The sequence below is a fragment of the Actinomadura barringtoniae genome (genome assembly GCF_017573505.1).
In the GTDB taxonomy this organism is placed as follows: Bacteria; Actinomycetota; Actinomycetes; order Streptosporangiales; family Streptosporangiaceae; genus Spirillospora; species Spirillospora barringtoniae.
In genome coordinates this window covers 226,005-338,262 of record NZ_JAGEOJ010000010.1, presented here as the reverse complement: position 1 = coordinate 338,262, position 112,258 = coordinate 226,005, and the positions used below count along the sequence as shown (strand labels likewise).

107 protein-coding genes, 1 tRNA gene and 1 pseudogene (2 of these 109 only partly in view) are annotated in these 112,258 nt (G+C 70.5%); 41 read left to right on the top strand and 68 right to left on the bottom strand.

Annotated elements, in window-relative coordinates; translation table 11 throughout:
- The 5 genes in view from J4573_RS25705 to J4573_RS25685 are tightly spaced (each overlapping or abutting the next) and all read left to right on the top strand, a layout consistent with a single transcriptional unit that may run on beyond the window.
- A protein-coding gene (locus J4573_RS25705) for a glycosyltransferase family 2 protein (protein ID WP_208258383.1) crosses the window boundary here: on the top strand, nt 1-677 show its 3' portion. Its footprint begins 472 nt before the window's first position; only the last 677 of its 1,149 coding nucleotides appear in the window; its start codon lies off the left edge, out of view; its stop codon occupies nt 675-677.
- Complete coding sequence (locus J4573_RS25700) at nt 677-1,462, top strand: polysaccharide deacetylase family protein (RefSeq protein ID WP_208258382.1); 786 nt, start codon at nt 677-679, stop codon at nt 1,460-1,462. Before J4573_RS25705 ends, J4573_RS25700 begins: the two co-directional genes overlap by 1 nt.
- The gene (locus tag J4573_RS56185) at nt 1,455-2,783 is read left to right on the top strand and encodes a lipopolysaccharide biosynthesis protein (RefSeq protein ID WP_208258381.1); all 1,329 of its coding nucleotides are present in this window, start codon (nt 1,455-1,457) and stop codon (nt 2,781-2,783) included. The genes J4573_RS25700 and J4573_RS56185 overlap by 8 nt, the downstream gene beginning before the upstream one ends.
- A complete protein-coding gene (locus tag J4573_RS55480; RefSeq protein ID WP_208258380.1) occupies nt 2,783-4,993 on the top strand; it encodes a hypothetical protein in 2,211 nt (736 codons plus the stop codon). Before J4573_RS56185 ends, J4573_RS55480 begins: the two co-directional genes overlap by 1 nt.
- A complete protein-coding gene (locus J4573_RS25685; RefSeq protein ID WP_208258379.1) occupies nt 4,990-5,340 on the top strand; it encodes a hypothetical protein in 351 nt (116 codons plus the stop codon). The genes J4573_RS55480 and J4573_RS25685 overlap by 4 nt, the downstream gene beginning before the upstream one ends.
- Before the next feature lie 10 nt (nt 5,341-5,350).
- Here the strand turns inward: J4573_RS25685 and J4573_RS25680 are convergent, their stop codons facing one another.
- Nucleotides 5,351-6,118 (bottom strand): LppX_LprAFG lipoprotein, encoded by a 768-nt coding sequence (locus tag J4573_RS25680; protein ID WP_208258378.1) that lies wholly within the window; start codon nt 6,116-6,118, stop codon nt 5,351-5,353.
- A 203-nt stretch (nt 6,119-6,321) separates the two neighbouring features.
- Nucleotides 6,322-7,092, bottom strand: coding sequence for a GntR family transcriptional regulator (locus J4573_RS25675; RefSeq protein ID WP_243773531.1), 771 nt, complete (start codon nt 7,090-7,092; stop codon nt 6,322-6,324).
- 150 nt (nt 7,093-7,242) lie between these two features.
- Here J4573_RS25675 and J4573_RS25670 point away from each other — a divergent pair, with 150 nt between their 5' ends.
- The 6 genes from J4573_RS25670 (at nt 7,243) to J4573_RS25645 (ending at nt 14,555) form a co-directional block, all read left to right on the top strand.
- On the top strand, nt 7,243-7,461 hold the full coding sequence (locus J4573_RS25670; protein ID WP_208258377.1) for a hypothetical protein: 219 nt from the start codon (nt 7,243-7,245) through the stop codon (nt 7,459-7,461).
- Nucleotides 7,462-7,988: 527 nt separating this feature from the next.
- Nucleotides 7,989-9,395: a glycoside hydrolase family protein gene (locus J4573_RS25665; protein ID WP_208258376.1), complete on the top strand. Its 1,407-nt coding sequence runs from the start codon at nt 7,989-7,991 to the stop codon at nt 9,393-9,395.
- Nucleotides 9,392-10,699 carry a cytochrome P450 gene (locus J4573_RS25660; RefSeq protein ID WP_208258375.1) on the top strand — a complete coding sequence of 436 codons (1,308 nt, stop codon included), beginning with the start codon at nt 9,392-9,394 and terminating at the stop codon, nt 10,697-10,699. The genes J4573_RS25665 and J4573_RS25660 overlap by 4 nt, the downstream gene beginning before the upstream one ends.
- A gap of 7 nt (nt 10,700-10,706) precedes the next feature.
- Nucleotides 10,707-11,873, top strand: a complete 1,167-nt coding sequence (locus J4573_RS25655; RefSeq protein ID WP_208258374.1) for a GNAT family N-acetyltransferase — start codon at nt 10,707-10,709, stop codon at nt 11,871-11,873.
- A 66-nt stretch (nt 11,874-11,939) separates the two neighbouring features.
- The gene (gene glgB / locus J4573_RS25650; RefSeq protein ID WP_208258373.1) at nt 11,940-14,171 is read left to right on the top strand and encodes a 1,4-alpha-glucan branching protein GlgB; all 2,232 of its coding nucleotides are present in this window, start codon (nt 11,940-11,942) and stop codon (nt 14,169-14,171) included.
- Between the two features lie 9 nt (nt 14,172-14,180).
- The gene (locus J4573_RS25645) at nt 14,181-14,555 is read left to right on the top strand and encodes an ACT domain-containing protein (protein WP_208258372.1); all 375 of its coding nucleotides are present in this window, start codon (nt 14,181-14,183) and stop codon (nt 14,553-14,555) included.
- On the opposite strand, the gene J4573_RS25640 is transcribed toward J4573_RS25645, so the two are convergent.
- Nucleotides 14,545-15,405, bottom strand: a complete 861-nt coding sequence (locus tag J4573_RS25640; protein ID WP_208258371.1) for an NUDIX hydrolase — start codon at nt 15,403-15,405, stop codon at nt 14,545-14,547. The genes J4573_RS25645 and J4573_RS25640 overlap by 11 nt on opposite strands.
- A gap of 88 nt (nt 15,406-15,493) precedes the next feature.
- Between J4573_RS25640 and J4573_RS25635 the strand changes: the two genes are divergently transcribed.
- From J4573_RS25635 to J4573_RS25620, 4 genes are all read left to right on the top strand, one after another.
- A complete protein-coding gene (locus tag J4573_RS25635) occupies nt 15,494-17,059 on the top strand; it encodes a serine/threonine protein kinase (protein WP_208258370.1) in 1,566 nt (521 codons plus the stop codon).
- A gap of 116 nt (nt 17,060-17,175) precedes the next feature.
- Nucleotides 17,176-17,646 (top strand): PaaI family thioesterase, encoded by a 471-nt coding sequence (locus tag J4573_RS25630; RefSeq protein WP_243773530.1) that lies wholly within the window; start codon nt 17,176-17,178, stop codon nt 17,644-17,646.
- Nucleotides 17,647-17,664: 18 nt separating this feature from the next.
- Nucleotides 17,665-19,368: a signal peptide peptidase SppA gene (gene sppA / locus J4573_RS25625; RefSeq protein WP_208258369.1), complete on the top strand. Its 1,704-nt coding sequence runs from the start codon at nt 17,665-17,667 to the stop codon at nt 19,366-19,368.
- Between the two features lie 35 nt (nt 19,369-19,403).
- Nucleotides 19,404-19,892: a flavin reductase family protein gene (locus J4573_RS25620; RefSeq protein WP_208258368.1), complete on the top strand. Its 489-nt coding sequence runs from the start codon at nt 19,404-19,406 to the stop codon at nt 19,890-19,892.
- A gap of 49 nt (nt 19,893-19,941) precedes the next feature.
- Here J4573_RS25620 and J4573_RS25615 read toward each other — a convergent pair whose 3' ends face one another.
- The gene (locus J4573_RS25615) at nt 19,942-20,505 is read right to left on the bottom strand and encodes a hypothetical protein (RefSeq protein WP_208258367.1); all 564 of its coding nucleotides are present in this window, start codon (nt 20,503-20,505) and stop codon (nt 19,942-19,944) included.
- Between the two features lie 110 nt (nt 20,506-20,615).
- On the opposite strand from J4573_RS25615, the gene J4573_RS25610 reads away from it, so the two are divergent.
- The gene (locus J4573_RS25610; RefSeq protein ID WP_208258366.1) at nt 20,616-21,209 is read left to right on the top strand and encodes an ArsR/SmtB family transcription factor; all 594 of its coding nucleotides are present in this window, start codon (nt 20,616-20,618) and stop codon (nt 21,207-21,209) included.
- A 123-nt stretch (nt 21,210-21,332) separates the two neighbouring features.
- Nucleotides 21,333-23,420, top strand: a complete 2,088-nt coding sequence (locus J4573_RS25605; RefSeq protein WP_208258365.1) for an MMPL family transporter — start codon at nt 21,333-21,335, stop codon at nt 23,418-23,420.
- Here J4573_RS25605 and hutI read toward each other — a convergent pair.
- Both hutI and J4573_RS25595 read right to left on the bottom strand, forming a co-directional pair.
- Nucleotides 23,360-24,499 (bottom strand): imidazolonepropionase, encoded by a 1,140-nt coding sequence (hutI, locus tag J4573_RS25600; protein WP_208258364.1) that lies wholly within the window; start codon nt 24,497-24,499, stop codon nt 23,360-23,362. The genes J4573_RS25605 and hutI overlap by 61 nt on opposite strands.
- Nucleotides 24,500-24,542: 43 nt before the next feature.
- Nucleotides 24,543-25,145 (bottom strand): TetR/AcrR family transcriptional regulator, encoded by a 603-nt coding sequence (locus J4573_RS25595; RefSeq protein ID WP_208258363.1) that lies wholly within the window; start codon nt 25,143-25,145, stop codon nt 24,543-24,545.
- Nucleotides 25,146-25,232: 87 nt separating this feature from the next.
- On the opposite strand from J4573_RS25595, the gene J4573_RS25590 reads away from it, so the two are divergent.
- Nucleotides 25,233-25,997: an SDR family NAD(P)-dependent oxidoreductase gene (locus J4573_RS25590; RefSeq protein ID WP_208258362.1), complete on the top strand. Its 765-nt coding sequence runs from the start codon at nt 25,233-25,235 to the stop codon at nt 25,995-25,997.
- Here the strand turns inward: J4573_RS25590 and J4573_RS25585 are convergent.
- From J4573_RS25585 to J4573_RS25515, 15 genes are all read right to left on the bottom strand, one after another.
- Nucleotides 25,994-26,575, bottom strand: a complete 582-nt coding sequence (locus tag J4573_RS25585) for a hypothetical protein (RefSeq protein ID WP_208258361.1) — start codon at nt 26,573-26,575, stop codon at nt 25,994-25,996. The two genes, J4573_RS25590 and J4573_RS25585, sit on opposite strands and share 4 nt — an antisense overlap.
- The gene (locus J4573_RS25580) at nt 26,572-28,647 is read right to left on the bottom strand and encodes a hypothetical protein (RefSeq protein ID WP_208258360.1); all 2,076 of its coding nucleotides are present in this window, start codon (nt 28,645-28,647) and stop codon (nt 26,572-26,574) included. The genes J4573_RS25585 and J4573_RS25580 overlap by 4 nt, the downstream gene beginning before the upstream one ends.
- A gap of 5 nt (nt 28,648-28,652) precedes the next feature.
- Nucleotides 28,653-28,859: a hypothetical protein gene (locus J4573_RS25575; protein ID WP_208258359.1), complete on the bottom strand. Its 207-nt coding sequence runs from the start codon at nt 28,857-28,859 to the stop codon at nt 28,653-28,655.
- A 67-nt stretch (nt 28,860-28,926) separates the two neighbouring features.
- Nucleotides 28,927-29,196 (bottom strand): WXG100 family type VII secretion target, encoded by a 270-nt coding sequence (locus tag J4573_RS25570; protein ID WP_208258358.1) that lies wholly within the window; start codon nt 29,194-29,196, stop codon nt 28,927-28,929.
- A gap of 121 nt (nt 29,197-29,317) precedes the next feature.
- Entirely contained in the window at nt 29,318-30,169 is an 852-nt protein-coding gene (locus tag J4573_RS25565; RefSeq protein WP_208258357.1) for an LLM class F420-dependent oxidoreductase, read from the bottom strand.
- Nucleotides 30,166-30,504, bottom strand: coding sequence for a MerR family transcriptional regulator (locus J4573_RS25560; protein WP_208258356.1), 339 nt, complete (start codon nt 30,502-30,504; stop codon nt 30,166-30,168). Before J4573_RS25560 ends, J4573_RS25565 begins: the two co-directional genes overlap by 4 nt.
- 55 nt (nt 30,505-30,559) lie before the next feature.
- Nucleotides 30,560-31,021: an ATP-binding protein gene (locus tag J4573_RS25555; protein ID WP_307796879.1), complete on the bottom strand. Its 462-nt coding sequence runs from the start codon at nt 31,019-31,021 to the stop codon at nt 30,560-30,562.
- A gap of 4 nt (nt 31,022-31,025) precedes the next feature.
- The gene (locus J4573_RS25550; RefSeq protein WP_208258355.1) at nt 31,026-31,268 is read right to left on the bottom strand and encodes a hypothetical protein; all 243 of its coding nucleotides are present in this window, start codon (nt 31,266-31,268) and stop codon (nt 31,026-31,028) included.
- Nucleotides 31,265-31,534 carry a hypothetical protein gene (locus J4573_RS25545; RefSeq protein WP_208258354.1) on the bottom strand — a complete coding sequence of 90 codons (270 nt, stop codon included), beginning with the start codon at nt 31,532-31,534 and terminating at the stop codon, nt 31,265-31,267. The genes J4573_RS25550 and J4573_RS25545 overlap by 4 nt, the downstream gene beginning before the upstream one ends.
- Nucleotides 31,534-31,923, bottom strand: coding sequence for an ATP-binding protein (locus J4573_RS25540; protein ID WP_208258353.1), 390 nt, complete (start codon nt 31,921-31,923; stop codon nt 31,534-31,536). Before J4573_RS25540 ends, J4573_RS25545 begins: the two co-directional genes overlap by 1 nt.
- Nucleotides 31,920-32,159, bottom strand: a complete 240-nt coding sequence (locus J4573_RS25535) for a hypothetical protein (protein ID WP_208258352.1) — start codon at nt 32,157-32,159, stop codon at nt 31,920-31,922. Before J4573_RS25535 ends, J4573_RS25540 begins: the two co-directional genes overlap by 4 nt.
- Before the next feature lie 54 nt (nt 32,160-32,213).
- Nucleotides 32,214-33,431, bottom strand: a complete 1,218-nt coding sequence (locus J4573_RS25530) for a helix-turn-helix domain-containing protein (RefSeq protein ID WP_208258351.1) — start codon at nt 33,429-33,431, stop codon at nt 32,214-32,216.
- 115 nt (nt 33,432-33,546) lie between these two features.
- A complete protein-coding gene (locus J4573_RS25525; protein ID WP_208258350.1) occupies nt 33,547-33,996 on the bottom strand; it encodes an SRPBCC family protein in 450 nt (149 codons plus the stop codon).
- Nucleotides 33,996-34,331: an ArsR/SmtB family transcription factor gene (locus J4573_RS25520; RefSeq protein WP_208258349.1), complete on the bottom strand. Its 336-nt coding sequence runs from the start codon at nt 34,329-34,331 to the stop codon at nt 33,996-33,998. The genes J4573_RS25525 and J4573_RS25520 overlap by 1 nt, the downstream gene beginning before the upstream one ends.
- Entirely contained in the window at nt 34,328-34,780 is a 453-nt protein-coding gene (locus tag J4573_RS25515) for an SRPBCC family protein (protein ID WP_208258348.1), read from the bottom strand. The genes J4573_RS25520 and J4573_RS25515 overlap by 4 nt, the downstream gene beginning before the upstream one ends.
- Nucleotides 34,781-34,893: 113 nt before the next feature.
- On the opposite strand from J4573_RS25515, the gene J4573_RS25510 reads away from it, so the two are divergent.
- Entirely contained in the window at nt 34,894-36,081 is a 1,188-nt protein-coding gene (locus tag J4573_RS25510) for an epoxide hydrolase family protein (RefSeq protein WP_208258347.1), read from the top strand.
- A 28-nt stretch (nt 36,082-36,109) separates the two neighbouring features.
- Nucleotides 36,110-36,205: transfer RNA gene (locus J4573_RS25505), tRNA-Sec, on the top strand.
- 26 nt (nt 36,206-36,231) lie between these two features.
- On the opposite strand, the gene J4573_RS25500 is transcribed toward J4573_RS25505, so the two are convergent.
- From J4573_RS25500 to hutH, 4 genes are all read right to left on the bottom strand, one after another.
- Nucleotides 36,232-37,599, bottom strand: a complete 1,368-nt coding sequence (locus tag J4573_RS25500; RefSeq protein ID WP_208258346.1) for a formimidoylglutamate deiminase — start codon at nt 37,597-37,599, stop codon at nt 36,232-36,234.
- A 10-nt stretch (nt 37,600-37,609) separates the two neighbouring features.
- Nucleotides 37,610-38,806, bottom strand: a complete 1,197-nt coding sequence (locus J4573_RS25495; protein WP_307796878.1) for an allantoate amidohydrolase — start codon at nt 38,804-38,806, stop codon at nt 37,610-37,612.
- Between the two features lie 6 nt (nt 38,807-38,812).
- Nucleotides 38,813-40,486, bottom strand: coding sequence for a urocanate hydratase (gene hutU, locus J4573_RS25490; RefSeq protein WP_208258345.1), 1,674 nt, complete (start codon nt 40,484-40,486; stop codon nt 38,813-38,815).
- A gap of 67 nt (nt 40,487-40,553) precedes the next feature.
- The gene (gene hutH / locus J4573_RS25485; RefSeq protein WP_208258488.1) at nt 40,554-42,098 is read right to left on the bottom strand and encodes a histidine ammonia-lyase; all 1,545 of its coding nucleotides are present in this window, start codon (nt 42,096-42,098) and stop codon (nt 40,554-40,556) included.
- 116 nt (nt 42,099-42,214) lie between these two features.
- Here hutH and J4573_RS25480 point away from each other — a divergent pair, with 116 nt between their 5' ends.
- The gene (locus J4573_RS25480; protein WP_208258344.1) at nt 42,215-43,000 is read left to right on the top strand and encodes an IclR family transcriptional regulator; all 786 of its coding nucleotides are present in this window, start codon (nt 42,215-42,217) and stop codon (nt 42,998-43,000) included.
- Nucleotides 43,001-43,152: 152 nt separating this feature from the next.
- Here J4573_RS25480 and J4573_RS25475 read toward each other — a convergent pair whose 3' ends face one another.
- From J4573_RS25475 to J4573_RS25460, 4 genes and pseudogenes are all read right to left on the bottom strand, one after another.
- Nucleotides 43,153-44,082 carry an ABC transporter substrate-binding protein gene (locus tag J4573_RS25475; protein ID WP_208258343.1) on the bottom strand — a complete coding sequence of 310 codons (930 nt, stop codon included), beginning with the start codon at nt 44,080-44,082 and terminating at the stop codon, nt 43,153-43,155.
- A gap of 62 nt (nt 44,083-44,144) precedes the next feature.
- Entirely contained in the window at nt 44,145-44,834 is a 690-nt protein-coding gene (locus J4573_RS25470; RefSeq protein ID WP_307796875.1) for an ABC transporter permease, read from the bottom strand.
- Nucleotides 44,831-45,484 carry an ABC transporter permease gene (locus tag J4573_RS25465; RefSeq protein WP_208258342.1) on the bottom strand — a complete coding sequence of 218 codons (654 nt, stop codon included), beginning with the start codon at nt 45,482-45,484 and terminating at the stop codon, nt 44,831-44,833. Before J4573_RS25465 ends, J4573_RS25470 begins: the two co-directional genes overlap by 4 nt.
- Before the next feature lie 287 nt (nt 45,485-45,771).
- A pseudogene (locus J4573_RS25460) lies at nt 45,772-46,824 on the bottom strand (ABC transporter ATP-binding protein); the annotation flags it as partial.
- Between the two features lie 189 nt (nt 46,825-47,013).
- Here J4573_RS25460 and J4573_RS25455 point away from each other — a divergent pair.
- Nucleotides 47,014-48,534, top strand: a complete 1,521-nt coding sequence (locus J4573_RS25455) for an aromatic amino acid ammonia-lyase (RefSeq protein ID WP_208258341.1) — start codon at nt 47,014-47,016, stop codon at nt 48,532-48,534.
- 101 nt (nt 48,535-48,635) lie between these two features.
- Here the strand turns inward: J4573_RS25455 and J4573_RS25450 are convergent, their stop codons facing one another.
- Nucleotides 48,636-49,634: a LacI family DNA-binding transcriptional regulator gene (locus J4573_RS25450; protein WP_208258340.1), complete on the bottom strand. Its 999-nt coding sequence runs from the start codon at nt 49,632-49,634 to the stop codon at nt 48,636-48,638.
- Nucleotides 49,635-49,740: 106 nt separating this feature from the next.
- On the opposite strand from J4573_RS25450, the gene J4573_RS25445 reads away from it, so the two are divergent.
- Both J4573_RS25445 and J4573_RS25440 read left to right on the top strand, forming a co-directional pair.
- The gene (locus J4573_RS25445; protein WP_208258339.1) at nt 49,741-50,670 is read left to right on the top strand and encodes an amidohydrolase family protein; all 930 of its coding nucleotides are present in this window, start codon (nt 49,741-49,743) and stop codon (nt 50,668-50,670) included.
- A complete protein-coding gene (locus J4573_RS25440) occupies nt 50,660-51,262 on the top strand; it encodes a cysteine dioxygenase (protein WP_243773529.1) in 603 nt (200 codons plus the stop codon). The genes J4573_RS25445 and J4573_RS25440 overlap by 11 nt, the downstream gene beginning before the upstream one ends.
- Before the next feature lie 17 nt (nt 51,263-51,279).
- Here the strand turns inward: J4573_RS25440 and J4573_RS25435 are convergent, their stop codons facing one another.
- Together J4573_RS25435 and J4573_RS25430 are read right to left on the bottom strand one after the other, a co-directional pair.
- Nucleotides 51,280-53,184 carry a Vgb family protein gene (locus J4573_RS25435; protein WP_208258338.1) on the bottom strand — a complete coding sequence of 635 codons (1,905 nt, stop codon included), beginning with the start codon at nt 53,182-53,184 and terminating at the stop codon, nt 51,280-51,282.
- A 119-nt stretch (nt 53,185-53,303) separates the two neighbouring features.
- Nucleotides 53,304-53,888, bottom strand: coding sequence for a hypothetical protein (locus J4573_RS25430; protein WP_208258337.1), 585 nt, complete (start codon nt 53,886-53,888; stop codon nt 53,304-53,306).
- A 221-nt stretch (nt 53,889-54,109) separates the two neighbouring features.
- Here J4573_RS25430 and J4573_RS25425 point away from each other — a divergent pair, with 221 nt between their 5' ends.
- Nucleotides 54,110-54,733 carry a TetR/AcrR family transcriptional regulator gene (locus tag J4573_RS25425; RefSeq protein WP_208258336.1) on the top strand — a complete coding sequence of 208 codons (624 nt, stop codon included), beginning with the start codon at nt 54,110-54,112 and terminating at the stop codon, nt 54,731-54,733.
- On the opposite strand, the gene J4573_RS25420 is transcribed toward J4573_RS25425, so the two are convergent.
- Both J4573_RS25420 and J4573_RS25415 read right to left on the bottom strand, forming a co-directional pair.
- Entirely contained in the window at nt 54,657-55,346 is a 690-nt protein-coding gene (locus J4573_RS25420; protein ID WP_208258335.1) for a TetR/AcrR family transcriptional regulator, read from the bottom strand. The genes J4573_RS25425 and J4573_RS25420 overlap by 77 nt on opposite strands.
- Before the next feature lie 104 nt (nt 55,347-55,450).
- Nucleotides 55,451-56,587 carry an acyltransferase family protein gene (locus J4573_RS25415; protein WP_208258334.1) on the bottom strand — a complete coding sequence of 379 codons (1,137 nt, stop codon included), beginning with the start codon at nt 56,585-56,587 and terminating at the stop codon, nt 55,451-55,453.
- A 136-nt stretch (nt 56,588-56,723) separates the two neighbouring features.
- Between J4573_RS25415 and J4573_RS25410 the strand changes: the two genes are divergently transcribed.
- From J4573_RS25410 to J4573_RS25400, 3 genes are read left to right on the top strand one after another with little or no spacing between them, the layout of a single operon-like run.
- Nucleotides 56,724-57,494 carry an SGNH/GDSL hydrolase family protein gene (locus tag J4573_RS25410; RefSeq protein WP_243773528.1) on the top strand — a complete coding sequence of 257 codons (771 nt, stop codon included), beginning with the start codon at nt 56,724-56,726 and terminating at the stop codon, nt 57,492-57,494.
- 3 nt (nt 57,495-57,497) lie between these two features.
- Nucleotides 57,498-58,004 carry an RNA polymerase sigma factor gene (locus J4573_RS25405; RefSeq protein ID WP_307796873.1) on the top strand — a complete coding sequence of 169 codons (507 nt, stop codon included), beginning with the start codon at nt 57,498-57,500 and terminating at the stop codon, nt 58,002-58,004.
- The gene (locus J4573_RS25400; protein ID WP_208258333.1) at nt 58,001-59,176 is read left to right on the top strand and encodes a TolB family protein; all 1,176 of its coding nucleotides are present in this window, start codon (nt 58,001-58,003) and stop codon (nt 59,174-59,176) included. Before J4573_RS25405 ends, J4573_RS25400 begins: the two co-directional genes overlap by 4 nt.
- Before the next feature lie 56 nt (nt 59,177-59,232).
- On the opposite strand, the gene J4573_RS25395 is transcribed toward J4573_RS25400, so the two are convergent.
- The 5 genes from J4573_RS25395 to egtA form a co-directional block, all read right to left on the bottom strand.
- The gene (locus J4573_RS25395) at nt 59,233-59,694 is read right to left on the bottom strand and encodes a hypothetical protein (RefSeq protein WP_208258332.1); all 462 of its coding nucleotides are present in this window, start codon (nt 59,692-59,694) and stop codon (nt 59,233-59,235) included.
- Between the two features lie 95 nt (nt 59,695-59,789).
- Entirely contained in the window at nt 59,790-60,701 is a 912-nt protein-coding gene (gene egtD, locus J4573_RS25390; RefSeq protein WP_208258482.1) for an L-histidine N(alpha)-methyltransferase, read from the bottom strand.
- Between the two features lie 52 nt (nt 60,702-60,753).
- Nucleotides 60,754-61,494, bottom strand: coding sequence for an ergothioneine biosynthesis protein EgtC (gene egtC / locus J4573_RS25385; RefSeq protein WP_208258331.1), 741 nt, complete (start codon nt 61,492-61,494; stop codon nt 60,754-60,756).
- Nucleotides 61,494-62,915, bottom strand: a complete 1,422-nt coding sequence (egtB, locus tag J4573_RS25380) for an ergothioneine biosynthesis protein EgtB (protein ID WP_243773587.1) — start codon at nt 62,913-62,915, stop codon at nt 61,494-61,496. The genes egtC and egtB overlap by 1 nt, the downstream gene beginning before the upstream one ends.
- Nucleotides 62,912-64,108, bottom strand: a complete 1,197-nt coding sequence (gene egtA, locus J4573_RS25375; protein WP_208258330.1) for an ergothioneine biosynthesis glutamate--cysteine ligase EgtA — start codon at nt 64,106-64,108, stop codon at nt 62,912-62,914. The genes egtB and egtA overlap by 4 nt, the downstream gene beginning before the upstream one ends.
- 228 nt (nt 64,109-64,336) lie before the next feature.
- Here egtA and J4573_RS25370 point away from each other — a divergent pair, with 228 nt between their 5' ends.
- Nucleotides 64,337-65,593 (top strand): RNA polymerase sigma factor, encoded by a 1,257-nt coding sequence (locus J4573_RS25370; protein WP_208258329.1) that lies wholly within the window; start codon nt 64,337-64,339, stop codon nt 65,591-65,593.
- Between the two features lie 81 nt (nt 65,594-65,674).
- Here J4573_RS25370 and J4573_RS25365 read toward each other — a convergent pair whose 3' ends face one another.
- Entirely contained in the window at nt 65,675-66,313 is a 639-nt protein-coding gene (locus J4573_RS25365) for a rhomboid-like protein (protein ID WP_208258328.1), read from the bottom strand.
- A 12-nt stretch (nt 66,314-66,325) separates the two neighbouring features.
- Nucleotides 66,326-67,066, bottom strand: coding sequence for an AraC family transcriptional regulator (locus tag J4573_RS25360; RefSeq protein ID WP_208258327.1), 741 nt, complete (start codon nt 67,064-67,066; stop codon nt 66,326-66,328).
- Between the two features lie 55 nt (nt 67,067-67,121).
- Between J4573_RS25360 and J4573_RS25355 the strand changes: the two genes are divergently transcribed.
- Nucleotides 67,122-67,724 carry a class I SAM-dependent methyltransferase gene (locus J4573_RS25355; protein WP_208258326.1) on the top strand — a complete coding sequence of 201 codons (603 nt, stop codon included), beginning with the start codon at nt 67,122-67,124 and terminating at the stop codon, nt 67,722-67,724.
- Between the two features lie 105 nt (nt 67,725-67,829).
- Here J4573_RS25355 and J4573_RS25350 read toward each other — a convergent pair whose 3' ends face one another.
- On the bottom strand, nt 67,830-69,431 hold the full coding sequence (locus tag J4573_RS25350) for an MFS transporter (RefSeq protein WP_208258325.1): 1,602 nt from the start codon (nt 69,429-69,431) through the stop codon (nt 67,830-67,832).
- Between the two features lie 166 nt (nt 69,432-69,597).
- Between J4573_RS25350 and J4573_RS25345 the strand changes: the two genes are divergently transcribed.
- Nucleotides 69,598-70,266: a TetR family transcriptional regulator gene (locus J4573_RS25345; protein WP_208258324.1), complete on the top strand. Its 669-nt coding sequence runs from the start codon at nt 69,598-69,600 to the stop codon at nt 70,264-70,266.
- Between the two features lie 15 nt (nt 70,267-70,281).
- Nucleotides 70,282-71,955, top strand: a complete 1,674-nt coding sequence (locus tag J4573_RS25340) for an Imm49 family immunity protein (protein WP_208258323.1) — start codon at nt 70,282-70,284, stop codon at nt 71,953-71,955.
- Between the two features lie 8 nt (nt 71,956-71,963).
- On the opposite strand, the gene J4573_RS25335 is transcribed toward J4573_RS25340, so the two are convergent.
- The 5 genes from J4573_RS25335 to J4573_RS25315 are packed head-to-tail and all read right to left on the bottom strand — an operon-like array spanning nt 71,964 to nt 78,350.
- Entirely contained in the window at nt 71,964-73,130 is a 1,167-nt protein-coding gene (locus J4573_RS25335) for a lipid-transfer protein (RefSeq protein WP_208258322.1), read from the bottom strand.
- Nucleotides 73,127-74,422 (bottom strand): OB-fold domain-containing protein, encoded by a 1,296-nt coding sequence (locus J4573_RS55470; RefSeq protein WP_208258321.1) that lies wholly within the window; start codon nt 74,420-74,422, stop codon nt 73,127-73,129. Before J4573_RS55470 ends, J4573_RS25335 begins: the two co-directional genes overlap by 4 nt.
- Nucleotides 74,419-75,591 carry an acyl-CoA dehydrogenase family protein gene (locus tag J4573_RS25325; protein WP_208258320.1) on the bottom strand — a complete coding sequence of 391 codons (1,173 nt, stop codon included), beginning with the start codon at nt 75,589-75,591 and terminating at the stop codon, nt 74,419-74,421. Before J4573_RS25325 ends, J4573_RS55470 begins: the two co-directional genes overlap by 4 nt.
- Nucleotides 75,592-75,611: 20 nt before the next feature.
- Complete coding sequence (locus J4573_RS25320) at nt 75,612-76,718, bottom strand: acyl-CoA dehydrogenase family protein (protein WP_208258319.1); 1,107 nt, start codon at nt 76,716-76,718, stop codon at nt 75,612-75,614.
- Entirely contained in the window at nt 76,719-78,350 is a 1,632-nt protein-coding gene (locus J4573_RS25315; protein WP_208258318.1) for an AMP-binding protein, read from the bottom strand.
- A gap of 203 nt (nt 78,351-78,553) precedes the next feature.
- On the opposite strand from J4573_RS25315, the gene J4573_RS25310 reads away from it, so the two are divergent.
- Nucleotides 78,554-79,159: a TetR family transcriptional regulator gene (locus J4573_RS25310; protein ID WP_307796872.1), complete on the top strand. Its 606-nt coding sequence runs from the start codon at nt 78,554-78,556 to the stop codon at nt 79,157-79,159.
- Nucleotides 79,160-79,216: 57 nt separating this feature from the next.
- Here the strand turns inward: J4573_RS25310 and J4573_RS25305 are convergent, their stop codons facing one another.
- Nucleotides 79,217-80,230 (bottom strand): CU044_5270 family protein, encoded by a 1,014-nt coding sequence (locus tag J4573_RS25305; RefSeq protein ID WP_208258317.1) that lies wholly within the window; start codon nt 80,228-80,230, stop codon nt 79,217-79,219.
- A complete protein-coding gene (locus tag J4573_RS25300) occupies nt 80,227-80,826 on the bottom strand; it encodes an RNA polymerase sigma factor (protein WP_208258316.1) in 600 nt (199 codons plus the stop codon). The genes J4573_RS25305 and J4573_RS25300 overlap by 4 nt, the downstream gene beginning before the upstream one ends.
- A 208-nt stretch (nt 80,827-81,034) precedes the next feature.
- Between J4573_RS25300 and J4573_RS25295 the strand changes: the two genes are divergently transcribed.
- A complete protein-coding gene (locus tag J4573_RS25295) occupies nt 81,035-82,480 on the top strand; it encodes a S1 family peptidase (protein WP_208258315.1) in 1,446 nt (481 codons plus the stop codon).
- A 104-nt stretch (nt 82,481-82,584) separates the two neighbouring features.
- A complete protein-coding gene (locus J4573_RS25290; protein WP_208258314.1) occupies nt 82,585-82,815 on the top strand; it encodes a DUF397 domain-containing protein in 231 nt (76 codons plus the stop codon).
- A gap of 54 nt (nt 82,816-82,869) precedes the next feature.
- Here the strand turns inward: J4573_RS25290 and J4573_RS25285 are convergent, their stop codons facing one another.
- Nucleotides 82,870-83,706 carry a DUF6745 domain-containing protein gene (locus tag J4573_RS25285; protein ID WP_208258313.1) on the bottom strand — a complete coding sequence of 279 codons (837 nt, stop codon included), beginning with the start codon at nt 83,704-83,706 and terminating at the stop codon, nt 82,870-82,872.
- Between the two features lie 135 nt (nt 83,707-83,841).
- Between J4573_RS25285 and J4573_RS25280 the strand changes: the two genes are divergently transcribed.
- Nucleotides 83,842-84,897: a hypothetical protein gene (locus J4573_RS25280; RefSeq protein WP_208258312.1), complete on the top strand. Its 1,056-nt coding sequence runs from the start codon at nt 83,842-83,844 to the stop codon at nt 84,895-84,897.
- Nucleotides 84,898-85,856: 959 nt separating this feature from the next.
- On the top strand, nt 85,857-86,402 hold the full coding sequence (locus tag J4573_RS25275) for a hypothetical protein (protein WP_208258311.1): 546 nt from the start codon (nt 85,857-85,859) through the stop codon (nt 86,400-86,402).
- Nucleotides 86,403-86,478: 76 nt separating this feature from the next.
- Here the strand turns inward: J4573_RS25275 and J4573_RS25270 are convergent, their stop codons facing one another.
- The 17 genes from J4573_RS25270 to uraD form a co-directional block, all read right to left on the bottom strand.
- Nucleotides 86,479-88,464 (bottom strand): right-handed parallel beta-helix repeat-containing protein, encoded by a 1,986-nt coding sequence (locus tag J4573_RS25270; RefSeq protein WP_208258310.1) that lies wholly within the window; start codon nt 88,462-88,464, stop codon nt 86,479-86,481.
- A 165-nt stretch (nt 88,465-88,629) separates the two neighbouring features.
- Entirely contained in the window at nt 88,630-90,414 is a 1,785-nt protein-coding gene (gcl, locus tag J4573_RS25265) for a glyoxylate carboligase (protein WP_208258309.1), read from the bottom strand.
- A 67-nt stretch (nt 90,415-90,481) separates the two neighbouring features.
- Nucleotides 90,482-91,513, bottom strand: a complete 1,032-nt coding sequence (gene alc, locus J4573_RS25260; RefSeq protein ID WP_208258308.1) for an allantoicase — start codon at nt 91,511-91,513, stop codon at nt 90,482-90,484.
- Nucleotides 91,514-91,530: 17 nt separating this feature from the next.
- Nucleotides 91,531-92,877: an allantoinase AllB gene (gene allB / locus J4573_RS25255; protein ID WP_208258307.1), complete on the bottom strand. Its 1,347-nt coding sequence runs from the start codon at nt 92,875-92,877 to the stop codon at nt 91,531-91,533.
- The gene (locus tag J4573_RS25250) at nt 92,874-94,109 is read right to left on the bottom strand and encodes a glycerate kinase (RefSeq protein WP_208258306.1); all 1,236 of its coding nucleotides are present in this window, start codon (nt 94,107-94,109) and stop codon (nt 92,874-92,876) included. Before J4573_RS25250 ends, allB begins: the two co-directional genes overlap by 4 nt.
- Before the next feature lie 85 nt (nt 94,110-94,194).
- Nucleotides 94,195-95,118 carry an NAD(P)-dependent oxidoreductase gene (locus J4573_RS25245; RefSeq protein WP_208258305.1) on the bottom strand — a complete coding sequence of 308 codons (924 nt, stop codon included), beginning with the start codon at nt 95,116-95,118 and terminating at the stop codon, nt 94,195-94,197.
- Nucleotides 95,118-95,930 (bottom strand): hydroxypyruvate isomerase family protein, encoded by an 813-nt coding sequence (locus J4573_RS25240; protein ID WP_208258304.1) that lies wholly within the window; start codon nt 95,928-95,930, stop codon nt 95,118-95,120. The genes J4573_RS25245 and J4573_RS25240 overlap by 1 nt, the downstream gene beginning before the upstream one ends.
- The gene (locus J4573_RS25235) at nt 95,927-96,313 is read right to left on the bottom strand and encodes an allophanate hydrolase-related protein (RefSeq protein ID WP_208258303.1); all 387 of its coding nucleotides are present in this window, start codon (nt 96,311-96,313) and stop codon (nt 95,927-95,929) included. Before J4573_RS25235 ends, J4573_RS25240 begins: the two co-directional genes overlap by 4 nt.
- A 208-nt stretch (nt 96,314-96,521) precedes the next feature.
- Entirely contained in the window at nt 96,522-97,622 is a 1,101-nt protein-coding gene (locus J4573_RS25230) for an XdhC family protein (protein WP_208258302.1), read from the bottom strand.
- Between the two features lie 8 nt (nt 97,623-97,630).
- Complete coding sequence (locus tag J4573_RS25225; RefSeq protein WP_307796870.1) at nt 97,631-99,085, bottom strand: NCS2 family permease; 1,455 nt, start codon at nt 99,083-99,085, stop codon at nt 97,631-97,633.
- A gap of 201 nt (nt 99,086-99,286) precedes the next feature.
- Entirely contained in the window at nt 99,287-101,647 is a 2,361-nt protein-coding gene (locus J4573_RS25220; protein WP_208258300.1) for a xanthine dehydrogenase family protein molybdopterin-binding subunit, read from the bottom strand.
- Nucleotides 101,647-103,002, bottom strand: a complete 1,356-nt coding sequence (locus J4573_RS25215; RefSeq protein WP_208258299.1) for an 8-oxoguanine deaminase — start codon at nt 103,000-103,002, stop codon at nt 101,647-101,649. The genes J4573_RS25220 and J4573_RS25215 overlap by 1 nt, the downstream gene beginning before the upstream one ends.
- Nucleotides 102,999-103,490 carry a (2Fe-2S)-binding protein gene (locus J4573_RS25210; RefSeq protein WP_208258298.1) on the bottom strand — a complete coding sequence of 164 codons (492 nt, stop codon included), beginning with the start codon at nt 103,488-103,490 and terminating at the stop codon, nt 102,999-103,001. The genes J4573_RS25215 and J4573_RS25210 overlap by 4 nt, the downstream gene beginning before the upstream one ends.
- On the bottom strand, nt 103,490-104,422 hold the full coding sequence (locus J4573_RS25205; protein WP_208258297.1) for an FAD binding domain-containing protein: 933 nt from the start codon (nt 104,420-104,422) through the stop codon (nt 103,490-103,492). The genes J4573_RS25210 and J4573_RS25205 overlap by 1 nt, the downstream gene beginning before the upstream one ends.
- 14 nt (nt 104,423-104,436) lie before the next feature.
- Entirely contained in the window at nt 104,437-105,333 is an 897-nt protein-coding gene (gene pucL / locus J4573_RS25200) for a factor-independent urate hydroxylase (RefSeq protein ID WP_208258296.1), read from the bottom strand.
- Between the two features lie 5 nt (nt 105,334-105,338).
- Nucleotides 105,339-105,653: a hydroxyisourate hydrolase gene (gene uraH / locus J4573_RS25195; protein WP_208258479.1), complete on the bottom strand. Its 315-nt coding sequence runs from the start codon at nt 105,651-105,653 to the stop codon at nt 105,339-105,341.
- Nucleotides 105,647-106,189, bottom strand: a complete 543-nt coding sequence (uraD, locus tag J4573_RS25190; RefSeq protein ID WP_307796868.1) for a 2-oxo-4-hydroxy-4-carboxy-5-ureidoimidazoline decarboxylase — start codon at nt 106,187-106,189, stop codon at nt 105,647-105,649. The genes uraH and uraD overlap by 7 nt, the downstream gene beginning before the upstream one ends.
- A gap of 234 nt (nt 106,190-106,423) precedes the next feature.
- Between uraD and J4573_RS25185 the strand changes: the two genes are divergently transcribed.
- From J4573_RS25185 to J4573_RS25170, 4 genes are all read left to right on the top strand, one after another.
- Nucleotides 106,424-107,977 carry a PucR family transcriptional regulator gene (locus J4573_RS25185; protein WP_208258294.1) on the top strand — a complete coding sequence of 518 codons (1,554 nt, stop codon included), beginning with the start codon at nt 106,424-106,426 and terminating at the stop codon, nt 107,975-107,977.
- Between the two features lie 83 nt (nt 107,978-108,060).
- On the top strand, nt 108,061-109,530 hold the full coding sequence (locus J4573_RS25180) for a catalase (RefSeq protein WP_208258293.1): 1,470 nt from the start codon (nt 108,061-108,063) through the stop codon (nt 109,528-109,530).
- A gap of 233 nt (nt 109,531-109,763) precedes the next feature.
- Nucleotides 109,764-110,966, top strand: coding sequence for an MFS transporter (locus J4573_RS25175; protein ID WP_208258292.1), 1,203 nt, complete (start codon nt 109,764-109,766; stop codon nt 110,964-110,966).
- A 44-nt stretch (nt 110,967-111,010) separates the two neighbouring features.
- A complete protein-coding gene (locus tag J4573_RS25170) occupies nt 111,011-111,937 on the top strand; it encodes a pyridoxamine 5'-phosphate oxidase family protein (RefSeq protein ID WP_208258291.1) in 927 nt (308 codons plus the stop codon).
- 4 nt (nt 111,938-111,941) lie between these two features.
- Here J4573_RS25170 and J4573_RS25165 read toward each other — a convergent pair whose 3' ends face one another.
- Nucleotides 111,942-112,258, bottom strand: the 3' portion of a protein-coding gene (locus tag J4573_RS25165; RefSeq protein ID WP_208258290.1) for a hypothetical protein. The gene runs 97 nt beyond the window's last position; 317 of the gene's 414 nt are visible here — the last part of the coding sequence; its start codon lies beyond the right edge, outside the window; it ends in the stop codon at nt 111,942-111,944.

The window sequence follows — 112,258 nt, the reverse complement described above, 5'->3', positions numbered from 1 at the left end:
CCGAGGAGTTCGACTGGACGGTCGGGTGCACCTACCGCGGCATGAAGCCCGGCCCGATCCGCAACCTGATGGGCGGCAACGCCTCGTTCCGGCGCGAGATGTTCCCGATCGCCGGCGGCTTCGACTCGGGCATCGGGCGCGGGTTCCACAAGCGGCCCCTCGGCTGCGAGGAGACCGAGTTCTGCATCCGGCTGCGGCAGCGCAGCCCCGAGTCCGAGCTGCTGTACGACGACAACGCGGTCATCTGGCACCGGGTGCCCAAGGAGCGCGCGCGCTTCTCCTACTTCCGCGAGCGCTGCTACGCCGAGGGCCTGTCCAAGGCCCTGGTCACGGCGAGCGTCGGAAGCCAGGACGGACTGGCCAGCGAGCGCAACCACGCGCTGAAGACGATCCCGCGCGGCGCCGCCAAGGGCGTCGGCGACGCGTTCCGCGGTGACGCCGGCGGCCTCGGCCGCGCGGCCGCGCTGACCGTCGGGCTCGCCTGGACGGCCTGGGGCTACGGCATCGGCAAGGCCTCCGCCCGCCGCCAGACCCGGCGGACCCGCCCGGCCTCCCAGGGCCCCGGCAGCCCGGCCTCCGAGACCCCCGGGGCCTCCGAGACCCCCGGCACCACGGCTTCCCAGGACACTGGAACCACGGCGGCCAAGGGCGGCCCGGGCGGCGAAGGAGTCGCCTGATGCACGGCGTACCCGTTCTGATGTACCACTCTGTCCGCGACCGGCCGCCGGCCGACACGGCGGCGCTCGCGGTGAGCCCCGGCGCGTTCGCCGACCAGATGGCGCTGCTCGCCGACCACGGCTTCACGCCCGTCGCCTTCTCCGCGCTGTACGGGGACGACCTGCCGGCCAAGCCGATCGTCATCACCTTCGACGACGGCTACGCCGACTTCCATTACAACGCGCTGCCGGTGCTGGACGAGCACGGCTTCACCGCGACGGTGTTCGTGACGACCGGCTGGCTCGCCGACGCGGGCGCGGACGCCGCGGGGCGAGCGCTGGACGCGATGCTCTCCTGGGCGCAGGTGCGCGAGGCCGCCGAGCACCGGATCGAGATCGGCGGCCACAGCCACAGCCATCCGCAGCTCGACCAGCTCCCCGACCGCGCGCTCGCGAACGAGCTGACCCGCAACAAGGGTCTCCTGGAGGACAGGCTTGCCGCACCGGTCACCACCATGGCCTATCCGTACGGCTACTCCAGTGCGCGGGTCCGGCGTGCCGTCGGCGACGCCGGGTACGAATCCGCCTGCGCGGTGGCCAACCGGCTCACTTTGAGCGAGGACCCCGACGTGCTGACGATCCCCCGGCTGACCGTCGGCGCGTCCACGACGCTGGACGCCTTCGGCCGGGTCGTCGAGGGCAGGGACGTCACCCGGGTCTTCCTCAAGGACCGCGCGCTCACCAAGGGGTACGCCGTCGTCAGGCGCACCAGGTACGCAGTGCGGAAGGCGGCCCTCCGTGTCTGATGGCCAGGTCCTGGCGCCGCAGCCGCCCGAGGCACCGGGCTGGCTGCGCCGCGAACTGTCGAACCCGCTCTTCCGCAACGCCTACGCGCTGGTCGCCAACGGCGGCCTGACCGGGCTGCTCGGCCTCGCCTACTGGGCGCTCGGCGCCAAGTTCTACGCACCCGACGACGTCGGCCGCAACTGGGCCGTGATCCAGGCGATCATGTTCGTCGGCAGCGTCACGATGCTCAACTTCCTGCTGATCCGCTTCATCCCGCAGACCGCGCGCAACACCCGTTCGCTGGTGCTGGTCTGCTACGGGACCGGCGCGGCCGCCGCGGCGGCGCTGGCGACGGTTTTCCTGCTGACGCTGCACATCTGGGGCCCCTCGTTCCAGCACCTGCACAACTGGCGGTCGGCGATCTGGTTCCTGGTCATGGCGGTCGCCTGGAACCTGTGGAACCAGCAGGAGGGCGTGTTCACCGGGCTCCGCCACGCGGGCTGGGTTCCGGTGGTCAACACGATCTTCGGCGCGGCCAAGCTGGTCCTGCTGGTCGCGCTGGCGGCCTCGTTCCCCAGCGACGGCGTGACGCTGTCGTGGTTCATCCCGGTGCTGGTCGCGCTGCTGCCGGTCAGCTACTTCATCTTCCGCAAGATGATCCCGCAGCACAGCCGGGAGAACGCCGGGCGCGGTCCCCGGCCGACCCACCGCGAGATCGCGCGGTACGTGGGCGGCGCCTACATCGGCGGCGCGTTCCAGTACGCCTCCATCAGCCTGGTCCCGGTCGTCGTCGCCGCGCACCTGGACGAGACCACCAACGCCTACTTCCAGATGGCCTGGGCGCTCGGCATGATGCTCGACCTGCTCGCGCTCACGCTGTCGATGTCGCTCACCGTCGAGGGCTCGTTCGACAAGGCCAGGCTCGCCGAGTCCACCCGGCAGGCGCTGAAGCGCACGCTGATGCTGATGACGCCGATCGTGGTCGTCACGATCGTGGCCGCGCCGTTCGCGCTGGAGTTCTTCGGCCACGACTACTCCTCGGTCGGCGCGCCGCTGCTGCAGATCCTGGCGCTGGCCGTGCTGCCCAAGGCGTTCATCGAGCTCTACATCGGCGTGCTGCGCGTGGAGAACCGCACCCGCCTCATCGCGATCATCCAGGCGATCCGCTTCCTCAGCGTCCTCGGCCTGATCCTGGCGCTGTTCGACGGCGACCACCTGGCCACCATCGGACTGATCATCGTGGGCGTGAACGTGGTGGTGGCCGCGGCCATCATGCCCGGTCTGCTGCGCGCGACCCGGGCGAAGCCTTCCCTCACCACCGAGGGGCGGGTTATCTCTTGATGGTGACGGTACGTCAGGCCCCCGAACCCAGGAGGAGCGCCGTCCAAGGAGGGGACGCCGAGGCCGCCAGGCCGCCGGCGCCACCGACCCCGCGACGGGTCCTCATCGCGCTCTACGCGACGCTGACCCTGGGCGTGCTGCTGTTCTGGATCCCGCTGCGGAGCGTCGACCTCGACGCGATGAACGGCTACGGCCTGATCGGCGTGCTGCCGATCGCGACGCTGCTCGGCGCCGGGCTGATGGTCCTCACGTTCATGGCCACGCTGGCGCTGCAGCGCCCGAACCGGCTGCTGCTGACGCTCCAGATCGTCCTGATGGTCCTCGCGCTGCACGCGGTGACGCTGGCGCTGGAGCCGTACGCTCGGTTCCCGACGGCGTGGCAGACCGCGGGCTTCATCGAGTACATCACCCGCAACCACACCGTGAGCTGGGACCTGGACGCGCGGTTCTCCACGCCGGGGTTCTTCGCGTTCATCGCGTTCGTCATGAAGGCGATCGGCCAGAACAACATCGAGCCGCTGCTGCGCTGGGCGCCGGCCGTCACCAACCTGCTCTACCTGATCCCCTACGTCCTGATCCTGCGGGTGCTGCGCTGCACGTGGCGGGCCAAGTGGTTCGCGGCGTGGCTGTTCATCGCCGCCAACTGGGTCGGGCAGGACTACCTGTCGCCGCAGGCGTTCGCCTACCTGCTCTACATGTTCTTCGTCGCGATCCTGGTCAACTGGTTCCGGTATCACGACGAGACGACGCAGCGCGCCGGGCGCCGCCGCACCGCCGAGACGCGCGAGCAGCGCAAGGGCCCGTTCTGGGGGGTCTACAACTGGCTGTTCGGGCCCAAGGACCCCGGCGAGCTGCCCGCGCCCAAGGTCAGCGTGCGCGACCAGTCGATCCTGCTGATCCTGCTGTTCGCGCTGATCCTGGTCGGCACGGCCGCGCACCAGCTCACCCCGTTCCTGATGACCGCGTCGGCGGCGGGCCTGGTGATCGTGCGGCGGTGCAGCCTGCGCGGGCTGCCGTTCATCGCGGGCGTGGTGTACGCGGCGTGGATCAGCTTCATGACCGTCGGCTACTGGTCCAGCCGTAAGGGCGAGCTGTTCGGCGGCCTGGGGAACGTCTTCGCCAACGTCTCGCAGAGCACCGGCGGCCGGATCGGCAACACCGCGAACTCCACGGCGACCGTGCAGGAGCTGCGGATCGTCATCGCGGTCGCGGTGATGGGCCTCGCCTTCGCCGGGCTGCTGCGGCGCCGCTCGCGCGGCATCGACGACCGGGTCGCGCTGGTGCTGGTCGTGGTGCCGTTCTCCTCGTTCGGGCTCCAGAACTACGGCGGCGAGCTGGCGCTGCGGATCTACTTCTTCATGCTGCCCGCGGCCTGCCTGCTGATCGCCTACCTGTTCTTCCCGGCGCCGTTCGACGCGCCGCGCGTGCGGGATCCGAAGGTGCGGCTGTGGCTGGGCAGGCTGCGCACCGGCTCGCGGCGGCACGTGCCCGCCGTGGCGGCCGCCGCGGTCTTCGCGCTGCTGCTCACCGGCGGGTTCCTGACCGTGCGGTACGGCAACGAGAAGTTCGAGCAGGTGCGCAAGAGCGACGTGCGCGCGTTCGACGTGATGCTCGACGACTACAAGGGCGCGATCGGGGTGGTGTGGCTCAGCGCCGAGAACCCCGACCTGGTCGGCGGCACGCCCGTGATGCCCTGGTCGTACCGCAGCTGGGAGCGGTTCACCTACACGCCCGTGATCGCCAACCGCGGCAACCCGGCCGACACCTCGCAGATCGTCCAGCGGCTCAAGGAGCAGGGGCCGGGCGGCTTCTTCGTGACCACCCGCAGCCATGAGGACTACCAGGTGCTGTCCGGCGGTCTCGCCCCCGACTTCGCGACGAAGATGCGCGCGGCGCTGGCGGCGAACCCGCAGATCAAGGTGGTGTTCGCCGACCGCGACGCGGCCGTCTACCGGCTGAAGAACCCGCCCTCGGAACCGGTCGCCCAGGTGCCGCCCAAGGCCGGTCTCGGCCTGCGCAACTCGCCGTGGACGCCCGCCGGGCTCATCTACCTGCCGGTCCTGCTCGGCGTGCTGCTGGCCCGCGAGCTGCGCCGCCTGCGCCTGCCGCCGAACGACCTGCGCCGGCTGAGACCGCTCACCGTCCTGGCGATCCCGCTCCTGGTCAGCGTGGTCGCGGTGATCCTCGAACGATTCGTGGTGATCTCGTGACGATCGTGCTGGCGCTGCTGCTGTTCGCCGTCCCGGGCGCGGCGTTCTGGAGCCTCATGCGCGGCCTGGACCCGGTCGGCCGCCTGGTCGTCGCCGTCGCCGCGGCCATCGTGGTGGTCGCGGGCACGGCCCAGATCATGCTGATGGCCGGCGCCTGGTCCCCCGGCACCGGCCTGACGGTCGTCGTCGTCCTCAGCGCGCTGGTGGCGGCGCTGGCCCGCGTGCACAAGCGCAGGCAGCCGCCCCCGCCACCTCCGCCGCCACCCCCGCCCGCTGGCGTGACCCGCACCGACATCCGCCTCCCCCGCAGGGACGAGGACGAGGAAGACTGGCTCTACGAGCACTGACGGGCCGGGGTCAGGTGCCCGCGGAGGCCGGGGGGACGATCGGGTTCGCGGGCGGCTGCACGTTCACCGGCACGTCGTAGGTGAAGGTCATGTCACCGGAGGACTTCTCGCCGCCGCCGGTGAGGCGCAGCGGCAGCGGCTTGCCGTCGGCGGCGATGAGCAGCTTGCCGCCGGTGCCGTCGTCCAGCACGTAGGCCCGGCGCCCGTCGACCTGCGAGTCGGCCTCCCGCGTGACCGTGCCGTCCGGCTTCAGGACGTTGTCCGCCCAGCCCTGCGCCGTGAAGAAGTCGGCGAAGCTCTGCTTCAGCGAGTCCTGGCTGAGCACCCACCGGTCGCCGAACCGCGCGGCCATGCTGGGAGCGACCGTCTTCCAGATGTCGGTGCTCTTGACGTAGACCTTCTGGTCGATCTTGATGATGTCCATGCTGACCTGCTTGCCCTTGATGGGCACGGTGAGGTTGCCCTGCGCGTTGGTCCCGTCCATGGTCAGGTCGACCAGGATCGTCTCCTTGCCCTGGACCATGCCGCCGGAGATCTTGAGTGAACGCTCGGCGCGCAGTGCCGCACGGGCCTCCTGAAGGATCTGGTCCGCGGTCTTGTCATTGGCGGGCGAGGACGCGGCGGAGGTGGTCGCGGCGGGCGTCGCCGGGGCGCTCGGGGCCGAACTCCGCGCCGAGGTCTTCGTCTTGTCGTTGTCGTTGCAGGCCGCCATGGTCAGCGCCAGGGCAGCGGACAGGGCGATCGCTGATGCGTTGCGTGCGTACGGACGTCGGGTCATGCTGCTGCTCCTCGGCGAGGGTCATCGGGCGAACTCACCAGATGAGACGAGCGTGAGACCCGTCCGGCCCAGTGCTGGCCACGACAGGACGCGCGCGACAACCGGGCCCGCGACCTGGGCGTCCTACCTCGTCAGCCCCCTCACGCCCGTGGGGCGTCTCATGTCACGGTCAGTCCTCTGTGACGGTCAGTCCTCTGTCACGGTCAGTCCTCGAGGTCGATCGCGTAGTCGAGGATGACGCGGTCGGCGGGGATCACGATGTCGCGGCAGACCTCCAGGACGCGCGGGCCGGCGAGCATGCGGCGGGTGATGGCGAGGACGGGGACGCCGGGGCTCATCCGGAGCGTCTCGGCCTCCTCCGGGGAGGGCATGCGGGCGCGCACGGACTCCTCCACGCGGGTGGGCGGGTAGCCGAGGAACTCGAGCTGGGCGAGCGTGCCGCCGGGCCAGGGCTCGCGGCCGGGATCGGCCACCGGCGTGTCGCCGACCAGGCTCCACGGCAGGTAGTTGACCGAGATCTGCTGGGGCTCGCCGCGGGCGTAGAAGACGAACCGGCGGCGCAGCAGCTCCGTGCCCGCCGGGAGTTCGAACAGTGCGGCCAGGTCGGCGTCGGCCTCGGCGCGGGTGAACTCCCGGTCCAGGCGGTACTGGTTCCAGTTGATGCGCTGGTCACGGGTGAACGTGGTCGCCGGCACGGCCATCGGACGCGTCACCGCACGGTAGCGGTCCATCGCGACGCGACGGGCCGGTGGGGTGATCTTCACGACCGTGCCGCCGCCGCGCCGGGTCTCGATGAGGCCCTCGCCGCGCAGCAGGTTGACGGCCTGCCGTACGACGATCTCCGAGACGCCGTGGGCCGCGCACAGCTCCGCCATGGTGGGAAGCCGGGAGCCGGGCGGATAGGTGCCGTCCCTGATCTGTTCACGAAGGGTGCCGGCAATACGCAGGTAGGCCGGGCGGTCCGCCACCGGCATCGCCTCCCCTCCTCCGGCCCGTACGGACCGGCCCATGCCCTCCGTCGCTATCCGCAGGGGGACGGTCCGCTTACGGACAGCTTGACACCACTTATAACCGAGTAAGACTTGTGTATACGAAACAGGCGGCTCGGGGAAAGGACGGCCTGGATGGGCGACTTCGAGGATCTGAAGGCGGCCCTCCAGAGCGAGTTCCCCGGGTGGCTGGTCTGGCGGAGCGACGCGGGGCGCTGGTATGCGACGCGCAGCGGCGACCTCACCGACGCCCAACTACAGGCGGGATATGCGATGACGGTGGCCGCGGACGACTCCACGGCGCTGCGCGAGCTGCTCCTCGACCAGACCCGAAAGGATCGCGAGGCGAACTGATGCCGGGCACCGGGAGGCCGTACGGCCCGGTCCGCAGACGGGGGCGGACCGGGCCGGGACTCCCTCGTGGCGCAAGGTACCTATGGCGCTCAGGTGACACAGGAGTGCCACGTGAGGAGAGACCCCTGCGGTGGTGTGAGTGTCACCGCCAGGGCGAGAAGGACGTGACCGCACGGACGGCACATCGGTGCGACCCCCCGACACAGAGTCGTGCCGCCCGTGCGGTCGCCAGCCGATCATTCGGCGGGCGCCCATTCGGCAGGCGATCATTCGCGGCGCGATCATTCGGCGCGACCGCGGGCCGCTGAATATCCATGAGTCGTGTCCCGTTCCGGCCACACCCCGCGAGAGATCCTCACTCGCGCGCGGGTTGTCCCGCCGAAGCCCGGACGGTAAGTCAGGTGTCACGGAAAGCTGCGGGCAGGTGCAACGGAAAGCCCGCGCGCCGGACGAACTCCCGGCCGCTTTCCGGGCTCTAAACGGTTATGCCCGGATACACCCGGCCGCCCCTTTCACAGGAGGCACCCTTGGACGTCCGACCGCGGGCGAGCGCAGGTGCCACAGCGCTGTTCCGCAACCGTCACGGGCGTCATGGGCGTCCCAGGCAGCGGCTCGCCCTCATCGCCCTGGCGGCGGCGATCGCGTGCCTCCTCGTGCTGACGCTGGCCCTCGCGCTCACCGGCTGGCGCCCGTTCGGCGGCGGCAAGATCGACCCGTCGGCGCCGGTGACCGAGGTCGCGCCCGGCGTCGGCAAGAACTGGCCCTCCTGGGGCATCACGCACACGCAGGTCAGCGTGGACGGCCAGCAGGGCCCCGCGCAGGCGCTGCGGGACCTGACCGCCCAGCCGACGCCACAGGTCACGCCGATCATGGGCTGGGGCGTCGACAACCCCGAGCCGCGCCCCGGGCAGTTCAACTGGAACTCGCTCGACCGGCGCATGCAGACCATCCGCCAGACCAAGGGCACCCCGGTCGTCACGCTGTGCTGCGCGCCCGACTGGATGAAGGGCGGCGCGGCGGGCACCACCGACTGGGGCAAGCTCGAGGTCGCCGTGAACTCCCAGCATTTCGACGACTTCGCCGCACTCTCGGCCGCGGTCGCCAAGCGCTATCCCGACGTGAAGTACTACGCCGTCTGGAACGAGTTCAAGGGCTTCTGGAATCAGGGCGCGAACCGCTGGGACCAAGAGGGCTACACGACCCTCTACAACAAGGTCTATACCGCCCTGAAAAAGGTCAACAAGAACATCAAGGTCGGCGGCCCCTACATGGTCGTGAACAGTAACGCGCCGGGATCACAGAACGCCCCTCCCAGCGAGCTCCAGGGCACCTGGGGAAGCATGGACCAACGCGATCTCAATGCGATCAAATACTGGGATCAGCACAAGAAGGGCGCCGATTTCCTCGCGGTCGACGGGCACGCGATGCCGTCCCAGCGCGAGGTGAGGCTGAACGAGTTCCAGGCGCTCACTAAGTTCTCCGACGTGACCCGGTGGCTGCGCGGCCTCGACTCGGATCTGCCGGTCTGGTGGGCCGAGTGGTACGTGGAGCCGGTCCCGTCCGACTGGACCGACGAACGCCGCGGCGCGGTGCTCACGGCGGCGATGATGGAGTTCGTCCGCGGCGGCGCGGCCAGCGCCTTCTACTGGAGCCCGCAGACCTCGTTCGGCGCGGACTGCGCCGGGTGCCTGTGGTTCGGCAGCGCGAACGGCAACGCCGCGACCCCGACGCTCGCCATGGTGCAGAACTTCGACAAGTGGTTCCCGCCCGGCACCAGGCTCGTCGGCGTCCCGTCCTCCAACCAGGCCGTCCGGGTGCTCGCCCAGCCGCGCCAGATGGTCGTCGTCAACACCACGCCCGGCCCCGCGCGGTCCCAGATCGAGGGCAGGCCGGTCGACCTCGGTCCCTACGAAGTGAAGTGGATCAGCCGATGACCTTGGATTCGACGGGCGGCACGACCGGCGGCACGACGCCCGACACCACGACGGGTGCGGCCCTCGGGATCGACCTGGTGGACATGGCGTTCTGGGACCGGCCGCCGCAGGAGCGCCTGGCCGACTTCGCGCGGCTGCGCGCGCTGGAGTCGCCGGTCTACTTCGCCGAGCCTCGCGTCCCGTTCGTCCGGGCGGGCAAGGGCTTCTACGCGCTGGTCAAGCACGCCGACGTGGTCGCGGCCAGCCGCAACGCCAAGGTCTTCTCCAGCGAGCCGGCCGCCACCTCGCCGGAGCCGCCGCCCTGGCTGGCCAAGATCTTCGGCACGCCGATGGTCAACATGGACGACCCGGGCCACGCGCGGCTCCGCCGGATCGTGTTCCGCGCGTTCACCCCGAAGATGCTCGCCAAGATCGAGGACGAGGTGGGCGCGCTCGCGACCCGCATCGTCGACCGGGTGGTCGAGGAGGGGCCGCGCGACTTCGTCGAGCAGGTCGCGGCGCCGTTCCAGCTCAACGTCATCTGCGCGATGATGGGCATCCCCGAGAAAGCGCGCCCGTACGTGCTGTCGCGGGTGGACGCGATGACCGAGTACTCGGGGGTCCGCGGGTCGCTGGCCAGCCCGCGCACGCTGTGGCTGCTGTACGGCAACCTGAAGGCGATCGTCGATCTGCGCCGCCTGGTCGTGCGGCTGGGCAAGGCCCGCCGCGAGAAGCCCGGCGACGACCTGGTGTCGGCGCTGGTCAACGCCAACCCCGACGGGGAACGCCTGTCGCTGGCCGAGCTCGGCTCGTTCTTCGACCTGCTGCTGGTCGCCGGCAACGAGACGACCCGCAACACCCTCGCGCACGGGCTGCACCTGTTCACCGAGCATCCCGAACAGCGCGACCTGCTGCTCGGCGACTACGACGAGCGGATCGGCGGCGCGATCGAGGAGCTGGTCCGGTACGTCTCGCCGATCATCCAGTTCCGGCGGACGCTGACCACCGACCACGAGCTGGGCGGGCACGCGTTCAAGGCGGGCGACAAGGTGGTGCTGTTCTACCTGGCCGCCAACCGCGACCCCGAGGTCTTCAAGGACCCCGACGTCTTCGACATCACCCGGTCGCCCAACCCGCACGTGGGCTTCGGCGGCCCCGGCCCGCATCTGTGCCTGGGCGCCAACCTCGCCCGCATGGAGCTGAAGATCATGTTCCGGGAGCTGTTCACGCGGCTGCCCGGGCTGCGCTCCACCGGCGACCCGACCTACCTGCTGTCGAACTTCGACAACGGCATCACCCGCCTCCCGTTCGCCTACTCCAGGTGAGGTCGCCGTGGACGTCTCGGTGATCCGTCCCCGCGAGCTCGGCGCGCCCGAGCTCGCGGCCTGGCGGTGCATGCAGGAGTCGGCGCCGCGGCTGGCCAACCCGTTCCTGTCGGCGGGCTACGCGATGGCCGTCGACGCGGTGATCGACACCGCCCGGGTGGCGGTGCTGGAGGACGGCGGCGCCCCCGTCGGATTCTTCCCGTACGAGCTGCACGGCCGGACGGTCGCGGGCGCGATCGGCGGGTGGCTGTCGCTCGGGCAGGGGCTCGTTCACGCGCCGGGCCTGGAGCTGGACGCACGCGAGCTGCTGCGGGCGTGCGGGCTGGGCGCCTGGCAGTTCGGCACGCTGGTCGATGATCAGCCGTGGTTCGAGCCGTACGCCGCCAAGCAGCTCGACTCGGCCGTGATCGACCTGAGCGGCGGTTTCGAGGCCTACACCGCGTCGCTGAAGGCCCGCGGCTCCAAGGTCGTCAAGCAGACCCGTTACAAGGAGCGCAAGCTGGGCCGTGAGGTCGGCGAGGTGTCGTTCTCGTACGACGTGCGGGATCGGGGCGCGCTGGACCTCGTCCGGGAGTGGAAGTCGGCGCAGTACCGGGCGATGGGCCGTCCCGACCGCTTCGCGCGGCCGTGGGTGGCCGAGCTGGTCGAACGCCTGCACCACACGCACGAGGACGCGTTCGCCGGGTCGCTGTCGATGCTGTACGCGGGCGGACGGCCCGTCGCGGCGCACTTCGGGCTGCGCAGCGACCACACCCTGGTCACCTGGTTCCCGGTGTACGACCCGGCGTTCGCCCGCTACTCCCCCGGCCTGGCCCTGCACCTGCGCATGGCCGAGGAGGCCGCCGCGTCCGGCCTCCAGCACATCGACATGGGCCCGGCCGCCGGCTGGCGCTACAAGCAGGAGCTCCAGAACCACTCGCTCACGGTCGCCGAGGGTGTCGTACGCCGCCGTACGCCCGCCGCTGCGGCGCATTGGGCCCGCCATGAGCCCGCCACGCGCGCCAAGGAAGTCGTTCTGGGAAACGCGGCCCTCTATGCGATGGCCGACAAGACCATGCGCGGGGTCGGACGGTTGAAAGCGAAGGCTCGCCGGACCAAGCGTCTCGGGCTCGGGCTCGTGCCCGTTTTGCCGGAGTGGTGCCCGGAGGCGGCCAGCGCCCTCATGTCGATGTGAGAGATGCCGATCTCGGGGCAGTTCTAGGTTGTGTAAGAGCCCCCGGGATGAGGAGGCCATGGATTCATGGCACGGTTGACGCGCGCAGAGATCGACAGGCTGGTGGGCGGCGACCACCACGATCCGCACAGCATCCTCGGCGCTCATCCGGAACGTGACGGGGTCACGGTCCGTGCGCTGCGCCCGCTCGCGGAACGGGTCGAGGTGGTGCTGCCGAACGGCGACCGCCACCCGTTGCGCCATTTCCACGAGGGCGTCTTCGTCGGGACGCTGCCGAGCGGCGCCTCCCTGGCCGGAACCGGCCAGGACGACGCCCCGCAGGCGATCCCCGACTACCGGCTGGCCGTGACCTACCCCGGCGGGCCCGAGAACGTCCAGGACGACCCGTACCGCTTCCTGCCCACCCTCGGCGAGCTGGACCTGCACCTGATCAGCGAGGGCCGGCACGAGGAGCTGTGGCGGGCGCTGGGCGCGCGGGTGCGCGGCTACGCGTCGGCCTTCGCCCCGGTCAAGGGGACGGGGTTCGCGGTGTGGGCGCCGACCGCGCGCGGCGTGCGCGTGATCGGCGAGTTCAACCACTGGGACGGCCGCGCCCACCCGATGCGGTCGCTCGGCTCGACCGGCGTCTGGGAGCTGTTCGTGCCGGAGGTCGCCGACGGCACCGTCTACAAGTTCGAGATTCTCGGCGGGGACGGGGTGTGGCGCGCCAAGGCCGACCCCATGGCGCAGCGGACCGAGCTGCCGCCCGCGACCGGGTCGCGCGTGTTCACCTCGGCGTACGAGTGGACCGACGGCGACTGGATGGACCGCCGCAAGGAACGGCAGTGGGTGCACGAGCCCATGAGCGTGTACGAGGTGCACCTCGGTTCGTGGCGTCCCGGCCTGAGCTATGTGGAGCTGGCCGACGAGCTCACCCGGTACGTCAGCGACATGGGCTTCACGCACGTGGAGTTCATGCCGGTCGCCGAGCACCCGTACGGGCCTTCGTGGGGCTACCAGGTCACCTCCTACTACGCGCCGACCGCGCGTTTCGGCGACCCGGACGGTTTCCGCCATCTGGTGGACAGGCTGCACGGCGCGGGCGTCGGCGTCATCGTCGACTGGGTTCCCGCGCACTTCCCCAAGGACGAGTGGGCGCTGGCGCGCTTCGACGGGTCGGCGCTGTATGAGCACGACGACCCGGCGCGTGGGGAGCACCCGGACTGGGGCACGCTCGTGTTCAACTTCGGCCGGGCCGAGGTGCGCAACTTCCTGGTGGCGAACGCCAGCTACTGGCTGGAGGAGTTCCACGTTGACGGGCTGAGGGTCGACGCCGTGGCCTCGATGCTCTACCTGGACTACTCGCGCGACGACGGCGACTGGACGCCCAACATCTACGGCGGCCGGGAGAACCTGGAGGCCATCTCGTTCCTCCAGGAAATGAACGCCACGGTCTACAAGCGCAACCCCGGCATCATGACGATCGCCGAAGAGTCCACCGCCTGGCCCGGGGTATCGCGGCCCACGCACCTGGGCGGGCTCGGTTTCGGCTTCAAATGGAACATGGGGTGGATGCACGACACCCTGGAGTACCTCAAGCACGAGCCGGTGTTCCGGCACTACCACCACGGCGAGATCACCTTCTCCACGGTGTACGCGTGGTCGGAGAACTACGTCCTGCCGCTGTCGCACGACGAGGTCGTTCACCTGAAGGGGTCCCTGCTGGGCAAGATGCCCGGGGACGACTGGCAGAAGTTCGCCGGGCTGCGGACCCTGCTCGCCTACATGTGGTCCCACCCCGGCAAGCAGCTGCTCTTCATGGGCGGCGAATTCGGCCAGGGAGCGGAATGGGCCGAGGAACGCCCCCTGGACTGGTGGCTGCTGGACAACGCCGCCGAAGGGGCCGACCACCTGGGCCTGCAGGGTCTCGTACGGGAGCTCAACCGCGTCTACAAGTCGCACTCGGCGCTGTGGGCGCGCGACACCGAGCAAGAGGGCTTCGCCTGGATCGACGCCAACGACGCGGCTGGCAACGTGTTGTCCTACCTGCGCTACGGAACCTCTCTCGAGGGCGAGCCCGTGCCCGTTCTCGCGTGTGTCATCAACTTCTCCGGCAACCCGCACGAGAACTACCGGCTGGGGCTCCCGAAGGCGGGCGGCTGGCGCGAGGTACTCAACACCGACGCGTTCGAGTACGGCGGCAGCGGCGTGGGCAACATGGGCCGGATCGAGGCCACCGACGAACCGATGCACGCCCAGCCCGCCTCGGCCGTGATGCGTGTTCCTCCTTTGGGGGCCGTCTGGTTCGCCCCTGAATAGGATCGCGGTATGAGCACCGCGCAGATCCTTTACGTCGTCCCGTCGCAGTTCATGGTGGAACACCTGCCCAACACGACGTTCCCCGAGGACGACGAATGGATCGCGCTGGTGCGCGCACCCGAGGGCCTGACGGTCGTACGCGAGGCCCCGCCGTACGCGGAGGTGGAGCGCTGGGTCGGGCTGTACGGCGGCGAGACCGCGCACGGGCTCGACACCCCCGGCATGCTGGCCGCCCTGGTCGCGCCGCTCGCCGAGGCCGGGATCTCCGTCTTCGTGGCCTCGACGTACCACGCCGACCTGGTTCTGGTGCCCGAGCACCGGCTGGGCGAGGCGAGCGCGACGCTGAAGGCCGCCGGTCACCAGGTGAACGGCGTCAGCGCTTAGAGCGTCTGGACGGCAGGCGTTCCAGGAGCCAGCGAGGACCGGTGTAGGAGGCTCCGGCCGCCTGGATCCGCTCGCGCAGCTCGCGGTCGGCGGTCACGACCGAGTAGCTCGTGTCGGGCTCCGGGTGGCTCACCAGGTCGACGATCTGGTCGTCGCCCGAGCCGGGCGCGCCGACGACCCGGACGCCGTCGATCCCGTCCACGCCCCGGGCCTGGCCCTCGACGACCAGCACCACCTCGGGGAAGGCGCGGTCGAACGGCGCCAGCCCGGTCACCCCGTCGTTCAGGACGGCCAGGTCGTCGCGGAGGCGTTCGTTCGCCCCGACGCGGTCCTTCCACCAGCCGTCGGCGCGCGCCCCGACGACGTTCGCCGCGTCCACGACCAGCACCTGCCTGGTCAGCGCGGTGCGCAGCGTCGGCCACGAGCCCGCGAACGGCGCGAACAGCTTGCGGCCCGTGACCTCGTCCACCGGCACCCACTCGGCGCGCTTGGTCTCCCGCGAGGCGGGCTCCACGACCGGCTGCGGGTCCACCGAACCGATCACCGACGCGTAGTCCCAGCCGCCGTGGTCCTCGACGATCATCCCGTGCACGTTCACCTTGCGGACGTCGAGCGTGGACTCCTCGGCGGTCTCACGGAGCGCGGCGGTCACCTTGTCCTCGTGGCTGTGCCGGGCGCCGCCGAACATCCCCCACGTACCGCCGCCGAGCCCCCACCACGCGCGCTGCTGCAGCAGCACCCGGACGACGCCGTCCTCACCGCGGTGGAACGGGAGGACGCCGGAGGCGCCGTAGCGCCCCCAGTGCGTATGGCCCTGATCGCAGCTGCCCCACCCGTCGCCATCTCCCATAACGCGACAGTATCCGCTGGGCGATCAAAGTACGGTGGAGACGTCATTCGGGGGGGTGGCCTGTCCCAGCACGTCCTGAGGAGCTTCCATGGCGGTCCAGCCACTCGAGTCCGACGATCCGCCCGAGATCGGGCGTTATCGCGTGACGGGCCGGCTCGGCGAGGGCGGGCAGGGCGTGGTCTATCTGGGCGAGGGCCGGCCGGCGGAAGGCCAGCCGGGCGATGGCCGGCCGGGCGATGGCCGGCCGGGTGAACGCGTCGCCATCAAGGTGCTGAAGACCACCGACGCCGCGGCGCGGGCGCGTTTCGTACGGGAGATGGACGCGGCCCGGCAGGTCGCGCCGTTCTGCACCGCCGCCATCCTCGACTCGTCCGCCGACGGGCCGCGGCCGTACGTGGTGAGCGAGTTCATCGACGGCCCCTCACTGCAGCAGCGGGTGCTCGACCGTGGGCCGCTCTCGGGCGGTGACCTGCAGCGGCTTGCGGTCAACACGGCGAGCGCGCTGGCGGCCATCCACGGCGCCGGGATCGTTCACCGCGACCTGAAGCCCGCGAACGTGCTGCTCGGGCCGGACGGACCCCGGGTGGTGGACTTCGGCATCGCGCGGGCCATCGACGCCGAGACGCACACGCAACTCGTCGGCACCCCCGCTTACTTCGCGCCCGAATGGCTGGAGGGCCACACGCCCACGCCGGCCTCCGACGTCTTCGCGTGGGCCGGAACGATGGTCTACGCGGCGACCGGACGGCCCCCGTTCGGCCCGACGGTCAGCGTTCCGGCCATCATGCACCGCATCGCGAACGGGCAGCCGGACCTCACCGGCGTCCCGTCGGCGCTCTACGGGCTGCTGACCGAGTGCCTGAACAAGAACCCGGGGCAGCGGCCGACCGCCCGCGACCTCATGGTCCGCTTGGTGGACCCGTCAGACCGTTCCTCCCAGCCCGTACAGCAGGCCGCAGGCCAGGCGGCCGCCTATCTCCCGCCCCCGCCGCCTGCCGGGCCGCCGTCCGCAGCCGGCATGCACACCGTTCCGCCCGCCGGGGCGCATCAGCAGACCGGCCCGGTCGACACTCCAGCCAGTTCGAGCAAGGGCCGGAACGCGGCGATCATCGTGGCCGCGGCGGTCGCGGTGGCGGCCCTGGCGATCGGCGGCTGGTTCCTGGTCCCGGACGACGACAAGGACACCGGCGGCGGCAGCGCCACCATGAGCAGCGGACCGCCCACGTCCGCAGCGAACTCGGCGGCCCCTTCGACGTCCTCCGAGACGAGCTCGCCCCCGGCGTCCACAGGCCAGACCTCGGGCGGACAGGCCGTTCCGGCTTCGATGGCGGGCACGTGGAAGGGCACGATCACCCAGACCGGCGGGATCATCCTCGGCGACAGCTCCAGCACGGACGTCACGGTGAAGCTCACCGCCGGGCAGAGCGAGGGCACCGCCGACTACGGCAAGTGGGGCTGCAACGACACCTTCAAGGTCACGAGCGTCTCGGGCGCGAAGGTCGACTTCCAGGAAACGCCCAAGGACAGCCATGGCACGACCGGCTACTGCATCGGCGGCACCACGAGCCTGACGCTGCAGGCGGGCAAGCTGCTGTACGTCTCCCCCGGCGACATGGGCTCGGAGAGCAAGGGCACCCTGGAAAAGGTCGGCTGATATCCGGGCCCCCGGTGACCAAGGACACGTCCCGGCTGTGCGAATGTGAAGTTACGCTTTCCATACTGGAATGTCGTTCTAATCATGTGGGTTTGGATGTGGGTTTGGGGAGTCCGTTGAGCATCGATGAGGCCACCGCCGACCTGTGGAACTCGCTGTCCGGGGCCGACCTGATCCAGGCCATGGGCGAGGGCCGGTTCCCGGAGCTGAGCGACGTCAGCGAGCACATCGGGCAGAGCGTCACCTCCGCCCGCCCCGGCCGGGTCGAGATGACCTGGACGCCCGGCGAGCACCTGTGCAATCCGGCGGGCGGCGTGCACGGCGGCTACATCGCGATGATCCTCGACAACGCCGTGTGCTTCGCCAGCGCCAGTACGGGCGACCATTTCGTTCCGCAGCTGACCCTGAACCTCAACATCGACTACCTGCGCGGCGTTCAGGCGGGCCAGACCTACACCGTGGTCAGCACCTGCGTGCATCCGGGCCGTACCCGCCTGTACTCCACCGCCGCGATCACCGACGCCCAGGGGCGTGTGATCGCCCAGGCCAGCGGCAGCACGATCCCTAACCAGGCCTTCGCGCGCTGACCGCATAGGCTGGGCTCCATGGTGGATCCCGGTTCGGTCGTCAACCTCATCAAGGAAGCCCGGGATCGGCGGACGGCTCCGCTGATCCTGGAACTCGATCTCACCGACGGGATCGTGGAGACCCCGCCGGCCGACCCGCTGGCGGCGATCCTGTCGATGCGCCGCACGCACCTGCGGGACGTGCTGGACGGGCTGCGCCGGGCGCGCTCGGACAGCCGGGTGCGGGCCCTGGTGGTCAAGATCACCGGCACGGTCGGGCTGGCGATGGCGCAGGAGCTCCGCGAGGCCGTGCTGGCGCTGCGCGAGGCCGGGAAGCACACCGTGGCCTGGGCCGAGACGTTCGGCGAGGGCGGCCGTGGCACGGTCCCCTACTACCTGGCGACCGCGTTCGACCGCGTCTACCTGCTGCCGACCGGCGAGGTGGGCCTCACCGGTGTCGCGCTGGAGGAGCCGTTCTTCGGCGGCGCGCTGGAGAAGGCGGGGGTCCAGCCCCGCTTCGCCAAGCGCTACGAGTACAAGACCATGGCCAACACCTTCATGGAGAAGGCCTACACGCCCGAGCACGAGGAGTCGTCCCAGCGCCTGGTGACCTCCATCGGCGAGCAGATGACCACCGGGATCGCGGCGGCGCGCAAGCTCGGCGAGGACAAGGTCCGGGAGCTGACCGACCGCGGCCCGCTGCTGGCCAAGGAGGCCCTGGACGCGGGGCTGGTCGACCGGCTCGCCTACCGCGACGAGGTGTACGGGGACCTGCGCAAGGAGTTCGGCGAGAACGCCCTGCTGCGCTACGTCTCCCGCTACAACCGCACGCAGGGGCTGGCCCGGCGTCTCCCGCAGCCGGGCAAGCAGGACGTCATCGCGCTCATCAACGCCCAGGGCCCGATCCGCCTGGGCCGCAGCGGCCGCGGCGGCCCGCTGCCCACGCAGGGCCCCGCGATGGGCTCGGACACGGTCGGCGCCGCGATCCGTTCGGCCGCCAAGGACGAGCGGGTGAAGGCGATCGTGCTGCGGGTCAACAGCCCCGGCGGCTCGGCGGTCGCCTCCGACGTCATCTGGCGCGAGGTCGTGCTGGCGCGCAAGGCCGGCAAGCCCGTGATCGTCTCGATGGGCAATGTCGCGGCGTCCGGCGGTTACTACATCTCGATGGCCGCCGACACGATCGTCGCCCAGCCCGGCACGATCACCGGCTCGATCGGCGTCGTCGTCGGCAAGGCCGTCGTGACCGACCTGCTCGACCGGATCGGCGTCGGCCTCGGCTCGGTGTCCGACGGCGACCACGCCCGGATGTTCAGCGCCACCAAGGACTTCAGCGACTCCGAATGGGAGCGCATCAACGCCTCCCTCGACCAGATCTACGACGACTTCACCGGCAAGGTCGCCGAGGGCCGAGGCCTGTCGCGCGAACGCGTCCACGAACTGGCCCGCGGCCGCGTCTGGACCGGCGCCGACGCCAAGGACAACGGCCTGGTGGACGAGCTGGGCGGCCTGGACCGCGCCCTGGACCTGGCCCGCAAGAAGGCCGGCCTCGCCGCCGACGCGCCCATCCGCGCCTACCCGCACACCTCCCCGCTGGAGCGCCTGCGCCCGCCAGAGTCGAGCGAGGACCGTACGGCCGCGAACGCCCGCCTCGACGGCTGGGGCTCGCTCACCGGCTTCGCCACGCGCCTGGGCCTGCCCACCGCCGGCCCCCTCACCCTGCCCGGCAGCTGGGAGATCCGCTGAGCACCCCCGACCCGCCAGGGGACGTTGAGCCGCCGATGAACACCACGGACTTCACCGAGGCGGTCGCCGGCTTCGCCACCGGCGTCGTCGTGCTGACCGTGCGGGACGGCCGCGACGACCTCGGCACCACGGTCACCTCGTTCATGTCGGTGTCGATGGAACCGCCGATGGTCCTGGCGGGCGTGGCGGCCGACTCCTACCTCAGCGAGGTCCTGGACCGCCAGAACCGCTGGGCCGCCACCGTCCTCAGCACCGGCCAGCGCGCCCTCGCCGGCCGCTTCGCCGCCGAGGGCCGCCCGAGCGCCCGCCTCCTGCTGGCCGGCGAACCCCACCACCGCGGCCCGCTCTCGGACGCCCTCATCCTCGACCACGGCCTAGCGGCCCTGGAATGCGAGACCCGCCAGCGCATCGAGGCCGGCGACCATCACCTCTTCGTCGCCGAGGTCCTCGCCGCCGACTACATAGCCCGCCGCGAAAAGCCCCTCATCCGAGTCAACCGCCGCTACCTAGGCCCACCCCAGTAACCCGATGGGCAACACAGCGGCCTGCGTGACGCGGGGCGGGCGGGGTGGGCTACCTCGGGATGTCCTTCTGAACGGTCTGGAAGAGGCCGTGCACGAAGGTGGCCATGTAGTCGGTTCCCTCGCGGGTGAACGCGACGCCCCAGCGGCTGGGGGCGTCGCCCTCCACATGCTTGGAGCCGGGGAAGGCCTCCCCCACGTCGGAGACCACGCATGACCAGGTCGTCAGGTCGTTCAGGCCCTTGATCGCGGGCGCGGGCGCGCCGGGCGCGCGGACCAGCCACTGGTTCCACATGGAGCCGTCCGGCGCGGTCAGCACCTCGAAGCGCAGGTCGGGCCAGTAGGGCAGCTCCCAGAGGCTGGCCTTGCAGGGCAGGTCCCCGAACATGCGCTTCGTGGAGGCGTTCGGTGGGCCGAGCGCCCAGCGGTACTTGGCGAACCCGCTCGGCGCCGTACGCGAGTAGGCCATCTGCACCCAGCGGTTGTGCGCGGCCCGCATCTGCTGCCGCGTCACCTCCAGCTCGCCGAGCGCGGTCTCCACGTGCGCGGGCACGAAGTCGTACATCCGCCACATCAGCATGAGCTGGAACTCCAGCTTCCCGAATCCGACGGCCACGCACCCAGGTCTATCACCCGCAGGTGTCAGTCCCGGCCTCCCCCTCAGGTATGCAAAGAGCCTTTGCAAATCAGTCTTGCAAAGAGAGTGTGCAACTCTAGGCTGGAGTCATGACCGAACGACCCGAACGGCGGGAGATCTCCGACCCGGAGACGCTGCGGCTGCTGGCACATCCGTTGCGCTACAAGATCGCCCGCGAGCTGCGGCAGGGCCCGGCGACCGCCACCACCCTGGCCCGCAAGCTGGGTCTGAACACCGGCGCGACCAGCTACCACCTGCGCCAGATGGCCGAGCACGGCTTCATCGAGGAGGCCTCCGAACTGGGCAAGGGCCGCGAACGCTGGTGGCGCACCAGGGCGCGGGACGTGCGCTTCCCGCCGCGCAGCCGCCAGACCGACGAGGCCCGCGCGCTGCTCGAGGAGATCAAGCGCCTCGACCTGGCCGACACGATGGAACGCCTGGCCCGCTACCAGCTCGTACGGGACGAGATGGGCGAGTGGGGCGACGCCGAGCTGTTCTCGCAGAGCTCGATCCTGGTGACCTTCGAGGAGGCCAGGCAGTTCTTCGAGGAGTACATCGCGCTGCTCTACCGCTACAAGCGCCCGGCCGGCCAGACGCCTGCGGGCGCTCGGGTCATGCTGGCCCGCCTGGTCATGTTCCCCGAGGTGACCGACGAGGAAGAGAGGCCACCCGAGGAGAAGTAGCAGCGCCGCGACAGTCAGGGCCGGGCCGCCGAGCTGGCACTCGGCGGCCCGAGGAAGCCCGCATCACCACGCTCACGAGCGTGTCTTCACGTGCACGAACTCCCATGGAAAGGAGAGCACTTCATGCTGCTCTCGAGCAAACTCACCGGGCGCGTCGGCAAATGGATCGTGCTGGCCGCCTGGATAGCGATCATCATGCTGGCCGTTCCGCTGGCCGGAAAGCTGTCCGGCGCCACCAAGAAGGACAGCCCGGCCGAGGGACCGCGCGGGGCTCAGTCCACGCGGGTAGCCGAGCTCCAAGACCGCTTCCCCGACGGAAAGATCAAGCCCGGCATAGTCATCTACGTCCGCGACGCGGGAATCACCGTGGCCGACCGCGCCAAGGTCGAGGCCGATCGGAAGGCGTTCGCGCCCTTGGCCGCCGGGCAGATCCCTCCCCCGGTCGCGTCCAAGGACGGCAAGGCGCTGATGCTTCAGGTCCCGATCGGCGACGACGGAACGGCCGACAAGGCCAAACAGGTCCGCGACGGCGCCGCTCGCGGTCTCCCGGCCGGGCTTCACGCCCAGCTGGCCGGCCCGGCCGCCAACGCGCTGGACGCGTCCGACGCGTTCAAGAAGATCGACTCCACCCTCCTGATCGTCACCGCAGTGATCGTCGCGCTCTGCCTGCTGGTCACGTACCGCAGCCCGGTCCTGTGGCTCGTGCCGCTGCTGAACGCGGGGATCGCGCTGCAGGTGTCGAACGCCGTCGCCTACCTGCTCGCCAAGCACGCGGGGATGCTGGTGGTCCCGAGCGCCGCGAGCATCCTGACCGTCCTCGTGTTCGGCGTGGGCACCGACTACGCGATGCTCCTCCTGGCCCGTTATCGGGAGGAACTGCGTACCCACGAGGACCGGCACGCCGCGATGGCCGTCGCCCTCCGCCGCTGCGCACCCGCCATCGCCGCCTCCGCCGCGACCGTCTCGCTGGGGCTGCTCTGCCTGCTCACCGCGCACATGGGCTTCAACCACGCACTGGGCCCGGTCGGCGCGATCGGCGTCATCGGCGGCCTGGTCACCATGCTGACCCTGATGCCCGCCCTGCTCGTCATCGTCGGCCGCTGGGTCTTCTGGCCCCGCGTCCCGCATTTCGGGGTCTCGGCCTCCGCCGAGCCTTCTCCCACCTCCCTCTGGGCGCGAGTCGCCGCCCGCGTGGCCCAGCGCCCCAGAACGATCTGGATCGCGTCCGCGCTGATCCTCGCCGCCCTGGCGACCGGCACGCTGGGCATGCACACCGGCCTGGACAACCGGCACATGATGACGTCCACGCCGCGTTCCGCGATCGGCCTGGACATGCTGGAGGCCCACTACCCGGCCGGTTCGGACCAGCCCGCGCGGGTCATCGCCCCTGCATCCTCCGCTGAACGCCTCGCCTCAACGCTCCGCAGCGTCCCCGGAGTCGCCAACGTTCAGCCGCCCCAGCTCTCCACCGACGGCAAGCTGGTCAAGCTGAACGCCATCCTCTCCTCCCCCTCCGACAGTTCGGCCGCGTCCCGCACCATCGACCGCATCCGTACGGCGACCTCCGCCATCCCCGACGCGGTAACCGGCGGCTCAACCGCCAACGAACTCGACAAGTCCCGAGCCCAGTCGCACGACCGCAAGGTGGTCATCCCGCTGGTCCTGGCCGTCGTCTTCATCGTCCTAGTGGGACTCCTGCGGGCCTTGACGGCACCCCTGCTCCTCATAGGCACCGTGATCCTGTCCTACTTCGGAGCCCTCGGGGCCAGCCGCGTCATCTTCACCCACGTCTTCGGCTTCCCGTCCGTGGACATCCAGCTGGTCCTGATCGGGTTCCTCTTCTTGGTGGCCCTGGGCGTCGACTACAACATCTTCCTGGTGTCCCGCATACGCGAAGAGACCACCAAGCACGGCCACCACGAGGGCGTCCTCCGCGGCCTTTCAGCGACCGGCGGAGTCATCTCGGCGGCAGGCGCAGTCCTGGCGGCAACCTTCGGAGCCCTAACCGTCCTGCCCCTGACCTTCCTGGTCCAGATCGGTTTCCTGGTGGCGCTAGGGGTCCTCTTGGACACGTTCCTGGTCCGCTCGATCCTCGTCCCAACTTTGGCCCTGGACATGGGCGACCGCTTCTGGTGGCCGAAGCGCCCCGTTCAGACGACCCGTTCGCCCGCCTTCCAGACTGCGGCCACCTGGGGAACGCCAGGCCGGTAGGCCAGGTGAATGTGGCTGGGGGCATCGAGAACCAGCACATCAGCCCGGGCGCCCACGCCGAGCCGTCCAACATCGTCTCGGCGCAGCGCCCGGGCTCCCCCGGCCGTGGCCGCCCACACCGCCTCGCTGGGCGTCATCTTCATGTCCCGCACCGCCACCGCGATACAGAACGCCATGCTCGAGCTGTAGCAAGACCCGGGATTGCAGTCAGTCGCCAAGGCAACCGTCACACCCGCGTCAATCAGCCTCCGAGCATCCGGATAAGGCTGCCGCGTAGAGAACTCCACCCCCGGCAACAAGGTCGCCACAGTCTCCGACCCCGCCAGCGCCTCAACATCCTCATCACTCAAAAAGGTGCAGTGATCCGCCGCCGCGGCCCCCATCTCAACTGCCACCCGCACACCATCCCCGTAACCCAGCTGGTTGGCATGCACCCGAGCCATCAGCCCAGCGTCAATCCCTGCCCTCAAGACCTCTCTCGCCTGGTCCCCATCAAAGGCGCCCCGCTCGCAAAACACATCGACCCACTTAGCGTGCGGCGCGCAGGCAGCCATCATCTCCGTGGCGACCAGCCGCACGTACCCCTGCGTATCGCCCTCAAATTCCTTCGGCACCACGTGCGCGCCCAGGAAAGTCACCTCATCAGCGACTTCCCCCGCGATCCTCAAGGCCCGCGCTTCCTGCTCAACGGTCAGCCCATAGCCAGACTTGCACTCAACGCACGTAGTCCCCTGCCGAGCCATCTCATCGACAAGCCGCCGCACATTCTTACGCAGCTCCTCATCAGAGGCAGCCCGAGTCTTGGCCACCGTCGTCCGAATACCGCCCGCCGCGTACGGCCGCCCACTCATCCGCGCGGCGAACTCCTCTGCCCGCTCCCCCGCGAACACCAAGTGAGCATGCGAATCCACAAAACCCGGCAGAACAGCACGCCCACCCGCGTCAAACCGTTCATCCGCAGCAGGCTCGCCCTGCCCGACCCAGGCCACCCGCCCGTTCTCCAGCACAAGAGCCGCGTCCCGCAGCGGCTCGCCCTCGTTGGTGACCAGTTCCCCGATATTGCTGATGACAGTGCTCACTCGAGCACAATCTCACCCGCCACCCCCAGAACGAACCCCCTCCTCACCCAACCTGTCTCAAATCCGAGACCAACCGTTCAGCGGCATCGGCCATCACATCCGCAACAGCCTCCGCCGAAAGCCCCCGCCCGTACAGCTGGTCGAAGAACTCGAACCCGGTAACCGCCCACAAAACATCAACGGCCCCCTCAACCGTCAGCCCGGCCCGCAACAACCCCTCTCTCTCCAACCGCTCCGCATGCCGAGCCAACCCCTCCGCCCGCTGAGCCCCCATCCGCTCGACCACACCCCCCACAGCCTGCGAATCCAGCGCGGCCATCGAATAGAGCACCCTCAACACATCCCGGTGCTCAACAAAAACCGGCACCGACGCCCGGATCGACTCCCCCAGACTGAGCCCCTCCACCGCCCGGTCGAACCCGCCCCGCCGCCGCAGATCGTCCCCCAGGGCATCAAAAAGCCCCGCCCGCGACCCGAAGACCAAATACACAGTCGACCGCGACACCCGCGCCATCTTCGCGACCCGGTCAACACTCAGCGGCTCGGCTGGCGCCTCGCACAACCTCTCGTACACCGCATCCAGGACCCGCCGCCGAGTCTCCTCCGCGCCCTCGGCCCGCACCCGCTGCTCATACCTCCGCGTCATCCCGCCAACCTACCTTTCACTTGACACACCATCCACCTAAAGACACACTGTCCATCGAAAGACACACTGTCCGACGAAAGCGAGCCAATGAATCTCCACCTCACCGGCAAGCGCGCCCTGGTAACCGGCAGCACCAGCGGCATAGGCCGAGCCATAGCCCAAGCCCTAACCGCCGAAGGCGCCACCGTCCTCATCCACGGCCGCAACCCCGACCGCGCCAAGGAAACAGCAGACGCCCTCAACACCGACTACGTCCTAGGCGACCTGACAACCAACGCTCAAGAGGTCATCAACGCAGCCCAAGGCGTGGACATCCTCGTCAACAACGCCGCCGCATCCACAGGCGACGACTGGCTGGCCGGCGGCCCCGAAACCTGGCTGGACCTCTACAACACCAACGTCGCGTCCGCCGTCCGCCTCATCGCCGCCCTAACCCCCCACATGCGCACCCAAGGCTGGGGCCGCGTCATCCAAATCAGCAGCGCCGCCCACCCCTACCCACTCCCCATGAAAGCGGCCTACTCGGCAACCAAAGCCGCCCTGTCCAACCTCACCGTCAGCCTCTCCAAGGACCTATCCGGCACCGGCGTAACCGCCAACACCATCAGCCCCGGCCCCACCCTCACCGACAACTTCCGCCACCTAGCCGAAACCGTCGCCCAAAAACACAACACCGACACCGCCGCAGCAACCCGCACCCTGCTAGCCGGCCCCCTGGCCAACCCCTCAGCCCGCCTAGCCGAACCCCACGAAATCGCAGCCCTCGTAACCCTGGTAGCCAGCCCCCTAAGCGCCTCCATCAACGGCGCCAACCTCCGCATAGACGGCGGCTTCACCCCCACCGTCAACTAACCAGGCGTGCACCCATGCACCACCCCAAACCGCCTCTCCGCAATCCGCATGAACTCGACCATGTCCTGAACCGCATCCCGCCCCCGCACCACCGGCGCAAAGTCAATGCTGATCAGCGTCTTCCTCTTGCCACACTTGAAGAGGGCGACCACGAAATTGGGGCGTGGATTGCCTCCAGCGGTCTGTGCCACACCTGCAAGCCCACGCCCAAGTTCCTTCGGAATCGGGTGCGCGCCTCTGTCGTCCCATGCTCGCTGCTGAACGCCGAGGATGCGCTCACCATCGTTGTACGTCCATTCGATCCCGAGCGGCGCCTCAAGCCCTGCCGCATCGGCAAGGCAAAGACCATTGTCTGCCTGTGGTCCGTTAACCCATCTAGCGTTCACACTTGCCGTAAGCCCTGTTACCTGGCGCCATGCCTGCTCGGGTACTAGGTCACATAGGTAAGGGACGCTATCGGTTACAGGCCTCAGGTCTGCGGGCGGTGGCGTCGGCACATCCGAGGCAGACTCCTTACATCCTGTCGCCAATGCTGCGACTGCGATTCCAGCGGTGAAAGCCCGCAGCATGATGCTCATCGCCGAAAGCTCGGTTGGATGTTGTGTCCCTCGGAGTCCTTGATGTGGCCAGCCGCCTCTTCCTGTCCCTGCTCGAGCGAGGACTTCATGTCACCTGACAACGCGTTGAGCCCAGTGCGCAGGTTCACCCACCGCAGCAGCGCTTCAAGTTGGTCTCCACTCATTGACTCCAGCGGAAGGATCTTCGAGTGCGGACCGTGGGTTGCGAATGGCTGTCCGTTCAGGTCCTCGTGGGAAAGCTGACCATGAGCGAGTTCGGACGCGGTGATCATCTGGTTGAAGAGCTTCTCTACGGCTTCGGTGTTGGATTTGGGAGCAAGGATTGTGTCGTCGGGCTTGTCGACCATGCGCTGAGCGAGCCAGCCGGTAAGGCGGTCTTGAACTTGATCGACCAGGAGGGTGTACGCCTCGCCTGCACCGGGGGCGCCGGTCGGTATGCCCTCGCCGACCTTGTCAGCGGCGAAGCCGACGCCCATCGAGATGTAGCCCTCCATGCGCTGCAGGTCTGCGGCTAGGCGGGCTTCTTCGCCTTCGACGGACTGGTTACGGGCCTCGATGAGGTGGCCGAACATCCAGCCTTCGGCGACGATCGTGCTGTCGAGGTGTTTCGAGCCGCTGGCGACTGACTTGTCGATGGCCACCTTGGCGTGCGCGATCTGGGACTTGAGGAGGGTGTCGTACGCGTTGCCGTCGCGTGTGACTTCCAGCAGGAGGTAGTCCATGTCGGCGTCGTTCATGGGGGTGCTGCCGGTCTTGGCGCCGAAGCGGAACGACTGGTAGATGTCGTTCACCTTGGTGATGTGAGCGGCGAGCACTTGGGCCATGGGGACCCTCAGGCCGGACAGCGCGTCGAGATCGTCTTTGTTCTCGATCTTGATGCGGTCGTTCTCGACCTTGAAGTACTTGCGGGCGTCATCGGCCAGGTATTTGCCGGCTCGGAACGCCAGGTCCTGCGAGGCCTTGTCGTGGCCGATGGCGCCGACTTGGATGGCGTGGCCCAGAGCGGCGCCGTGGTCGGTCTGGCCCCACAGCCCACGGCGGTCGCGCAAGAGGTATTCAAGGTTTGTCAGCCGCATGCTGTCCGGGCTGTCGACGATGTGCGGACCCATGGGGCGATGATTGAGCAGGGCCTGAGCTCCCTCGCTGCCTGATACCGCAGCAGCGTTGAGCAGGGGAACGAGGAAGTCGGCCTTGCCCGCCGCCTTGGGGTTCATGGTCTTGTCCGCGTCGAACGCACCGGACAGGTCGGGCAGCGGGTTGTCGCCCAGTGGCTTCCGTGTGGAGCGGTCGTAGTCGACCATGTCGGCGCCGACGGTCTGCATGAAGCGGATGGAGAACTTCGCGTCCCCTGCCGACGCGAGCAGGCTGGACATGGACTGGTATCCGACGATGCCGTACGGCGGCCGGCTGCCAGGAGGCCAGCTCGTACGGCCTGCCTGCACCAGCTGCCCGAGGTAGGCGTCGCCCACATAGCCGGGGCGGCCAGGCGTGGTGGCGACGGCCAGGCTTCGGCCCAGCAGGGACATGAGGCCCTGACTGTCGCGCGCAAGCGAATCGTCTGCGCGAGCATGGAACGCCAGGTCGGCAGGGAGCTTGAGCAGTTGCTCCGGTCCGAGTGCTTCCAATACGGCCTTGGCCATGGCCGGGGTGACGTCGCGGGGGTCGTAGCGGCGCAGGTCGGCGAGGGCCTTGCGGTCACCGGAGGCGGCGCGGCGGACGAGGTCGGCCACGCGGCGTCCCTCGGCGTACGCGATCTGATCCGTGTAGCGATCAGGCAGGACCAGGTAGTTGCCGTCGGCCCGGCTCACCCTCATCGCCAGCTTCTGGCGATCCAGGTCGTGTACGAGCGCGTTGCGGCGGCGCAGGTCGGACGCGGCGTCGCGGGCCCACCCGGCGATCCGTTTGATCTCCATGGCGGGCCCGGTGCTGACGCCGGCGCCGCTCAGGGCCTGCCACAGTTGGGCAGCCAGCTCCTCCAACTGCGGCCCGGCCCTGGACATGTCCTGGGTCATCTGCTCGAACTCCCGCAGCTTCACCCCGCATGTGTCGGGGGCGAGCCACTTGTCGGTCACTCCGATCACCCCGCCAACGGCGGGCGTCGCAGTTTCTCCTGAACGAGGTCCAGGGCCTTGCGCAGCTGAGAGCGGATCTCAGCCTGGTTGCGCGCCGCCTCGTGACCGAACGCGTCGGGCGATCTGCCGCCCACCCAGGCATGGTCGCCCATGGCCTGGACCGGCCGGGCGAGCACCTGCCAGTTCTCGTCGGACAACTGCTGGATCCGCATGAGCAACATCTGCAGCCTCAGATGTTCTTCCAACCCGCTATGCCTCCGTCAGAACTGAGCCCGCGGGTCAGCGGGTGGCGGCCTCGATGTTCTGCTGGGAGCGCTTGATGTCTTGGCTGCCCTCTTCTAGGGCCAGGGCCATCTTGTCGAAGGCAGTCTTGGCCTCCATCCAGGCGCTGCGGAAGCGGTCGGCGCCGGGGCCCCACCAGATTTCGGTGCTGGAGACGGTGCGGCCGTTGAGGTCCTTGATGAGGGCGTCGAGGTTCTTGGAGTGCTTGCTGAACATGCGGGAGAGGTCTTCGAGCGCTCCGATGCTGGCGCCGCGCTTGTCCGTCATGGGGGTCCCTTCAGTCGGCGGTGTCGCCCATGAGCCGCGGGGTGAAGGCTGTGGGGCGAGTGAAAGCCTACGGAGGGTTGGAGGGCCGGACCAGCCCCATTTCCCAAGTCAGAACGGTTTGTCAGTCCAGGAGGTGGAAGCGTCGGGCGAACGCGGACATCTCGGCGCGCTGGTCGTCGATTTCGGTCGCGCTTGAGGAGACGACTATGCGGGTCACGCCTTGGGCGGCGTAGGAGTGGACGCGTTGGTCGGGCATGTCGATTGAGCCCCAGCGGGTGTATTCGAGGGCGTCAGGGTCTCTGCCTGCTTCGAGGGCGGTTGAACGGGCCAGGTCCAGTTGGGCCTCGCGTATGGCGGGGGTGAGCATGCCGCCGGGGAAGTAGCCGTTGCCGTAACGGCCTGCGCGGCGGGCGGCGGGGTTGCTGGAGCCTCCGATGTGGATGGGGAGGTCGCCCAGGGGTTTGGGGTAGACGCAGAGGTTGTCGAACGAGAAGAAGTCGCCCTTATAGGAGACGCCCTTTTCGTCGCCGGCCCAAAGGAGGCGTAGGACTTCGATGGCTTCGTCCGCTCGGCGGCCGCGAGTCTTGAAATCGACGCCGGTGGCTTGGGCCTCTCCGGGGAGGGAGCCCAGCCCGATGGTGAGGAGGCGCATGCGGCCTTTGGAGAGGACGTCGATGGTGGCCAGGCGCTTGGCCAGCACGACGGGGTGGTGGTACGGGAGGAGGAGCACTCCTGTGCCCAGGAGGATGCGGTCTGTGGCGGAAGCTACGAAGGCCAGGCAGTCGAGGGGGTCGGCGATGGCCAGGTCGGGAGGGAATTCCATCGGGCCTACGCTCGCGCCGGGATAGAGGGCGATGTGCTCGGGGAAGTAGATGGCCTCGAACCCGCAGGCCTCGGCGTGCTGGGCGTACGCGATGATCTGGTCGGGGTCGCTGCCGTGGTGCGCGGTGCTGTAGCTGATCGCGAACTTCATGACAGCTGGGAGAGGATCTCGGCGCGGCGCTTGAGGAGGGTGCGGATCTCGGCGTCGATCTCGGCCAGCTTGCGGCGGGAGACGGCGAGGGAGTCGGGGCAGGCGTTGCCCGTCTCGTTGCCCGCGCGAAGGCATTCGACGAACGGGCGGGCGTCCTCGAGGGTGAAGCCGGAGGAGACCAGGGTTCGGATCTCCGCGACGAGTTTGAGGTCGGACTCCTCGTACTCCCGGTAGCCGTTGGCGCCGCGGCGGGCAGGGAGCAGTCCTTGCTGCTCGTAGTAGCGCAGCGCGCGTGTGCTCACACCGGCACGGCCGGCGAGCTCCCCGATCTTCAACGTGCCTCCTGAGACGTCGTCACGGAGACGCTATGCCTTGACGTCAGTGTCAAGGTCAAGAGGTGATCAGTGCCTCGATCTGATCCACGACGGCCGTGAGCGGCTTGCGGGTGTCGATCTCGACGGTCGCGGCCTCACGGAGCTGCGGCTCGATGTAGGCGGTGTCGTCGATGATCCGCTCGCGTTCGCCGGGGGCCTTGCCGAACGGGTTGTCGTCGCGCGCGGCGATGCGTTCGAGCATGACGTCGATGGGGGCGCTGAGCAGCACGATCTCGTCGAAGCGATCGTAGAAGTCGACCTGGTTGATGACCGCACCGGAGATGAAGAGAGATTCGTCGGAGCCCTCGTACTCGGTGATCAGGAAGTCCATCCGGTCCTCATCCAGGAGGGGTTCCTCGTGATCGATGATCCAGTCGCCGTCGTCGGTGTCCACGACCCGATACCCGCGCCGGGCCAGTTCCTTCAGCGCGGTCGACTTGCCCACGCCGGACATGCCCGTCACATAGATCACAGCCACGCGGTCATCGTACGTGCTGGTCCAGGAGCCGGGAGACGTAGGCGACAGCGGTGGAGGTGTCGCCGGCCGGGCAGAGGGGTGCGCCCCATTCGTTCAGCAGCCAGGGCCGGCCCTCGTAGACCTCGGCGACGAGTGTGGTGCTGACGGGGATGCGCGGATGGGAGGCCCGGACGGCCTGGCGTCCATCGTCGGTGGTGAGACGGGCCGGGATGCCGGATTTCGCCAGTGCTTCGATGAGGGCCCTCATCGTGGTTCCCGCTCGGCGGCGAGGGTGGCTGCGGCGGTGACGAAGGGCTGGAGGAGCGCGATCAGCTCGACGGCGGCACCTCGAACGTCGTCGCAGGGAGCGAGGGGTCGTCTGGAGGAGTTCTCGAACCAGCCGTGAACGATGCCGACGCTCTCGCCGATCATCGGGAGCGTGTGGTGTGTTACGCGGAGCAGGGCGGTGTCCGGCCGGATGATGCACGTCCAGCCACGTTCGGACAGCTCGCGGGCCAGCGTTTCGAGGCTCATCAGGACTCCGTCCACACGAACTCGGCCCACATCGTCTGGCCGGAGTCGCCGGCCTCGTATCCCCAACGATCGGCGAGCGCGTCGGCCAGAAGGAGGCCGCGGCCGTGCTCGGCCAGGGCTTCGTTGCGAACGTCTTCGCGGTGCCAGTCGGCCGGGGTTCCCTGGTCCGTGACCGCGATGCGCGCCCAGCCCGGCTTGGACTGAACGTCGACCTGGATCGTGGCGCTGGCCGTGTGCTGGAGCGAATTGGTGGCGAACTCGCTGACGACCAGCTCCGCGTCATCGGCGTGCGGAGAGTCGGTGAGCATGGCGCGAACGAAGGCTCGCGCCGCGGGGATCATGGACGGGATGCTCGGATAGGTCTGCGTCCACTGCGGCGGACGGCTCATCGCCCCGGCTCACGCAGAACGTGCTGGATGCGGTCGGCGACGCCCGCGGCCTCGCCGACCGGGCCGATGATCTGGCCGCGCGCCCAGCGGAACGTCTCGCCGTCGCATTCGACGTCGGCGTTGATCCCGGGATCGTTCGGGTTGCTGACCCGCAGGTAGGCCTTGCGGACTTCGCTGGGCCAGCCTCGTTCCCCAAGCAGGGAGCCGAGCTGTTCGAGGAGCGCAGTGGCGTGCATGGCCACGTACGGTAAACGCACGCGAACGCTCCGAGTTGCCGAGCGGAAACCCCCCTAGTGCGGGACGCCCATGCGCGCCGCCATCCCACGCAACTCTCGGCCGCCCGCCTCGGCCCGAGCCTGACTGAGCAGTACGGCGATCGAGTCCCGTACGGGCTTGTGGTTGCGGATCCACTGCGGGGCGGCTTGCTCGGCACGATACAGCCAGTGGATCGCCTCGGCCTTGGTGGCCTTGTCGCGGGCCAGTCCTCTGCCGACGTCGGCGAGGAAGGCGGCGTGCCGTCCACGCTTCTCGGCGAGCTTGACCTGGTCGACGCGTGCGGCACGTTCCTTCACGGCACCGCCGTGCTCACCGCACTCGACGTTCACGGCGACATCCCATACCCCGACGTTGGTGGCCGAGAAGCTCATCCAGTTCTCGTCAGGTGTGTCCGGCACGTGCGCGGCGAGTCCGGCGGCCTGGTCGAGCCAGTCGCGGGCGCGGCCGGTGTCGTGCTCGACCGCGGCGGCCAGGGACGCCGAGAGGCTGAGCATGCCGAGCACCTGCCAACCACGCGCCTCGGTGACGTGTGGTTCAAGGATGCCGGCGGCACGCTGAGCGGCGTTCAGCGTACGGTCCCAGGATCCGGCGCGCGGCATCGTGTGGACGCGGAGGAAGTCGGCCTCGCCGGTACGTACAGGATCATCGAGGATGGCCGCCGCCTCTTGCGCACGCGTCGCCGCAAGGTGCGCCAGGTCGGGATATCCAAGGTCCTTGCACGTGAACGTGGCCGCCGTGCACGCCTCAATAAGCGTTTCCAGCGATATCCGGTGCGCGGCCTCATCAGACCGCCACCACACATGTAGATGCAGCTCGTCCAGAAGGGCGGGCAGCGCCCGGCCGACCTCCACGTAATCGCACGCCTGGTGGTACGGCTCGATGCGCGCCATCTCGGCGACCAGCTCTGGCAGCGGCCGGGCTCGTTCGACCGCGGGCTCGGCCAACGTGTTGGTCTGCAGCGCAAGCCGAATCGACGGGATGACCGTATGCGGGTCGGACTGCAGCCGGTCCTTGCCCAGGTGCGGGCCGCCGACCAGATCCGTTTCGGAGACCTGCAACGCCGCCGCGAGCGCAGAAATGTACGAGCGGCGGTCCAGGGCGAGCTTGCCGTTCTCCACCTTGGACAGGAAGCCCTTGGACAGGTTGGCCAGCCCCCCGAGCTCCTCAAGGCTCAGGCCGCGCCAGCGCCGCAGAATTCGCAGCCGGGCGCCGATGGTGACCTCATCGTGCATCGGGTCTGCACCTCCCTCGGGCGTCGTTCCCAGACTACGGCGCGGCAGGCAGATGGGGTCGTGGTGTGGGGAAGACCCCGGCGGAGGTCGGCCGGGGTCTTGGGGGGGTGGATGGCTAGTGCCAGTTGCTGATCTGGACGTCGTTGGGGGCGGGGGCGCCCTTTCCGGTCTCCAGGAGGGTCTTCATGCTCATGAGGTACGAGCCCCACTTGGTGCTGCAGTGGTACATGAAGTCGACGGGCTCCTTCCAGCCCTCGTGCTTGAAGAGAACGACGGTGTAGTCGTCGTCCTGGCTGACGTCGAACGTGATGGTGGTGTCGATCCATTCGGGCGGGCCGTCGACCACGCGCCAGGCGACGTGGGAGGACGGGGTCAGCTTGGTGACCTCCATGTCGAAGCCGCCCACGGGTGGGAAGCGGAATTGGACGACGCCGTTGGTGGTGTCGGATGTGCCCTTGGTGTCTTCGGTCCACCAGGCGGCGAGGCCGTCGATGGTGGTCAGGGCGTCGTAGACCTTTTCGGGGGTGGAGTTCTTGACGCCGATTCTGTGCAGGATGTCTGCCATTACTGCTCTCCTTGTTTGCGCTGGATTGCTTCGGCGATGCGCTTGATGCGCTGGAGCCGGGCGTCCCATGCGGTGCCGACCGAATTGAGTTGGGCTACAGCGCGGGCCAATTGGGCCTCGTCCACGTGGTAGCGCTTTTCCCTGCCGGAGGGTGTCGACTGGACCAGGCCTACTCGGTCCAGGACGTTCAGGTGTTTGGCCACTGCTTGGCGGGTGACCGGGAGTTGCTGGCTGAGCGTTGTCGCGGTGCCCTGGCCGTCGATGAGGAGCAGGTCGAGCATGCGGCGGCGGGTGGGGTCTCCGATCGCGGACCAGAGGTCGTCGTCGACGGTCATGACAGCGTCGCGATGTAGGGGACCAGGCGCGGGAGGTAGAAGTCCCAGCCGGTGCTGTGCTCCTTGTACTGCTGCTCCAGAACGGCGGCCTCCCAGCCCATCTCGCGGAAGCCGGTCTCGGTCATCTTGAGCAGCGTTCCGCCGCGGGAGGGGGTGAGGTCGAACGTGACCAGGAGGGAGTTGCCGGTGGCGGCGGTCTCGCCGACCGGGTGCGTCCAGCGGAACGTGAACGTCCGGGGCGGGATCGCCTCCACGACGGTGAACGCCATCACCGCGCCGCCCGCGTCGCGGTCGCCGAAGACGATCTCGCCGGACGAGCCGGGGACCGGGTCGTAGCTCGCGTCGTCGGGCCACCATTCCTTGAGGTGGTCGGGGCTGCTCACCACCTCGAAGACGACGTCGGGCGACGCCTCGATGTGGATCTCGCGCTCGATCGTTCCCAGTTCCACGTCCACTCCTTATGCAACGTTTGGTTGCGTGTTAGGAGAGTACTCGGGCGGCGATCGATGCGCAACCGTTGGTTGCATGTTGGGGGTGATCGGGTGCGGCGTAGGGTCGGCCTATGCCTGCTGTTGAGCCGTTCACCCTGCGTACGGACCCTGGAGCGCTGGAGGATCTGCGTGCGCGGCTGCGCGCCACGCGATGGCCGGACGCGCCGGACGGGCTGGAGGACGCCGGGTGGGCGCTGGGGACCGATCTTGATTACCTGCGTGAGCTCGTCGCCTATTGGGCGGACGAGTTCGACTGGGAGGCGCAGGAGGCCGCACTGGGCAAGCTGCCGCATTATCGGGCGCGGCTTGGTGATGGGCTCGGGATTCACTTCGTGCATGCGAAGGCGGCCTCCGCCTCGGCTTCGGGGGCCGGGTTGCCGCTGGTGCTCGGGCATGGGTGGCCCGACTCGTTCTGGCGCTACACGAAGGTGATCCCGCTGCTGACCGATCCCGGCGCGCACGGCGGTGATCCGGCGGACGCGTTCGACGTGATCGTGCCGGACATGCCGGGGTACGGGTACTCCGACAAGCCGGTGGGGCCGCCGCTGAACAGCATCGATGTGGCGGGACTGTGGGCCGAGCTGATGACCGCGCTCGGCTACCCGCGGTTCGGTGCGGCGGGCGGCGACATCGGCAGCCATGTGAGCCGCTACCTCGCGCTCGACCATGCCGAACGGGTCATCGCCGTTCATCGGATGGACGCGGGGCTGCCGATCTACACCGGCGATCCGGCGGACCTCACGCCGGAGGAACGCGCGTGGCTGGACAGCGGCGTGAAGTGGGGCGGGGCCGAGGGCGCGTACGCCGCCATGCACCGCACGAAGCCGCAGACCGCCGCGTTCGGGCTCACCGACTCCCCCGCCGGGCTCGCCGCGTGGATCGTCGAGAAGCTCAGGTCGTGGTCGGACTGCGACGGGGACATCGAACGGAGCTACACCAAGGACGAGATCCTCACCAACCTGACGATCTACTGGCTGACCGGCACGATCGGCTCGTCGATGCGGATGTACTCGGCGAACGGCGCGATTCCGGTGGCCCAGCACGCGCGGCGGGTCGAGGTGCCGTCCGGGTTCTCGCTCTTCCCGGGCGACCTGCTTCAGCCGCCGCGCGCCTGGCTGGACCGGATCGCCAACGTCGCGCGGGCGACCCATCCGCCGCGCGGCGGGCATTTCGCGCCGTTCGAGGAGCCCGAGTTGTACGTCGAGGAGCTTCGGGCGTTCTTCCGCCCCTTCCGTCACTTCCGGACCGCGGCGGTCTAGAGACGGCTCGTTGGTAGGGTCCTGCGCTGGAGGCGAGAAGGTGCCTGGTGGCCCTCCCGGTCTTCAAAACCGATGGTCCCGAGCACCTCGGGACGGCGGGTTCGATTCCCGTTCGCCTCCGCCATCTCGATCTTCGGCCGCCGGGCCTCCTCAGTCGTCGGACTCGGTCTCTTCTTCGAAGGTGACGGCCTCGATGGCTTCGGCCAGGGCGGCGGGAACGTCGTGGACCATGAGGTGGTGGCCGTCGTGGACCACCTCGCGGCCGGAGACGACGACGTGGCGGACGTCGGCGTTCGTGGCGGCGAAGACGGCGGTCTCGGCGGCGAACTCGGGCCCGGCGCCCGCCGTACGGACCGAGTCGAGCGCGATGGTGACCAGGTCGGCGTACGAGCCGGGCTCCAACCGGCCCGCCTCCGGCCAGCCCAGGCCGTAGTGGCCGTTGGACGTGGCGGCGGTGAGCAGCTGGCCCGCCTTCCAGTGCCCGCGCTCGCGGGTGTGGAGGCGTTCGTTCAGCTCGACCGCGCGGGCCTCCTCGAAGATGTCGATCACCGCGTGCTGGTCCGAGCCGAGGCAGATCGGTGATCCGGAGTCGCGGAGCTCGCGGGCCGGGCCGATGCCGTCGGCCAGGTCGCGTTCGGTGGTCGGGCACATGCACACGCCCGTCATCGTTCCGCCGAGCAGGCCGATGTCCTCGCCGGTCAGGTGGGTGGCGTGGACGGCGACGGTCAGCGCGCCGAGGGCGCCGGCCTCGGCGAGCAGGCGCGTCGGGGTCATGCCGTACTTCTCCTGGCAGGCCTCGTTCTCGGCGGGCTGCTCGGACAGGTGAACGTGCAGCGGCGCGCGGTGCTCCTTGGCCCAGGCGGCGACCGCGTTGATCTGCTCGCGCGGCACGGCCCGTACGGAATGGACCGCGGCACCGACCCGGGCGTTCGGGCGGCCCGCCTTGTCGGTGACCTCGTACAGGCTGTCGACGCGGCGCGCCCAGTTGCCCGCGGTGCCGTCGCCGAAGCGCAGCTGCGGGCCCTTCAGCGGCTGGTCGATGCCGCCGGCGAGGTAGCACGCGTCCAGCAGCGTGATCCGGATCCCGGCGGCGGAGGCCGCGGCGATCAGGGCCTCGCCCATCGCGTTGGGCTCGCCGTACGGGCTGCCGTCGGGCCGGTGGTGCAGGTAGTGGAACTCGCCGACGCACGTGATCCCGGCGAGGGCCATCTCGGCGTAAACGGCGGTCGCGAGAGCCTGATAGGTGTCGGGCTCCAGGCGTTCGGCGACCTTGTACATCTGCTCGCGCCAGGTCCAGAACGTTCCGCTGCCCGCCTGGACGCGTCCTCGCAACGCGCGGTGGAAGGCGTGGGAATGGGCGTTGGCCAGCCCTGGAAGGGTCAGGCCCTGCAGCCGCGGCGTGTCCGGCGGGAGCGGAACTCCGGGCGTGATGCTGGTGAAGCGTTCTCCATCGGCCTCGATGAGCACATCGGCGGCCACTCCGTCTCCGAGCCAGGCGAACTCGGCATGCCATCGCATACTGGTGCCTTTACCCACGAGCCAGGTCTTTGAGCACGGTCGCGAGGGCCTCAACTCCGTGCAGGCAGTCCTCCTCCTCCGCGAACTCGGCCGGGTCGTGCGAGATGCCGGTCGGGTTCCGTACGAAGAGCATGGCGGTCGGCACGCGGGAGGCGAGGATGCCCGCGTCGTGGCCCGCGCCGGTCGGGAGGACGGGCACGCCGCCGAGCGACTTGACCACGCGTTCGCGCAGGTCACGGTTGAAGTCGACGATCTCGGTGTAGGACTCCTCGGCCATCTCCACGGTCACCCCGTGCGCCTCGGCCGCCACCCGCGCCGCCTCCATGATCTCCGCGACCGTACGGCGCACGTCCCCCTCGAACGGGCCGCGGCTGTCCAGCCACGCCGTCACCGCCGACGGGATCGCGTTCACGCCGTTCGGCGTCACGGCGACCTTGCCGACCGTGGCGACCGTCCCGTTGCGTTCGGCCGCCTGCCGCGCCGCGATCACTGCGAACGCGAACGGCAGCATCGGGTCGCGCCGGTCGGTGATCAGCGTCGTTCCCGCATGGTTGCCCTCGCCCGCGAAGTCCAGCCGCCACCGGCCGTGCGGCACGATCGAACTGGCCACGCCGACCGGCTCGCGCAGCGCGCGGCCCTGCTCGACATGCAGCTCGACGTAGCAGCCGATCCGGCCGAGCAGGTCCGCGTCGGGACCGAGCGCGTCCGGGTCCAGCCCGTTCTCCGCCGCCACCTCGGCGAACGACCGCCCGTCGCCGTCGCTGAGGCCGCGCGCCCGCTCGGGGGTGATCGCGCCGGAGAGCAGCCGCGAGCCCAGGCACGCCACTCCGAACCGCGCGCCCTCCTCCTCAGCGAACGCGCTGACCCCGATGGGGCGCTGCGGCCGTACGCCCGCGGCGCGGAGGCGGTCGATGGCGGCGAACGCCGAGATCACGCCGAGCGGCCCGTCGTACGCCCCGCCGCCCGGGACCGAGTCCAGGTGGCTCCCCGTCAGGACCGCGTCGCCGCGTTCCCCGCTCTCCGGCAGCCACCACGCGAACAGGTTCCCGTTGGTGTCCTGCTCCAGGGTGAGGCCGCGGCGCCGCGCCTGGTCAAGGAACCAGGCCCGGCACTCCAGCTCGGACGGCGTGAACGTGAACCGGTGGTAGCCGCCGTCCGTCGCCCGCCCGATGGGGAGGAGTTCGGACCACATCTCCTCAAAGCTCACGACGGGTCAGGCCTCCTGCATGGGGATTCGGACGCCTCGGTCGGTGGCCACCTCGGTGGCTCGGTCGTAGCCGGCGTCTACGTGGCGCATGACGCCGGTGCCGGGGTCGTTGGTGAGGACGCGGCGGAGCTTCTCGCCTGCCAGGGGCGTTCCGTCGGCCACGCAGACCTGGCCCGCGTGGATGGAGCGGCCGATGCCCACACCGCCGCCGTGGTGGATGGAGACCCAGGTGGCGCCGGAGGCGGTGTTGAGCATGGCGTTCAGCAGGGGCCAGTCGGCGATGGCGTCCGAGCCGTCCAGCATGCCCTCGGTCTCGCGGTACGGGCTCGCGACCGAGCCGCAGTCGAGGTGGTCGCGGCCGAGGACGATCGGGGCGCTGATCTCGCCGCGGGCGACCAGGTCGTTGAAGAGCTCGCCGGCCTTGTCGCGCTCGCCGTAGCCGAGCCAGCAGATGCGGGACGGCAGGCCCTGGAAGTGGACCTTCTCGCGGGCCATCCTGATCCAGCGGGAAAGCGGCTCGTTGTCGGGGAACAGGTCGAGGATCGCCTGGTCGGTACGGGCGATGTCCTTGGGGTCCCCGGACAGGGCCGCCCAGCGGAACGGGCCCTTGCCCTCGCAGAAGAGCGGGCGGATGTACGCCGGGACGAAGCCGGGGAAGTCGAACGCGCGGGTGTAGCCCGCGAGCTGGGCCTCACCGCGGATCGAGTTGCCGTAGTCGAAGACCTCGGCGCCCGCGTCCTGGAAGCCGACCATGGCCTCGACGTGCGCGGCCATGGACTCGCGGGCCTTGGTGATGAAGCCCTCGCGGTCCTTGTCGCGTTCGGCGGTCATGTCCTCGAACGCGACGCCGCGCGGCAGGTACATGAGCGGGTCGTGCGCGCTGGTCTGGTCGGTGACGATGTCGATGGGCGCACCGCGGCGCAGCAGTTCGGGAACGATGTCGGCGGCGTTGCCGAGCAGGCCGATCGACAGCGGGCGGCGGGCGGCCTTGGCCTCCTCGGCCTGCCGCAGCGCGTCATCCAGCGAGGACGCCTTCACGTCGCAGTAGCGGTGCGCGACGCGGCGGTCGATGCGGGACTCGTCGCACTCGATGCAGATCGCGACGCCGCCGTTCATGGTGACGGCGAGCGGCTGGGCGCCGCCCATGCCGCCGAGGCCGGCGGTCAGGGTGATGGTGCCGGCGAGCGTGCCGCCGCTGTGCCATTTAGAAGCGTGCTTCTCGGCGACGGCGGCGAACGTCTCGTAGGTGCCCTGCAGGATGCCCTGCGTGCCGATGTAGATCCACGACCCGGCGGTCATCTGGCCGAACATCGTCAGGCCGAGCGACTCCAGGCGGCGGAACTCCTCCCAGGTCGCCCACTGCGGCACCAGGTTGGAGTTGGCGATGAGCACGCGCGGCGCCCATTCGTGCGTACGGAAGATGCCGACGGGCTTGCCCGACTGGACGAGCAGGGTCTCGTCGCCCTCGAGGTCGCTGAGCGAGCGGATGATGCCGTCGAACGCGTCCCAGTTGCGGGCCGCCTTGCCCGATCCGCCGTAGACGACCAGCTCGTCGGGGTGCTCGGCGACCTCGGGGTCGAGGTTGTTCTGGATCATGCGCAGGGCGGCCTCCTGCGGCCATCCCTTGGCGGCGGTCAGCGACGTGCCGCGCGGCGCGCGAACGGGGCGAGGACCGGACATTGACTGCTCCCAGATGGTTGGCGGAAAAAGAAGGAGTGCTCAGGGGCCGCGTCGCGGCGGCGGTGTTCTAGGTGAGCGGGCCGGTGACGGCCTCGGCGGCGGCGATGAGGCTGCCGTCGCGGACGAGTGCGGTGGCGGCGGCGATCTCAGGGGCCAGGTAGCGGTCGGGGCCGGGGCCGGGGACCTGCTCGCGCAGGGCCGCGACGACGGCGCCGGTGGCAGGGCCGGGGCGCAGCGGGCGGCGCAGGTCCAGGGCGCGCGCGGCGGTGAGGATCTCGATGGCGATGACCTGGGCGAGGCCGTCGACGCTGCGGCGGAGCTTGCGGGCGGCGTTCCAGCCCATCGAGACGTGGTCCTCCTGCATCGCCGAGCTCGGGATCGAGTCGGCGCTGGAGGGGACGGCCAGGCGCTTCAGGTCGGAGACGATCGCGGCCTGCGTGTACTGGGCGATCATGTGGCCGGAGTCGACGCCGGGGTCGTCGGCCAGGAACGGCGGCAGGCCGTACGAGCGGGCCTTGTCGAGCATCCGGTCGGTGCGGCGCTCGGACATCGAGCCGACGTCGGCGGCGGGGATCGCCAGGAAGTCCAGCACGTACGCGACGGGCGCGCCGTGGAAGTTGCCGTTGGACTCCACGCGCCCGTCGGGCAGCACGACCGGGTTGTCGACGGCCGAGGCGAGCTCCCGGGAGGCGACCAGTTCGGCGTGCGCGAGGGTGTCGCGGGCGGCGCCGTTCACCTGGGGCGCGCAGCGCAGCGAGTAGGCGTCCTGGACGCGGGTGCAGTCCGGGCCGCGGTGCGACTCCATGATCTCCGAGTCGGCGAGCAGCGCGCGCAGATTGGCGGCGGAGGCGGCCTGGCCGGGGTGCGGGCGCAGGTCCTGGAGGTCGGCGGCGAAGACGCGGTCGGTGCCGAGCAGCGCCTCGACGGTCATGGCGGTGGCCAGGTCGGCGGCCGTCAGCAGCCGGTGCAGGTCCCGCATCGCCAGCACGAGCATGCCGAGCATGCCGTCGGTGCCGTTCAGCAGGGCCAGGCCCTCCTTGGCGCCGAGCGTGACCGGGGTGATCCCGGCCTGCCCCATCGCCTCGGCGGCGGGCATGAGCTCGCCGCGGGCGTCGCGCACGAAGCCCTCGCCGATCAGGGCGAGGGCGACGTGGGCCAGCGGGGCCAGGTCGCCGGAACAGCCCAGGCTGCCGTGCTCGTGCACGATCGGCGTGATACCCGCGTTCAGGAGGGCGGCGAGGGTCTGCGCGGTGACCGGCTGCACGCCCGTACGGCCGGACGCGAGGGTCCGCAGGCGCAGCAGCATCATGGCCCGGACGACCTCGCGCTCGACCTCGTCGCCGGACCCGGCGGCGTGCGAGCGGACGATGTTGAGCTGGAGCTTGGCGCGCAGCTCGGGTGCGATGTGGCGGGTGGCGAGGGCGCCGAAGCCCGTGGACACCCCGTAGACGGGCGTCGGCCGGGCGGACAGCTCCTCGATGTGCGCGCGGGTGGCGGCCATGCCGTCCAGCGCCGCGTCGGTGAGCGTGATCGGTGCGCCGTCCCGGGCGACCGCCACGACCTCGTCGAAGGCCAGGCGTTCCGGTCCGACCTGGATGTTCTTGTCCCCCATGCCGAAACTCATACCCACCATTGGAACCCGGCGATCTCCGTCACCCCAGGGCCCGTTCGCCCTATGTGTCTCGGATACGAGACAATGGGGCCATGCCGGCAACGAGCAAAGGGGCGATGAGCAAAGGGGCGCAGGTTCCCGCCGCGCGCCGCACGCTCGCCGTGCTGCGGCTCATGGCCGCGTCCGCCGGACCGCTGCCCGCGTCGGCGATCGCCCGGGAGCTGGGGCTGCCGAGGTCCAGCACGTACCACCTGCTCACCGAGATGGCCGAGGAGGGCTTCGTCGTCTACCTGCCGGAGGAACGCCGCTGGGGGCTGGGCGTCGCCGCGTTCGAGATCGGCTCGGCCTACCTCCGGCACGGGCCGCTGGAACGCCTCGCCCGGCCCCTCCTCCGGCGCCTGGTGGACCGGGTGGGCGAGATCGCCCAGCTGGGCGTGCTGCACGGCGCCGAGACGCTCTACCTGCTGAAAGAGCAGCCGCGCCGCCACGCCACCCTGGTCACGGACATCGGCGTACGGATGCCCGCCCAGCTCACCGCCAGCGGACGGTCGATGCTGGCGGCCCTGCCCGCCGCGCAGGTACGGGCGATCTTCTCCGGCCCGTTCGTGGACCGTACGGGCCAGGGCCCGGCCTCACTCAGGGAGCTGCGCCGTGTCCTCGCCGAGGACACCCGGCGCGGCTGGTCGATCGAGGACGGCCACATCACCGAGGGCTTCGCCAGCATCGCGGCCTGCTCGTTCGACCACGCCGGCTACCCCACGGCCGCCGTCACCGTCACGTTCCGCCGCGACAAGCGCCCCGAGGACACCTGGCCGCACCTCGCCGACCGAGTCCGCGCCACCGCCGCCGACCTCACAACCCGCCTCGGCGGCCGCCCCACTAATACGCCGATCTTGCTCTGAGCGCCCTCGCAGGCTGCCGCGAAGGGCGCTGAGAGCAAGATCGGCGCGTTTGGAGGGCCTACGGCAACGCCGATCTTGCTCTCAGGGCCCCGGACGGGCGTGGGTGGGGGCGCTGAGAGCAAGATCGGCGTATTGGGTGGCCTGTGGAGGAACTAGGAGGCGAGGCCGGCGGTCTTGAGCCAGTCCTTGGCGATCTTCTCCTGGTCTTCCTTGTCGACCGAGAGCTTCTTCATCATGTCCAGCAGGTCCTGGGTGGTGAGCTTGGCCGAGACCCCGTTCAGGGCGGTCTGGGCGTCGGCGTTCACCGCGGCCTTGTTGATCAGCGGGGTGACGTTCTGGGCCGAGAAGACGTGCTGCGGGTCCTCCAGGACCACCAGCTTCTTCTCGGTGATCGTCGGGTCGGTGGTGAAGAGGTCGGCGGCCTGGATGTCGTTCTTGACCAGCAGCTTCACCAGGGCCGACTGGGCGCCGGCGTCGAACGGCTGGAACTTCTTGAACTCCACGCCGTACTTGCTCTTCAGCCCGACCAGGCCCTGCTGGCGGGTCTTGAACTCCGACGGCCCGCCGATGGTGAGCTGGCCGGCGACCGGCTTCAGGTCGGCGATGCTCTTCAGCTTGAACTTGGTGGCGGTCTCGAGGTTGACCGTGACCGAGTCCTTGTCCTCCGCCTTGGCCGAGTCCAGGATCGTCACCGAGGACGGCAGCTTGGACTTCAGGGCCGCATTGATCTCCTCGGTGGTGACCGCGGTGCTGGCCTTGTCGACCGAAGTGGTGAGCAGGGCGCCGTTGTACTCGGGCATGACGCTGAGGCCGCCCTTGACGACCTGGTCGTAGTAGACCTCGCGGGCGCCGATGTTGAACTTGCGGGTGACCTTGAGGCCCTTGGCCTCGAGCGCCTGGGCGTAGATCTCGCCGATGAGGCCGCTCTCGGGGAAGTTGGCCCCGCCCACGGTGATGTTGCCCTTGCCGCCACCGCCGCCGGACAGCGGGTTGCCGTTGTCGCCGCTCTTGCTGTCGCCGCAGGCGGTCAGGGCAAGCGAGGCCACCAGGCCGACGACCGCGCCGCTCAGGATGCGCTTCATGTTGATCTTCTTTCTTCTTCGGTACGGGGTCAGCGTGTGTGGAAGGTCAGCGTACGTGCAGGTCAGGAGGACTTGGCGGCGCCGAGCAGGCCGCGCGAGACGACCAGGCGCCGCAGCACCGTGAAGACGAGCTGGACGACGAACGCCAGCAGGACGACGAGGATGCTGCCCCCGACCACCAGCTGGTAGTCGTTGCGCGACAGGCCGTCCACGATGTAGCGGCCGAGGCCGCCCAGGCCGCCGTACGCGGCGATCGTGGCGGTGGCGACGACCTGGATGGCGGCCGTACGGAGGCCGAGGAGGATCAGCGGCAGCGCCATCGGCACCTCCACCTTCCACAGCACGCCCCAGCCGGTCATGCCCATGCCCTGCGCGGCGTCCTTCGCGTCGGGATCGACACTGCGCACACCCTCGTTGGTGTTGACCAGGATCGGCGGGACGGCGAGCGCCGTCAGCGCCACGATCACCGGCAAGGGGTTGACGCCGACGACGGTGATCACCAGGAGCAACAGGCCGATCGTCGGAATGGCCCGGCCGAGGTTGGCCAGGCTGGCCGCCAGGAACCCGCCGCGGCCGGTGTGCCCCACAAGCAGACCGAGCGCCAGTCCGATGACCGTGGCCAGCAGCATCGCCGAGCCCGCGTAGTAAAGGTGCTGGACGAGCCGGTGCGGGATGCCTTCCTCGCCGTGCCACTGCGAGGAGGCGGTCAACCATTCCGTGGCGAGGTTGATCTGGTTCCAGAGACCGTTCACGAGGCCCTCCCCCGTCGCGCCCGTGCCCACGGGGTGAGCAGCCACTGCAGAAGCACCAGGATCGCGTCGGTGACGAGCGCCAGGATGACGATCAGAACCGTTCCGGCGAGGATCTGGGTCGGGAAGTCCAGCTGGTAGCCGCGCAGGATGTCGTAGCCGAGGCCGCCCTGACCGATCAGCTGGCCGATCGCGACCAGGCTGATGGAGGAGACCGCGGCGACCCGGACGCCGGCGATGACCACCGGGACCGCGATCGGCAACTCCACCTGGATCAGCCGGCGCAGCGTGCCGAAGCCCATCGCGGTGGCGGCCTGCCGGACCGGCTCGGCCACCGAGCCGAGACCGTCGACGACGTTCGGCAGCAGCACCGCCAGACTGTAGAGCGTTAGCGGAATCATGACCGTGGACGGCGCCAGCCCGGTGTACTGGATGAAGATCATGAACAGCGCCAGCGACGGAATCGCGTAGAGGATGTTCGCGATCGTCAGCGACGGCGGGTAGAGCCAGCCCCAGCGGCGGCACAGCACGCCGAGCGGCAGCGAGATCAGCAACCCGAACAGCACCGGCAGCAGCGCCAGCCTCAGGTGGAGCTCCGCGCGGTCGGTGAGCTGGGAGGTGTGCTCACCGATCCAGCCCCAGTCGATGTCCATCAGGCGTCCTTGCCCCCGGAGTCGGCCGGCGCGGGTTCGTCCGGCGCGGGTTCGGCCGGCGCGGGTTCGTCCGGCGCGGGTTCGTCCGGCGCGGGTTCGTCCGGCGCGGGTTCGGCCGGCGCGGGTTCGTCCGGCGCGGGTTCGTCCGGCGCGGGTTCGTCCGGCGCGGGTTCGTCCGCGGGCTCGGGTCGGGCGTCCGAGTCGAGCGCGTCGGCCTCGGCGTCGGCGGCCTTGGCGGCGGCGCTCTTGTGGCCGTGGTGGTCATGGCCGTGCGTCTGAACGGAGAGCAGATCGGTGCCCTCGGCGACACCGACGACCGCGCCGGACTCGTCGACGCCTACCGCCAGACCCGCCCGGGACAGGACGGCGGTGTCGAGGGCGTCGCGCACCGAGGCCGTGCCCACCTCGAACGTGGGTCCGACCGCGGTCAGCTCGGCGTCGCTCAGCGGGCCGCTCACGTCGCCGGGACGCACCCAGCCGAGCGGGTGCCGGGCCTCGTCGACCACCAGGACCCAGTCCAGGCCGGTCGTGTCGCCGAGCTCGCCGCCGACCGGGCGGATCAGGTCGTCGCGCAGCGTGAGCTCGGAGGTGGGGGCGAACGAGAGGCTGCGGATGCCGCGGTTCTGGCCGATGAAGTCGGCGACGAACTCGCTCGACGGGTGGGCCAGCAGGTTCTCGGGGCTGTCGAACTGGACCAGCTTGCCGCCGGTCTGGAAGACCGCGATGTTGTCGCCGAGCTTGATGGCCTCGTCGATGTCGTGGGTGACGAACACGATCGTCTTGTGCAGCTCGGCCTGCAGCCGCAGGAACTCGGCCTGCAGCTCGGCCCGCACGACCGGGTCGACGGCGCTGAACGGCTCGTCCATCAGCATGATCGGCGGGTCGGCGGCCAGCGCGCGGGCGACGCCGACGCGCTGCTGCTGGCCGCCCGACAGCTGGAACGGGTAGCGCTTGGCCATCCCGGCGTCCAGGCCGACCCGCTCCATCAGCTCGTGGGCCCTGGCGCGGGCCTCCTTCTTGCTCTGCCGCAGCAGGTACGGGACCGTCGCGATGTTGTCCTCGATGGTCCGGTGCGGGAAGAGGCCGGCGTGCTGGATGACGTAGCCGATCCCCCGGCGCAGCTGGGCGGGCTGCCTGTCGCGCACGTCCTCGCCGTCGATCAGGACCCGGCCGCCGGTCGGCTCCACCATCCGGTTGATCGTCCGCAGGGCCGTGGTCTTGCCGCCGCCGGACGTGCCGACGAAGACCGTGATCTGGCCCGTCGGGGCCTCCAGGCTCACGTCGTCGAGGGCGACGGTGCCGTCTGGGTAGCGCTTGGTCACGCCCTCAAAGGTGATCAAACGATTCACGTCCTTATAGGGGCGTTGGGCCAACGCCTTGGTTCCGGTCGGTGCGAGCTGCAAGGGTGATCGGATTCGGCTGGTACCCCACAGTAGCCAATGGGCCCGACAGGCCCAATGACACGGCCTTGACCGGGGTACACATCCTGAGCATATCGACCTGAATAATGTAGAAAGTAGCGTGTGTCCGTGGAGAACAGCCGAATCGTTATCGACGGCACCGCCCTCACGTGCGCCCAGGTAGGACGCATCGCCCGCGAAGATGTGATCGTCGCCATAGACCCCGAGGGGCTGGACCGGGCCCGCCTGGCCTGGAAGATCGCCGGGGAGGTGGCCGAGGAGCAACCGGTCTACGGCCGTACGACGGGGGTCGGCGCCAACCGCGTGGTCGACGTGGAGTGGGAGGACGCCGACGCGCACGGCCTGCGCCTGCTGCGCAGCCATGCCGCCGGGGCCGGACCGCTGCTCGCCCCGGACATCGTCCGCGCCATGATCACCGTACGGCTGAACCAGCTCGCGGCGGGCGGCTCGGGGGTCGAGCCGGGAGCGCTCCAAGCCCTGTCCGACGTGCTCAACCTGGGCCTGCTCCCGCCCGTTCCGGTGTACGGGGCGATCGGGACCGGCGACCTGACCGCGCTGGCCTCCACCGCGCTGTGCCTGCTGGGGGAACGTTCCTGGCTGCCCACCCCCGAGGGCGAGCAGCAGCGCGGCCCGGGGTTCACGCTGCGTTCCTCCGACGCGCTGGCCTTCATCAGCTCCAACGCCGCCACGCTGGGCGAGGCGGCCCTGGCCGCGACCGACCTGCGCACTCTGCTGGACGCCTCGACGGTCGTCGCCGCGCTGTCGCTGTTCGCCGTGCACGGCTCGGAGGAGCCCTACTCCCCCGTCGTTCACGAGGCCATGCCGCACCCGGGACAGCAGGAGGTCGCCGCCACGATGCGGACCCTGCTGGCGTTCGACCACCAGGCGCCCGCCCGGATCCAGGACCCGTACGGCTACCGGGCCTTCCCGCAGGTGCACGGGCCCGCGCTGGAGGCCGCCGGCTACGCCGAGGACGTGATCACCCGGGAGATCAACGCCGCCGCCGAGAACCCGCTGATCGACACGGTCAACCACACGGTCTGGCACAACGGCAACTTCCACACCGCCTACGTGGGGCTGGCCCTGGACTCCGCCCGCGCCGCGCTCTTCCAGACGATGGCGCTGTCGGCGGCCCGGCTCGGCACCCTCGCCGAGCCCTCGTTCACGGGCCTGTCGCCCTTCCAGGCGGCCACCGACGCCTCGTCCGGGATCATGATCCTGGAGTACGTGGCGCACTCGGCGCTCGCCGACGTGCGGCGTTTCGCCACCCCCGCCGCGCTGGGCGGCGCCGTGCTCTCCCGAGGCGTGGAAGACCATGCCGGATTCTCCACCCAATCGGCCCGAGCCACCAGTGACGCGGTCGCCGCGTACCGGATCGGGCTCGGCTGCGAGCTGGTCGCGGCCGTCCGCGCGCTGCGCATGCAGGGCCGTACGCCCTCGGGAGGCCCGCTCAAGGCCGCCTTCGACGTGGCCGCCGCCTTCCTGGACCCGCGCATGGAGGACCGCCCGCTGGACGCCGACATCGCCGTAGCCGCCGACCGCCTCCCCACCCTCTCCCGCCTGCTCAACCAGATACCCACTGGATTTCAAGAAGCCCGGCCCACGGCCTCGCCTGGCGGCTCGGCCTAACCGTGCTTCGGCGAGCGCTGTATCGCTTCGCGATCTGGCCTCGTTCCTCGGCCAGACCTCCGGACGCGCTCGCACAGGCGCCGCCCGCGGCGGAACGCGGGTCAGCCGGTGGAGGCCCTCTTACACAAGGACGGCTCGCGGACGAGGCGGCGGGCGCGGGGCTTGCCGCCGTCGATCACGCTCACGATCAGGCGGACGGCGTCGCGGACGATGCCGTCGATGTCCCAGTCGACCGTGGTGAGGGGCGGGGTGAGCAGGGCCGACATCGGGTGGTTGTCGTAGCCGCAGACGGCCACGTCGCCGGGCACGTCCAGGCCCAGCTCGCGGGTCGCGGCGTAGACGCCGTAGGCGATGGAGTCGGCGAAGCAGAAGATCGCGCTGGGCCGGTCGCCGGAGCTCAGCACGGTCAGCGCGACCTCTGTGGACTCGACCAGGCCCTGGGGCGAGAAGACCACGTCGACGTCCAGGCCCAGGCGCTCGGCCTCGGCGTTCACGTGCACGTCGGCGGGCCGGTCGGGGGTGCTGGCCGTGGTGGGCGTCAGCACGGTGATCCGCCGGTGGCCGAGGGAGTGCAGGTGCTCCAGGGCCAGCGTGACGCCGCGGCGGTTGTCGAACACCACCTCGCCCTGGGAGTGGCCGCCGGCCAGCGCGTCGCCGATCGACACCACCGGGACGGTCTCGGCGAGGTCGGCCCACAGCTCGGCGGACGGGTCCAGGGGCTGCACGATCAGGCCGTCCACCCGCTGGTCGCGCAGCTGGCGGGCCAGCGACAGCTCCCGCGCGGGGTCGCTGCCGGCGTCGACGAGCAGGGCGTAGCGGTCCTTGGCCAGCAGGGCGCGGCCGATGCCGACCGCCAGCGACTGCTGCCAGTAGTCCTCCAGCGAGCCGCACAGCATCCCGACCATGCCCGTGCGGCCGCTGGCCAGGGCGCGGGCGATCGGGTGCGCCTCGTAGCCGAGTTGCTCGGCCGCGGCGCGGACACGTTCCTGTGTCTCTTCGGAGGTCTGGATGCCCCGCAAGGCGTAGGACACGGCCGCAGGCGACAACCCCGTCGCCTGCGCAACTTCACGGATGGTCGCGCGCTTGCGCCTGTCTGGCACGAGTCAACCCTAGGCGCTGCCACCGACATCCGGCTTGACGCCGCGCCTCTGAACCGGTTCACTGAAACGGTTAACTGATGCGGTTCAGTAGCGACTTCCAGGAACGATGCCAGGCATAGATGTTCACCAGCACTTGTGGGGCGCCCCGCTGATCGGGGCCCTCCGCGGTCGAAGCACGCCCCCGTACCTGGACGAATGGACGCTTTACCTGGACGGTGAGCCGCCCTTCGAGATCGACCCCGCCGATCATGACATCGCCGCGCGCGCCGCGCTGGTGAAGGCCGACGGCCTGGACAGGGCGCTGGTCTCGCTCTCCTCCCCGCTCGGCATCGAGTGGCTGCCCGCCGACCAGGCGCGGCCGCTCCTCGAGGCCTACCACGCGGGCGCGACCGGCCTGCCCGAGCCGTTCGGGTCCTGGGCCGCCGCCTGCGTCAGCGAGATCGACGCCGCCTCGCTGGCCAGGGACCTGGATCGCGCCGACGATCTGGGCCGGGGTTTCGCAGGACTGCAGCTGCCCGCCACCGCTCTGGCCGACCGCGCGGGCTACGAGCGGTGCGGGCCGCTGCTCACCCTGCTGGAGGAACGGAACCTGCCGCTGTTCGTGCATCCCGGACCCGCGCCCGCGGCCGAGGAGGGCGCGCCCGGCTGGTGGCCCGCGCTGGTGCCGTACGTGTCCCAGATGCAGGCCGCCTGGTTCGCGTTCCGCGCGTTCGGCCGCGTCCGCCACCCGCGCCTGCGCGTGTGCTTCACGCTGCTGGCCGGGCTCGCGCCGCTGCACGGCGAACGGCTGGCAGCGCGCGGCGGCGGCCGGGGCGAGGTCGACCCGAACGCGTTCGTGGAGACCTCGTCGTACGGGCCGCGCGCCGCCGACGCCGCCGTCCGCGCGCTCGGCGTCGACGTGATCGTGAACGGTTCCGACCGTCCCTACGCACACCCGCGCGACCTCGCCCTCGGCGAGGCCGCACGCCACGCGTTCCGCGTGGTCAACCCGCACCGCCTACTCGACGGAGAGGAGCGAACCAACGATGCCGCCTGAGGTCATGTCCTGTGCCCACCCCGGCAAGCACGACGCCGTCACGGACGCCCATGGCACGCACGATCCCGGCAACCACAATCCCGCCAAGCAGAATCTGGAGGGCCTGCCCCCCAGGCCGCTCGACCGGCGCGAGCTGCGCGCCCTGGTCGACGAGCTGGCCGCACGGCCCGAGATGTGGCGGCAGCACGTCGCCTTCTCCGACGGGCAGCGGCACTACGCCTCGCTGCACCGCGACGAGTACGTGGACGTGTGGGTGCTGTGCTGGACGCCCGAGAACGACACCGGCTGGCACGACCATGACGTCTCCTCCGGCGCCGTCCGGGTCGTCGCGGGCGCGCTGGAGGAGAACAACCCGCGGATCGGCGGCGCGCACGTGCAGACCGTGATCCCCGAGGGCCAGTCGTTCAGCTTCGGCGCCGACCACATCCACCGGCTGGTCGGCGCGGCCGACGCGAGCGTGTCGATCCACGCCTACTCGCCGCCGCTGTGGCGGCTCGGCCAGTACTCCATCTCCGACGACGGGGTCATGCGCCGGGTCTCGGTCAGCTACGCCGACGAACTGCGTCCGATGGACGGTCCGGCGCCGGCGTAGCCGACCGAGCCGTCCGCCTAGCGCCTGGCTTTCAGCGCGTGCCTGGTCCCGGCGACCTTCACCGTGACCTTCTTCGGTGCCTTGGCCTGCGACCTGGCCGCGGGCTGAGCGGCCGGGTCGAGCAGGGCGGCGGTCTTCGGCGAGAGCGCCTTCAGCGCGCTCGCCGACAGGGCCGAGGGCGTGTTGGAGGCGTTCAGTCCCTGGCTCAGGGCGAAGATGCCGGTCAGCGCCATCGTGTTGTTCTCGGGCGCGGACGGCAGGCCCATCATCGAGTTGATGATCCCGTCCAGCCAGCCGCCGAGGCCGCAGCCCTTGGCGGCCGGGACGGCGATGTGGTCGTTGATCGAGATCTGCACCGCGGACCAGCCGATCTGCGGGTCGGAGGAGCCGCTCAGGAACGCGGGCGCGAAGTTGGCGTCGATCGGGCCGATCACGCAGGTGTCGCCGAGCACGCTGTTGTTCATCTTGATGCTGAGCCGCACCTGGGCGCCCAGCCCGCTCGGGCTGGAGACCAGGTGAACGGGGCCCTCGATCGACTGGGTGACCGACAGCTTGTTGGCCTCCCACTGGGCGGCGGGCGTCGTGCCGAGCCAGGGACCGATCCAGGGAATCTGGCCGATGAGGCCGCCGGGCACCTCGACCGGCCGGCCCTCGAACTGCTTGCCGACGACCGGCGGCGCGAGCACCGACAGCCCGGTGTCGTCGGGCGGGGCGAGGAAGCCGGTGATGCGGATCGCGCCGGGCGGCAGGGTCTGGTTGAACGAGCCGATCTTGGTGCTGCCGCCCGTGGTGGTCTCGGTGATGCACAGGGTGCCCTGCGGGCAGCGGTTCTGGAAGAGCGCGCCGCCGAGCTGCGGGGCCGTGCCGGAACCGGGCAGCGCCGGGTTCGCGGCGCCGGTGGGCGGCGCGGCCGGGTCCAGGCGGCCGATCAGGCCACGGCCGGGCTCGGTGAACCACAGCTTGCCGCCGGGCCCGTTGATGATCCGCATGGGCGCGGACATCGTGCCGGGCAGCGGGTACTCGGTGACCGCGCCCGCCGGGGTGATCCGGCCGATGTTGCTGGCGGCCTTCTCGGTGAACCACAGGTTCCCGTCCGGCCCGGCGGTGATGTCCTGCGGGCGCGAGGCCGCCGTGCGGACGGCGAACTCGTTCAGCGCTCCGGTGGACGGCACGATCCGGCCGATCTTGCCCTTGCCCGGCTCGGTGAACCAGATGTTGCCGTCCGGCCCGCTGGTGATCCCGCCCAGCACGTTCTCGCCCGGCGTCGAGTCGGCCGGGAGCGGGACGGTGGTGACGGCGCCGGTCGCCGGGTCGAGCCGCCCGACCAGGCGGCTGCCCGTGGTGAACCACATCGCGCCGTCGGATCCGGTGGTGATGTCGTAGGCGCTCTGGCCCGCGGCGTAGGCGGTCACGGTGCCGGACGCGTCGATCCTGCCGATCGACCGCGAGCCGCCGCCGGTGAACCAGATGCCGCCGGGGCCGGGCGTCAGGTCGGCGACCTGCGCGTTGGCGAAGTTGACCGTGCCGGTCTTCGGCAGCTCGTACAGCGTGGAGGTGCCGGTGGCGGGGTCGACCTTGCCGACCCGCGGGGCGTCGGAGGAGGAGTCGCTGAACCAGAGCGTGCCGTCGGCCGCCGTCGCGACGCCGTCGGGGTTGCCGAGCTTCTGGACCGAGTTGCCGGGCACGGCGTACTCGGTGACCTTCCCCGCCGGATCGACCCGCCCGATCCCACCGGCGTTCTCGGCGAACCAGACGCTGCCGTCCGCGGCCGCCGACAGCCCGATCGGCTGGACGTCGGGGATCGGCAGGGCCGTCTCCGACATGGCCCCGGCCGCCTGCGCGGCCGGCACCTGACTCAGCGCACCGGCCGCCAGCAGGCCGGACACCGCGAGCGCACCGGCTCGTTGACCACGATGGCGCATGCCATCGCCTCCTCAAATGATCTTCCCCCGAGGTCGGACAGGACGGTTCGAACACACGCGCCGACGGCAGGGGCCACCCGGGAGCGGGCGGGTCGGCGGCCCCTGCCGTCACGCGAGAACTAGGAGACCGAGACGTTCGGCGACAGCGTGTAGGTGCCGCCGACCGTGCCGGAGCCGCTGGTCGTGCCGCAGCCGCTCGCCGAGAACGGGATGGAGGTGCCGGTCGGCAGCACGGCCTTGTTGACGTTGTCGTAGGTGCCGACGATGTCGACCGGGCCGTCGGAGGCCGCGGTCACCGTGCAGCCGGGCAGGAAGCTCGTGGTGAACGTCGCGCCGCCCTGCGGGATCGTGAGCGTGACCTGGCTCGCGCTCTGCCAGGTCACCTGCCACGTCCCGCTCGCGGTGATGGTGTCGTTGCCGCCGAAGTTGTCGGTGCAGCCGCTGATCGACGGCGTGCTGCTGAGGTCGATCGGGCCGAGACCGCTGGCGGGCGTGGTGAAGTCCAGCGTCGCCTCCGTACAGGAACTGCTGAACGACAGGCCGCTCAGCGTTCCGGAGAACTGCAGGTCGGCGCTGACGCCGTGGACGGCGGTGTTGGCCGGGTTCAGGCTCGCGTCGTCGGCCTGGGCGGCGGTCACGCCGAACGTGGTCAGACCTGCGGCGGCCACGGCGGCGAAGGTGAGGCGGGTGATTCGGGGGAGCACTGTGAACCTCTTCCGTACTGGGCTGGGAGCGGAGGGAAGAGCCGGGGAGCGGAGCAGCGGGGAGCTCTTCGTCGTGAGGCCTCACCCCCAACAAAAAACCGCGCGGTTTTTCATGTCAACGCTTCGGCCGGATGCGGCCACCAAGCGCTTGCTTGACTTTGCTCCGCCTTTACCTTTACGGGTGTAGACAACAGCTGCGCGCAGCACCGATCGGAGGCGCGATGGCCCGGGACCGGCTGATCAACGCGTTCGTCCGGGTGGCCGCCGAACGGGGGTTCGCCGCGACCACCGCCGCCGCCGTCGCAGCCGAGGCCGACCTGCCCGAACAGGCCTTCCACGAGCACTTCACCGACCTCGAGGACTGCTTCCTGGCCGCCTACCGGCACGGCTGCGACGTCCTGTACGAACGGGTCGGCGCCGCCTACCGCGCCGAGCCGTCCTGGCACGACGCCGTACGGGCCGGCCTGCGGGTCATGTTCGACGCGCTCGCCGCCGCGCCCGCGTTCACCCGCGTGTCGGTCGTCGAGGCCACCGCCGCCGGACCCCGCGTCCGCCGCGCGCGCGTCCGCATGATGACGGGCTACCGAGCGTTCCTCACCTGCCCCGGCAAGCCGGGCATCCCCGACGCCGTCCGGGACGCCATCATCGGCGGCATCTACGGAACGATCTACGACTACGTGGACGCGGGACGCACCGCCGAGCTGCCCGGGCTGCTGCCCGCGATGACGTGCTTCACCCTGCTCCCCTACACCGACATCGACCAGGCGCTCAGGGAGCTCGAAGACGCTCCAGTTCCCGGGCCGCGTCCTCCTTCCCCAGCAGGGGAAGCAGCACGAAATACGTGAGCGATTCGACGAGCTCGGGCAGCTCCTCGGTCCGGCCCGAGTCTGCCTTGATGTAGATGGCGCTGTAGACGCCGCCGATCACCGCGTCCGCGACGGTTCCGGGCACGCCCGCCAGCCCGTCCTCCGGCTCGGTGAGCAGGCTGCGAAAGCCCTCCAGGTACCGGGTCCGCACGGCCCGCACGCGCGGCGCCGCCGAGTTGATCTCCACGACCGACACCCGCGCGAACCGCGGCTCGGCCGCCAGCAGCTCCAGCAGCGTCCGCATCGAGGCCAGCACGCCCGCCGGCCACGAGTCCGCCGCCTTCCGCGCCTCCTCGACCCGGGCCACGATGATCGCGGTCCCCTGCTCGTAGGCCGCAAGGAAGCACGTCTCGCGGTCCTCGAAGTGGTCGTAGAAGGCCTTCTTGGTCACGCCCGCCGCCTGCGTGATCCGGCTGATCGTCGCCTGCTGGTAGCCCTGCTCGGCGACGACCTGCACGAACGCGTCGATGAGCCGTTCGCGCTGGATCTCCGCCACCGTCTCGGGCGCCAGCCCATGACGGCCCCGCTTGATGACCCGGCCGGGCTCGAGCGCGGAACGGGACCCGGGCAGCACCACGATCGCGGCCTCCATGGATCAACCAGGTGCGTGAAAATCCACCCTACGACGGAGACCAGGCCCCAAGGGAAGTGCACGGAGTAGGTAAGGCGTCACACTCGGCGGGCGTGACCGGTGGGTCAGACCCGTTCGGCGGGCCCCGTCGGCGTGAACGGAACGGGCTCGGGCTCGACCCGCCGGGGTGCGGGCACCGCCGGAACCGCGGGCTCGGGAGCCGGGGGACGGAGCGGCGCCAGGGACTTGCGGAGCTGGTCCTTGAACCACTTCTGCCCCGGCTTCTCGACCAGCCGGTAGACCGCGTACGCCGTCAGCATGGACACCCCGATGACCAGGGCCAGTGCCGCCCAGCGGTTCATGCCCGGGTAGGCGGCGTCCAGCACCGGGAGCGCGATCTGCGAATGCGTCAGATAGAGCGGATAGGTGAGCGCGCCGAGCACGGTCAGCCCGCGCCATCGCAGCCATCTGAGCTTGCCCGTGGCCACCAGGATCATCACGATGAAGATCAGGGTGACGGCGACGCCGACCACGTTCTCGTTCGCGCCCTTGAACGCGGCCTCGGTACGCCAGGCGCCCCAGAAGAGGGCGAGGAGCCAGCCGACCACCACGTACCCCCACAGCAGCAGCGTCGGCCCGAAGCGGTAGATCAGGAACAGCGCCATGCCCGCGATGAAGTACGGGCTCCAGGTCGGTACCAGCATGATCTTCAGGAACTTGCTGTCGGCCTCGTCGGCGAAGACGCCGAAGAACATCCAGGCCGTCATGAAGACCAGGCAGTTGCGGTAGGTGATGCCGAACACCGACAGGAACGCGATCAGCACGTAGAAGTGCAGCTCCACCCAGAGCGTCCAGAAGACGGCGTCGACGTTCTCCACGCCGAGCCCGCCCTGCAGCATCGTGAGGTTGGGGATGATGAGGCCGGGCGCGCCGTTCCCCAGCTTCGCGGTGGCGTAGAGGGTCGCGCCGAGCAGCACCCCGACCCAGTACGCGGGCATCAGCCGCACCAGCCGCGACACCACGAACTCGCCGGGCGACCGCCCCCACGCGCTCATCAGGATGACGAACCCGCTGATCATGAAGAACAGGTCGACGCCCAGATACCCGTAGCGCGTGAGGTGCGCCATCGCGGGGAAGAGCTCGCGGGACGGGTGGGGCCAGGGACCGGGTCCGTTGAAGCCGGTGAAGTGGAACAGGACCACCGAGAGCGCCGCGACGAAGCGCAGCAGGTCCAGCTCCCGGAGCCGGTCGCGTCGTGTCACCGCGGAACCCTCTCGGTGGCGGGTGGCCGGACGGGTACCGCAGCGTGAGCCCACGGTGAACGGCACGTGTTTAAGACGCCGTTATGGCGATCTCGCTAATATGCGGCCACACCCTCAGGAAACAGGTGGTCCCTCCATGACATCTCGCCGCGGCCGCCGCGGCGCGGCGCTCGCTTCGCTGTGCCTCGGTCTTCTCCTGGCGATGACCGGCTGCGGCGGCGGCCTGGGCGGCAAGGTCGAGCACAAGGCCGCGCCCGTCAAGGCCGGCCCGTCGGCCCCGCCGGTCGTGATGTTCCTCGGCGACAGCTACACCGTCGGCGAGCGCGGCAGCCAGCCGGAGAACACCTACGCGCCCGCGGCGGCGCGGCTGCTCGGCTGGCAGGTCATCGCGGGCGGCCGGGCGGGCACCGGGTTCGTCGCCGGCGGCACGCCGCGGCTCAGCGGAACCCGGGCCAAGGACGCGTTCGGCGAGCTCTTCGAGGCCCAGCTCGGCTGGCGCCCCGCACCCGACATGCTGGTCGTCTCGGGCGGCCACAACGACTGGCACTACCCCGCACCCCAGGTGACCCAGGCCGCCCGCACCCTGCTGACGCGGGCCCACCAGCGCTGGCCCGGCACCGCGATGCTGATGATCGGCCCGATGTGGGGGAACGACACCCCGCCGCAGGGCGCCCTGGCCGTCCGCGACGGCCTGAGGGCCCTCGCGGCCGAGCTCCACATCCCGTTCATCGACCCGATCGCCGAGCACTGGATCACCGGCAACCGCAACACCGGCGCCGGGAACGCTCCCGGCTTCATCAAGCCCGACGGCGTGCACCCGACCATCGACGGTCACCGCTACCTCGCCACCAAGCTGGCCGACGACATCCGCCGCCTGGGCATGGCACATCCCGCGCGCAAATATTGACCCGTGACCACCGGCGCCGTCTCCAGCACGACACTGACCTCCCTCTACGAGGAGCATCAGGTCGCGTTGATCCGCTTGGCGGTGCTCCTGGTCGGGGACGAGCCGACGGCCGAGAACGTGGTCCAGGACGTCTTCGTGCGCATCCGGCACAAGGCCCCCCGCCTGCACGACGAGGCCAGGCTGCTCACCCACGTCCGGGCGGCGGTCCTGAACGGCTGCCGGACCGAACTGCGCCGCCGCGAACGAAGGTGGCGGCCCACCGAGCCCGATCGGCCGCCCGTGTGGTCCACCGAGTCGAACGCGTTCCTCAGCCAGAACGACCGCGAGCTCATGCGCGCCCTCCAACAGCTGCCGCGCCGCCAGCGCGAGGCCCTGATCCTGCGCTACTACCTCGGCTACAGCGACGCCGAGACCGCCGCGGCGATGGGCATCAGGCCCGGCACCGTACGGTCGGCCACGACCAGGGCGCTCGCCGCGCTCTCCACGGAGATGGGCGGGGAGGTGCGATGAACGAACTCGAGAGGCGCCTCCGCGACGCCCTGCACGCGACGGCCGACACCGTCGACGAGTACAAGGAACGCCCCCTCCCCACCCACACGTTCCGCAGCAGAACACCCTCACGCCGCCTGGTCCCGATCCTGACCGCCGTCGCCGTGCTGATCCTGATCGCCGGCGCCCTGGGCATCCGCCACCTCCTGCACGACGACCCCAAGCCGCTGCGCAAACCCCCGGTCGTACCGAAGTACGTGGTGGCCGCCATGCCCGCCACCAAGAGCAGACCGTCCACCCTCGAGGTCCGCGAGATCCACGGCGGCCGGCAGGTGGCCGCTCAGCGGGTCGCCGACCACCGGCTGGCATTCACGAGCGTGGCGGGCTCGGGCGACGGGCGCACGTTCTTCGTCGTGGTCTCCCCCAGAGCCGCCGATTCCTGCAGCGCGGACGTCAGGCGGCTCACCCTCGCCCCGTCCGGCGCCATCGAGGACCTTCAGCCGACCGGCCTGTCGTTCCCGTTCTCCTCGATCCGCGATCTCGCGGTGTCACCCGACGGGAAGAAGATCGCCTACGCGCGTTCCTGCACCGGCGGGCAGAACGACATGGGCTCCTACGACACGGCCGCCAGGACGAAGACGACATGGACCGTCCCGGCTTCGCAGTACGTCTCCAGCCTGGCGTGGACGCCCGACGGCCGGAGCATCGCCTTCGCGCTCGCCAGCCCTGGCATCTCACGATCGATGATCGGGCAGCTCGGCGACGTGTCGTTCGACGGCCCGGGCGGTGAGGCGCGGCTCCTCGATCCCGGGCGGTCACCGCAGGGCGACCTCAGGACCCACAGCACGCGCCTTCTCACCGCGCCGCGGGACGCCGGGCTGACCGGTGTCCGGATCAGCTCCGACGGCAGGCAGGGCCAGGTCTACGCGGTCTACTACATCAAGCGCGGCATTCGCGGCCAGGAGACCGAGTACCTCGCCGTGGGCAGCAAGCTGATCACGGTCTCGCTCGTGTCAGGGCAACAGACGTCGGTGATACCGATCCCCGGCGCTCGCGGTTCGGATCCCGCGGTCCTCGACGGCGAGGCCTCGGGCCGCTACCTGCTCACCGGCGCGGGCGTCGTCGACCTCCGGCAGGGCGGGCGGATCGAGCGGATCGCCGGGCTCTCGGGCGCGCTCGACGTCAGTTGGTGAAGCGAAGAGGCGGGTCCCGGAAACCGGGACCCGCCTCGCTGCTGTGCTGCTCGGGGTCAGAAATCGGGGTCGCGGACGCGGAAGAAACCGACCGTGACGCGGCTGGCCTTGTAGGGGCGGCCCTTGTAGTCGGGGGTGGCCCTGAACGCCACGACGAGGGCGCCGCAGACGGTCTTGCTGTCGCGGTCGAAGACCCGGAAGGCGCTGCCGCGCTTGACGCTCCAGGCGATGCGGGTCTGGATGCACCACTCGTCGTTGCGCTGGTCCGACATGCGGCCCTGGACGACCTTGGTGGACTTGGTGCCATAGGCGGTCCCCCAGCCGCGACGGAAGTCGAACTTCTGGACCTTGGCGGCGACCGCCGGGGCGGGAGCCGGAGCGGGAGCCGCGGCCGGGGCGGAGGCGGCGACCGGGGCGGCGCCGGCGGTCTTGTGGGAGGCCGTCAGCGCGGGGGCGGCTGCCAGTGCGCCGCCGGCGACCGCGAGCGCGGCGGCGGCGGTGATGAGGCGGGTCTTCATATGGGGGGAATCCTTGTGCGTCGGGCGGTCGTGATCCCGGGCGAATCTAGAAGATCACGACCGTCCGCGCAGCAGACTTGATCAAATTCGTCGGGCTAGGCGGGGCGGGCCAGGGAGAGGGAGAAGTCGCCGGCCTGGTCGGTCCAGAGCTCGGCGAGCTTCAGGCCCGCGGCGCCCAGTTCGGCCTCCAGGCGTTCGGGGCGGAACTTGGACGAGATCTCGGTGCGCATCTCCTCCCCCTCGGCGAAGTGGACCTCCAGGTCGAGGCCCTTCACGTGGACGTCGCGGTCGCGGGTCGAGCGGAGCCGCATCTCGATCCACTCCTCGGCGGCGTTCCAGCGCGCGACGTGCTCGAACGCCGAGGGGTCGAAGTCGGCGTCCAGGTCGCGGTTGATGACGTGCAGGACGTTGCGGTTGAACTCGGCCGTGACACCGCGGGCGTCGTCGTAGGCGCGGACGAGGCGGTCCTCGTCCTTGACCAGGTCGGCGCCCAGCAGGAGCGCGTCGTCGTCGTTCATGGTGGCGCGCAGGGCCCCCAGGAACCCGATGCGGGTGGACGGCGGCATGTTGCCGATCGTTCCGCCGAGGAACGCGATCAGCCGCCGGCCGGTGGACGGTAGGAGGTGCAGGTGGCGTTCGTAGTCGGCGACGACGGCGCGGACGGTGACGCCCGGGTGGTCGGCGGCGATCTGGCCCGCGGCCTCGGCGAGGAAGTCGCCGCTGACGTCGACGGGCACGTAGGTGTTCAGGGTGGCGTGCAGGGCGTCCAGGAGCAGGCGTGTCTTCTCCCCTGATCCGGCGCCGAGTTCGAGCAGGGTGTCGGCGCCGGTGATCGCGGCGATCTCGGGGGCCCGCGCGGTGAGGATCTCCCGTTCGCGCCGGGTCGGGTAGTACTCCTCCAGCCGGGTGATCTCCTCGAACAGCGCGCTGCCCCGCTCGTCGTAGAAGTACTTGGGCGGCAGGGTCTTGGGCGTGCTCGTCAGTCCGGCGCGCACGTCCAGGCGCATGGTCTTGGCAAGGTCGTCGGCCGTCAGGAACCGATCCACGGAAAATCTCTCCTCAGAGGCTGTCGATGCGGACGCCGGACTCAAGGTCGGCGGTCACGAGCGAACGGTCGGGCACTCGCTCCCAGCCGCCGTCGTCGTCCAGCGGTTCGGAAGCGACCCGGATCTCGTCGGGTGTCGTACGGACGAAGAGCGAGTCGCCCCAGGTGGTGGCGGCGAGCGCGGAGCCGTCGGCGGCCAGCAGGTTGAAGCGGCCCCCGGTCAGCCCGGTCACGGCGTCGATGACGGCGGCCAGGCCGTCGCCGAGCCCGCCGCCCTCGCGCCAGCGGCGTGCGGCGAGGGCGAACAGGATCGCCGAGTCGACGGCCGCGCGGGCGTCGGGGACCTCGGCGAGGTCCCCGGCCAGCTCGCGCAGCTTCCACTCGACGCTCGGGTAGTCCTCGACCTTCCCGTTGTGGCTGAACAGGCGGTGCCCGGCGCGGAACGGCTGGGCGCACGACTCGTCCACCGGGAAGCCGGAGGTCGCCGAACGCAGCGCCGCGACAGCGCAGGTCGTCTCGGTGACCCCGGCGATCTCCCGGAACGACTGGTCGGTCCAGAGCGGCTGCGACCGCCTGAAGCGGACCGGGCGATCCTGGCCGCCGTGATACCAGCCGACGCCGAAGCCGTCCGCGTTCAGCAGGTTGCCCTGGGTCATGCGCGGCGCGTACGCCTGGCTCTCAAGGGAGTGCTCCCCCTCGTAGATGAGCGATGCCAGTGTGCGCGCCGGCCCCAGATGGCCGACGTGACGGCACATCAGCCGACCACCGCCGACCGTGCGCCCTGCTTCCCGAGGGGGGACGACCCCCCACGCCCCCCGGCGTGACCAGGAGGCTCCGCCGATGTGGCACAGCGGAACCCGGTGAAGATCTGGCGCCGGATCGGGTAGTCCCAGTTACGGAACGAGCCTCGGATGGCCAGCGGGTGCGTCGCCCACGAGCCGCCCTTCAGCACCTTGTAGTCGGGTCCGAAGAAGACCTCCGAGTACTCCTTGTAGGGGAACGAGCGGAAGCCCGGGTAACCGTGGAAGTCCGACGACGTCCACTCCCACACGTCGCCGACCAGCTGCCGCACCCCGTAGGCCGAGGCGCCGCTCTCGTACGAGCCGGCCTCCGAAGGGCGCAGCATGCGCTGGCCGAGGTTGGCGCGCCCTTCCTCGTACTCGTCGCCCCAGGGGAAGCGCCGCGAGCGTCCGGCGACGGGATCCCAGCGGGCCGCCTTCTCCCATTCGGCCTCGGTCGGCAGCCGCTTGCCCGCCCACCGCGCGTAGGCGTCCGCCTCGTACCAGCACACGTGCTGCACGGGCTCGTCCGGCGGAACGGCCTCCATCCGCCCGAAGCGGCGCCGCACCCAGCTGACGCCGTCCTTGGACCAGAACGCGGGCGCGCGCTTGCCGCTGGAGGTGCGCCACTCCCAGCCCCGCGGGTCCCACCACCGCGGGTCGTCGTAACCGCCCGCCTCCATGAACGCCAGGTAGGCGCCGTTGGTGACCGGCTCGCTGTCGATGTAGTACGCGGGCACGTCCACCATGTGGCCGGGACGCTCGTTGTCGTACGCCCAGGGGTCGTCGGAGGTGCCCATCTCGAACGGGCCCGCCTCGACCAGCACCTCGGTCCCGGCGGGCTTGGTGCGGAGGATCTCCCCCACCGGCTCCAGCAGCGCGGGCGCTCCCTTCCGGAGCTGGTGGGTGGCCAGCATCGTCTCGTCGTGCATGTGCTCGTGCTGGACGACCATGCCGTACACGAAGCCGCCCCTGGTCAGCGGGTCGCTGCCGTCGAAGCGGACCTTCTCCAGCGAGTCCAGCACCTTGGCGCGGACCGTGGAGATGTAGGCGCCGGCCTCGGCGGGCGGCAGCAGCGGCAGCGACGGCCGGGTCGAGCGCGGATGCTCGAACGCGTCGTACAGGCCGTCGATCTCGGGCCGCATCGGCTCGATGCCCGCCGCGGCGCGCAGCAGCCACAGCTCCTCGTAGTTGCCGACGTGCGCCAGGTCCCAGACCAGCGGCGACATCAGCGGCGAGACCTGGCCGACCAGGTCCGCCTCGTCCAGGACGTCGGTCGTGAGTCCGAGGCTGCGGTTCCGCACCGCCCCCAGTTCCTCGGCGATCAGCTCCTTGAGCGCGTCCTCGTCCAGCCCGCCGCGCATCGTGCGCCTGCTCGCGGTGCTCGTGCCGCTCATCGGCTCCATGACAGTTCCTCCTCGGGAAGCGGGCTCAGCTGGTCGTCGGCCGGGGTGCGGCCGCGTTCGACGTAGCGGCCCCGGTAGGCCTCGACCAGCGGCACGAGCCCGTGCGCGCCGAGCCTCGGCAGCGCGTTCAGCGCGGCGTCGAAGCAGGCGCGGGCGGCGGCGGCGAGCGCGGGGTCGGCGAGGCCGTCGCGCGCCGCCTGTTCCCAGTGGCCGGCGACCGGCTCGGTCTCGGCCTGCGCGATCGCGGCGGCCACCGGGTCGTCCAGCAGCGCGGTCGCGACGGCGACCGGGACGGGCCAGAACGGCTCGGGCAGCGCGTCGATCATGCGCAGTTCCAGCCAGCCGCGCGGCCGTACGGGCGGGAACAGCGTGGACAGGTGGTACTCCAGGTCCTCCTCGCCGGGCTCGCCCTTGCCGATCCACTCCCGGAAGGTCATGCCGGGGTCGGCGGCCCAGCCGCCGTCCGGCGTGCGCATGACCATGACGCGCGCGTCCAGTGCGTACCGCGCCCACGCCTCGGCCGGGTCGTCGCCGACCGGTGCGGCCGTACGGCACGGGTCCAGGTCGGTCCAGATGGCCTGCCGGGTGGAGCGCAGCCCGGTGCGCCGTCCCTCGTGCAGCGGCGAGTTGGCGAACGCGGCGACCAGGACGGGTCCGAGCGCGTGCGCGAGACGCCAGCGGCGGAGGAGGTCGTTCTGGTCGGCGCCGATGTCCAGGCACACCTGGACCGAGGCGGTGGAGCACATCATGGCCTGGCCGACATCGGCGTAACCGGCCGAGAAGTAGTCCCTCATGCAGGTGTAGCGAGGGTGTTCGGCCTGGAAGTGCGGCTCGCGGATCGGGTCGACGCCGTGCCCGGCGAGAACGAGGCCGGCTTCGGCGAGGACCGCGCCGACCCTGTCCAGGTCGGCGGCGAGGGCCTCGTGCAGAGGGGCGAGGCCCGGGTAGGGGGCGGAGCTGAGCTCCAGCTGGCCGCCCGGTTCGTAGGTGATGAGGCTGCCGTTCGGCAGCGGCCCGGCCGCGTCGAGCAGGGCGCGGACCCTGGCCATCGGGACGTGCGCGGCGGGTGCGGCGGAGTCCTGGACGAACCATTCGGTCTCCGCGCCGACCGTGCCGGGCGGGCCGGTCTTGAAGCAGACCCCGCGGATGTAGTCGTAGACACCGTCGACCGTCAGTCTGGTCACCGAAACCCCCTTGTTCGACAACAAGTTCGAAGTTTCCCTGGTGAACCGGATCAGTAATCAAGTAATAGGGATTAAATCTCCGTGAACGTGACTAACCACGCCAAACTCATTACGCTGCGCAGCCACCCGACATGCCGGATCTGACGGCACTTCTCAGTCATAGCGCTGTGCACTAGAGTCCCAAGTTCCACTGGAATGCCCAGTGCCGCTCAGCGACGGAGGACAGGGATGCGCGGGGAGCCAGACGCCCTCTACGACGCGCACGCCGCCCGGCTGTACGCGTACTGCTGGTCGCTGGTCGGCGACCAGGCGGCGGCCGCGGTCGCCGACACCTTCGCCTCGACCGTCCAGCACCCGCCGCGCGGCGACACCGTGCTGTGGATGTACGCCCTGGCCAGGCACGCGTGCGTGGACCGCGGCGCGCTCGACCGCGCGTTCGGCATGTCCGGCGACGCCGACCCGCTGCTGCGGGCCGCCAGCACGCTGCGCGCCGACCACCGCGAGGTGCTGTTCCTGCTCGCGGGCGAGTGGCTGGAGATCAACGACATCGCGCGCGTGCTCGGCATCGCGCCCGACACCGTCCGCCAGCTGATGGGCGTCGCGCGCACCCGGCTGGAGCGCGCCGTGCTCGACACGCTGATGCGCCGGCCCGGCGAGACCTCTCCGCACCACATGGACGTCATCGCCGCGTTCGAGAAGGGCACGCTGCCGCGGTTGCTGGCCCGCCGCGCGCCGATCCGGCCGCCCGAGTGGCTGCGCGACCAGGTCCTCACCGCGGTCGAGGGCGAGCAGGCCCAGCCGATGACGGCGCTGGTCGCCCCGAACCCGGTCGTGGTGATCGGGTCCGAGGTCGCCAGGACCTCGACCGGCCGCCGCAAGCTGAAGGGCTTCGGCGCGGTCAGCGCGATGGCGGCCTCGGTCGCCGCCGCGATCGGCCTGATCGTCTCCTGGCAGCCCATCAAGGGCGGCAACGCCGCCTCGCTCGTGCCGACCTCGGGCAAGGGCACTCCCGAGACGACCAGCAGCCAGCCCGCGCCGCGCCCGAACCAGAACGACGAGCACGGCACCGGCAACGGCCGGGTCACCACCTCCCCGAGCGACAGGCCCGAGACCCCGGACGAGAGCGCCTCCGCGCCGCCCTCGCAGGGCGACGGCGGCTCTGGCGGCGGCGCGCCCACCCAGCCCGCGCCCTCGCACCGCGCCCCGTCCACGCCGGGCACCCCGACGCCCGACCCGACGGACCCGGGCCCGTCCGACCCCGGCACGCCCCCGCCGTCGGAGACCCCCACCGACCCGCCGTCGCAGACCCCCACGGACCCGCCGTCCACGACGCCGCCTCCGTCCGAGGACCCGACGACGCCGCCCACCGAGGACCCGCCGTCCTCGACCCCGGCGGACCCGCCGACCTCCAGCGACCCGAGCGATACGCCCAGCCCGGCCCCGAACCCCACCTCGAACCCCGCCCCAACCCCCGGCCACAGCTGACCAACTACGCCGATCTTGCTCTCAGCGCCCTCATTCGATGTCGGTGAGGGCGCTGAGAGCAAGATCGGCGCGTTTGTGGGGTCAGGCGAGGGTGGGGGCGGGGGTTCGGGTGGGTGCTGGTAGGTGCGGGCGGTGCCGGCGCAGGAGGGCGCCGACGAACGCTCCGGTCAGCATGGCCACCAGGTGGCCGACCGCGGCGACGTCCAGGGCGAACAGGCCCTGGAAGAGGTAGGGCGCGAGCGCGCACCAGCACACCAGCGCCAGGGCGCGCGGCCAGCGGCCCGGCCCGTACAGGATGACGGCGACGAGGGCGGCCGCGACGACGTACGAGGGGCCCACGTCCGGCAGCGTGCGCACCGAGCTGGACAGCGAGCCCGCCTCCAGCCGCACGAGCACGATGCCCTGGCTGACGACCGTGCCGACCACATGCGCGAGGACGACGAGGACCATCGAGCGCAGGTTGCCGAAGCGGCGGACGATGGAGAACAGCCCGACGGCGCTGATGACCAGCAGCACGCCCGAGGAGTCCTCGGAGATGAACGCCGAAGAGACCATGGCGCCGACCGGGTGGACGGCGAGGTTGGCGAGGTTGGTGCTCGCCCAGCCGATGAGCTCCGCGCGGTCCTGCGCCGAGAGGGCGAACGCCTGGACGGCGGAGACCAGGCCGAACACCGCCAGGAAGATCAGCGGGACCGGATAGCGTCGGAGAAAGGCGCTCATAACCACGGCAGACTATGTGACCCGGAAGTATGAAGCGGGCGATTCGCCGAACGCCTGCCGGAAGACGGCCCCGAAGGCGCTCGATGTCCCGTATCCGACCCGGTGGGCGACCGTTGTGACCGGAACCCCCGCGGCCAGGTGTCCGAGAGCGGCGACGAGCCTGACCTGAACCCGCCACCGGCCGAAGCTCATACCGGTTTCAGTCAGGAAAATCCGGGCGAGCGTCCGTCCGCTGGCGCCCACCTCGCGGCCCCAGCCCTCCAGGGTCCGGCCGTCCGCCGGATCGGCGATCAGCGCCCGCGCGACCCGCAGCGCCCGCTCGTCGGCCGGCAGCGGCACGTTCACCGGACGGGCCGGGGCGACGGGCTCCAGCAGGTCGTAGACGACCGCCTCGGCGCGCGCCCGCGCCGCGTCCGGCAGGTCGGGCTCGGCCAGGTGAACGATCAGCTCGCGCAGCAGCGGCGGCACGTTGATCACGGTCGGCTCGGCCCAGTCGATCGGGCAGGTCTCGGGCCGCAGGTACGGGCTGCGCAGCACGGCCGAGTCGTGCGCGCCGGTCGTGTGCGGGACGCCGCCGGGGATCCAGAGCGCGCGCAGCGGCGGCAGCACCCACGTTCCGCCGGGCGTCTCGACGACGACCACGCCCTGCGACGCCCAGGCGAGCTGGTGCCAGCGGTGCCGGTGCGGCTCGAACTTCGAGCGCGCGGCCATCGGGAAGCTGCCGACGACGACCCCGTGTCTGGTTTTCGACATCACTTGTCCTGTTGGCTCATTTCGGCCATGGCATCGCGAACCTACCGTCGTCGGCATGCCGATGAATCGCTTCCACCAGAGGTTCTGCCGATCGTCCGGGTGGTCACGCCACGTGGAGAACAGCCTGCTGCCATGGGTCCTGGACGGCGTCGACCTCGGCGCGCACGTTCTGGAGGTCGGGCCCGGGTACGGCGTGACCACCCGCCTTCTCCAGGACCGGGTTCCCGAGCTCACCGCCCTGGAGATCGACCCCGCGCTCGCCGCCCGGCTGCGCGAGCACACCGCGGCCTCGACCGCGACCTCGGCCTCGGCCTCGGGCTCGGTCGAGGTCGTCGAGGGCGACGGCACGGCCATGCCGTTCGCCGACGAGGCGTTCAGTGGGGCGGTCTGCTTCACGATGCTTCATCACGTCCAGTCGGAGCCGCTGCAGGACAAGCTCTTCGCCGAGGTCGACCGCGTGCTGCGGCCGGGCGGCGTGTTCGCGGGGAGTGACAGCCGGGTCAGCGCCATGTTCCGCCTCATCCACCTGTACGACACGATGGTGGTCGTCGATCCCGACACCCTTACGACGCGGCTGGAGAAGGCCGGGTTCGAAGACGTCGAGGTCTCCACCAGCGAGCGTGCCCTGCGCTTCAAGGCCCGCAAACCGTCCACCTGATGAAGAAGCGGTGCGCCGCCCCCTGTGGGCGGCCGCTTGGCCGGGGGCGACGCACCGCTGGTCATCTACTTCATCTGAGGCGACTACTTCATCGATGGCGAAGGGTCAGACGGCCATCCCGCCCTCGACCGGGGAGTTGCCCCGCCGGACGAACAGCGCGGCGATGATGGCGACCGCGGCCACCGCGCCCGCGACGGTCATGGAGGTCTGCCAGCCGTCCATGAACGCCAGGTGGCTGCCGTCGGTGATGGCGGTGGCGGTCTTGGGCGGGGTGCCGGGCGGCACGGGGGCGACGCCCTGCGAGACCAGTCCCGAGCCCTGCCCGGAGATCTGCTGCGCGGCCCCGCCGGGGACGCCCGACTCGGTCAGCCGCCCGTACAGCACGTCGCCGACCTTGGTCGACAGGAGCACGCCGAGCACCGAGGTGCCGAGGACCCCGCCGAGCTGCGAGGCGGTCTGCTGGAGACCGCCCGCGACGCCCGCCAGGTGGGCCGGTGCGTTGCCGACGATGGCCTCGGTGCCCGCGACGATCACGAGCCCGAACGCCATGCCCATCAGGACGAACCACGGCCACACCTGGATGTAGGGCGCGTCGACGCCGATCCGCGAGAGGCCGAACAGTGAGGCCGCCGTGAACGCCATGCCGAGCGTGAGCGGCACGCGCGGCCCGAACCGGCTGGTCAGTGCGCCCGCGATCGGCGAGGCCACGATGAAGATCGCGGTCATCGGCAGCATCCGCACGCCCGCCTCGACGGGGCTCATCCCGTGCACCTGCTGCAGGTAGAGGGTGACGAAGAAGACCGTGCCGAACATTCCGAAGAAGCCGAGCACGATCAGCCCGGTGGCCGCCGACAGCGACGGCGACTTGAACAGGCTCATCGGCAGCAGCGGCTGCTCGGCGCGCAACTCGTTCAGTACGAAGGCCACCATCAGCACGGCCGCGATCGCGAACGACCAGAGCGGCACAGCGCTCCCGAAGCCGTGCTCACCGGCCTTGATCAGTCCCCAGACCAGGGCGAACAGCCCGCCGCTCAGCAGCGCGACGCCCGGGAGGTCGAACGAGCCCCTGGCCTCTTCGTCCTTCGACTCGCGGATCACCCAGAGGCCGACCAGCAGCGCGACGACGCCGAGCGGCGCGTTGAGGAAGAACACCGATTCCCAGTTGACGTTCTCGACCAGGAGGCCGGCCACGATCGGGCCACCGGCGATCGAGATGCCGACGGTGGCGCCCCAGATGCCGATCGCGGCGTTCAGCTTGTTGGCGGGGAAGGTGTTGCGCAGGATCGCCAGGCTGGCCGGCTGGAGCAGCGCGCCGGCGAAGCCCTGGACGACCCGCCAGAAGATGACCATGCCGAGGCCGCCGGAGACCCCGATCAGCACCGAGGCGATCCCGAAGCCGATCACGCCGGCCAGGAAGGTGCGTTTGCGGCCGAACCGGTCGGCGATCTTGCCTGCCGGGATCAGCGACACGGCGAGGGTGAGCAGATAGGCGTTGGTGACCCACTGAAGGCCGGACAGGGATGCGTCCAGGTCCTTCGCGATGGCCGGGTTGGCGATGGAGACGACGGTGGCGTCCAGGCCCACCATCATCACGCCCAGCGCGACCGCGATGAGCGTCAGCCAGGGATGGCCGTGCCCGCGACGGCCGCCGTCCCTGGCCCCGCGCACATGCGCGTCGGGCGCCAGAACGTCGGTGGATTGGGACATTGCGTCTGCCTCCAGACGAGGAAGTTCATGAGGTGATGCGTTCAAACTGTCATGGCATGACACATGTCGTCAACCGACCAGAGTCACTCATGGACATGATTCAGCTCACGACGTAATTCACTCGGTGACGGTTGGCAGAGAATGAACGACTGGTTACAATGCGGCCATGAACGCGACCGCTCCCGAGGCCCACCCCGCGGGTCCCGAAACCCAGCTCCCGGGTCGGCGTGAACGCAAGAAGCAGCGCACCCGCGAGGCGCTGATCGACGCGGCGTTCGACCTCTTCGGCGAGAAGGGGTTCGAGGCCACGACCGTCGAGGAGATCGCCGACGCCGTCGACGTCTCGTCCCGCACGTTCTTCCGCTACTTCGCCTCGAAGGAGGAGGTGGCGCTCTCCTTTCAGGAGGAGCAGCACCATGCGGTGCTGACGGCGCTCGCCGCCCGCCCGCGCGAGGAGCCCGTCATCACCGCGATGCGGCGCGCCGTCGTCGAGATCGCCCGTGCCTGCGAACGCGGCGAGCTGGGCTTCGACCCGGAGCGCTTCGAGGTCATGATGACGCTGATGGACAACAGCCCGTCGCTCATGGCCAGCAGCCTGGAGCACCAGCAGAAGAAGCAGGCCTCGCTCACCGCGGTCATCGCCGAGCGGATGGGCGTCGACCCGTCGGCCGACCTGCGCCCGCACGTCGTCGCGGCGACGGCCGCCTGCGCGTTCCGCGCCTCGGCCGACATGCTCCAGCAGTACCGCGAGATGCTCGGCGACGCCCCGCTGTCGGAGACAATCGACCGCGCCTACGCCATCATCGAAGAGGGTCTCAACTTCCCGTCCGTTTAGTTACGGTTGGGCGGCATGAGCCCCCGCCACGCCGTCGACGACGACGCCCTGTCCAAGGCCCTGTCCGCCGTTCCCGGCGAACTCGACCGCGAGGTCGCCCGCGCCGAGAACGGCGGCGCGTTCGGCATCAAGATCCTCACCGACATGCTGCGCGACTACGCGGCGGCGCGCTCGGTCGCCGATCCGGCCTTCGAGCAGCGCGACTCCTGGGCCGCCCTGCGCAGCTCCGCCGAGCTCGCCACCTATTACGTGAACGCGCTGGAGACCGAGTCCGGGGGCGAGGTCCGGGCCTGGGTGGAGTACCTCGGCGTCGGCTTCGGGTACGAGGCCGAGGGCGGCGAGGAGGCCTACCCGCACGACTGGATCGCCGCGTTCTGTCTCGCGCTGATCTGCCGCGAGGACAAGCAGCTCCGCTACCTGCACGCGCTGGCGCGCACGCTGCGGCAGAACGCGCAGACCCCGTACGTCCAGGCGCTGGACGCACTCTGGGCGGACGTCGCGGGCCTCGCCGAGACCACCGAGACCGCGCACGGGCCCGACGGCGCGGCCGCCGACGTCGTGCCGCCCGGGCGGCACGCGGACGAGATCGCCCTGCTGAACGCGATCGGACGCGGGGACGCCGCGGCGTTCGGCACCGGGCTCGCCGCGCTGATCGAGGCGCACCGCGAGCAGGCCAAGCCCGACCACGTCCGTCACCTCATCGCCTGGGAGCCGCTCGCACTCGCGGTGCTCGCGCACGATTCCGGCCTCAAGGTCGAGGTCGAGACCGACTACCTGCCGCACCGCCTGATCACCGGCGAGGGGCCGAAGAAGGTCGAGGCCGGCGGGCGCGTGGTGCGGCCGCCCTTCGCCCAGGAACGCGCGGCCGCCGCCATCGCGTTCTTCGACAAGAACCCCCCGGACAGGGTGGGTTTCCCGCTCAGTCCGACGATCATCACGACGCAGCGGCCCAATGCCTTCCGCTCGGCCGCGGGGCACCTGCTGGAGAGCTTCTCGCTGCGCCCGATGGTCGATCCCGAGGTCACCGAGCTGCGGCTCTGGACGGATCTGCGGCTGGCGAGCCAGGCATGGACCGCCGCCTTCACGCTCGCCTCCGCGCCCGAGGACACGCCCGTCACGGTCACGCTCGCGGGCCGCTCCGAGGAACTCCCGGCGAGCGGGCCCGTCTCCTGCCACGGTCCCTGGTACTACGGCACCGCGATCGCCTGCGCGCTCGCCGCCCGCGCCACTGAGGACCTCGCCGTCCTGCGCGAGGTCACCGACGAGACTCTCGCCGCGGGCGGCGCCCACGCCGACACCAAGGCCTACGTGCGCGGGCTGCGCGCGCTGCTGCGCGGCGAGGACCCGCGGGCGCACGTCGACGCGGCGCTGTCGACGACCTCGGGCGACGACCACTGGGAGTGCCTGTGCAACCCCCGGGTTCGTCTCCTGGACCGGCTCGTCGCCGACGACGTCGAGGGCTTCAACCGCGTCCTCGCCGAGGCGCTGGAGCTGTACCTGCAGTACTACTCGTCGCCGACCCAGGAGGACGAAGCCGAAGGGCAGTACTCATTGGACGCGCTCGCGCTGGCCTGCGCGGCGCACGACGACAAGGGCTGGAAGATCGAGGTCGACTCCGACTACCTGCCGGAGTGGATCGTGACGGGCGCCCTGGTCGGGACGCCCGCCGATCTCACGCCGTACGCCTAGAAGCCTTACTACGAGGAACCGCTGAGGACCAGGCCGCTGGTGGGCACGCCGGTCCCGGCCGTGACGAGCACGTTGCGCACGTCCGGGACCTGGTTGACCGAGGCGCCGCGGACCTGGCGGACCCCCTCGGCGATGCCGTTCATTCCGTGGATGTACGCCTCACCCAGCTGACCCCCGTGGGGGTTGAGCGGGAGGTGGCCGCCGAGCTCAATTCCGCCGTCCTTGATGAAGTCGCGTGCCTCGCCGCGCTTGCAGAAGCCCAGCTCCTCGAGCTGGATCAGCACGAACGGCGTGAAGTGGTCGTAGAGGATCGCGGTCTGAACGTCGCCCGCGGTCAGCCCGGACTGCCGCCACAGCGTGTCGCCGACGTTGCCCATCGCGGGCAGTGAGGCGAGGTCGCCGCTGTAGTAGCTGAACATCATCATCTGGTCCTGGCCGGTCCCCTGCGCCGCCCCGCTGATCACGGCGGGCGGCTGGGGCAGGTCGCGGGCCCGTTCGGCGCTGGTGACGACGAACGCCACGCCGCCGTCGGACTCCTGGCAGCAGTCCAGCAGGTGGAGCGGGTCGACGATCCAGCGCGAGGCCTGGTGCTCCTCCAGCGTGATCGGCCGCTCGTAGAACCAGGCCCTGGGGTTGGTCGAGGCGTGCTTGCGCATCGCGACCGCGACCCGGCCGAAGTCCTCGCTGGTCGCACCGTACTCGTGCATGTAGCGGCGCGCCTGCATCGCCACCCACGCGGCGGGCGTCGCGAAGCCGTACGGCAGGTGCCAGGAGAACTCCAGGCCCGTCGAGTCGACGCGCGCCGACACGTTCGCCTGGCCGAAGCGGTGCCCGGACCGTTCGTTGAACGCGCGGTAGCAGACGACGACGTCGGCCTGCCCGGTCGCGACCGCCATCGCGGCGTGCGCGACCGTTCCGCAGGCCGCTCCCCCGCCGTAGTCGACGCGGGAGAAGAACCGCAGCCCCGGGACGCCGAGCTCGCGTTGCACGGCGATCTCGGAGTTGGCGTCGGAGGCGAAGGTGACCAGGCCGTCCACGTCGGACGGCTTCAGGCCCGCGTCGGTGATGGCGGCCAGGCAGGCCTCGGCGGCGAGCTGGAGCTCCGAACGGCCCGACTCCTTGGAGAACTCGGTCGCCCCGATGCCGGCGATCGCGGCCTTACCGGAGAGGCTCATCCATCCCCCTTGAGTCGTACGGTCGCGGTCACGTGGTCGCCGAGGCTGACCGCGCCGCGCACCTTGAGCGTGGTCGCGTCGACCCGCTCGGTGTAGAGCCGCAGCCGGTCGCCCGCGTACGCGGGCACGCCGAGGCGGACCGCGACGTTGTCCAGTTCGGCGTCCGGGACGGCGTTCAGCACGGCGCGCTGGACCAGGCCCATGGTCGTGAGGATGTTGAGGAAGATGTCCTTGGATCCCTGGCCGCGGGCGATGCCGGTGTCGTGGTGAACGGGCGTGAAGTCGCGCGTGGCCAGCGCCGTCGCGATCACGAACGTCGGCGTCAGGTCGTACTCCAGGTCGGCGGGCGCCTCGGCCGCGGGAGCCTCGGGCACCTCGATCGGCGCGTCTGCGGGCAGCCACTGCGGGAGCGTCAACTCGTCGTCGATACGGTCGAAGACGACCTTGACCGGCATGCCGATGGTGACGTCCTCGGGCGGGCAGCCGTTGACGTTGCCGACGACGCGCACGCCCTCTTCGAGCTCGACGACCGCGACGACGTACGGCGGGGTCTTGCCCGGGACCGGCGGGTGGTGGTGCACGACGAAGCTGTGCACCTCGCCGCGTCCGCTCGCGACGACGAAGTCCCGGTTGAGCGAATGGCACTGCGGGCACATCGGGCCGGGCGGGTGGCGCAGCGTTCCGCAGTCGGCGCAGCGCTGGATGCGCAGCTCACCGGCCTTGGCGCCCTCCCAGTAGTACGCGGTGTCGCGGCCGATGGCCGGGCGCGGCGGGCCGCCCTTCGGCTTGACACCGCTCCTCTTGCGGGGCTGGAACTTCAGCACCCGGAACAGCATCTCGGCGACGCGCTCGTCGTTCTCGTCGTACCAGGACTGGTACCAGGTGACGAAATAGCCCTCGCCCATCCCGGTCTTCTTCGGCCCGGCGATGTCGCCGAAGCGCATGGTGGAACGCAGCTGCTCGCCGACCTTCACGTACCGGTCGTAGGTCTGCTCGCAGTTGGTCGCGACGACGCCGGTGTAGCCGGAGGCGTCCAGCAGCTTCAGCACGTCCTCGGCCGCCGACCCGCCCTTCTCCTTGACCAGGCCCGGCATCGACCAGACCTGGATCATGGCGGGCGGCGCGACCGACGCCCAGTCGCCCGGGTCCTGCAGCGCCTGCGTCCAGTTGCGGATCATGGCGCCGTTCACCGGATCGTGGCAGGGCAGGCCCTCCCGTTCGCCCTCGGCGGCGGCGCGTTCCGCGAGGGCGACGAGCTGCTCGTGGACCTCGCCGGGTCCTGACTCGGTCATCGCGGCGCCCTCGGGAGGCCGAGGCCGATCATCGCGATCAGCTCGCGCTGGATCTCGTTCACGCCGCCGCCGAACGTGAGGACGATCGCGCCCTTCACGCCGTGGTCGAGGCGTTCGATGAAGTCGGCGGTCGCCGGGTCGCCCGGGTCGCCGAAGCGCGCGATGACGTCGCCGACGATCCGGCCGACCTCCTGCATCCGCTCCGAGCCGTAGATCTTGGTGGCGGACGCGTCGGCCGCGCCCAGCCAGCCCAGGTCCATGTTGGCCGCGACCTGCCAGTTGAGGAACTCGTTCACGCGCAGGTAGGAGTACACCTGGGCGACCGCGCGGCGCACCGCGGGCTCCTCGATCAGCGGCTTGCCGTCGCGGCCGGCCGCCGTCTTGGCCCAGCGCTCGAACCGGTCGTAGGTGTGGCCGATGTTGCCCGCCGGGCCGAGCGTCACCCGCTCGTGGTTCAGCTGGTTGACGATCAGGTCCCAGCCCTTGTTCTCCTCGCCGATCAGCATGTCGACGGGCACGCGGACGTCGGCGTAGTAGGTCGAGTTGGTGTGGTGACGGCCGTCCATGGTGACGATCGGCGTCCAGGAGAAGCCCGGGTCCTTGCAGTCCACGATGAGCATCGAGATGCCCTTGTGCTTCTTGGCGTCGGGGTCGGTACGGGCCGCCAGCCACACGTAGTCGGAGTAGTGCGCGCCCGAGGTGAAGATCTTCTGCCCGTTGACGACGTAGTGGTCGCCGTCCTTCACCGCGGTGGTGCGCAGCGAGGCCAGGTCGGTTCCGGCGCCCGGCTCGCTGTAGCCGATCGCGAAGTGGCACTCGCCCGCCAGGATCTTGGGCAGGAAGAATTTCTTGTGCTCCTCCGAGCCGTACTGCAGGATCGTCGGCGCCACCGAGTTGAGCGTGATGATCGGGTACGGCACCTCGGCGCGCGCGATCTCGTTGGCGAAGATCTGCTGCTCCATCGGGCCGTAGCCGCGGCCGCCGTACTCCTTGGGCAGCGCGACGCCGAGCATGCCGTCGCGGCCGAGCCGCTTGCAGTGCTCCATGTAGTGGCCGCCGAACGGGTCGCCCGCGATCTCGGCGCGCTGCTCGTCGGTGAGGCAGTTCTGGAAGTACTCGCGCAGCTCGGCGCGCAGCTTCTTCTGCTCGTCGGTCAGGTCGATGAACAACTTTCCGTCCTCCCTAGGCCTCAGGCGCCGACGAGCGCGCCGAGAGTGTCGAGCTGGTCCTCGGCACCGCCGAGCAGGTGCCCGGAGTGCTTGGCCCAGGCGAAGTACCGGTGCAGCGGGTAGGTCACGTCGAGCCCGATGCCGCCGTGCAGGTGCTGGCAGGTGTAGAGCGCCTTCACGACCGGGTCGGCTGCGTTGTAGGAGGCGATGGCGAGCACCTCGTCCACGTCCTCACCGCCGACCTCCAGGCGGTAGGCGGCGGCCCAGACGGCCACGTCGAGCGCGCGCTTGGCGATGTAGACGTCGCCGATCTGCATCGTCACGGCCTGGAACTGCGCCAGGGCCCGCTCGAACTGCTCGCGCGTCTTGACGTACTCGGTGGTGAGGTTGAGCGCGCCCTCGATCGCGCCGGACGACAGCGCGACCGCGCCCGCCACGGCGGAACGGCGCAGGGTCGTCCAGGCGGCGCCGTCCGCCGTGCCGCCGAGCAGCGCGTCCGCGCCGACGTGGACGCCGCTCAGCTCGACGCGCGACAGCGGCTCGGTGGTCGCGGACGGGTGGTCCGTGATCGTGACCGCGCCCGGCTCGACCAGGAAGACCCCGATCCCTTCGCCCTCTCCCTCGACCTGAGCCGGGATGAGGATCTGGGAGGCCTCCTTGGCGTACGGCACGAAGGTCTTCACGCCGTCGAGCACGTAGCCGTCGCCGTCGCGGCGGGCCGTGGTCGCGACCGACCCGGCCGGGCCGATCTCGCGGTACGCGCCCGTCAGGATCGTCCCGCCCTCGGCGAGCTGGGCCAGCACCGCCTTCTGCGCATCGGTCCCGTGCTGCGCGATCGGCACGGCGGCCAGGGAGAACGAGGCGTAGAACGGCACCGGCGCGACCTTGGCACCGATCTCGCGCAGGAGCACCGTGAGCTCGACCGGCCCGAGGCCCGCGCCGCCCTGGTCCTCGGGCACGCAGACGCCGAGCAGCCCGGCCTGGCCGAACGCCTTCCAGATCCCGGCCTCATAGGCGGCGCCGCTCTTCTCGTGCGCCTCCAGCCGTTCCTGGGTCGCCTCGCGCGCCAGCAGGTCGGCGGCGAGCCCGCGCAGCTCTTGCTGGGCCTCGTCGAGGTTGAAGTCCACTCACTTGCTCCCTTCGAGCAGATGCAGGCGGCCGCGCTTGTCGAACTCGGTCCGGAGCCGGGCCACGTCTTGCGGGGTCATCCGGCGATAGGCGAGGTCCCGTCCGGGCCGCCACCACACCGGGTCGTCGGTCTGCCAGCCGTCACGGACGAGCCGGCGCTTCAAGATCTTGTTGGAGGCGGTGGCGGGAAGCTCCCTGGCCACGCGGATGTAGCGGGGCGGCCACTTCGGGCCGAGGTCCTTGCGTCCGCGCAGGTAGTCGGCGAACGCGTCGGGATCGAAGTCGTCGGCCGCCAGGGCCAGCATCACCTGGTCGCCCGCCGCCTCGTCCGGCACCCCGTACACCGCCAGCTGCCGTACGCCGGGAAGCTCGGCGAGGGCACGTTCCACTTGCGCGGCGCCGAAGTTCTCGCCGTCCACGCGCAGGCGGTCAGCCGTTCGCCCGGCGAAGAAGACGTAGCCCTCAGCGTCCACGTAGGCGTGGTCGCCGCTCCAGAACATGCCGTCCCGCAGCCGGTCGGGCGCGTCCTCGTTGTAATACCCGTCGAAGAGCCCGAGACCTTGGGTGTTGACCAGCTCGCCGATCGCCTCTTCGCCGTTCAGCAGCCGCCCGGCGTCGTCGAAGCGCCCCGGCGGGCACTCGCTGCCCGTCTCGGGGTCGAGCACTTTGATGCCCGGCGTCAGCTTGCCGAGCGCGCCCTGCGGGCCGAACGGGTCGGGCGAGAGGGCGATCGCGGTCTCGGTCGAGCCGTAGCCGTCGATCACGAAGCAGCCGAAGCGTTCGCCGAACGCCTTCTGCTCCAGCGGCGCCGCCTCGTTGCCGAACGCGAACTTCAGCGGGTTGTCGGCGTCGTCGTCCTGAGCGGGGGTCGCCAGGACGTACGAGAGCGCCTTGCCGACGTAGTGCAGGTAGGTGCAGCCGTGCTCGCGCACGTCCGGCAGCATCCCGGAGGCCGAGAAGCGACCGCGCAGCACGAGCTCGGCCCCGGCGGCGAGCGCGGGCGCGTACGCCGCCATGATCGCGCCGGAGTGGAACAGCGGCATCGGGCAGTAGACGACCGCCTCGGGGCTCAGCATCCGCTCCGCGAGGTTCTCGCCCGGAATCGTCACCTTCCGGTGCGTGACCTGTACCGCCCGGGGACGCCCTGACGTCCCGGACGTGAAGATCAGCATCAGCAGGGTCTGCTCGGTGATGCCGCCGTCATCGGGCGGCTCCGCGCCCTCGTGCGGGGCGAGAAGGGCCTCGTAGTCCGGGGTCTCGATGTCGTGGACCGGCGGGCCGCCGATCGCCGCGGCCAGCCCGGCGTGCCTCGGCTGGGTGACGATCAGGTCGCAGTCGGCCCGTTCGGCGTCCCCGGCCAGCTCGTCCGCCGAACGGGTGTGGTTGAGCGCCACCACGACCGCGCCCGACAATGCCGCGCCGCCCAGGAGGAACACCAGCTCAGGGGTGTTGTCCAGGAGCACGCCGACATGGACCGGGCGGTCGGGGCGGCGCGCGGCGTTCATCCAGGCCGCGCGGGCGGCGCACTGGCGCACCACCTCGCGCCAGGTCCACGTCCGGCCGTCGTCGGCGCTCCGCAGTCCGGGCCGATCGTCGCCGGCCCGCGCCCTCAGCAACGCTGCCACCGTCATGGCCGAAAAACTAGAACAGATTCTAGTCTCTGTCCAGAGGCGTGATCACCATGGGGCTTGGCGGGATTCGCCACGCATGTCAGGGTTTGCTGACGGGACAGGACGTGTAACGGCGGGCCCGGCGCGCGGCGATTCAGATAACACGTTCTTGTGGGCCCTGTACCCTAGGGCCGGGGACCGAACGTAAGGGAGAGGCGACGACCGTGACCGCAGAGCCGACGGCCACCACCTCGGAGCAGGGTGGGGTGCGCTCGCGAAGCCAGCTCCAGCGCCGCAAGAGCATAGTGAAGGCGGCCGCCGCCCTCGCCTCCCGGGGCGGCGTCGAGGCCATGCAGATGCGCACCGTGGCCGAACGTGCCGGGGTCGCGCTCGGCACCCTCTATCGCTACTTCCCGTCCAAGATGGACCTGGTCGTCGCCGTGGTCAGCGAGGAGATCGACCTCCTCGAGGGCAGCATGGAACGCCGCCCGCCCCGCGCCAGCGACCCGCCCCAGCGCGCCGTCGAGGTCCTCATGCGCGCCACCCGCGGCCTCATGCGCGAGCCCGAACTGGCCGAGGCGCTGATCCGTTCGCTGCTGCTGTCGGACGTCAAGACCGACTTCGGCGACCGCATGTCGCGCCTCCTGCTGCGCGCGGCCGCCCCACCCGACGCCGACGTCCCCGAGGACGACCCGCGCCGCGTCCTGGTCCGCTCGCTCTCCAGCGTCTGGACCATGGAGATGATCGAGATGCTCCGCGGCCACGCGACGGCCGACGAGATCCAGGCCAAGCTGGAGATCGCCGCCGCCCGCCTCCTCGAGGACTTCTGAGCCCGACCGCACAGAACGCGCCGAAGCCATGGGGCTCCGGCGCGTTCGGCGTCGTGGTCAGGGCCGCTGCCCCGGCTTGTCGACGACCCCTGAGGCGGTGCGGACCGCCAGAAGCTGGATCGTGCCCTTCTTCACCTGCCACGTGCCGTCGGTGCCCGTGGAGGTGTGGTCCTTGATCGCGATGGATCGTTCGCCCAGGTAGGCATAGGTCTTGGCGTCCAGCAGCAGTTCCTCGCGAAGCCAGCCCTCAGTGGTCCGGCCGACCGCGATGGCGGGACGCCCCGCCGCGTCGATCTTGCCCCGGACCAGCTGGACCCCGGGCAGCTTGGCCAGCGCCCGGAACAGGACGGCCTGGGTCGGGCTGGACGGCAACGCCGACCGCAGCAGGAAGTTGAAGTGGCCGTAGACCTCGCCCCGAACGACCTCGTCATTCGGGTGATCGCCGCCCGGGACCTCGCTGAAGATCCTCTTGAGCAGCGCGTCCGGGTCGGTGATCCCGGGCGGGACCTCGCTCCGGTAGGGACCGACACGCAGCTTGCCCGGCTCCTCCACCGTGGCGACCTGCGTGCCGTCCGCCCGCCACCAGGTGCGCTCGATCTGGGTCGTGAGCGGCATCTTCGGCGTCTCGACGCGGGCCTTGTGCGCACCGACCGGATACCGGTTGGTGACCTCGGCGTAGAACCACTGGCCGGGCCGTGGCGCCGCGGCGCGCTCGGCCGCCAGGGCCGCGCGGTCGAGGGCCTGCTGGGCGTTCGCGACCGGCCCGGCGGGGATGCCCGGGATCACCGGGCGCGGGCGGCCGTGCCCGTCGGCGCCGCCCCCGGTCTGCACGACGGTCACGGCGGCGGCGATCGCGGCGGCCAGGGCGCCGACCGCGACGAGCCGCACACCCATGCGCGGCATCTTCGGGAAGCGGCGGGCGGCCTTTCCCTGTTGCGGCGCCGATGCCCTCTCCAGCAGGGCGGCGCGGGCGGCCGAACGGGCGGCCGAACGGGCGGCGGAACGGGCGTCGTCGCCGGGCGTCGAGGGCGGGGTGGCCCAGGCGTCGCGCAGCATGTCCAGGTCGTTCATCGGTCGAGGTCCTCTCCGAGCGTCGTGGGGTCGGTGTCGCCCAGCGCGGCGCGTAGTTTCCTTCGAGCCCGGTGCAGCCGCGACCGTGCCGTCCCCGCCGGGATGCCGAGCGCCTCGCTCGCCTCCTGGAGGGTGAGGTCGGCCCAGGCGACCAGCAGCAGCACGTCCCGATCCCGGTCGGCGATCTCCGCCAGCGCGGCCGCGAGCGGGCCGCGGCGGGACTGCGCGTCCAGCCGTACCGCGACCAGATCCGCGTGTCCCTCGGCCACGTCGTGGACACCGGTGCGCGCCAGCGCGCGGTACTCGCGGACCTCGGCCCGGCGGTGCCGGGCGATGAGGTTGGAGGCGATGCCGTACAGCCAGGGACGCGCGTCCGGGCGCCCGACGTCGTACCTCTCGCGCCGGTCGAACGCGATGAGGAACGTCTCGGCGGCGACGTCGTCCGCCAGCCCCCCGCCCAGCCGGCGCGCGGCATAGCCGTGGATCGGGTCGTAATAGCGGTCGAACAGTGCGGCGAAGCTCTCGGGCTCATGCCAGGAACGCCTAATGATCGCGGCGTCGTCCTCCATCGGGAGCGCCCGGGTCATCGCGGCCATGTCCGGCTCCTCGGCGTCATCGTGTGCCTTCCGCAGCGTGGGTGGTCACCTCTCCTTCGCCGATCTCAAGCCGAGTGTTCGACCTCAACGCAATCAACAGTGAAAAACAGTCAGTCGGCGATGGATTGTCGCAGGTCAGGATGGGCCGTACATTCCCGGACCAAGGGCGCCCCCACTCTCCAACCCCCCTCTGTTCAGGAGAGCCCTCATGTCCCGAAGGCACACGATGCTGGGATCGGCGACGGCCTGCTGCCTGGTGGCGGCCCTCGTCTCCCCTGTGGCGGCGAACGCGACCGTGGCGGCGAACGCGGCGACCCCGCGTTCGCCACAGGCGTCCGTCACCCGGCCGTCACCCGGTCAGGCCACCGCGATCCAGAAGAAGCTGCGGCTCAGTCTCGGCAGATCGTTCGCCGGCGCCTGGGTCTCCCCCACGGGAACCGTCACCGTCGCGACGACCGACGCCGCCTCCGCCGCCACGATCCGCCGCTCAGGCGCCGTGCCCAAGCAGGTCGCGCGCAGCGAAGCCTCCCTGGCCGCCACCCAGGCGAAGCTCAACCACACCAAGGCCGCCACGTCGGTCACCTCATGGTTCGTGGACGCGACCACCAACAAGGTCGTCGTCCAGGCCCGTTCCGTCGCCGCCGCGCGGCACTTCGTCAAGGCCAGCGGCGCCGACGCCTCCGCCGTCACGATCGTCCGGTCCACCCGCCGCCCCCGCCCGCTGTACGACATCGTCGGCGGCGAGCGCTACTGGACGTCGCAGTACGGCTGCTCGGTCGCGTTCTCCGTCACCGGCGGGTTCGTGACCGCTGGCCACTGCGGAAACACCGGCGAGCAGACCTCCGGCTCCAACCAGGTGTCGCAGGGCACGTTCGGCGGCAGTTCGTTCCCCACCAACGACTACGCGTGGGTGAACACCAACTCCAGCTGGACGCCCACCCCCAAGGTCAACAAGTGGAACGGCACGTACGAAACCGTCCACGGCGCCACCCCGGCCGCCGTCGGCGCGCGCGTCTGCCGCTCCGGCAGTACGACCAACTCCCGCCTGTGGTGCGGCACCATCCAGGAGCTGAACGCCACGGTCAACTACGAGGAGGGCGCGGTCTACGGCCTGATCCGCACCAACATCTGCGCCGACCCGGGCGACTCCGGCGGCGCGCTGATCACCGAGACCGGCGGCCAGGCCCAGGGCATCACCTCCGGCGGCTCCGGCTCGTGCAACGACGGCCAGGGCAGCGGCGACGAGACGTTCTTCCAGCCGGTCACCGAGGTCCTGCAGATCCTGTCCGGTCAGGGCCGCCAGCTGGTCACCGATGACGGCGGCCCGGGCCCCGGCCCCGGCTCCTGTTCCGACTACCAGACCAAGGTCACCGCGAACATCACCAGCGGCTCGAACCAGTACCAGCCGAACGGCAACTACACCACCACCGTCACCGGCACCCACGCCGCCTGCCTGGACGGCCCCGACGGCGTCGACTTCGACCTCTACCTGCAAAAGAGAAGCAGCTCAGGCACCTGGACGACCGTCGCCACCTCCAACAGTCCGAACCCCGACGAGAGCATCAGCTACAACGGCACCGCGGGCACCTACCGCTACCGCGTGCACGCCTACGACGGCTCCGGAAACTACACCCTCGGCTTCAACAAGCCGTAAGACCAGGATCCCCGGTCGCCACACTCCTCGGGCGGCCGGGGATCCCCACCCCGTAAGGGCTCTGCGCACTAATCTGGACACCCCACCACCAGAGAGGCGCGCCAGTGACCGACCAGGAGCCGATCCTCAGCGACGGCGTCATCATCGAGTTCATCGATGGCAAGGACGTCCCCGTCGAGCACAAGGACTTCGGCGAGCGCGCCGTCGTCATGCGCGACGCGAAGAACCCCGAGGGCCCGATCCTCTACTTCACCGAAGCCGAGTGGGACGCCTTCATCGCGGGGGTCAAGGACGGCGAGTTCGACGACCTCCTGGAAGAAGAGCCCCAGCAGTAAGAGCGTCCTTGCCCCGCGATCGCGCCGGCGGGCGCGATCGCGGGGCCAGGCCGGCTAGAGAACGGACCCGTCGCGATAACGGACGCGGTCCAGGCGGACCTCGCCGTGCCACGTTCCGGGGACCGGCTCGGTGGCGATGAGCTCGGGCCGATCCACCACCACGCACACGTTCTCGCCCGGCCACCACCAGCCGCAGGAGCGTGCCAGCGCCGCCCAGTGGCCGAGATGGTCGAGGTCTTCGTCCCTGTACGAGGCGAGCCCCAGCCGGTGCAGGGCGTCGTAGTACCCGATCCACGGCGCGTCCTGCTGCCCGTACCAGCACACCGGCACCGTTGTGGCCGCCAGCGCCTCGCGAACGGGCACCCGGAACCCGTGCGCGAGACTCCGATACAGGGCGCCGTGCACACCCTGATGCAGCACGACACCCAGTGGAACGCCGATGTCGAACGCCTTCAGCGGCGGCAACTCGGGCCAGTGCTCCTGCTTCTTGCCCTTCTTCCGTGCGGGCGCCAGTTCCGGATCGAGATGCGTGACGCCCGCACTGAGATTGCCGCGCAGCTGAGAAGCGACCATGGCCACGTCACTGGCCACCGGCGGCGCCTCTTTCTTGGGACCTTCCCGAATCCACGCGTACAGGGAATCGAGGGTCGGCAGCCCGCCGACGAGCGGTAGCGCCTGAACGGGAGATTCGACCCAGGTGAACCCGGGCTTCGGCCGGGACGCCCGCGCGTAGATCGCGCTCAGGTTGGCTTCCGCGGTACGCCTGTCGGCCGGACGAGTGGACAGGCCGTGGTCGAGCCACTCCTGCCGGATCTTGAGAGCTTCCTGCCACAGGCCGCGAACGTCGGCCACAGGATCGGCGGCGTGCGTGCGCCGCGCCGGCGCGATCAACGCGCGAGGGCGGATCCGCCCTTTCCGTTGGAGATCATCCTCCGATGATGACCGCCCATCACTCCCGACGCAACCGGAATTTTCTTGCCAGCAATCACTGGAAAGATCACCTAACCTGCCCCATAGTGGGCGTTCATGAGCCGTCGTTCGTGCACGCGCGCCGCCGCCGTGGCCGCCCTCGCCATCGCCGTCACCGCCCAGCCCGCCCAGGCGGCGGCCCCGGGCGACCTGCACTCCGCACCCCTCCCCTTCCTCTGGTCACGTTCCGAACTGCTGGACGTCGCCGCCGACGGCTCCTCCGCCTGGGTAGCCGGCTATCAAGGGGCCTACTGCGTTCCCTGGGTCGACCACTGCGGCCTCTACAGCTCGGGCAACCCGGTAGTCCGCCGCTGGACCGGTTCGGCCTGGAAGGAGTACCCCCTCCAGGGCTGGAGCGGCCAAGGCCAGATCGGCGCCGTGGTCACGGCACCCGGCGAGACCTGGATCGCCGGCGGCACGATCGGCGACTCCGACTACTACGACTACCTGGCCCGCTTCGACGGCACCGCGTTCCAGAAGATCGAGAAGCCCTCGGCCAACACCCTCGACATGCTCAGCACCGGCCCCGCCGGAACCTGGGTCGCCCAGATCCCACCGGTCGGCTCCAGCGACCCCCAGCTGTTCCGCCGCACCGGCTCCACCTGGACCCCGGCCGCACTCCCCGCCGACCTGCGCGTGAACGACGTCCAGGCCCGTACCGCCACCGACGTCTGGACCGTCGGCTGGAACTCGACCAGCACCGGCGGCAAGACCCTCGCCGCCGCCCACTTCGACGGAACGACCTGGACCCGAGTCGCAACCCCGGCCACCGACGACGAGTTCGTCAAGGTCCTCCCCGTGGCCGCGAATGACGTCTACGCGCTCACCTGGAACAACCTCGCCCACTGGAACGGCACCACCTGGACGCTGACCCCGCTCCCCCAATCCGTAGACCGCGGCGCCGACCTGGTCCGCGACGCCTCCGGCGACCTCTGGATCAGCAAGGGCCACTACCCCGTGGTGGGCAACCTGCTCCGCTACAGCAACAACACCTGGCACGACATATCCGTCCCCGGAACCCTCATCACCGACGTGGTGGTCGCCCCCGGCACGTCCACCATCTGGGGCGTAGGCCGCAAGGACGACAACGCAGCAGCCGTCACCAACTCCTAGGCCGATGAATCCACCCGTCGCTGCTCCAACCCACGCAAAGAGGCCCCCGGCAACGAACGTCCTCCGACACGCACAGCCCGCGCCGGGCCAGCACCCGAAGGATCGCCCTGGCTTCGCCTTCGACCATGCCTTCTGCTCGCCCCTTGGCCAGAGCCTCGGTGCGATGGCGCTTGGCGAAGTCGCTCGTGAACTCGATGCCGCCGTGGGCCATGAGTGCCTCCAGGATGTGCCGTGGCCGCGCGGGAGGACTTTGAGCACCATCTCAGCGTATTCAAGAGCATGCTCTTGACCTGCGTTGTCGAGGGTCGCCAGGGCCGCGTGAACGACCTCCAGCGCGCCCGGATCGCTGTCATCGATCGCGCCTGCAAGCGCGCCCAAGACAGCCGGTTCAGGGCGCAGGGCGGCCTCCGCCGTCGTCGTCACCATTGGCGGACCGTCGGGCCCGATGACCAGCGGGGTGAGCTCGAGTCCGGGGTGGCCGATCTTGATCGGCGTCCGCACCCACTTGGCCGCCACCTTCGTGCGGCAGAGGGTGCACATCGTTGTCGATCATCAAAGCTCAGTGACTCGGAGGGCTGGACACGAATCTTGACGACCACAAAAGGACCTTGGTTCTTACTGGTCCAGGCGTTCTGGCGTGTGTCATAGTCCGTCCGCGCTGACCAGCCGGGAGTCCGCCCGCGCATTGGAGGCGCCCAGTGATCCAGGGGTTTCCTTGCGTAGATTCATCGTGCCCTCCGTTGTGTCGGCGGCCTTGGTGTTTCCGGCTGTGCACGCGCAGGCCGACAGTGTTCAGCGGGTGCGGGTCGCGTTCGTCGGCCTGCACGCCGGGGTCGTCGACTATGACCACGCATGCACGGATGTCACGGGGACGTTGGTCGTCGCTCAGGACGGCGCGACGAGCCCGGTCTCGGGAGTGGTGGTTCATACGGTCGGGCGATCCACGACGACCGGTGCCGATGGGGAAGTCGTACCTGGGGGGCGAGGACTCCCGGCGAGACGACTTCGGGGTCTATGTCGCCCCCGACGGGACCTTCAGCGTGCAGCGGCCCGCTGTTCCCGACCCGAGCTTCGACCTCTCCTACCGGCCGCATGACCAGGAGGTGGGGTTCTTCACCCCGTCCTCGTTGCACCTGGCGCCGCCCAAGGGCACGGTCGAGCGGTTTCGCACGCGCATTTTGGCCACCGAGCAGAAGTGCTGTGTGGACGCCCGGACGAAGACCCGATTCAGCGGCTTTCGTGCTTATCCGCGTAAGAACTTGAAGGTCGGGATGTCCGGGACGCTGCTTCAACGGACCGGTGGCTGGCATGCGCTGGCCCACCAGAAGGTGACGGTCTACTTCCAGGCGAACCACTCGTCGCGCTGGGTCAAGAGGGCTGTTCTCGCGGTCAACGACCGAGGCGCGTTCGCCAAGACCTTCAAGGAGTCGCGCCTTGGGATCTGGCGGGTCGTGTTCGCTACGGCGCCGGGATTCTGGAGCTCTGAGACCACCCACGAAGCCTGAAAAAACGAAGCCCCCGGTCGAGAGTGATATCGGCCGGGGGCTTTCTCGTTGGACGAGTTGGCGGATTCTGCGATGTCTAGCCCAGGGTTACGTCGTCGATTTGGAGGGCGGGGCCGGCGCCGGTGCTCCAGGTGAAGGTCCAGTCGACGTGGGTGGCGTCGGCGGGGGCGGTCAGGGTGTCGGTCGCTTGGGTCCAGGTGGTCTGGCGAGGGAGGGGGATGGGGTCGGTGCGCAGGACCGTGCCGGCGTCGTCGCGCCAGCGGACGTTCCACTTGACGTCCGGCATCGTGGCCAGGGCCTCGCGGTACCAGAGGGACGCCTTGTACTGCTGGCCCGGGATCACGCCTGGGTAGCCGGGGAAGTTGTCCAGGGAGACGCCGCTGCCGGAACCGGCGGTTGTGGTCAGCAGCAGGGAACCCGTGCCGGTGTGCGCGTCGCCGGACTTGTACGTGACGGTGGAGCCGTACCAGGGGGTGTACGGGGAGGCGGAGGCGGACTCGAAGTCGTTCTGGGCGATGGGCGGGGGGACGGGGGCGCCGCCGTCGAAGGTGCTGCCGGCGTCCTGGCCGTACTGGGGGCCGACCCACTCTGCCGGTGAGATGAGGTTGCCCATGTCGGTGGGCACGAACTGCCACGGGCCGGTGTAGGTGTTGTCGTGCCAGGAGTTGTTCGAGGTGTGGACGATCGCCTTCTGGATCACGTCGCCCTTGTACGGGGACCAGTCCGGGTACGTTCCGTAGTTGGACAGCAGGCCCGTGTGCCCGCAGTACTTGGTGGGGCAGCCTCCGTTGACCGCGGCGGGGTCGAACGTGAAGGTGTTGTCGTGGACGTCGAGGTTCTTCGTCCACCATCGGCAGTCGGTTTTCAGGGGTTCGCCGTCGATGTCGCCCGGGGCGCATTTGGCGGTGTTGCGGGGGCCGACGATCATCGTGCAGTCGCCGGTCGTCGAGGCCGGGCTGTTGCAGAAGCGGTCGGCGTTCGCCCAGGCGATGATCCCGCCCCAGTTGTTCTCCAGCAGGTTGCCGGAGACGTCGATCTTGCTGGTCCGCGCGGGTACGCGGGGCTCGCCGTCGGCCTCGGACAGGTAGATCGCGCCTTCGGGGAACGCGTTGCCGGTGGTGGCTCGCGCGGCACCGGCCACCCAGTTGTTGCCGCGCAGGGTGTTGTTCCGGATCATCGCGTTGTAGCTGATCTCGTAGAAGATCCCCATTGAGTCGTTCTTCTCGATGAGGTTGCCTTCGATGAGGAAGTCGTTGTCGTTGGTGTCGGCCCACAGCCCGGGCCCGTGGTTGCCGTGGATCCAGTTGCCGGTTACGTCGGCGCCGTTCACTGCCCAGAACTTCATGCCGCCGGTGCAGCCGCACCCGGGCTTCTGGTGCTCCCAGTCGTCGGTGTTGTTGCCGGTGAACTCGTTGTCCGCCACGACCAGGCCGGTGATCGTGTTGCCTGCCTTGTAGGCGTTCAGGCCGTACTGGCCGTTGTCCTTGAGGCAGTTGGCGCGGATCTTGTTCCCGGCGCCCGCCATCAGCGCCGCGCCCTTGTTGTCCCGGATCGTGTTGTGCTCCACGACCCAGTCGTCACCGGAGTCGTGGTTGACCACGCCCTGGTCCTGCGGTGAGACGAAGCCGGTGATCGTCAGGTACCGGATGGTGACACCGGTCGCGGACTGGGTGAACGCGGAGTTGTTCAGCTTCTTCCCGTCCAGCACGGCGCCGGGCGCGCCGACGAAGGTCGCGCCGTTACCGGGGATGATCTGGCCCAGTGAGTCGGCGGCCAGGGTGTGGGTGCCGGTCTGGAAGTAGTACGTGGTGTTGGGTTTGCGGAAGTCCACGCCGCTGTTGTCGCCCTCCGGGACCACGACCGCGCCGTCGGGCGGCGTGGTCGGGCCGTTCAGCGACGAGCTGCCGCACACCGCCGCGGGTGGCGACGTCGGGGGCGCCGCCGGGGGCGCTGCCGGGGGCGCTGCCGCCGGTGAGGTCACGTCGCCGTTCGCGGGCGTCAACCCGGTCAGCATGCCGAGCGTGGCGAGGGCCGCCACCGCCACCGCTCCGGTTCTCTTCATCCGCGCGCCCCTTGGGGTCCTCGTTTCAGCACGAACTACCGAGAGAGGACTATAAGGCCGAGTTGTGGATCTTGGTCGAAGATCCACAAGAGAGGTCGAAAAACGAAAGACCCCCGGCCGGGGCGATGCGGCCGGGGGGCTTCCTGGTTGGTCGGGCGAAGTCCGTCAGACGAGCTGGCGGATCGCCGTGGGGGCGTGAGCGGGGTCGGTCGCGAGCTCCTCGAACTCCTTGACCTCGCTGATGTCGGCGGTCGGGCTCATCGAGATGTTGGTGATCCGTTCGAGGATCGCCTCGACGACGACGGGGACGCGGTGCTGGGCGGCCAGCTTCTTGGCCTCCTCGAAGGCGGGCAGCAGCTTGTCCGGTTCGGTGACGCGGATGGCCTTGCAGCCGAGGCCCTCGACGACCTTGACGTGGTCGACGCCGTAGACGCCGAGGTCCGGGGAGTTCTGGTTCTCGAACTCCAGGTTGACCTGGAAGTCGATGTCCAGGCCGATCTGCGCCTGGCGGATCAGGCCCAGGTAGGCGTTGTTCACCAGGACGTGGACGTAGGGGATGCGGTGCTGGGCGCCGACCGCCAGTTCCTCGATCATGAACTGGAAGTCGTAGTCGCCCGACAGCGCCACGATCGAGGCGTCCGGGTCGGCCTTGGCGACGCCGAGGGCGGCCGGGATCGTCCAGCCCAGGGGGCCCGCCTGGCCGCAGTTGATCCAGTGGCGGGGCCGGTAGACGTGCAGCATCTGGGCGCCGGCGATCTGGGAGAGCCCGATGGTGGTGACGTAGCGGGTCTCGGGGCCGAACGCGCGGTTCATCTCCTCGTAGACGCGCTGCGGCTTCATCGGCACGTTGTCGAAGTGCGTGCGGCGGAGCAGCGTGCCCTTGCGCTCCAGGTGGGACTCGATCCACGCGGAACGGTCCGGGAGCCTGCCGGCCTCCTTGAGTTCCTTGGCGACCTCGACGAAGAGCTCCAGCGCGGCCTTGGCGTCGGAGACGATGCCGTAGTCCGGGGGGAACATCTTGCCGATCTGGGTGGGCTCGATGTCCACGTGCACGAACGTGCGGCCCTGGGTGTAGACGTCGAGCTTGTAGCCGGTGTGGCGGTTGGCCCAGCGGTTGCCGATGCCGAGGACGAAGTCCGACTCCAGGAACGTCGCGTTGCCGTAGCGGTGGCCGGTCTGCTGGCCGACCATCCCCGCGTTGAGGTCGTGGTCGTCGGGGATGGCGCCCCAGCCCATCAGGGTCGGGACGACCGGGGTTCCGGTCAGCTCGGCGAACTCGACGAGGAGGTCGCTGGCGTCGGCGTTGATGATGCCGCCGCCCGCGACGATCAGCGGACGCTCGGACTCCAGGAGAAAGGAGATCGCCTTCTCGATCTGGGCTCGGGTCGCGGCGGGCTTGTAGACCGGGAGCGGCTCGTAGGTGTCGGGGTCGAACTCGATCTCGGTCTGCTGGACGTCGATCGGCAGGTCGATGAGGACGGGGCCGGGGCGGCCCGAGCGCATCAGGTGGAAGGCCTCCTGGAAGACGCCGGGAACCTGGGCGGCCTCCAGAACGGTCGTGGCCTTCTTGGTCACGGGGGCCGCGATCGAGGCGATGTCGACCGCCTGGAAGTCCTCCTTGTGGAGCTTGGCGGTCGGGGCCTGGCCGGTGATGCACAGGATCGGGATCGAGTCGGCGATCGCGGAGTAGAGACCGGTGATCATGTCGGTGCCGGCCGGGCCCGAGGTGCCGATGCAGACGCCGATGTTGCCTGCGGTCGTACGGGTGTAGCCCTCGGCCATGTGGGAGGCGCCCTCGACGTGGCGGGCGAGGGTGTGGTCGATCCCGCCGGAGGCCTTCAACGCGGCGTAGAACGGGTTGATGGCCGCACCCGGAACGCCGAACGCGTTCGTGACACCCTCGCGCTTGAGGATCTCGACGGCAGCGCGGGCAGCTGTCATTCGAGGCATTTCGAGCTCCTTCTGGGGTCGCTGAATACGCGGCCTGGCGACAGGCCGCCTTGAGAGGTGGGTTGGACTAGCCGGCCAGCTGCTGCCAGCGCGAGGTCAGTTCCTGCTCACCGGCGGCGGTGAGGTCGCCGAGCAGGCGGAGGCGGGCGATGCCGCCGCAGGGGTAGATGTCGACGCGTACGTGGGTCACTTCGCGGTCGCCGGCGAGGCGGAAGCGGTGGCGGCCGTCGGGCTGGACGCGGGTACGGTCCAGCAGGTCGAACCAGGCGTCCTCGTCGTCGAGCGAGGAGGAACGGGCGTCGATGGCGGCCAACGAGACCGCGGCGGGGGCGTTGAACTTGAGGTTGGTGAGGTCGATCTCGGCGAGCTTGACCACGCCGGGGGCGGCCAGCTTGATGATCGCCCACTCGTTGCCGGGGTCGCGGCGGCGGGCGGTCTCCCAGCCCTCGGCCTGGTTGCGGGCGAGGCCGGGGGCGAGCATGTTGTCGGGCCGCGAGTAGAACATGTTGGAGCAGCCGGTGACGCGGGCGCCGTTCTCCAGGGCCGCGAGGTCGACCGTGAGGCCGGTGAGCAGCTCGGGGTCGGCGACGGGCTCGCCGTGCACGCGGATCCGGGCGATGCCGCCGTCGGGGATCATGTTCAGCCGCACGTGGGTGAAGCGGCGCTCGGCGGTGACGTCGAAGGGGTGCTCGGTGTCGCCCTTGATGGGGCTCTTCGGCACGATCTCGACCCACTCGGCGTCCGCGAGCTCGGCGACCGCCGGGTAGCCGGGCAGCGCGCAGGCCTCGACCGAGGCGTACGGGGGGAAGTTGCCCTTGAACCACGCGGTGTCGATGACGACGCCGCGGATCACGCCGGGCAGGCCGAGCCGGACGATCGCCCAGTCGTGGCCGAGCTCGCCGTTCTCGTCGGGGCGGCGCCGCGCGGTCTCCCAGCCGTCGTACTCCTGCCCCTTGGCGCCGAACGTCTCCGGCTGGAACTCCGGCTTCCAGGGGTTGATCAGGTTCTCCTTCTCCTCGAAGGACTCGTCGCTGGCCGCGACGACCGAACCGCCGAGGGTGCGGACGGCCAGGTCGGGGAGGGAGGTGAAGTCAGTCATGTCATTCCTTCAGGGGGTCAGCGGCGGTCGGCGCGGTCGGCGCGGAGGAGCGAGCCACGGGGGGTGTCGTCGACGACCTCGCCGCGCAGCCAGGTGGCCTGGACGACGCCGGTGAGGGAACGGCCCGCGTACGGCGTGACGGGGTGGCGGTGGTGCAGCCGCGCCGGGTCGACGGTGAACGGCTCGTCGGCGGCGAACGCGACCAGGTCGGCGTCGTTCCCGACCGCGATCCGGCCCTTGCCCGCGAGCCGGACCAGGTTCGCCGGACCCTCGGCCATCCAGCGCACGACCGTGTCGAGGCCGTGGCCGCGCGCGCGGGCGGCGCTCCAGATGGCGGGGAGGCCGAGCTGGACGGAGGCGATGCCGCCCCACGCGGAGGCGAAGTCGCCGCGCTTCAGCTCGGGGGTGCAGGGCGAGTGGTCGGTGACGACGCAGGAGATCACGCCGTCCGCCAGCCCCCGCCACAGCTCCTCGCGGTTGCCCGCGTCGCGGATCGGCGGGCAGCACTTGAACGAGGTGGACGGCAGGCCGTCCGGCACCGGAGCGGGCACGTCCTCGGCCGACAGGGTCAGGTAGTGCGGGCAGGTCTCGGCGGTCACCGGGATGCCCCGCGCCTGCGCCTTGGCGAGCGGCTCCAGGCAGTCGGCGGCCGACAGGTGAACGATGTGGGCCCGTACCCCGGTCTGCTCGGCGATGCGGATGACCTGCTCGACCGCGCTGCGCTCGGAGGACGGCGGGCGGGAGGCCAGGAACGCGGGGTAGCCGCCGTCGCCGGGCTCGGCCAGCCCGGCCGGGTCCTCGGCGTGCACGATGATCAGGCCGTCGAACGAGGCGATCTCGCGGAACGCCTCGTGCATCTCCGCCGGGGACAGCGGCGGGAACTCCGGCACGCCGCTGTCGGCGGTGAAGCACTTGAAGCCGAACACCCCGTAGTCGTGGAGCGTGCGCAGCGCCGGAACGTTCCCGGGGATCGCGCCGCCCCAGAAGCCGACGTCGACGAAGACCTGCCCCTCGGCGACGTCCCGCTTGGTGGCGAGCGCCGACGGGAGCGTGACCGGCGGCAGCGAGTTCAGCGGCATGTCGACCAGCGTGGTGACGCCGCCCGCCGCGGCCGCGCGGGTGGCGGACGCGAAGCCCTCCCACTCGGTACGGCCGGGCTCGTTGATGTGGACGTGGGTGTCCACGAGCCCGGGCAGCAGGGCGGTGTCGCCGAGGTTGACCTCGGCGCCCGAGGCCAGGGCCGCGTCGTGGTCCTCGATCGCGGCGATCCTGCCGCCGCGCACCGCCACGGCCGCCGGGCGTTCGCCGTACGGCAGCACGGTGCGGCGCGACCGGATCACCAGGTCGAATGGCTCGCTGGTCAAGCTGCTCCTCCCATCAACGTGGACGCGGACGGGGACCCCGCGGACGGGGACCCCGCGGACGCGGATCCCGCGGGCGCGGGCTCCTTCAGCCAGGTGCGGCCGATCTCCTCGGCCAGCCGTTCGAGCAGCGGCCCGGCCTCGGTCATGCACCGTTCCGGGTCGGACTCGATGTCGGCGATGGCGTAGGCGCTCTGCAGGCGGGCCTTGCGGAGCTGCTCGCCGGTGAGGGTGCGCCGCCCGGCGACCGCGACCGTCGGAACGGTGGCGCGGGCGGCCGCGCGGGCGACCCCGATCGGGGCCTTGCCGCGCAGCGACTGCCGGTCCAGCGATCCCTCGCCGGTGATCACCAGGCGGGCCCCGGCGACCTGCTCGGCGAAGCCCAGCAGGTCGAGCAGGAAGGCGATGCCCGGCCGGACGGAGGCGTCCAGGAAGGTCATCGCGCCGAACCCGACGCCGCCCGCAGCACCGGCGCCGGGGCGCTTGGCGGCGAACGCGCCGAGATCGCGGCGGGCGATGTTCTCCAGCCGGGCCAGGCCGTTCTCCAGCGTCCTGACCTGCGAGGGGCTCGCGCCCTTCTGCGGGCCGAAGATCGCGGCGGCGCCCTCGGGGCCGAGCAGCGGGTTGTCGACGTCGCTGGCGACGATGAAGGTCACGCCGTCCAGGCGCTCGTCGAGCCCGCGGGTGTCAATCGAGGCCAGCGAACGGAGCGCGGCGCCGCCGGGAGGCAGCGGCGCGCCGCTCGAGTCGAGAAAGCGGACGCCGAGGGCCTCGGCCATGCCCGCTCCCCCATCGGTGCAGGCGCTGCCGCCCAGCCCGAGGACGATGCGGGTCGCGCCGCCGCGTACGGCGGCGTCGATCAGCTCGCCGGTGCCGCGACTGGAGGCGATCAAGGGAGCGAATTCCGGCTTCCCGGACTCGCCGCCGGGGAGGCGCCGCAGCCCGGAGGCCTCGGCGAGCTCGATCACCGCCGTCGCGTCACGGACGGCGTAGGAGGCGGTGACCGGCTCGCCGATCGGGCCGGTGACTGAGGTCCGCAGCCGGGCGAAGCCGCAGGCGACCGCGGCGTCCACCGTGCCGTCGCCGCCGTCGGCGACGGGCAGGGCGACCAGCGGCAGGTCCGGGCGGACCCGGCGCAGGCCGGCGGCCACATGCTCGGCGACCTGGACGGCGGTGAGCGAGCCCTTGAACTTGTCCGGGGCGATCACCACCTGCCCCCGGTGCGCATTACTCATGATTGTCACCATTCTCCCCGAATTTACGTTTCGACGGCTCTGCCCAGGGATTCTCTGGACGTTCGACCGACGAATCGCGGCCGGACTAGGCGGCGCTCGTGTTTCCCGACAGCTCCGTACGACCCGACAGGTCCTCGACGATCTTGAGGAGCGCGGAGTGGTCGAGCGAGCCGTAGCCCTTGGCCCGCGCGGCGGCGATGAGCTGGGCGACCATGCCGGTCATCGGCAGCGACACCTCGGCGGAGCGGGCGGCCGCGGTGGCGATGCCCATGTCCTTGTGGTGCAGGTCGATCCGGAAGCCCGGCTGGAACTGGCGGGCCAGCATGGAGTCCCGCTTGATGTCCAGGATCCGGCTGGCGGCCAGGCCGCCCGCGATCACGTCGATGCCGGCCTTGGCATCCACGCCCGCGGCCTCCATCAGCACGATCGCCTCGGCGACCAGGGCGTAGGTGCCGCCGACGATCAGCTGGTTGGCGGCCTTGACGTACTGGCCCGCGCCGCTGCCGCCGACCAGCTCGAAGGTCTTGCCGACGATCTCGAAGATCGGCTTGGCGGCCTCGAAGTCCTCGGCCGCGCCGCCGACCATGATCGACAGCACGCCGTCGACCGCGCCCTTCTCGCCGCCGGAGACCGGAGCGTCCAGCACGCGCAGCCCGTGCGCGCGGCCCGCCTCGGCGACCCTGGCCGACGTCTCCGGCTTGATCGTGGAGAAGTCGATCAGCAGCACGCCCGGCTTGGCGTAGCGCAGCACCCCGCCGTCGGCCTCGCCGTCGCCCGCACCGAAGATCACGGACTCGACATGCTCGTCCTGCGGCAGCATGGTGATGACGATCTCGGCCTCGCCGACGGCCTCGGCGATGCTCGCCGCGCCCGTGCCGCCCGCCGCGACCAGCTTGTCCACCCCGGCCGGGGCGACGTCGTAGCCGGTGACCTCGTGTCCGGCCTTGACCAGGTGGCCGGCCATCGGGCCGCCCATGATGCCGAGGCCGATGAAAGCGATCCTGCTCATTACTTGAAGCTCTCCATCCAGGTGAAGTCGGTGGCGCCCGCGGGCTTGTACTCGAGGGCCACGCGGCCGGAGTAGCCGGCCGCGTCCAGGGCGCTCAGCAGCGCCGTGAAGTCGATGTCGCCGGTGCCCGGGTGGTCCCGGCCCGGCGCGTCGGCCAGCTGTACGTGGCCGATCTCCGCCGCGTACGCCTGAACGACCTTTCCGAGGTCCTCGCCGTTGCTGGCCAGGTGGAAGCTGTCGAACAGGAACGCGACGTTGTCCACGCCGCCCTCCTTGCGGACCCGTTCCACGACCGCGATCGCGTCGGCGGCGGTCTCCAGCGGGTAGGCGCCGTTCAGGCCCTGGGCGAGCGGCTCGATCAGCACGGTCCCGCCGAAGTCGGCGATCTTGCGGGCGGCGTAGGCGATGTTCTGGGCCGCCACACGGTCCTGCTCGGCTGCCGAGACGCCCTCCACGCGCTGGCCGTACAGGGCGTTGAAGCCCTTCACGCCGGTGCGCTCGGCGATCCGCACGAGCACCGCGACGCTGTCACGGAACTCCAGCGAACGAGCCGGGTCGCTCAGCACGCCCCGCTCCCCCGCCGGCATGTCGCCCGCGTAGAAGTTGAGGCCGGTGAGCTGGACGTTCGCGTCCTCCAGCGCCTGGCAGAACGCGTCCACCTCGCCCTCGGTCGGGACGGCGACGCCCGGCCACGGCCACCAGAACTCGACCTCGCCGAAGCCGGCCGCCTTGGCCGCCGCGGGGCGCTCCAGCAGCGGCAGCTCGCCGAAGAGGATCGAGCAGTTGACCACGTACTCCGACCGCTCGGTCATGCGGCCTCCTTCGTCTTTCGGTATTCGGCCCAGCTGCCATGTTCGGTGATGTCGATCAGCCGGGTGTAGGAGGTGTAGGGGCGGCGCAGGACCATCGCCAGCGACGAGGACCCGTCGGCCAGCTCGATGACGCCGAGCTCCAGCTCCGGCGGCTCGGCCGGCAGCAGCTTGTCCCGGAGAACGTCCATCGGCACGTCGTAGACCTCGCCGTGGACCTCGGTGCCGCCGTGCGCGACCGGGGACAACGCCGGGCAGGAGTCGCCCACCGAGTAGAAGCGGTAGTGCGGCGCCGTCGTGGTCACCGAGACCAGCGGCGAGCCGTCCAGCAGGTGGTGGAGCGGACCGCCACGCATGGCGCCGCCGTTCAGGAAGATCAGTGGCATGGGTCCTCCAGGTCAGTGATCGGCCCGTGGATCCGCCCCAGAGGCGGGGAGGCGCGGTACCGGCAGTTCCGTAGGAGTTTTCGTTCTACGAAATTTGATTGCCGCGTCGTGAAATTCACAGTAAGTCGGGGTCCGGGACCCGTCAAGGAACGCTGTCGGGTCCTACGACGACCCGGCCGCGCGCCGAGCGGGCGGCTGTAGGAATGACTCAGGCCACATCGGCGGACGCTTCGGCGGCGTCGTGGTGGATGGGGCCGTTGGTGGTGCCGAGGGGCACCGCGGAGCCGCCGCGGCGCAGCGCGACGAACTCGGCCGCGATCGACAGCGCGGTCTCCTCGGGCGTACGTGCGCCCAGGTCAAGCCCGATGGGCGAGTGCAGGCGCGCCAGCTCGGCGTCGGCCAGGCCGGCCTCCTTGAGGCGGCGCGTGCGGTCGTCGTGGGTACGCCGCGAGCCCATGGCGCCGACGTACGCGACGGGCAGGCGCAAAGCCACTTCGAGCAGCGGAACGTCGAACTTGGCGTCGTGGGTGAGGACGCAGACGACCGTACGGCCGTCCACCAGCCCCGCCTCGGCCTGTGCGTTCAGATAGCGATGCGGCCAGTCCACGACGACTTCGTCAGCGCCGGGAAAACGGGCCGGGGTGGCGAAGACCGGCCGCGCGTCGCAGACGGTCACGCGGTAGCCGAGGAAGCTCCCGATCTCGGCGACCGAGGCGGCGTGGTCGATCGCGCCGAACACCAGCATGCGCGGCGCCGGGGCGTACGACTGGACGAAGACATCGAGACCCTCACGGCAGCGCACCGACCGGACCCCGGTCCTGCCGCCGTCGAGCATGGCCCTGGCCTCGCCGATGACGACCTGGTCGACGTCGGCGAGGCCGGTGGTGCCGAGGTGACGCTCCGGCCAGACCACCAAGGTGGCCCCGGAGCCGTCCATCAGGTGGGCGAACGCCACCTGCTCGTCGCGTGAGATCGCCGCCGGACCGGCCGCCGGTACGGCCGAGCCGGGCTGGACGAGCACCTCGATGGTGCCGCCGCAGGTCAGCCCGACCGCGAACGCGTCGTCGTCGCTGTAGCCGAAGCTCTCGCGGACGGCCTCGCCGGTCCGCAGGGACTCCTGGCACAGCTCGTACACCGCGCCCTCGACACAGCCGCCGGAGACGCTGCCGACGGCCTCGCCGTCCCGCGACACCGCCATCGCGGCGCCCGGCTGCCTGGGGGCGCTGCCCCCGACGGAGATGACGGTCGCGACGGCGAACGGGACGCCCGCGTCCTGCCAGGCACGGATCCGGTCGGCGATCTCACGCATGGGTACTCCTATTTGATTCCTAGTGCTTCCTCGATCGGATGCAGCGCGAAGTAGGCGACGAACACCACCGACAGCACGTAGTTCAGCCAGTGGATCTCGGCGAACTTGCCCTTGGCGATCTTGAGCAGCGTGAAGGCCAGCACGCCGGCCGCGACGCCGTTGGTGATCGAGTAGGTGAACGGCATGAGGACGATGACCAGGAACGCCGGGATGGCGACCTCCAGGTCCTCCCAGTCGATCTTGCGTGCGTGCGACATCATCAGCGCACCGACGATCACCAGCGCGGGGGCGGCGGCGCCGATCGGGATGACCCCGGCGAGCGGCGTCAGGAAGATCAGCGCGGTGAGCAGGACGCCGGTGAAGACGCTGGCCAGGCCCGTACGGGCGCCCTCGGCGACGCCCGCCGCCGACTCGACGACCGCGGTGTTGGCCGAGCCGTTGATGCCGCCGCCGACGATGGCGCCGAAGCCGTCCACCGTGAGGATCTTGTTCAGGCCGGGGAGCTTGCCCTTCTCGTCGAGCATCCCGGCCTCCTCACCGACGCCGAGGATGGTCCCCATCGCGTCGAAGAAGCCCGACAGCACCAGCGTGAACAGCACGACCGAGGCGGTGACGACGCCGGCCCGTTCGAACCCGCCGAACAGGTCGACCTTGAACATCAGTCCGAAGTCCGGGGTGGCGATGATCTTGTCGGGCACCTTGGGCTCGACCGGGCCCCACAGCTTGGGGTTCACGGTCGCGACCTTGTCGATGACGATCGCCAGCACGGTCGTCGCCACGATGCTGATCAGCATCGCGCCGGGCACCCGGCGGATGAACAGCACCAGCATCAGCACCAGGCCGGCGCAGAAGACGGCCACCGGCCAGCCGGCCAGCTTGCCGAACACGCCCAGCCCGACCGCCGTGGAGGCGGTCTCGTGGTGGCCGACGAAGCCCGCGTCCACCAGGCCGATCAGCGCGATGAACGCGCCGATGCCGACGCCGATGGCCTGTTTGATGGCCAGCGGTATCGCATCCATGATCAACGTTCGGATGCCGGTCAACGCGAAGAGCACGATGATGACGCCCTCGAGCACCACCAGCCCCATGGCCTGCGGCCAGGTCATGTGTGGTGCGGCCTGGAAGACCACGATCGGGGTGACGCCGAGCCCCGCGGCCATCGCCAGCGGGGCGTTGCCGACCACGCCCATGAGGATCGTGGTCAGGCCGGCCGAGAGCGCGACCATCGTGGTCAGCTGGGCCGGGTCGAGCTTGGCACCGGTGACGTCCTTGGCGTCACCGATGATCAGGGGGATGAGGACGACCAGGTAGGCCATCGCCACGAACGTGGTGATGCCGCCGCGCAGCTCGCGCGCCACGGTCGTCCCGCGGCCGCTGAGATCGAAGAAGCGATCCAGGGCCGAGCCCGATCCCGCAGGGGGTGAGGACGGAGACTTCGGAGGTCGTGCTTGTGTCTCGGTCACGGTTCGGTGCCCTCCTTCAGGGCGTGGTCGACCGCCGGACGGCCCCATCAAGGACCGGGACGCCCGTTGTCTGCGTGTCGACCAGTGCGGTTGTGGAGTCCGTCCCGCCGCCGCGTGTCCCCCAAGCGCTCCGCTTCAGATCCGCTTCAGATCAGAGATGGAGCTTCAGTACGACGGCGGGCTGCCCCTGTTGATCAATCGCTAACCGGCTGCGCCTGTGATGTGCTCCGGTCGAACCGGCACTCGGGTGAGTGCGCTGCCGGTGGCGTCGCGGATGGCCGCGACGACCGCCGGGGTGGAGGAGAGCGTGGGTGGCTCTCCGGCGCCCCGCAGCCCGTATGGGGCGTCGGGGTCGGGGTTCTCGAGGATGTCCATCCGCATCGGAGGCATGTCGAGGATGGTCGGGATGAGGTAGTCGGTGAACGAGGGGTTGCGGACCAGGCCGTCCTTGACGACGATCTCCTCCATCACCGCCAGGCCGAGGCCCTGCGCGGAGCCGCCGTGGATCTGCCCCTCCAGGGACAGCCGGTTGAGGATCTTGCCGACGTCCTGCACGGCGGCCATCTCCACGACCTTGACCAGGCCGAGGTCGACGTCCACGTCCACGACCGCCCGGTGCACGCAGAGCGCGAGCTGGGTGTGGCTGGTGGCCTGGCCGGTGACCGGGTCCATGCCGGTCGTCGGCCGGTGGTGGAACTCGCGGGTCTCCTCGATGACGTCCTCGCCGAGGATGTCTTCGATGGAGGCCAGGACGCCCTCCTTGCGGGAGACGACCTTGCCGCCGACCACGTTCAGGTCGCCGAAGGACCGCCACTGCCTGCCGAGCTTGCGTTCGGTCATCGCCAGCAGCTGCGCGCGGACCGCCTCGCAGGCCGCCTTCACCGCGCCGCCGGTCATGTACGACTGGCGGGACGCGCTGGAGGAGCCGGCGTCGCCCACCTGGTTGTCGGCGGGGTGGATGGTCACCCGTTCGATGCCGAGCTCGGTGCGGGCGATCTGCGCCTCAAGGGTCACCAGGCCCTGGCCGACCTCGGCGGCCGCGGTGTGCACCAGCGCGGTGACCTCGCCGCCGATGACCTCCAGCCGCACGCGGGCGGTGGAGAAGTCGTCGAAGCCCTCGGAGAAGCAGATGTTCTTGATGCCCACGCCGTAGCCGACGCCGCGCACCACGCCTTCGCCGTGCGTCGTCTGGGACGCGCCGCCGGGGAAGTTGCGGATGTCACCCTCGGCGACCAGCTGCTCCAGCGGGGCCGGCATCGGCATCGCCTCAAGCTGCCCGAGCATCTCGGCCAGCGGGGCCGGGGCCTCGATGACCTGGCCGGTGGCCAGCTTCGAACCCTGGCTGACGGCGTTGATCTGCCGGGCCCTGACCGGGCTGATCCCGCAGGCCGCGGCCAGCTTGTCCATCATCGACTCGTAGGCGAAGCAGGCCTGCACCGCGCCGAAGCCGCGCATCGCGCCGCACGGCGGGTTGTTGGTGTAGACGCCGTAGGTGTCGATCTTGATGTTGGGGATCTCGTACGGTCCGACGCCGAGCGAGGCGGCGTTGCCGACCACGTTGTTGGTGGACGAGGTGTACGCGCCGCCGTCGAGGATGATCTCGACCTCGGCGTAGAGGATCCTGCCGTCCTCGGTGGCGCCGTACTCGTACCGCATCTCCGCCGGGTGGCGGTGCACGTGGCCGAAGAACGACTCGTACCGGTTGTAGGACATCTTGACGGGCTTGCCGGTGTGCAGCGCGAGCATGCCCGCGTGGATCTGCATCGACAGGTCCTCGCGGCCGCCGAACGCGCCGCCGACCCCCGCGAGCGTCATCCGGACCTTGTCCTCGGTGAGGCCGAGGCACGGCGCGAGCTGCTTCAGGTCGTTGTGCATCCACTGCGTGGAGACGTAGATGTCCAGGCCGCCGTCCTCGCCCGGCATGGCGAGGCCCGACTCGGGGCCGAGGAACGCCTGGTCCTGGATCCCGACCTGGTACTCGCCGGACACCACGACGGGCGCCTCGGCCTTGGCCTTGCCGACGTCGCCGACGCGCACGGGCTGGTAGCGGGTGATGCCGCCGCGGTCCTGGACCTTGAGGCCCTCGGGGTCGGCGATCACGGCGCGGGCGTCGGTGATCGGCGCCAGCACCTCCCACTCGATCGCGATCTTCTCGACCGCGCGGCGGGCGATCTCCGGGTGGTCGGCCGCGACCAGCGCGATCGGCTCGCCCTGATGGCGCACCTCGCCGATGGCGAGGACCGGCTGGTCCCAGGTCATGTCGACGCCGAAGTGCTTGCGGCCCGGCACGTCCTCGTGGGTGAGGACGGCGTGCACACCGGGCATCGCCAGCGCCGGGCCGATGTCGATCGAGAGGATCGTGGCGCGCGGGTGCGGGCTGCGCAGCGTGGCGCCCCACAGCATGCCGTCGATCCACAGGTCGGAGGAGTAGGCGAACTCCCCCTTGACCTTGAGCGTCCCGTCCGGGCGCAGCGGGCTGTCGCCCACGCCGCCGATGCCGGGCGCCTTGACGTCGCCAGGTGTGCGCACCGGGGTGCCTGCGGGTGTACGAACCGGGGCCATCAGAGGACCTCCTCCGCGAGCTTCATCAGGCGGCGGTGCGCCTGGGCGCCGCGCCGGGCGACCTCGTCCTGCGGGACGGAGGTCAGCGCGTCGTCCTCGACGACCGTCTCGCCGTTGACCAGCAGCCGGGCCAGCGGCGGGGTCTTGCCATAGGCGAACGCGGTCACCGGGTCGTCGATCGCCGCGTAGAACCCGTCGGTGCGCCAGAGCGCGATGTCGGCGAGCTTGCCGACCTCCAGCGAGCCGATCTCGTTCTCGCGGCCGAGGACGCGGGCGCCGCCGATGGTGCCGATCTCCAGGGCCTGGCGCGCGGTGAGCGCGGTCGGGCCGTACTTGGCGCGCTGCATGTACATGGCCTGCTTGACCTCGCCGGCCAGCGAGACCATCTCGGCGGACGCGGCGCCGTCGACGCCGAGGCCGACCGGCACGCCCGCCTCCAGCAGGTGCGAGATCCGGGCGATGCCGGCGCCGAGCCGTGCGTTCGAGCTCGGGCAGTGCGCGGCGCCGGTGCCGGTGCCGGCCATCTTCTTGATGTCGGTGTCGTGCAGGTGCACGGCGTGCGCGAACCACACGTCCGGGCCGAGCCAGCCGAGCGTCTCCATGTACTCGACCGGGGTCATCCCGAACTGCTCGATGCAGTGCTCCTCCTCGTCGAGGGTCTCGGCGAGGTGGGTGTGCAGCCGGACGTTCTTGGCGCGGGCCAGCTCGGCCGACTGCGTGAGCAGGTCGCGGCTCACCGAGAACGGGGAGCAGGGCGCGACCGCGATGCGCAGCATCGAGTCGAACGAGGCGTCGTGGTAGCGGTCGATCGCCGCCTCGGTCTCGGCGAGGATCGTCGGCAGGTCCTCGACCACCTCGTCCGGCGGCAGGCCGCCCTGGGACTGGCCGCGGTCCATGGAGCCGCGGCACGGGTGGAAGCGGATGCCGAGCTCGGCGGCCGCGTCGATCTCGGCGGCGAACAGGTCGCCCCGGCCCTTGGGGAAGACGTAGTGCAGGTCGCTGGCCGTCGTGCAGCCGGACTTGAGGAGCCAGCCGAGCGCGGCGCTCGCGGCGCCGGACACGACCTCGGCGTCCATCTTCGCCCACGGCTTGTAGAGCGCGACCAGCCACTCGAAGAGCGTGTTGTCCTTGGCCAGGCCCTGGCTCGCCCACTGGTAGAGGTGGTGGTGGGTGTTGACCAGGCCAGGGGTGGCCAGGCAGCCGGTGCCGTCGATCCGCTCGGCGCCCTCGATCGCGGGCGCGGGGCCGGCGCCCACGGCGGTGATCTTGTTGTCCACGACGACGATGTGGCCGCCGGGGTACTCCTCGCCGGTGACGGTGACGACGTAGGCGTTCTCGATGATCTTGGTGGTCACTTGCCCGCCCCCGCTTCGGCGGCGGCCGACTTGCGGGCCGCGGCCAGCCGGACGGCGTCGAGGATCTTCTCGTAACCGGTGCAGCGGCACAGGTTGCCGGCGAGCGCCTCGCGGATCTCCGCGTCGCTCGGCTCGGGGTTGCGCTCGATCAGGTCGTGCGACTGGACGAGCAGGCCCGGCGTGCAGAAACCGCACTGCACGGCGCCCGCCTCGACGAACGCCTCCTGGATCGGGTCCAGGTCGTCGCCCTCGCCCAGGCCCTCGACCGTACGGACCTCGCGGTCCTGCACCTGGCCCGCCGCCACGAGGCAGGAGCAGGCCGGGACACCGTCGAGATAGACCGTACAGGAGCCGCATTCGCCCTGTTCACAGGCGTTCTTGGAGCCCGGGAGGCCCATCCGCTCCCGGAGCATGTACAGGAGGCTCTCGCCCTCCCACACGTCGTCGACCGACTCCTTGGAGCCGTTCACGGTGAAGCTCACCCGCATCAGGAGGCCTCCTTTCGGATCGTGCCGTCACGGAAGTCGCTCCAGGCCCAGGTCAGGGTGCGCCGGGCCATCACCGAGATGGCGTGCTTGCGGTAGTCGGCGGTGCCGCGGACGTCGTCGATCGGCGAGGCGGCCTCCTTGACCAGCTCGCCGAACCGCTGCGCGGTGGCGATCGACAGCGGGCCGCGGCCCTCCCAGTCCAGCTCGGCGGACAGGAACTCCTCGGCGGCGGTCGCCCGGCGCGGCGTGGGAGCCGCCGAGCCGACGCCGGTGCCGACGCGCCGCTCCTCCGGGTGGAGGGCGATCGCGAACGAGCAGACCGCGATGACCATCGCGTTCCGGGTGCCGATCTTGGAGAAGTACTGCGGGCCGGGGGCGGGAGCGGTCCAGAACGCCCTGATCAGCTCGTCGTCCTCCAGGGCGTTGCGCTTCACGCCCAGGTAGAACTCGGTGGCGGGGATCATGCGAGTCCCGCGCGCGGCCGACTGGGCCTCGATGACCGCGTCCCCGGCCAGCAGGGGCGGGTGGCTGTCGCCGGCGGGCGAGGCGGCGCCCAGGTTGCCGCCGACCGAGCCGCGGTTGCGGATCTGCGGGGAGCCGACCGTACGGGAGGCCTGGGCCAGGCCGGGCAGCTTGTCGCCCAGCTCCTTGATCAGCCGGACGTACGGGACGCCCGCGCCGATGCGCAGCCACCCGCGCATGTCCACCGGGGGGTGTGGGGGGTCGTCCCCCCTCGAGGCAGCAGGGCCGTCGGCGATGTCCCAGGTGGTGAGGTCGGTGACCCGGTTCAGGTCGAGCAGCGCCGGCGGGCGGTGCACATCGAAGTTGATCTCGACCATGACGTCCGTACCGCCCTGAATGGGCAGCGCGTCGCGATGCTCGGCCTTGGCGGCCAGGGCGTCTTCCCAGGTCGCGGGGCGCAGGAAGTCCATAACTCTAGAATCCCTCAGTTCCAGGCGAACCCGGCGGCGGGTGCGTCGTCGGTGAGCACGGAGCCCTCGATCAGGCCGTACGGGCGGTCCGCGGCGAAGAAGACCTCGTTCGGGTTGTCCATGCCGAACGGCTCCAGATCCACGAGGAAGTGGTGCTTGTTGGGCATCACCATCCGCACCTCGCAGACCTCCTTACGGGTGTTAAGGACCCGGCGCCCCATCTGGTACAGCGTCTGCTGCAGGGAGAGGCTGTGGGTCTCGGCGAAGGCCTCCAGCAGCGACTGCCGGGCCTCGTTGTAGGAACGGCCGAACGAGCCGTGCTCGCCCCGGTGCCGCCACTGGGCGGAGACCTCGGTGGCCAGGATCCGGTCGTTGGTCGGCTTGAGGGTCGTGAACTCGTCCTCGACGTAGCCGTGGAACTCCGAGCCGGTGGAGTTCAGGACGACCAGGTTCTTCAGGCCGGACACGATCGTGGCGCCCTCGTCCTGGTCGTAGTGCACGACGCAGGTGCGCACCTCGCGGCCGCTGCGGACGAAGGAGTACTGCTCCTCGCGCAGGCCCAGGTGCGGGCCGTCGCTGACCGGGATCCGGTCCCAGAAGTACTCCTCGATCTCCACGCGGGCGTGCCTGATCGGCGCCTGGGAGTCGACGTAGTGGCGGGCCAGCAGGAGGGCGAAGTCCTCGATCTGGTCGACCCCGTACTTCTTGGCGAAGGCGTAGGCGGTGTTCTTCTGGGTGTCGGTCGGCAGCACGTTGCCGTTGTCACCCGTCAGATGGACGTCCTCCATGTCGCCGGACAACGCGGAGCTGACGTTGATGTCCTTGATGTGGTGCGTACCGCCGTCCCGGACGACGCGGACCACGCGGGTCTCCGCCTTGCCGTAGCGGTTGGGGCCGAGAACGATGGCCATCTGGTCTAGCTCCCTCGGTAGGTCGAGTAGGCGAACGGGCTGAGGAGGAGCGGCACGTGGTAGTGCTGCTCCGGGTCGTCGATCGTGAAGGCGACCGTGACCTCGGGGTAGAAGTCGGAGAGCCCGGCGGTCTCGAACGTGAGGCGGTAGGTCCCGGCCCCCAGGCCCCTGCCCCACTCCTTGATCCGCCCGTCGGCGTCGGTCCGGCCCTCGGCCACCGGCTCCCAACCTGTGCCGTCGCGCTCCTCCAGCCGTACGGCCAGATCCTGCGCGGGCCGGCCCTTCGCCGCGTCCAGGACGTGTGTGGACAGGCTCATGATCCCCCCTGCTTGAATGAACGCTGCTCGTTGATGAGCTTGGTCAGCCGCAGGCCGACGATCTTGGCGAGCTCGTCGCGCACCACGGCCCGTTCGGCGTCCTCGTCGTTGCCCAGCCTCCCCCGCAGCGCCTCGAGCATCTCGGCGGCGCTCCGGCCGGTGGCGCAGATGAGGAACACGTGGTCGAAGCGGGCCTCGTAGGCCTTGTTCCCCTCGACCAGCGCGGTGCGGAGCTCCTGCGCGGCGGCGTCCATGCCGGACTGCTCGCCGCGGGACCAGGCGGACTCGCGGTCCGCGCCGCCCACCCGGTCGCCGATCCGCGGGTGGGCCTCCAGGGCCTCCAGCACGTCGGCCCAGTCGGCGTCGGCGAGAACGGTGGCCGCGGCCGACAGCAACGCGGCCAGGTCGCCGTAGGGCCGCGCACCGGCGACCGCGGCCGCCCAGCGGCGGGAGGCACAGCAGGTGAGCAGCTCGGACTCCGCGTCCGCCACTGGCAACGCGTTGAACCGGTCCAGTCCGTGCCCTGTCGTCACCGGCACTTCTCGCCTCCTTCTCGGTGGGTTGTCCTGAAGTACACACATCGCACCCGGGGGTCGGAAAGAGACAGGAAATCCGAAGTGTGACGGCGCTCACCGGGTACTTTTCGTGCGTTGCTCCAAGGCGGGCCGCCCAAACCCCGTGCGGACGGGCAGTCGCGGCCCATGGATGATCATCCTCGGACCTTGGGTGAACGATGGGTTAACCTCGCTGCGCGAAAGGGGGACACACGGACTATGAGGCTGCGCTCCCTGCTCGCCATGCCCGAGCTGCGTCTGGAGGTCGTCACCGGCGACGACCAGCTGGACCGGGTGATCCGCTGGGTGGTCACCACGGACATGCTGGACCCGAGCCGGTACCTGAGCGGGCGTGAGCTGGTGCTGTCCGGCCTGGTCTGGCGGTCGGGCCCCGAGGACTCGGAGATGTTCGTCCACGGTCTGGCCAAGGCGGGCGTGTCCGCGCTGGCCGCCTGGGACGCCGATGCGGGCACGATCCCCGATGATCTGATCGAGGCCTGCCGCAAGCACCGGCTGCCGCTGTTCCGGGTGCCCGAGGACGTTGCGTTCGCAACTGTCACCGAGGCGGTCGTACGGCATCTGTCCACGGCCCGCGCCTCCGACCTCACCGCCGTGCTGGACCGGCATCGCCGGCTGGTCGCCGGTGCCACCGAGGGCGCCGGCCTGGGACCCGTGCTGGAGCTCGTGGGCCGTGACCTGGGCATGCGCTGCTGGGTCCTCACCCCTGCGGGGCGCGTGGTCGCGGGCTCCGAGCCCCTGCCGGAGGACATGGACCCGGCCGGGCTGGCGCGCGTCTTCCTGACCGCGCCCCGGCTGCCGCACCGGCTCCGTTCCCCCGATGTGTCGATCTTCCCGGTGGCGGCCGACACCACCTCGCGGGTGGCCGACTGGTTCATCGTGTGCGAGGGCGACTGGGAGGAGTGGCCCGAGGAGCGGCGCGCCCTGACCGGCGAGCTGGCCGCGATCGTGGCGCTCGAACGGGTCCGTTTGGACGATCGCCTGAGCGTCGAGGGGCGGCTCGCGCAGGAGCTCATCCGGCTGATCGTCTCGGCGGCCAGCAACGACGAGATCCTCCCCCGGCTGGAGCTCACCGGCCTGGACGTCATGGCCTCGTTCGTCGCCGTGGCCGCCACCGCGCGGCGTACCGAACGCGGGGACCTGCGTCCGGGCGAGCTGCGCGCTCTGCTGGGCGAGATCCTTCCCGGCCCCCGGCCGGTCGTCGGGCTTCTGGACGATGAGGCGGTCGCGCTGCTGCCCGTCCCCATGGACGGGGACGGGGATGGGCATCACGACGTGGCCGGCGACATCCACCACGTTCTGCAGGCCCTGGCGCCCGGCCTGGCCGACAGCGGCCTGGCCGTCGGGGTGAGCGACGTCGTCGCCGCGGGCGAGCTGCGCGGCGCCGTCGAGGAGGCCCGCTACGCGCGGCGGCTGGCCGCCGGGCGCACCGACCCGGTCTGCGTGGTGGGGCACGACGAACTGGCGACCCACGTTCTGCTGCTGGCCAGCGTCCCCGATGACGTACGGCACATGTTCAGGGTGCGCCTCCTGGACCCGCTGCGCACCTATGACGAGGTCCACAAGGCCGACCTCATCCGGACCCTGGAGACGTTCCTCCAGAACTCCGGATCGTGGACGCGGTGCGCCGAACAGCTCCATCTGCACGTCAATTCCGTGCGCTACCGGATCCAGCGGATCGAGGAGCTGACGGGCCGCAATCTGAGCCGTTTGGAGGATCGGGTGGACTTCTTCCTGGCCCTCCGGCTCGGTTAGGGAGCTTCCTCCAGAGTTGGAGATGTGAGCTTGACCACCGCCGGTCCCGGCCACGTACGGTCGGCTGACCTTGGAGGTGAGTCTTGACCAGCAGGACCAATGACCGACCGACGCTGACGACCGAGTCCGGCGCTCCGGTCGCCGACAACCAGAACAGCGCGTCCGCGGGGGCCGGCGGCCCGCTCCTGATCCAGGACCAGCAGCTGATCGAGAAGCTCGCGCGGTTCAACCGCGAGCGCATCCCGGAGCGCGTCGTGCACGCCCGCGGCGCCGGCGCGTACGGCTACCTCGAGGTGACCGACGACGTCACCGGCTACACCCACGCGGCCTTCCTGAGCGAGGTCGGCAAGCGCACCGAGGTGTTCCTGCGCTTCTCCACCGTGGCCGACAGCCTCGGCGGCGCCGACGCCGTGCGCGACCCGCGCGGCTTCGCGCTGAAGTTCTACACCGAAGAGGGCAACTACGACCTCGTCGGCAACAACACCCCGGTGTTCTTCATCAAGGACCCGCTGAAGTTCCCGGACTTCATCCACTCGCAGAAGCGCGACGGCTTCACCGGCGTGCAGGAGCCCGACAACGTCTGGGACTTCTGGAGCCACTCCCCCGAGGCGCTGCACCAGGTCACCTGGCTGATGGGCGACCGCGGCATCCCCGCCTCGTACCGGCACATGAACGGCTTCGGCTCGCACACCTACCAGTGGGTCAACGCCGAGGGCCGCGCGTACTGGGTGAAGTACCACTTCAAGACCGACCAGGGCATCCGCTGCCTGACCTCCGACGAGGCCGCGGAGCTGGCGGGCAAGGACGGCAACACCCATCAGCAGGACCTGCACCGCGCCATCGAGCGCGGCATGTTCCCGTCGTGGACGCTGTACGTCCAGCTGATGCCGGTGGAGGAGGCGGCCGACTACCGCTTCAACCCGTTCGACCTCACCAAGGTGTGGCCGCACGCCGACTACCCGCTGGTCAAGGTCGGCAAGCTGGTGCTGGACCGCAACCCCGAGAACATCTTCGCCGAGGTCGAGCAGGCGGCGTTCTCGCCGAACAACTTCGTGCCCGGCATCGGCCCGTCCCCGGACAAGATGCTCCAGGGCCGGCTGTTCGCCTACGGCGACGCGCACCGCTACCGCCTGGGCATCAACCACACCCAGCTGCCGGTGAACGCCCCGCACGCCACGACCGCGAGCAACAACGGGCGTGACGGCGCGATGCGCTTCGACGGCAACGGCGGCCGCGCCAAGAACTACGAGCCCGACAGCTTCGGCGGCCCGGTGCAGACCGGCCGTCCGCTGGCGACCGGGCTCGCGGTGACCGGCGAGACCGGCAACCACGCCCCGGTGCGGCACCGCGACGACGACCACTACGTCCAGGCGGGCGCGCTGTACCGGCTGATGGACGCCGCGCAGCAGGCGCGCCTGGTGGCCAACATCGCGGGCGGCCTGTCGCAGGTGTCCGACGACGCGATCGTGGAGCGCATGCTCGCGCACTTCCACGCCGCCGACCCCGCGTACGGCCACGCGGTGGAGACGGCCGTCAAGGAGCAGCGCTCCTGACGGACCGGTCACCGCGCGGTCGTGCCGGAATGCGGATCGACCACGACCGCGCGGTGACCGGGGTGGCACCCCCCGCCGCCCCGACCACCCGCCGCCCTCCTCCTCCGACGACTCGAGGGCGTGCGGGCGCGAGCCAGGGTGACCCCATCACCCGAAGCTCGTACGACCGGCCTCACCGACCACCCACGGTGAGGCCGGTCTGTCGTTTCTCATGGCTAATGCGAGGGGGTGTGATGGCGGCACGTGAGGTCATCGGCCTGACCGGCCCGGCGTTCCCGCTGATCTCGTTCGCGGCGCGGCTGCCCGCCGCGATGTGCCCGATCGGGTCGCTGCTGCTGGTGAACGAGCGGAGCGGCAGCATCTCGGCCGCGGGCCTGGTGGGCGGGGCTCTGGCGCTCGGCCAGGCCGTCGGCGGACCGCTGATCGGACGGAGCGCCGACCGTTACGGGCAGCGTTTCGTGGTGCTCGCCGCAGCGCTGGTGAACGCCGCGATGATCGTGTCGGTGGTGCTGTCGAACGTGGTGCCGCTGCAGGCTGTGTTCGCTCTGCTGGCCGGGCTTTCCGTACCGCAGATCGGCCCGCTGGCGCGCAGCCGCCTGATCGCGCTCACCTCGCGGCGGCGGCCCGCGCTGACCGGATCGGCGCTGTCACTCGACGGAGCCATCGACGAGACCTCCTTCGTGACCGGTCCGGCGCTCGTCGGCATCCTGGCGGCGGCCGTCGACCCGGCCGCGGGCCTCCTGACCGCTGCGGCCGTGGTCGCCTCCTTCGGGACGCTCTTCGCGTTCCACCCGTCCTCCGGGCAGGTCGAGTCCCGGCCGGAGCAGGAGTCCCGTTCGCGTGTGCTGTCGTTGCCGCTGGTGCTGCTGTGCCTTGGGATGTTCCTCCAGGGAACGGTCTTCGGCTCGATCCAGACCGGCGTCACCGACCTCACCGAGAAGCTGGGCCACGCGGGCTCGGCCGGGCTGATCTACGGCCTGATGGGCCTGCCGAGCGCGCTCGTCGGCCTGGCGATGACCGCGTTGCCTCCCGCCCGTTCGCTGCGGATCCGGCTCCGGCTGGTGACCGCCGCCCAGTTCGTGCTGACGCTCCCCCTGCTGGCCGTGGATTCCATCCTCGGGCTCACGGTCGCGGTCTGTGTGCTGGGCCTGACGTTCGCGCCGAACATCATCACCACGTTCGGCCTCACCGAACGCGCCGCGCCGCCCGAGCGCATGAGCGAGGCCATGGCCTACCTGGGCAGCGGCATCATCCTGGGCACCTCGACGGGCGCCGCGGTCTCCGGCCAGCTGGCCGACCGTTCCGGCTACACCGCCTCGTTCGCGCTCGCCTGCGCGGCCGCCGCGATCTCCGCCGTCATCGCCCTGGCCCACCGCCGATCGGCCGCTCCCGCAGCGGTGACGTGCCTCACTCCGGACACCGCTTCTTCTAAATAGACAAGGTCGTCTGTTAGATTCCAGAGCGTCGAAGGAGGGACCTCATGGACATCTCTCAGTGGCCCGGAACGGTGGACGAGATCGTCGGCGGCGACCAGATCGTCATGCTCGCCACCGTCACCCCCGCGGGCGGCACGGTGCTCGCCCCGCTCACCAACTTCGCGATCCGCGACCGCGAGGCCGGCACGATCACCCTGAACAGCTCGATCGGCGGCTGGAAGAAGCTGGAACGCATCAGGCGCGACCCGCACGTCGCCGTCGCGTTCCACACCCGCAAGCACGCCCGCAACGGCAGCCCCCAATACGTCCTCGCCCAGGGCAAGGCCACGCTCTCGCCCCCGATGGCCGGCTACCCCGACACCCTCGGCGCCGACTGGGACCTCTTCGACGGCCCGCGCCCCAAGGGCTACCTGTGGAACCGCTGGCTGCGCGTCTACTACATCCGGATCGTCATCGACATCCAGGTGGAACGCTTCGTCGTCTGGCCCGACCTCACCTGCCAGGGCACCCCCGAGGTCTACGGCGCACCGCTCCCGGACGGCGACCCCGCGCCCCAGAAGGCACCCGCCAACGGCACCGGCCCCCGCGTGGACGCCGCCAAGTCCGCCGCCCGCGCCGCCGCCTTCCCCGACACCCTGCTCGGCTGGACGACCGCCGACGGCTACCCGATGGTCGTCCCCGCCCACGTCGACGGCCACGACCAGGACGGCCTCCTGATCGACGCCCCGTTCCTCCCCCAGGGCGGCCGCCGCGCCGGCATGACCTCCCACGCGTTCGAGAAATACGCGGGAGGCCAGCGCCAGCGCATCCGCACCGGCTGGCTCGACGCCGCCGATCGCGTGCACTACGCCCCGCACACCGAGTTCGCCTTCCGCATGCCGAACTCCAAGACCATCTACCGCCTCGGCATGGGCGTCGCCATGCGCGTGGCCATGCGCCGAGCCCGCCGCGCGGGGCTCCAGTTCGCCTGAACGGTCAGGCGAGCCCGGCTTCGGCGATCGCGGCCTCCCAGCCCTTGAGGAAGTCGCCATAACCTGCGGCGAATTCTTCAAGCGCAGGCTCGGCCGCCGCGCTCAGTGCCGTGAGGTCGTAAGTGACTTCGACCGTGGTGTCGCGGGCTTGAACGGTGACCGTTCCGGCTCGCGAGCCTGGGGTGACGCGCGCGTACGAGACGCGATCGGGGGTGCGGTCGATGACCACCCAGGTCGTGGTCTCGCCGTGGCCGGTGGTCTCGAAGACCGTGCCCGGGGCCGTGTCGTCGGGGGCGGGCTCGGGGAAGCGGGGTTTCCAGC

Bases quoted from the DNA above. Each gene is read 5' to 3' on its own strand.
- J4573_RS25345 (WP_208258324.1), top strand. From the start codon at position 69,598: ATGAACGCGACCGCTCCCGAGGCCCACCCCGCGGGTCCCGAAACCCAG.
- J4573_RS25360 (WP_208258327.1), bottom strand. From the start codon at position 67,066: ATGTCGAAAACCAGACACGGGGTCGTCGTCGGCAGCTTCCCGATGGCC.
- J4573_RS25205 (WP_208258297.1), bottom strand. From the start codon at position 104,422: ATGGACTTCCTGCGCCCCGCGACCTGGGAAGACGCCCTGGCCGCCAAG.
- J4573_RS25220 (WP_208258300.1), bottom strand. From the start codon at position 101,647: ATGGCCCCGGTTCGTACACCCGCAGGCACCCCGGTGCGCACACCTGGC.
- J4573_RS25350 (WP_208258325.1), bottom strand. From the start codon at position 69,431: ATGTCCCAATCCACCGACGTTCTGGCGCCCGACGCGCATGTGCGCGGG.
- J4573_RS25365 (WP_208258328.1), bottom strand. From the start codon at position 66,313: ATGAGCGCCTTTCTCCGACGCTATCCGGTCCCGCTGATCTTCCTGGCG.
- J4573_RS25645 (WP_208258372.1), top strand. From the start codon at position 14,181: ATGAGCACCGCGCAGATCCTTTACGTCGTCCCGTCGCAGTTCATGGTG.
- J4573_RS25510 (WP_208258347.1), top strand. From the start codon at position 34,894: ATGCCTGCTGTTGAGCCGTTCACCCTGCGTACGGACCCTGGAGCGCTG.
- J4573_RS25305 (WP_208258317.1), bottom strand. From the start codon at position 80,230: ATGAACGACCTGGACATGCTGCGCGACGCCTGGGCCACCCCGCCCTCG.
- J4573_RS25640 (WP_208258371.1), bottom strand. From the start codon at position 15,405: ATGGGAGATGGCGACGGGTGGGGCAGCTGCGATCAGGGCCATACGCAC.
- egtD (WP_208258482.1), bottom strand. From the start codon at position 60,701: ATGCGCCTGGACGTGCGCGCCGGACTGACGAGCACGCCCAAGACCCTG.
- J4573_RS25535 (WP_208258352.1), bottom strand. From the start codon at position 32,159: ATGCACGCCACTGCGCTCCTCGAACAGCTCGGCTCCCTGCTTGGGGAA.
- J4573_RS25445 (WP_208258339.1), top strand. From the start codon at position 49,741: ATGCCAGGCATAGATGTTCACCAGCACTTGTGGGGCGCCCCGCTGATC.
- J4573_RS25185 (WP_208258294.1), top strand. From the start codon at position 106,424: ATGAGGCTGCGCTCCCTGCTCGCCATGCCCGAGCTGCGTCTGGAGGTC.
- J4573_RS25440 (WP_243773529.1), top strand. From the start codon at position 50,660: ATGCCGCCTGAGGTCATGTCCTGTGCCCACCCCGGCAAGCACGACGCC.
- J4573_RS25340 (WP_208258323.1), top strand. From the start codon at position 70,282: ATGAGCCCCCGCCACGCCGTCGACGACGACGCCCTGTCCAAGGCCCTG.
- J4573_RS25210 (WP_208258298.1), bottom strand. From the start codon at position 103,490: ATGCGGGTGAGCTTCACCGTGAACGGCTCCAAGGAGTCGGTCGACGAC.
- hutU (WP_208258345.1), bottom strand. From the start codon at position 40,486: ATGTCCGGTCCTCGCCCCGTTCGCGCGCCGCGCGGCACGTCGCTGACC.
- J4573_RS25595 (WP_208258363.1), bottom strand. From the start codon at position 25,145: ATGACGCGGAGGTATGAGCAGCGGGTGCGGGCCGAGGGCGCGGAGGAG.
- J4573_RS25335 (WP_208258322.1), bottom strand. From the start codon at position 73,130: ATGAGCCTCTCCGGTAAGGCCGCGATCGCCGGCATCGGGGCGACCGAG.
- J4573_RS25425 (WP_208258336.1), top strand. From the start codon at position 54,110: ATGGCCCGGGACCGGCTGATCAACGCGTTCGTCCGGGTGGCCGCCGAA.
- J4573_RS25295 (WP_208258315.1), top strand. From the start codon at position 81,035: ATGTCCCGAAGGCACACGATGCTGGGATCGGCGACGGCCTGCTGCCTG.
- alc (WP_208258308.1), bottom strand. From the start codon at position 91,513: ATGACTGACTTCACCTCCCTCCCCGACCTGGCCGTCCGCACCCTCGGC.
- J4573_RS25275 (WP_208258311.1), top strand. From the start codon at position 85,857: ATGGGGAAGTCGTACCTGGGGGGCGAGGACTCCCGGCGAGACGACTTC.
- J4573_RS25635 (WP_208258370.1), top strand. From the start codon at position 15,494: ATGGCGGTCCAGCCACTCGAGTCCGACGATCCGCCCGAGATCGGGCGT.
- J4573_RS25610 (WP_208258366.1), top strand. From the start codon at position 20,616: ATGACCGAACGACCCGAACGGCGGGAGATCTCCGACCCGGAGACGCTG.
- J4573_RS25675 (WP_243773531.1), bottom strand. From the start codon at position 7,092: ATGCCGGTGGCGGACCGCCCGGCCTACCTGCGTATTGCCGGCACCCTT.
- J4573_RS55480 (WP_208258380.1), top strand. From the start codon at position 2,783: ATGGTGACGGTACGTCAGGCCCCCGAACCCAGGAGGAGCGCCGTCCAA.
- J4573_RS25245 (WP_208258305.1), bottom strand. From the start codon at position 95,118: ATGAGCAGGATCGCTTTCATCGGCCTCGGCATCATGGGCGGCCCGATG.
- glgB (WP_208258373.1), top strand. From the start codon at position 11,940: ATGGCACGGTTGACGCGCGCAGAGATCGACAGGCTGGTGGGCGGCGAC.
- J4573_RS25545 (WP_208258354.1), bottom strand. From the start codon at position 31,534: ATGAGCCTCGAAACGCTGGCCCGCGAGCTGTCCGAACGTGGCTGGACG.
- J4573_RS55470 (WP_208258321.1), bottom strand. From the start codon at position 74,422: ATGACCGAGTCAGGACCCGGCGAGGTCCACGAGCAGCTCGTCGCCCTC.
- J4573_RS25235 (WP_208258303.1), bottom strand. From the start codon at position 96,313: ATGCCACTGATCTTCCTGAACGGCGGCGCCATGCGTGGCGGTCCGCTC.
- sppA (WP_208258369.1), top strand. From the start codon at position 17,665: ATGGTGGATCCCGGTTCGGTCGTCAACCTCATCAAGGAAGCCCGGGAT.
- J4573_RS25565 (WP_208258357.1), bottom strand. From the start codon at position 30,169: ATGAAGTTCGCGATCAGCTACAGCACCGCGCACCACGGCAGCGACCCC.
- J4573_RS25585 (WP_208258361.1), bottom strand. From the start codon at position 26,575: ATGAGCATCATGCTGCGGGCTTTCACCGCTGGAATCGCAGTCGCAGCA.
- J4573_RS25620 (WP_208258368.1), top strand. From the start codon at position 19,404: ATGAACACCACGGACTTCACCGAGGCGGTCGCCGGCTTCGCCACCGGC.
- J4573_RS25355 (WP_208258326.1), top strand. From the start codon at position 67,122: ATGCCGATGAATCGCTTCCACCAGAGGTTCTGCCGATCGTCCGGGTGG.
- J4573_RS25660 (WP_208258375.1), top strand. From the start codon at position 9,392: ATGACCTTGGATTCGACGGGCGGCACGACCGGCGGCACGACGCCCGAC.
- J4573_RS25240 (WP_208258304.1), bottom strand. From the start codon at position 95,930: ATGACCGAGCGGTCGGAGTACGTGGTCAACTGCTCGATCCTCTTCGGC.
- egtB (WP_243773587.1), bottom strand. From the start codon at position 62,915: ATGAGCGGCACGAGCACCGCGAGCAGGCGCACGATGCGCGGCGGGCTG.
- J4573_RS25500 (WP_208258346.1), bottom strand. From the start codon at position 37,599: ATGCGATGGCATGCCGAGTTCGCCTGGCTCGGAGACGGAGTGGCCGCC.
- J4573_RS25530 (WP_208258351.1), bottom strand. From the start codon at position 33,431: ATGCACGATGAGGTCACCATCGGCGCCCGGCTGCGAATTCTGCGGCGC.
- J4573_RS25605 (WP_208258365.1), top strand. From the start codon at position 21,333: ATGCTGCTCTCGAGCAAACTCACCGGGCGCGTCGGCAAATGGATCGTG.
- J4573_RS25700 (WP_208258382.1), top strand. From the start codon at position 677: ATGCACGGCGTACCCGTTCTGATGTACCACTCTGTCCGCGACCGGCCG.
- J4573_RS25410 (WP_243773528.1), top strand. From the start codon at position 56,724: ATGACATCTCGCCGCGGCCGCCGCGGCGCGGCGCTCGCTTCGCTGTGC.
- J4573_RS25550 (WP_208258355.1), bottom strand. From the start codon at position 31,268: ATGAGGGCCCTCATCGAAGCACTGGCGAAATCCGGCATCCCGGCCCGT.
- J4573_RS25480 (WP_208258344.1), top strand. From the start codon at position 42,215: ATGAGCAAAGGGGCGCAGGTTCCCGCCGCGCGCCGCACGCTCGCCGTG.
- J4573_RS25680 (WP_208258378.1), bottom strand. From the start codon at position 6,118: ATGACCCGACGTCCGTACGCACGCAACGCATCAGCGATCGCCCTGTCC.
- pucL (WP_208258296.1), bottom strand. From the start codon at position 105,333: ATGGCCATCGTTCTCGGCCCCAACCGCTACGGCAAGGCGGAGACCCGC.
- J4573_RS25315 (WP_208258318.1), bottom strand. From the start codon at position 78,350: ATGACGGTGGCAGCGTTGCTGAGGGCGCGGGCCGGCGACGATCGGCCC.
- J4573_RS25395 (WP_208258332.1), bottom strand. From the start codon at position 59,694: ATGAAGACCCGCCTCATCACCGCCGCCGCCGCGCTCGCGGTCGCCGGC.
- J4573_RS25475 (WP_208258343.1), bottom strand. From the start codon at position 44,082: ATGAAGCGCATCCTGAGCGGCGCGGTCGTCGGCCTGGTGGCCTCGCTT.
- J4573_RS25590 (WP_208258362.1), top strand. From the start codon at position 25,233: ATGAATCTCCACCTCACCGGCAAGCGCGCCCTGGTAACCGGCAGCACC.
- J4573_RS25270 (WP_208258310.1), bottom strand. From the start codon at position 88,464: ATGAAGAGAACCGGAGCGGTGGCGGTGGCGGCCCTCGCCACGCTCGGC.
- J4573_RS25520 (WP_208258349.1), bottom strand. From the start codon at position 34,331: ATGACCGTCGACGACGACCTCTGGTCCGCGATCGGAGACCCCACCCGC.
- J4573_RS25400 (WP_208258333.1), top strand. From the start codon at position 58,001: ATGAACGAACTCGAGAGGCGCCTCCGCGACGCCCTGCACGCGACGGCC.
- hutH (WP_208258488.1), bottom strand. From the start codon at position 42,098: ATGGGGGACAAGAACATCCAGGTCGGACCGGAACGCCTGGCCTTCGAC.
- J4573_RS25250 (WP_208258306.1), bottom strand. From the start codon at position 94,109: ATGAGTAATGCGCACCGGGGGCAGGTGGTGATCGCCCCGGACAAGTTC.
- J4573_RS25570 (WP_208258358.1), bottom strand. From the start codon at position 29,196: ATGACGGACAAGCGCGGCGCCAGCATCGGAGCGCTCGAAGACCTCTCC.
- J4573_RS25435 (WP_208258338.1), bottom strand. From the start codon at position 53,184: ATGCGCCATCGTGGTCAACGAGCCGGTGCGCTCGCGGTGTCCGGCCTG.
- J4573_RS25300 (WP_208258316.1), bottom strand. From the start codon at position 80,826: ATGGCCGCGATGACCCGGGCGCTCCCGATGGAGGACGACGCCGCGATC.
- J4573_RS25575 (WP_208258359.1), bottom strand. From the start codon at position 28,859: ATGCGGATCCAGCAGTTGTCCGACGAGAACTGGCAGGTGCTCGCCCGG.
- J4573_RS25670 (WP_208258377.1), top strand. From the start codon at position 7,243: ATGGGCGACTTCGAGGATCTGAAGGCGGCCCTCCAGAGCGAGTTCCCC.
- J4573_RS25175 (WP_208258292.1), top strand. From the start codon at position 109,764: ATGGCGGCACGTGAGGTCATCGGCCTGACCGGCCCGGCGTTCCCGCTG.
- J4573_RS25370 (WP_208258329.1), top strand. From the start codon at position 64,337: ATGCGCGGGGAGCCAGACGCCCTCTACGACGCGCACGCCGCCCGGCTG.
- J4573_RS25170 (WP_208258291.1), top strand. From the start codon at position 111,011: ATGGACATCTCTCAGTGGCCCGGAACGGTGGACGAGATCGTCGGCGGC.
- J4573_RS25280 (WP_208258312.1), top strand. From the start codon at position 83,842: ATGAGCCGTCGTTCGTGCACGCGCGCCGCCGCCGTGGCCGCCCTCGCC.
- gcl (WP_208258309.1), bottom strand. From the start codon at position 90,414: ATGCCTCGAATGACAGCTGCCCGCGCTGCCGTCGAGATCCTCAAGCGC.
- J4573_RS25540 (WP_208258353.1), bottom strand. From the start codon at position 31,923: ATGAGCCGTCCGCCGCAGTGGACGCAGACCTATCCGAGCATCCCGTCC.
- J4573_RS25525 (WP_208258350.1), bottom strand. From the start codon at position 33,996: ATGGCAGACATCCTGCACAGAATCGGCGTCAAGAACTCCACCCCCGAA.
- egtC (WP_208258331.1), bottom strand. From the start codon at position 61,494: ATGTGCCGTCACGTCGGCCATCTGGGGCCGGCGCGCACACTGGCATCG.
- J4573_RS25230 (WP_208258302.1), bottom strand. From the start codon at position 97,622: ATGCGTGAGATCGCCGACCGGATCCGTGCCTGGCAGGACGCGGGCGTC.
- J4573_RS25465 (WP_208258342.1), bottom strand. From the start codon at position 45,484: ATGGACATCGACTGGGGCTGGATCGGTGAGCACACCTCCCAGCTCACC.
- J4573_RS25420 (WP_208258335.1), bottom strand. From the start codon at position 55,346: ATGGAGGCCGCGATCGTGGTGCTGCCCGGGTCCCGTTCCGCGCTCGAG.